Source organism: Neomegalonema sp. (assembly GCF_028688855.1).
Taxonomy (GTDB): domain Bacteria; phylum Pseudomonadota; class Alphaproteobacteria; order Rhodobacterales; family Rhodobacteraceae; genus Neomegalonema.
In genome coordinates, this window is sequence record NZ_JAQTXI010000007.1 from 1 (window position 1) to 113,268 (window position 113,268).

Annotated in this window: 97 protein-coding genes and 2 riboswitches (1 of these 99 only partly in view); of the genes, 41 read left to right on the top strand and 56 right to left on the bottom strand. The window is 68.7% G+C overall.

What is annotated here, in order from left to right:
* A partial coding sequence (locus PHN62_RS06890) for a glycoside hydrolase family 28 protein (protein WP_300148180.1) occupies positions 1-1,108 on the top strand: 1,108 nt, incomplete at its 5' end.
* Positions 1,102-2,199, top strand: a complete 1,098-nt coding sequence (locus PHN62_RS06895) for a glycoside hydrolase family 88 protein (protein WP_300148183.1) — start codon at positions 1,102-1,104, stop codon at positions 2,197-2,199. The genes PHN62_RS06890 and PHN62_RS06895, both read left to right, overlap by 7 nt.
* Before the next feature lies 1 nt (position 2,200).
* Here PHN62_RS06895 and PHN62_RS06900 read toward each other — a convergent pair whose 3' ends face one another.
* The 7 genes from PHN62_RS06900 to PHN62_RS06930 form a co-directional block, all read right to left on the bottom strand.
* Positions 2,201-3,559 (bottom strand): FGGY-family carbohydrate kinase, encoded by a 1,359-nt coding sequence (locus PHN62_RS06900; protein ID WP_300148186.1) that lies wholly within the window; start codon positions 3,557-3,559, stop codon positions 2,201-2,203.
* Positions 3,556-3,870, bottom strand: a complete 315-nt coding sequence (gene rhaM, locus PHN62_RS06905; RefSeq protein ID WP_300148593.1) for an L-rhamnose mutarotase — start codon at positions 3,868-3,870, stop codon at positions 3,556-3,558. The genes PHN62_RS06900 and rhaM overlap by 4 nt, the downstream gene beginning before the upstream one ends.
* Entirely contained in the window at positions 3,870-4,859 is a 990-nt protein-coding gene (locus PHN62_RS06910) for an ABC transporter permease (protein WP_300148189.1), read from the bottom strand. The genes rhaM and PHN62_RS06910 overlap by 1 nt, the downstream gene beginning before the upstream one ends.
* Entirely contained in the window at positions 4,856-5,866 is a 1,011-nt protein-coding gene (locus PHN62_RS06915; protein WP_300148191.1) for an ABC transporter permease, read from the bottom strand. The genes PHN62_RS06910 and PHN62_RS06915 overlap by 4 nt, the downstream gene beginning before the upstream one ends.
* Positions 5,863-7,422: a sugar ABC transporter ATP-binding protein gene (locus PHN62_RS06920; RefSeq protein ID WP_300148194.1), complete on the bottom strand. Its 1,560-nt coding sequence runs from the start codon at positions 7,420-7,422 to the stop codon at positions 5,863-5,865. The genes PHN62_RS06915 and PHN62_RS06920 overlap by 4 nt, the downstream gene beginning before the upstream one ends.
* Before the next feature lie 79 nt (positions 7,423-7,501).
* Complete coding sequence (gene rhaS, locus PHN62_RS06925) at positions 7,502-8,494, bottom strand: rhamnose ABC transporter substrate-binding protein (protein WP_300148197.1); 993 nt, start codon at positions 8,492-8,494, stop codon at positions 7,502-7,504.
* Positions 8,495-8,560: 66 nt separating this feature from the next.
* Positions 8,561-9,382, bottom strand: a complete 822-nt coding sequence (locus PHN62_RS06930; protein ID WP_300148200.1) for a DeoR/GlpR family DNA-binding transcription regulator — start codon at positions 9,380-9,382, stop codon at positions 8,561-8,563.
* 195 nt (positions 9,383-9,577) lie between these two features.
* Between PHN62_RS06930 and PHN62_RS06935 the strand changes: the two genes are divergently transcribed.
* From PHN62_RS06935 to PHN62_RS06955, 5 genes are all read left to right on the top strand, one after another.
* On the top strand, positions 9,578-11,680 hold the full coding sequence (locus PHN62_RS06935; RefSeq protein WP_300148203.1) for a bifunctional rhamnulose-1-phosphate aldolase/short-chain dehydrogenase: 2,103 nt from the start codon (positions 9,578-9,580) through the stop codon (positions 11,678-11,680).
* A gap of 22 nt (positions 11,681-11,702) precedes the next feature.
* Entirely contained in the window at positions 11,703-12,980 is a 1,278-nt protein-coding gene (gene rhaI / locus PHN62_RS06940) for an L-rhamnose catabolism isomerase (protein ID WP_300148206.1), read from the top strand.
* Between the two features lie 183 nt (positions 12,981-13,163).
* The gene (locus PHN62_RS06945) at positions 13,164-14,282 is read left to right on the top strand and encodes a glycoside hydrolase family 88 protein (RefSeq protein WP_300148209.1); all 1,119 of its coding nucleotides are present in this window, start codon (positions 13,164-13,166) and stop codon (positions 14,280-14,282) included.
* A 53-nt stretch (positions 14,283-14,335) separates the two neighbouring features.
* Positions 14,336-15,727, top strand: a complete 1,392-nt coding sequence (locus tag PHN62_RS06950; protein WP_300148212.1) for an alpha-galactosidase — start codon at positions 14,336-14,338, stop codon at positions 15,725-15,727.
* 57 nt (positions 15,728-15,784) lie between these two features.
* Positions 15,785-17,029, top strand: a complete 1,245-nt coding sequence (locus PHN62_RS06955) for an ABC transporter substrate-binding protein (RefSeq protein ID WP_300148215.1) — start codon at positions 15,785-15,787, stop codon at positions 17,027-17,029.
* Positions 17,030-17,044: 15 nt separating this feature from the next.
* On the opposite strand, the gene ccoS is transcribed toward PHN62_RS06955, so the two are convergent.
* From ccoS to PHN62_RS07000, 9 genes are all read right to left on the bottom strand, one after another.
* Positions 17,045-17,224 (bottom strand): cbb3-type cytochrome oxidase assembly protein CcoS, encoded by a 180-nt coding sequence (gene ccoS, locus PHN62_RS06960; protein ID WP_300148218.1) that lies wholly within the window; start codon positions 17,222-17,224, stop codon positions 17,045-17,047.
* Positions 17,139-19,493, bottom strand: a complete 2,355-nt coding sequence (locus PHN62_RS06965) for a heavy metal translocating P-type ATPase (RefSeq protein ID WP_300148221.1) — start codon at positions 19,491-19,493, stop codon at positions 17,139-17,141. Before PHN62_RS06965 ends, ccoS begins: the two co-directional genes overlap by 86 nt.
* Position 19,494: 1 nt before the next feature.
* A complete protein-coding gene (locus PHN62_RS06970) occupies positions 19,495-20,325 on the bottom strand; it encodes a DUF2189 domain-containing protein (protein ID WP_300148224.1) in 831 nt (276 codons plus the stop codon).
* 27 nt (positions 20,326-20,352) lie between these two features.
* Positions 20,353-20,577 (bottom strand): hypothetical protein, encoded by a 225-nt coding sequence (locus PHN62_RS06975; protein WP_300148226.1) that lies wholly within the window; start codon positions 20,575-20,577, stop codon positions 20,353-20,355.
* The gene (gene ccoP, locus PHN62_RS06980; protein ID WP_300148229.1) at positions 20,567-21,466 is read right to left on the bottom strand and encodes a cytochrome-c oxidase, cbb3-type subunit III; all 900 of its coding nucleotides are present in this window, start codon (positions 21,464-21,466) and stop codon (positions 20,567-20,569) included. The genes PHN62_RS06975 and ccoP overlap by 11 nt, the downstream gene beginning before the upstream one ends.
* A complete protein-coding gene (locus PHN62_RS06985; RefSeq protein WP_300148232.1) occupies positions 21,457-21,630 on the bottom strand; it encodes a cbb3-type cytochrome c oxidase subunit 3 in 174 nt (57 codons plus the stop codon). Before PHN62_RS06985 ends, ccoP begins: the two co-directional genes overlap by 10 nt.
* Positions 21,627-22,370, bottom strand: coding sequence for a cytochrome-c oxidase, cbb3-type subunit II (gene ccoO / locus PHN62_RS06990; RefSeq protein ID WP_300148235.1), 744 nt, complete (start codon positions 22,368-22,370; stop codon positions 21,627-21,629). Before ccoO ends, PHN62_RS06985 begins: the two co-directional genes overlap by 4 nt.
* Positions 22,371-22,373: 3 nt before the next feature.
* Positions 22,374-23,960, bottom strand: coding sequence for a cytochrome-c oxidase, cbb3-type subunit I (gene ccoN, locus PHN62_RS06995; protein WP_300148597.1), 1,587 nt, complete (start codon positions 23,958-23,960; stop codon positions 22,374-22,376).
* 115 nt (positions 23,961-24,075) lie between these two features.
* Positions 24,076-24,531: a hypothetical protein gene (locus PHN62_RS07000; RefSeq protein WP_300148238.1), complete on the bottom strand. Its 456-nt coding sequence runs from the start codon at positions 24,529-24,531 to the stop codon at positions 24,076-24,078.
* A gap of 561 nt (positions 24,532-25,092) precedes the next feature.
* Between PHN62_RS07000 and PHN62_RS07005 the strand changes: the two genes are divergently transcribed.
* Together PHN62_RS07005 and PHN62_RS07010 are read left to right on the top strand one after the other, a co-directional pair.
* Entirely contained in the window at positions 25,093-25,542 is a 450-nt protein-coding gene (locus PHN62_RS07005) for an Rrf2 family transcriptional regulator (protein ID WP_300148240.1), read from the top strand.
* Positions 25,529-26,194, top strand: a complete 666-nt coding sequence (locus tag PHN62_RS07010; RefSeq protein WP_300148243.1) for a hypothetical protein — start codon at positions 25,529-25,531, stop codon at positions 26,192-26,194. The genes PHN62_RS07005 and PHN62_RS07010 overlap by 14 nt, the downstream gene beginning before the upstream one ends.
* 57 nt (positions 26,195-26,251) lie before the next feature.
* On the opposite strand, the gene PHN62_RS07015 is transcribed toward PHN62_RS07010, so the two are convergent.
* The 7 genes from PHN62_RS07015 to PHN62_RS07045 all read right to left on the bottom strand — a co-directional run bounded on the left by PHN62_RS07015 (position 26,252) and on the right by PHN62_RS07045 (position 35,895).
* Positions 26,252-29,602 (bottom strand): efflux RND transporter permease subunit, encoded by a 3,351-nt coding sequence (locus PHN62_RS07015; protein ID WP_300148246.1) that lies wholly within the window; start codon positions 29,600-29,602, stop codon positions 26,252-26,254.
* A gap of 62 nt (positions 29,603-29,664) precedes the next feature.
* Entirely contained in the window at positions 29,665-30,807 is a 1,143-nt protein-coding gene (locus PHN62_RS07020) for an efflux RND transporter periplasmic adaptor subunit (RefSeq protein ID WP_300148249.1), read from the bottom strand.
* Positions 30,808-30,811: 4 nt separating this feature from the next.
* Positions 30,812-31,474, bottom strand: a complete 663-nt coding sequence (locus PHN62_RS07025; RefSeq protein ID WP_300148252.1) for a TetR/AcrR family transcriptional regulator — start codon at positions 31,472-31,474, stop codon at positions 30,812-30,814.
* 309 nt (positions 31,475-31,783) lie between these two features.
* Positions 31,784-32,857 (bottom strand): sulfate ABC transporter ATP-binding protein, encoded by a 1,074-nt coding sequence (locus PHN62_RS07030; protein ID WP_300148255.1) that lies wholly within the window; start codon positions 32,855-32,857, stop codon positions 31,784-31,786.
* A 2-nt stretch (positions 32,858-32,859) separates the two neighbouring features.
* Entirely contained in the window at positions 32,860-33,738 is an 879-nt protein-coding gene (gene cysW, locus PHN62_RS07035) for a sulfate ABC transporter permease subunit CysW (RefSeq protein WP_300148258.1), read from the bottom strand.
* 3 nt (positions 33,739-33,741) lie between these two features.
* Complete coding sequence (gene cysT, locus PHN62_RS07040) at positions 33,742-34,755, bottom strand: sulfate ABC transporter permease subunit CysT (RefSeq protein WP_300148261.1); 1,014 nt, start codon at positions 34,753-34,755, stop codon at positions 33,742-33,744.
* A 129-nt stretch (positions 34,756-34,884) separates the two neighbouring features.
* The gene (locus PHN62_RS07045; protein WP_300148264.1) at positions 34,885-35,895 is read right to left on the bottom strand and encodes a sulfate ABC transporter substrate-binding protein; all 1,011 of its coding nucleotides are present in this window, start codon (positions 35,893-35,895) and stop codon (positions 34,885-34,887) included.
* A 568-nt stretch (positions 35,896-36,463) separates the two neighbouring features.
* Here PHN62_RS07045 and PHN62_RS07050 point away from each other — a divergent pair.
* Together PHN62_RS07050 and PHN62_RS07055 are read left to right on the top strand one after the other, a co-directional pair.
* Positions 36,464-38,761 (top strand): multicopper oxidase family protein, encoded by a 2,298-nt coding sequence (locus PHN62_RS07050; RefSeq protein ID WP_300148267.1) that lies wholly within the window; start codon positions 36,464-36,466, stop codon positions 38,759-38,761.
* A gap of 167 nt (positions 38,762-38,928) precedes the next feature.
* Positions 38,929-40,368, top strand: a complete 1,440-nt coding sequence (locus PHN62_RS07055; protein ID WP_300148269.1) for an NAD-dependent succinate-semialdehyde dehydrogenase — start codon at positions 38,929-38,931, stop codon at positions 40,366-40,368.
* 98 nt (positions 40,369-40,466) lie between these two features.
* Here PHN62_RS07055 and PHN62_RS07060 read toward each other — a convergent pair whose 3' ends face one another.
* On the bottom strand, positions 40,467-42,695 hold the full coding sequence (locus PHN62_RS07060) for a TonB-dependent siderophore receptor (protein ID WP_300148272.1): 2,229 nt from the start codon (positions 42,693-42,695) through the stop codon (positions 40,467-40,469).
* 330 nt (positions 42,696-43,025) lie between these two features.
* Between PHN62_RS07060 and PHN62_RS07065 the strand changes: the two genes are divergently transcribed.
* Together PHN62_RS07065 and PHN62_RS07070 are read left to right on the top strand one after the other, a co-directional pair.
* Entirely contained in the window at positions 43,026-43,799 is a 774-nt protein-coding gene (locus PHN62_RS07065; protein WP_300148275.1) for a methyltransferase domain-containing protein, read from the top strand.
* Between the two features lie 70 nt (positions 43,800-43,869).
* The gene (locus PHN62_RS07070) at positions 43,870-44,562 is read left to right on the top strand and encodes a fumarylacetoacetate hydrolase family protein (RefSeq protein ID WP_300148278.1); all 693 of its coding nucleotides are present in this window, start codon (positions 43,870-43,872) and stop codon (positions 44,560-44,562) included.
* A 43-nt stretch (positions 44,563-44,605) separates the two neighbouring features.
* Here PHN62_RS07070 and PHN62_RS07075 read toward each other — a convergent pair whose 3' ends face one another.
* The 6 genes from PHN62_RS07075 to PHN62_RS07100 form a co-directional block, all read right to left on the bottom strand.
* Entirely contained in the window at positions 44,606-51,157 is a 6,552-nt protein-coding gene (locus PHN62_RS07075; RefSeq protein ID WP_300148280.1) for a CshA/CshB family fibrillar adhesin-related protein, read from the bottom strand.
* A 183-nt stretch (positions 51,158-51,340) separates the two neighbouring features.
* A complete protein-coding gene (locus tag PHN62_RS07080; RefSeq protein WP_300148283.1) occupies positions 51,341-51,958 on the bottom strand; it encodes an acetyltransferase in 618 nt (205 codons plus the stop codon).
* A 25-nt stretch (positions 51,959-51,983) separates the two neighbouring features.
* The gene (locus PHN62_RS07085) at positions 51,984-52,688 is read right to left on the bottom strand and encodes a hypothetical protein (protein ID WP_300148286.1); all 705 of its coding nucleotides are present in this window, start codon (positions 52,686-52,688) and stop codon (positions 51,984-51,986) included.
* A 1-nt stretch (position 52,689) separates the two neighbouring features.
* Positions 52,690-53,754 (bottom strand): ABC transporter permease, encoded by a 1,065-nt coding sequence (locus PHN62_RS07090; protein WP_300148288.1) that lies wholly within the window; start codon positions 53,752-53,754, stop codon positions 52,690-52,692.
* Positions 53,755-53,777: 23 nt separating this feature from the next.
* On the bottom strand, positions 53,778-54,983 hold the full coding sequence (locus PHN62_RS07095; RefSeq protein ID WP_300148291.1) for a hypothetical protein: 1,206 nt from the start codon (positions 54,981-54,983) through the stop codon (positions 53,778-53,780).
* A 236-nt stretch (positions 54,984-55,219) separates the two neighbouring features.
* Positions 55,220-55,774: an SMI1/KNR4 family protein gene (locus PHN62_RS07100; RefSeq protein WP_300148295.1), complete on the bottom strand. Its 555-nt coding sequence runs from the start codon at positions 55,772-55,774 to the stop codon at positions 55,220-55,222.
* A gap of 316 nt (positions 55,775-56,090) precedes the next feature.
* On the opposite strand from PHN62_RS07100, the gene PHN62_RS07105 reads away from it, so the two are divergent.
* From PHN62_RS07105 to PHN62_RS07125, 5 genes are all read left to right on the top strand, one after another.
* Positions 56,091-57,473 (top strand): GntP family permease, encoded by a 1,383-nt coding sequence (locus tag PHN62_RS07105; RefSeq protein WP_300148297.1) that lies wholly within the window; start codon positions 56,091-56,093, stop codon positions 57,471-57,473.
* Positions 57,474-57,619: 146 nt separating this feature from the next.
* Complete coding sequence (locus PHN62_RS07110) at positions 57,620-58,966, top strand: esterase-like activity of phytase family protein (protein WP_300148299.1); 1,347 nt, start codon at positions 57,620-57,622, stop codon at positions 58,964-58,966.
* Between the two features lie 77 nt (positions 58,967-59,043).
* On the top strand, positions 59,044-59,637 hold the full coding sequence (locus PHN62_RS07115; RefSeq protein ID WP_300148301.1) for a methyltransferase type 12: 594 nt from the start codon (positions 59,044-59,046) through the stop codon (positions 59,635-59,637).
* Positions 59,638-59,910: 273 nt separating this feature from the next.
* Positions 59,911-61,434 carry a CHAD domain-containing protein gene (locus PHN62_RS07120; protein ID WP_300148303.1) on the top strand — a complete coding sequence of 508 codons (1,524 nt, stop codon included), beginning with the start codon at positions 59,911-59,913 and terminating at the stop codon, positions 61,432-61,434.
* Entirely contained in the window at positions 61,431-61,931 is a 501-nt protein-coding gene (locus tag PHN62_RS07125) for a CYTH domain-containing protein (RefSeq protein ID WP_300148306.1), read from the top strand. Before PHN62_RS07120 ends, PHN62_RS07125 begins: the two co-directional genes overlap by 4 nt.
* Before the next feature lie 48 nt (positions 61,932-61,979).
* Here PHN62_RS07125 and PHN62_RS07130 read toward each other — a convergent pair whose 3' ends face one another.
* The 5 genes from PHN62_RS07130 to PHN62_RS07150 form a co-directional block, all read right to left on the bottom strand.
* A complete protein-coding gene (locus PHN62_RS07130; RefSeq protein WP_300148310.1) occupies positions 61,980-63,671 on the bottom strand; it encodes an FMN-binding glutamate synthase family protein in 1,692 nt (563 codons plus the stop codon).
* A gap of 247 nt (positions 63,672-63,918) precedes the next feature.
* Positions 63,919-65,106 carry a lipid-transfer protein gene (locus tag PHN62_RS07135; RefSeq protein WP_300148312.1) on the bottom strand — a complete coding sequence of 396 codons (1,188 nt, stop codon included), beginning with the start codon at positions 65,104-65,106 and terminating at the stop codon, positions 63,919-63,921.
* A gap of 1 nt (position 65,107) precedes the next feature.
* Entirely contained in the window at positions 65,108-66,688 is a 1,581-nt protein-coding gene (locus PHN62_RS07140; protein WP_300148314.1) for an AMP-binding protein, read from the bottom strand.
* A gap of 1 nt (position 66,689) precedes the next feature.
* Positions 66,690-67,811 (bottom strand): DUF5938 domain-containing protein, encoded by a 1,122-nt coding sequence (locus PHN62_RS07145; RefSeq protein ID WP_300148317.1) that lies wholly within the window; start codon positions 67,809-67,811, stop codon positions 66,690-66,692.
* Between the two features lie 50 nt (positions 67,812-67,861).
* On the bottom strand, positions 67,862-68,668 hold the full coding sequence (locus tag PHN62_RS07150) for an SDR family oxidoreductase (RefSeq protein ID WP_300148320.1): 807 nt from the start codon (positions 68,666-68,668) through the stop codon (positions 67,862-67,864).
* A 235-nt stretch (positions 68,669-68,903) separates the two neighbouring features.
* On the opposite strand from PHN62_RS07150, the gene PHN62_RS07155 reads away from it, so the two are divergent.
* The 13 genes from PHN62_RS07155 (at position 68,904) to PHN62_RS07215 (ending at position 81,739) form a co-directional block, all read left to right on the top strand.
* On the top strand, positions 68,904-69,593 hold the full coding sequence (locus tag PHN62_RS07155; RefSeq protein ID WP_300148322.1) for a TetR/AcrR family transcriptional regulator: 690 nt from the start codon (positions 68,904-68,906) through the stop codon (positions 69,591-69,593).
* A 54-nt stretch (positions 69,594-69,647) separates the two neighbouring features.
* A riboswitch (TPP riboswitch) is annotated at positions 69,648-69,752 on the top strand.
* A gap of 72 nt (positions 69,753-69,824) precedes the next feature.
* The gene (thiD, locus tag PHN62_RS07160) at positions 69,825-70,628 is read left to right on the top strand and encodes a bifunctional hydroxymethylpyrimidine kinase/phosphomethylpyrimidine kinase (RefSeq protein WP_300148324.1); all 804 of its coding nucleotides are present in this window, start codon (positions 69,825-69,827) and stop codon (positions 70,626-70,628) included.
* A complete protein-coding gene (thiO, locus tag PHN62_RS07165; RefSeq protein ID WP_300148327.1) occupies positions 70,625-71,605 on the top strand; it encodes a glycine oxidase ThiO in 981 nt (326 codons plus the stop codon). Before thiD ends, thiO begins: the two co-directional genes overlap by 4 nt.
* On the top strand, positions 71,602-71,796 hold the full coding sequence (gene thiS / locus PHN62_RS07170) for a sulfur carrier protein ThiS (RefSeq protein WP_300148329.1): 195 nt from the start codon (positions 71,602-71,604) through the stop codon (positions 71,794-71,796). The genes thiO and thiS overlap by 4 nt, the downstream gene beginning before the upstream one ends.
* A 3-nt stretch (positions 71,797-71,799) precedes the next feature.
* On the top strand, positions 71,800-72,564 hold the full coding sequence (locus tag PHN62_RS07175) for a thiazole synthase (RefSeq protein WP_300148332.1): 765 nt from the start codon (positions 71,800-71,802) through the stop codon (positions 72,562-72,564).
* Positions 72,561-73,157 (top strand): thiamine phosphate synthase, encoded by a 597-nt coding sequence (locus tag PHN62_RS07180; protein WP_300148334.1) that lies wholly within the window; start codon positions 72,561-72,563, stop codon positions 73,155-73,157. Before PHN62_RS07175 ends, PHN62_RS07180 begins: the two co-directional genes overlap by 4 nt.
* The gene (locus PHN62_RS07185; RefSeq protein ID WP_300148337.1) at positions 73,154-74,122 is read left to right on the top strand and encodes a HesA/MoeB/ThiF family protein; all 969 of its coding nucleotides are present in this window, start codon (positions 73,154-73,156) and stop codon (positions 74,120-74,122) included. The genes PHN62_RS07180 and PHN62_RS07185 overlap by 4 nt, the downstream gene beginning before the upstream one ends.
* A gap of 112 nt (positions 74,123-74,234) precedes the next feature.
* Positions 74,235-74,939 (top strand): TenA family protein, encoded by a 705-nt coding sequence (locus PHN62_RS07190; protein ID WP_300148340.1) that lies wholly within the window; start codon positions 74,235-74,237, stop codon positions 74,937-74,939.
* A gap of 204 nt (positions 74,940-75,143) precedes the next feature.
* Positions 75,144-77,375, top strand: coding sequence for a TonB-dependent hemoglobin/transferrin/lactoferrin family receptor (locus PHN62_RS07195; protein ID WP_300148343.1), 2,232 nt, complete (start codon positions 75,144-75,146; stop codon positions 77,373-77,375).
* 1 nt (position 77,376) lies between these two features.
* Positions 77,377-79,155 carry an SbmA/BacA-like family transporter gene (locus tag PHN62_RS07200; RefSeq protein WP_300148345.1) on the top strand — a complete coding sequence of 593 codons (1,779 nt, stop codon included), beginning with the start codon at positions 77,377-77,379 and terminating at the stop codon, positions 79,153-79,155.
* A complete protein-coding gene (locus PHN62_RS07205; RefSeq protein WP_300148347.1) occupies positions 79,152-79,835 on the top strand; it encodes a hypothetical protein in 684 nt (227 codons plus the stop codon). Before PHN62_RS07200 ends, PHN62_RS07205 begins: the two co-directional genes overlap by 4 nt.
* 2 nt (positions 79,836-79,837) lie before the next feature.
* A complete protein-coding gene (locus PHN62_RS07210; protein ID WP_300148349.1) occupies positions 79,838-80,668 on the top strand; it encodes a ChaN family lipoprotein in 831 nt (276 codons plus the stop codon).
* Between the two features lie 42 nt (positions 80,669-80,710).
* On the top strand, positions 80,711-81,739 hold the full coding sequence (locus tag PHN62_RS07215; protein WP_300148352.1) for a siderophore-interacting protein: 1,029 nt from the start codon (positions 80,711-80,713) through the stop codon (positions 81,737-81,739).
* A gap of 57 nt (positions 81,740-81,796) precedes the next feature.
* On the opposite strand, the gene PHN62_RS07220 is transcribed toward PHN62_RS07215, so the two are convergent.
* Positions 81,797-83,353, bottom strand: coding sequence for an ADP-ribosylglycohydrolase family protein (locus tag PHN62_RS07220; protein WP_300148355.1), 1,557 nt, complete (start codon positions 83,351-83,353; stop codon positions 81,797-81,799).
* A 99-nt stretch (positions 83,354-83,452) separates the two neighbouring features.
* Between PHN62_RS07220 and PHN62_RS07225 the strand changes: the two genes are divergently transcribed.
* The gene (locus PHN62_RS07225; protein ID WP_300148358.1) at positions 83,453-84,085 is read left to right on the top strand and encodes a hypothetical protein; all 633 of its coding nucleotides are present in this window, start codon (positions 83,453-83,455) and stop codon (positions 84,083-84,085) included.
* A 198-nt stretch (positions 84,086-84,283) separates the two neighbouring features.
* Complete coding sequence (locus PHN62_RS07230; RefSeq protein ID WP_300148361.1) at positions 84,284-85,933, top strand: NAD(P)/FAD-dependent oxidoreductase; 1,650 nt, start codon at positions 84,284-84,286, stop codon at positions 85,931-85,933.
* A 199-nt stretch (positions 85,934-86,132) separates the two neighbouring features.
* On the opposite strand, the gene PHN62_RS07235 is transcribed toward PHN62_RS07230, so the two are convergent.
* From PHN62_RS07235 to PHN62_RS07245, 3 genes are all read right to left on the bottom strand, one after another.
* Entirely contained in the window at positions 86,133-87,023 is an 891-nt protein-coding gene (locus PHN62_RS07235) for a helix-turn-helix domain-containing protein (RefSeq protein WP_300148364.1), read from the bottom strand.
* 80 nt (positions 87,024-87,103) lie between these two features.
* Positions 87,104-88,297, bottom strand: a complete 1,194-nt coding sequence (locus PHN62_RS07240) for a serine hydrolase (protein ID WP_300148367.1) — start codon at positions 88,295-88,297, stop codon at positions 87,104-87,106.
* A gap of 342 nt (positions 88,298-88,639) precedes the next feature.
* On the bottom strand, positions 88,640-88,942 hold the full coding sequence (locus PHN62_RS07245; protein WP_300148369.1) for a GNAT family N-acetyltransferase: 303 nt from the start codon (positions 88,940-88,942) through the stop codon (positions 88,640-88,642).
* 188 nt (positions 88,943-89,130) lie between these two features.
* On the opposite strand from PHN62_RS07245, the gene PHN62_RS07250 reads away from it, so the two are divergent.
* The 6 genes from PHN62_RS07250 (at position 89,131) to PHN62_RS07275 (ending at position 95,761) form a co-directional block, all read left to right on the top strand.
* Positions 89,131-90,117 carry a LysR family transcriptional regulator gene (locus PHN62_RS07250; protein WP_300148371.1) on the top strand — a complete coding sequence of 329 codons (987 nt, stop codon included), beginning with the start codon at positions 89,131-89,133 and terminating at the stop codon, positions 90,115-90,117.
* A 136-nt stretch (positions 90,118-90,253) separates the two neighbouring features.
* Positions 90,254-91,036 (top strand): 5-formyltetrahydrofolate cyclo-ligase, encoded by a 783-nt coding sequence (locus PHN62_RS07255; protein ID WP_300148374.1) that lies wholly within the window; start codon positions 90,254-90,256, stop codon positions 91,034-91,036.
* A 64-nt stretch (positions 91,037-91,100) separates the two neighbouring features.
* Entirely contained in the window at positions 91,101-92,108 is a 1,008-nt protein-coding gene (locus PHN62_RS07260) for a BMP family protein (protein ID WP_300148376.1), read from the top strand.
* 92 nt (positions 92,109-92,200) lie between these two features.
* Positions 92,201-93,730 carry an ABC transporter ATP-binding protein gene (locus tag PHN62_RS07265; RefSeq protein ID WP_300148379.1) on the top strand — a complete coding sequence of 510 codons (1,530 nt, stop codon included), beginning with the start codon at positions 92,201-92,203 and terminating at the stop codon, positions 93,728-93,730.
* Positions 93,717-94,820: an ABC transporter permease gene (locus tag PHN62_RS07270; protein ID WP_300148382.1), complete on the top strand. Its 1,104-nt coding sequence runs from the start codon at positions 93,717-93,719 to the stop codon at positions 94,818-94,820. Before PHN62_RS07265 ends, PHN62_RS07270 begins: the two co-directional genes overlap by 14 nt.
* Before the next feature lie 2 nt (positions 94,821-94,822).
* Positions 94,823-95,761, top strand: coding sequence for an ABC transporter permease (locus tag PHN62_RS07275; protein WP_300148385.1), 939 nt, complete (start codon positions 94,823-94,825; stop codon positions 95,759-95,761).
* Here the strand turns inward: PHN62_RS07275 and cobD are convergent.
* The 3 genes from cobD to PHN62_RS07290 are packed head-to-tail and all read right to left on the bottom strand — an operon-like array spanning position 95,746 to position 98,560.
* Positions 95,746-96,732 (bottom strand): threonine-phosphate decarboxylase CobD, encoded by a 987-nt coding sequence (gene cobD, locus PHN62_RS07280; RefSeq protein WP_300148387.1) that lies wholly within the window; start codon positions 96,730-96,732, stop codon positions 95,746-95,748. The two genes, PHN62_RS07275 and cobD, sit on opposite strands and share 16 nt — an antisense overlap.
* 8 nt (positions 96,733-96,740) lie before the next feature.
* Positions 96,741-97,682 (bottom strand): adenosylcobinamide-phosphate synthase CbiB, encoded by a 942-nt coding sequence (gene cbiB, locus PHN62_RS07285; RefSeq protein ID WP_300148389.1) that lies wholly within the window; start codon positions 97,680-97,682, stop codon positions 96,741-96,743.
* Positions 97,679-98,560, bottom strand: a complete 882-nt coding sequence (locus PHN62_RS07290; protein WP_300148392.1) for a propanediol utilization protein — start codon at positions 98,558-98,560, stop codon at positions 97,679-97,681. Before PHN62_RS07290 ends, cbiB begins: the two co-directional genes overlap by 4 nt.
* Between PHN62_RS07290 and cobF the strand changes: the two genes are divergently transcribed.
* Positions 98,559-99,320 carry a precorrin-6A synthase (deacetylating) gene (cobF, locus tag PHN62_RS07295; protein ID WP_300148394.1) on the top strand — a complete coding sequence of 254 codons (762 nt, stop codon included), beginning with the start codon at positions 98,559-98,561 and terminating at the stop codon, positions 99,318-99,320. The two genes, PHN62_RS07290 and cobF, sit on opposite strands and share 2 nt — an antisense overlap.
* Before the next feature lie 49 nt (positions 99,321-99,369).
* On the opposite strand, the gene PHN62_RS07300 is transcribed toward cobF, so the two are convergent.
* From PHN62_RS07300 to cbiT, 8 genes are all read right to left on the bottom strand, one after another.
* Entirely contained in the window at positions 99,370-100,149 is a 780-nt protein-coding gene (locus PHN62_RS07300) for a CbtA family protein (RefSeq protein WP_300148397.1), read from the bottom strand.
* 3 nt (positions 100,150-100,152) lie between these two features.
* A complete protein-coding gene (locus tag PHN62_RS07305; protein WP_300148400.1) occupies positions 100,153-100,329 on the bottom strand; it encodes a CbtB domain-containing protein in 177 nt (58 codons plus the stop codon).
* Between the two features lie 28 nt (positions 100,330-100,357).
* A riboswitch (cobalamin riboswitch) is annotated at positions 100,358-100,551 on the bottom strand.
* A 9-nt stretch (positions 100,552-100,560) separates the two neighbouring features.
* On the bottom strand, positions 100,561-100,905 hold the full coding sequence (locus PHN62_RS07310) for a DUF1636 family protein (protein ID WP_300148403.1): 345 nt from the start codon (positions 100,903-100,905) through the stop codon (positions 100,561-100,563).
* Positions 100,902-101,624, bottom strand: a complete 723-nt coding sequence (gene cobA / locus PHN62_RS07315) for a uroporphyrinogen-III C-methyltransferase (RefSeq protein ID WP_300148406.1) — start codon at positions 101,622-101,624, stop codon at positions 100,902-100,904. The genes PHN62_RS07310 and cobA overlap by 4 nt, the downstream gene beginning before the upstream one ends.
* Positions 101,621-102,919: a cobyrinate a,c-diamide synthase gene (locus PHN62_RS07320; RefSeq protein WP_300148408.1), complete on the bottom strand. Its 1,299-nt coding sequence runs from the start codon at positions 102,917-102,919 to the stop codon at positions 101,621-101,623. The genes cobA and PHN62_RS07320 overlap by 4 nt, the downstream gene beginning before the upstream one ends.
* A complete protein-coding gene (gene cobM, locus PHN62_RS07325; RefSeq protein WP_300148411.1) occupies positions 102,916-103,695 on the bottom strand; it encodes a precorrin-4 C(11)-methyltransferase in 780 nt (259 codons plus the stop codon). Before cobM ends, PHN62_RS07320 begins: the two co-directional genes overlap by 4 nt.
* A complete protein-coding gene (locus tag PHN62_RS07330; RefSeq protein WP_300148413.1) occupies positions 103,692-104,057 on the bottom strand; it encodes a cobalamin biosynthesis protein in 366 nt (121 codons plus the stop codon). Before PHN62_RS07330 ends, cobM begins: the two co-directional genes overlap by 4 nt.
* Positions 104,054-105,235, bottom strand: coding sequence for a precorrin-6Y C5,15-methyltransferase (decarboxylating) subunit CbiT (gene cbiT / locus PHN62_RS07335; RefSeq protein WP_300148416.1), 1,182 nt, complete (start codon positions 105,233-105,235; stop codon positions 104,054-104,056). Before cbiT ends, PHN62_RS07330 begins: the two co-directional genes overlap by 4 nt.
* Between cbiT and PHN62_RS07340 the strand changes: the two genes are divergently transcribed.
* Complete coding sequence (locus tag PHN62_RS07340; protein ID WP_300148418.1) at positions 105,234-105,980, top strand: cobalt-precorrin-6A reductase; 747 nt, start codon at positions 105,234-105,236, stop codon at positions 105,978-105,980. The genes cbiT and PHN62_RS07340 overlap by 2 nt on opposite strands.
* Here the strand turns inward: PHN62_RS07340 and cobJ are convergent.
* The 6 genes from cobJ to cobW all read right to left on the bottom strand — a co-directional run.
* A complete protein-coding gene (cobJ, locus tag PHN62_RS07345; protein ID WP_300148421.1) occupies positions 105,959-106,699 on the bottom strand; it encodes a precorrin-3B C(17)-methyltransferase in 741 nt (246 codons plus the stop codon). The two genes, PHN62_RS07340 and cobJ, sit on opposite strands and share 22 nt — an antisense overlap.
* A complete protein-coding gene (locus PHN62_RS07350; protein ID WP_300148424.1) occupies positions 106,696-107,460 on the bottom strand; it encodes a precorrin-2 C(20)-methyltransferase in 765 nt (254 codons plus the stop codon). The genes cobJ and PHN62_RS07350 overlap by 4 nt, the downstream gene beginning before the upstream one ends.
* 65 nt (positions 107,461-107,525) lie before the next feature.
* Entirely contained in the window at positions 107,526-108,155 is a 630-nt protein-coding gene (locus tag PHN62_RS07355) for a precorrin-8X methylmutase (RefSeq protein WP_300148427.1), read from the bottom strand.
* Entirely contained in the window at positions 108,139-109,275 is a 1,137-nt protein-coding gene (locus PHN62_RS07360; RefSeq protein WP_300148429.1) for a precorrin-3B synthase, read from the bottom strand. Before PHN62_RS07360 ends, PHN62_RS07355 begins: the two co-directional genes overlap by 17 nt.
* Position 109,276: 1 nt before the next feature.
* A complete protein-coding gene (gene cobN, locus PHN62_RS07365) occupies positions 109,277-112,540 on the bottom strand; it encodes a cobaltochelatase subunit CobN (protein ID WP_300148432.1) in 3,264 nt (1,087 codons plus the stop codon).
* Between the two features lie 13 nt (positions 112,541-112,553).
* Positions 112,554-113,268: the 3' portion of a cobalamin biosynthesis protein CobW gene (cobW, locus tag PHN62_RS07370; protein WP_300148434.1), read on the bottom strand. It continues 299 nt past the right edge of the window; the window shows 715 of its 1,014 coding nt (coding positions 300-1,014); its start codon lies beyond the right edge, outside the window; it ends in the stop codon at positions 112,554-112,556.

The window sequence follows — 113,268 nt, forward strand, 5'->3', positions numbered from 1 at the left end:
GGAGGAGGGCGCGACCCCCGCCCTGACGCCCGACCGCAGCCGCATTCCGATCCTGCCCGCCCGCGACGGCGCAGGCCGCATGCTCGCCTCCTGGGAGGGCCTGCCGGAAGCCTCATACGCCTCTCTGATCACCGGGATCGGCTTGAAGAAGATCGCCGTGACGGGGCTCGGCGCGCTGGAGGGCGGCGGCTCGGCGGGGGATTGGTGGACCTGGCCCAAGGAGACCCGCGAAGGCGCCCGCCGCGCCCGCACGATCTTCCTCAGCCGCTGCGAAGACGTGACGTTCTCGGGCGTCACAGTGCGGGATTCGCCCTCCTGGACGGTGCATCCCTTGCTCTGTCGCCGGGTTTCGGCCTTCGGCCTGCGCATTGAGAATCCGCCCGACAGCCCCAACACCGACGGCTTCGATCCCGAGATGTGCGCAGAGGTTCTGCTCGAAGGGCTGCATGTTTCGGTGGGCGACGATTGCGTGGCGGTGAAGGCGGGCAAGCGCGGGCCTCAGGGCGAGTCGGATCATCTGGCGCCCTGTTCGGGCTTGCGGATTCGTCATTGCCTGCTGGAGCGCGGACATGGCGGCGTGGTCATGGGCTCGGAGATGTCGGGCGGGGTGCGGGACGTCGGGATCGAGGATTGCGACTTCCTCGGCACGGATCGCGGCCTGAGGATCAAGACGCGCCGGGGCCGGGGCGGATCGGTCTCGGATTTGCGCCTGAGCCGCTCGGTCATGCGCCGGGTGGAGACCGGAATTTCGGTCAACAGCTTCTATTTCTGCGACCCGGACGGGACTTCGGATCTCGTGCAGTCCCGCGAGCCCCGTCCCGTGGACGACCTGACCCCCGCCATCTCCGGCCTCCGCATCGAGGATCTGCGCGTCGAGGAGGCGCGCATTGCGGCGGGCGCCTTCTTCGGCCTGCCGGAATCGCCTCTGCGCGGCGTGGAGATCCGCCGCCTGAGTCTGAGCCATGACGCCAGCCTGACGGGCGACGTGCCCGACATGGCGCTGCATCTGCCGAAGCTGCATCACGCGGGCCTCGTGGCCCAGTTCGCCGACCTCACGCTGGAAGAGACGGAAGTCCCCCTATCCATCCTCGGAGAATCCTCATGCTGACCGCCTGGTTCGACGCCTACGCCCGTGACTACCAGCCCTACAAGGGCGGTCCCTGGTGCTATGAGGACGGCTGCGTCTATCGCGGCCTCGGGCTGCTGCACGAGGCGACCGGAGATCCCCGCTGGCTGGAGCATCTGCGCCGTCTGATCGCGCCCCAGATCACGCCGGAGGGCGGACTGAAGGGCTACGAGATCCTGGAGTTCAACATCGACAACATCCTGTCGGGCCGGGCTCTGTTTCATCTGCGGCGCGCGACGGGCGATGAGGCCTGGCTCAGGCCGACGCATCTGCTCGGGAGCCAGTTGCGCGCCCATCCGCGCACGCGCTCGGGAGTCTACTGGCACAAGCTGCGCTATCCGGCGCAAGTCTGGCTGGACGGGCTCTACATGGGTCTGCCTTTCCAGATCGAATGGGCTCAGGCGACGGGCGACGAGGCCGCGGTCGCGGACGCTCTGCGCCAGATGGAGACCGCCCTTCGTCTGACCTGGCGCGCCGAGACCCGTCTTTACGTCCATGGCGTGGACGAAGGGCGTCTGCAAGCCTGGGCCGATCCGGTCACGGGGCAGTCTCCGGCGCATTGGGCGCGGGCGCTCGGCTGGCTGGCCATGGCGCTCGTCGACGTGCTGGCGCTGGTCGGGCCCGAAGCCGCGCCGCAGATCGCGGAGCCCACGCGGCGCCTCATGGCGCGGCTGCTCGAACTGGCGCGGCCTTCGGGGCTCTGGCTGCAGGTGATCGACCTCCCCGAGCTGCCGGGGAATTACGAGGAGAGTTCGGCTTCGGCCATGCTGGCCTATGCGTTGTATCGCGCGGCGGATCTGGGCCTCGCGGGGCCGGAGGCCGTCGCGGCGGCGCAAAAGGCCATGGCGGCTCTGGAGCGCGGCGCCCTGCGGCCCAAACCGGGCGGCGGGCTGGAGTTCGCGGGCGTCTGCCATGTGGCGGGCCTCGGCGGCTTCGGCGGCGCCTGGCGCAACGGAACTCCCGGCTATTACCTCACCGAGCAGGTGGTGGCCGACGACGCCAAAGGCGTCGGGCCGCTGATGATGGCCGCCGCCGAAGGGCTCAGACGGGCGAAGCGCGCGGCGGCGGAGTGAGTCAGGCGTCGCGCAGCGCCTCGCGCCAGAGGGCGGCGTAGGCGGCGAGAGCCGGAGCGGGCGGCGCGGTTTCTCTCGGCGGCGGAGCGGGGCGCGCGCCGGACTCCGCCAGCAGAGCCGCGCCGAGGGCGGTGCCCGTCGCGCCTTCCGAGGCTTCGACGGGGCGTCCGGAGGCGGCGGCCAGCATCGCGCGATATTCGGCGTTGCGGGCGAAAGGCCCCTCCACGAGGATGGGGCCGCGCGCGCCGATCATCGCGAGGCATTCGGCGGTCATGAGCGCCAGATAATAGGCGAGCCCCGCCGCCTCCTGAGCTTCGTCGGCGGGCGTAAAGCTCCAGCGGGCCTTGCGCCCCCGGAAAGGGCCGGAAGAGGGCTCCACCGCCGGAAGCAGCATGACTCCTCGCGCGAGCACCGCCGCCGCGGCTTCGGGCGTCGCGGCGAGGTCGCGGCCCTTGCGGATCAGCTCATGTTCCCGTCCGCCCATGAAGCGCGCCGAGGGCGTGGGGGCGCCATGGGCGTCGACGTTGATCAGGGCGTCGCGTCGGGGATCGAGGGCTTTCGGCTCCGCGCCGACGGCCATGCAGACGATCCATGTTCCCGTCGAGACCACCGAGAAAGGCCCCTCCCGCGCGGCGAGATGCGGATAGAGCGAGGCGTTGCTGTCATGCAGCCCGCAGAAGACGGGAGTCTCAGGGCGCAGGCCCGTCCGCGCCGCGACCTCCGGCAGGATCGGCCCGAGGATCTCCGTCGCGCGCCGCAGGGGCGGCATGAGCTTCCGCCAGCCCATGCGCGCCACGAGGGAGGAGAAATCCCCCGCATGCGGATTCCAGAGATCCGTATGGCAGCCGAGCGAGGTGGCCTCCACCGAGGGAACGCCGCTCAGGCGCATCATCCAGTATTGCGGATAGGTGAGGAGATGGACGGCGCGGGCGAAATCCTCGGGGAAGGCGCGGGCTTGCCAGTCAAGCTGCGCCCCGAGATTCAGGCCCATGGCCAGCCTCGGAGAGCCTGTTTCGGCGAAATCGGGGCGGAGGGCGTCGTAATCGCCCGGATCGAACTCATGTTCGTAATCGAGGATGGGAAGGACCAGATCTCCCGCCGCATCGACGAGGGCGCCCGTCGCGCCATGGGCCGCGATGGAGAGCGCGTCGATCTCATGCGCCGCCGCCAGATCCTTCAGCGAATCGAGGATGAAGGCCCAATGCTCCGCCGTGGGGTGATGCGGATAGGGCCCCGAGCGCGCGACGAGATTGGGCCGTCGCCGCAGGTCGATTTCGGCGCGGCGCTCCAGATCGACCAGCGCGAGCTTCACGTTGGTCTTGCCGAAATCCAGCACGGCGATCTTGCGGAGGGGCCTCATGGCAGATGGAACACCGTCTCGAGCGGAACGGAGACCGGGGATTGATCGGGGTTGGTCTCCATGAGATCGGCCATGAAGGCCCACCAGCGCTTCATGACCGGATGTCCCGGCAAAGCCTCCATGGCGTGATCCGCCCGCCGCCAGAGGACGCCGAAGAGCGTCCCCGTCTCGCGGTCGAGGTGGATGGAGTAATCCTGAACTCCCGCCTCATGGAGGAGATCCGCCAGCTCCGGCCAGATCTCGTCATGGCGGCGGCGATATTCGGCCTCGAAGCCGGGCTTGAGGCGCATCCTGAAGGCGTGTTTCTCCATCATCGCCGCATCCTCTCCAGAAGCCTGGGAAGCGCGATCACCGAGATCAGCAGGATTCCCACGAAAATCGACATCACCACGCCGGGCACGTTCAGCAATCCGAGTCCGAAGGTGATCAGACCCATGATCAGCGCCGCCAGCATCACCCCGAGGATCGTGCCGGAGCCGCCGGTGATCGCCACCCCGCCCAGAACCACCATGGTGATCACCTCAAGCTCCATGCCCATGCCGATGGAGGGCCGCGTGGAGCCGAGCCGCGAAGTCAGGCAGACCGAGGCGATCCCGGCCATGAGTCCGGTCAGCATGAACAGCGTCATGCGGATGCGGCGCACCCTCACGCCGGAGAAGGCGGCGGCGGTCGCGTTGTTGCCGATGGCGTAAATGCGGCGGCCGAAGTTCGTCCCATGAAGCAAGACGCCGTAGACCACGGCCAGAACCGCCAGAAGCGCCAGCTCGAAGGTGATCGCGCCCCAGACGTAGCCCTGGCCGAACCAGGCGAAGGAGGCCGGATAGCCGCCATAGGCCCCATCTCCGAGGATGATGTAGGCGATTCCGCGAAAGAGGCTCATCGTGCCGATGGTCGCCACGATGGAGGGCAGCCCCAGGCCCGCCACGAGGAAGCCGTTGAAGGCGCCGCAGGCCAGCCCCACGCCCGCGCCGATCAGCACGAGCCCCGTGGTCTCGACGCCCATCTGGCGGGCGGCGCCCATGGCCACCGAGGCCAGAGCGATGATCGCGCCCACGGAGAGGTCGATTTCGCCCGCGATGATGAGCAGGGCCATGGCCAGAGCGATCATCGCCTTTTCGGTGAAGTTGAAGGTGGCGTCCGAGAGATTCCACGGATCGAGGAAATAAGGCGAGGCCAGAGCGTTGAAGGTGAAGATCGCCGCGGCCACCGCGAGGAGCAGCGTCTCCCAGCTTTTCAGGCGGCGCAGGAAAGAGCCGTTGAGGCGATCAGGGATATGGCGAGGGGTCGGAGCCATGGTCATGACGCGGCTCCCGAAGACTGGATGACGGGGGCGGCGGATTGCGCCGATTTCAGGATGATCCGGCCCTTGCGGCGTTCGGCGCGGGCGTTGAAAGCGACGGCCAGCAGGATCGCCGCGCCGGAGATGGCCATTTGCCAGAAAGGCGAGATCCCGGCGACTGGAAGAGCGTTCTTGATCGCGCCGAGGAAGAAGGCGCCGAGCAGCGCCCCGGCCACGGTCCCCATGCCTCCGGCGATGGAGATTCCGCCGATCACGCAGGCGGCGATCACGTCGAGCTCGAAGCCCTGCGCGACCTCGGTGTAGGCCACGGCGTAGCGGCTCACCCAGAGATAGCCGCAGAGTCCCGCCAGGCCGCCGTTGATCGTGAAGGCCCAGAAGCGCGTGCGTCCGACCGAAATCCCCGTATAGACGGCGGCGTGTTCGTCTCCGCCCACGGCGTGGAAGGCCCGTCCGAGCGCCGTCCGCCCGATGAGCAGGACGAAGACCGCGATCGCCGCGATCGCGATCCATGAGAGGACCGGCAGGCCCAGGACCACCTCGCGCGGAAAGGCCTTGAAGGCGGGGCTCATCTGATGGGCGTTGACCCAGGCCCCGCCCGACAACAGGAAGATCGAGCCGCGATAGATGGTCATCGTCCCCAGAGTGACGACGATGGAGGGCAAGGCCAGCTTCCAGACGAGAATCCCGTTGAAGGCCCCGAGCGCCATGCCCATCCCCGCCGCGAAGAGCAGCAGGAGGCCCACCGGAATCCCCGGCAGGGCGGCGTTGAGCATGGCGGTCGCCATGCCCGTCAGGGCGAGGTTGGCCGCCACGGAGAGATCCACGCAGCGCGTCAGGATCACCGCCATCTGTCCGAGCGCCAGAATGATCAGAATGGCGCTGTCGTGGAAGATCGCCGCGAGATTGGCGGGGCTCCCGAAGCTCGGGAAGCGCGCGCGGACCAGCAGGATCAGCAGCAGGATCGCCAGAAACAGCAGGAACTCCCGGCGTTTGAGAAGGGCGCTCATGAGGCCCCTCCTGCGCCGATTCCGGCTGCGGCGCGCACGAGGATCTCCGGCGTCAGGCCCGCGCGGGGATATTCCCCGACCATCCTTCCCTCGCGCATGACGATCACCCGATCCGACATCCCGAGGATCTCCGGGATCTCCGAAGAGACCATGATCACCGCCAGCCCCTCGGCGGCGAGTTCGGCCATGAATTCATGCACCGCCGCCTTGGACCCGACGTCCACGCCTTTGGTGGGCTCGTCGAGGATGATGATCTTCGGTTGCGTGGCGAGCCATTTCCCGATCACCACCTTCTGCTGATTGCCGCCCGACAGCAGTCCGAGCGGCTGATCGAGGCTGGCGGCGCGCAGATCCAGCCTTTCGGCGTAATGGCGCGTGAGGGCGAATTCCTCGGCCTTGCGCAGGAGGCCCGCCCGCGAGATCCGCCCAAGCGAGGGCAGGGTGAGGTTCTGGAAGATGGGCAGAGCCCGCACGGCGCCTTGCAGGCCGCGATCCTCGGGGGCGTAGACCAGCCCGGCTTCGACGGCTTCGGCGGGCGAACGCGGACTGCGCTCCTCGCCCGCGATGCGGCAGATCCCCGCCGAAGGCCGCGAGATTCCGAACAGCGCCTGCATCAGCTCGGAGCGCCCCGCCCCGACCAGCCCGTAAAATCCGAGGATCTCGCCGCGCCGCAGAGTGAAGCTCACATCCGCGAACTCCGTCGGATGGGAATAGCCGGAGACGCTGAGGATCTCCTCGCCGATCTGCGGAGTCCGGACGGGAAAGATGCTGTCCATGGCGCGGCCCACCATCATCTCCACGAGGCGGCGCTCGTCGATCTCGGACATCAGCCCCGCCCCGACCATGCCGCCGTCGCGGAAGACGGCGTAGCGGTCGGCGATGCGGAAGATCTCGTCGAACTTGTGGCTGATGAAGAGGATGGCCTTGCCCTGAGCCTTCAGCCGCTCGACCAGCTCGTAAAGCTCGCCGATCTCCTTGTGCGAGAGGGCGGCGGTGGGCTCGTCCATGATGACCACGCGGGCCTCCACCGAGAGCGCCCGGGCGATGGCGACCAGATGCTTGCTGGCGATGCCGAGATCCTTCAGCGGAGCGTCGGGATCGAGATCGGCGCCGATCCGCGCGAGGATCTCCCGCGCCTCGCGGCGCATGCGCGGCCAGTCGATGAGGCCGAAGCGGTTGAGCGGCGCATGGCCGAGGAAGATGTTCTCCGCCACGCTCAATTCGTCGAAGAGCACGGTCTCCTGATGGATCGCCGTGACGCCTTCGGCCGCCGCCGCCGCCGCTGTGGGAAAACGCGCCACGCGGCCCCCGACGCGGATTTCGCCTTCATCGGGCTGATGTACGCCGGTCAGCAGCTTCACCAGAGTGGATTTTCCGGCGCCGTTCTCGCCGATCAACGCCGTGACCTGGCCGGGATAGAGATCAAGCTCGACGCCCTGAAGCGCCTTCACGCCGGGGAAGCTCTTCACGATTCCGCGCAGGCTCAGCACGGGCCCGGCGGAGACGGAGAAAGGCGCGTCGGCCGCAGAAGCGGCGACGAGAGGCTCGGCGGCCATGGAGTCCTCCTGAACGAAGGATGCGGGGAAAAGGCCCGCCGGAGGGCTCCGGCGGGCGGGAGTCGTCGTCAGGAAGGGGTCAGAAGACGGTCTTGAACTCTTCGATGTTCGAGGCGTCGTATTTGAAGGGCGTGGACATGGCCGCTTCATTGGCGTCGTCCAGCGTGACGCTTCCCATGCGCCCGATGGAGATCACCGCGCCGGGCTTGGCCTCGGCCTTGTCGGTGGCCAGCTCATAGGCCAGATAGGCCGCCGAATAGCCGAGATCCACCGGATTCCAGATCGCGAAGGATTTCGAGGCCCCGCTCTCGACGGCGCCCGCCATCTCGGAGGGCAGCCCCAGCCCGGTGACGTTCACCTTGCCGATCTTGCCCGCGTCGGCCACGGCCTGAGCCGCCGCCACGATCCCGACCGAGGTCGGCGCGATGATCGCGTCGAGGTCCGGGTAAGTCTGGAGCAGGCCCTGGGTCTCGCGATAGGACTTGTCCGCGAGATCGTCGCCGTAGACCGTCGCGACGAGCTTGATGTCGGGATATTGGTCCATGACCTTGTTCATCTCGGAGATCCAGATGTTCTGGTTCGTCGAGGTGGAGGTGGCCGACAGCACCGCGACTTCGCCGCCTTCGGGCAATTCGTCGGCGGCGAGCTTGATGATGGTCTGGCCGATCAGCTCGTTGGAGGAGGGCGCGAGATGCAACTCGCGGCCGTCCCTGGCGACGCCGGAATCCCAGGAGATCACCGTGATTCCGCGCTGCATGGCGCGCTTGAGCGCCGGAGCCACGGCGTCGGGGTCGTTGGCCGAGATGGCGATGGCGTTCACGCGCTGGGCGATGAGCGCGTTGATCACCTCGATCTGACCCTCAGCCGTGGTGGAGGTCGGGCCGGTGTAGATGATCTGGACGTTCCCCAGCTCTTTGGCGGCCTCTTCGGCGCCGCGGTTGGCGGCCTCGAAGAAGCCGTTGCCGAGCGATTTGGCGACCAGAGCGATCCGCACCGGATCCTGCGCCCAGGCGGCTGAGCTCGTCAGGCTCGCGGCGAGGGCCGCGCCGATCATGAGTTTTTTGGCGAACATGCCTGTTTCCTCCCAGAAACATGATTCTGCTTCTCCGCCCGCCTGATTTTTCCGGCGCGCGTCTCGTCATCCTTCGGCGGCTTCGGCCTCCGGTTCCTCTCCCCTGGCCGAGCGCGCGACCGGCGCGACGATCAGCCGGACTCCGGCGTCGGCGAGCATCTGCGCATGACGATCCTCGATCCCGTCATCCGTGACGACGCTGTGGATCCGCGTCAGCGGACAGAGGATCAGCGCCGAGCGCCGGGAGAATTTCGCGCTGTCCACCAGCAGGACCAGTTCGTCGGCCTGGCCGAGGAGCTTCTCCTCGGCGTGGATGATCAGCGGATCTTGCTCCATCACCCCGAGCGGCCCGATTCCCTGCGCGCCCATGAACATGCGGCGAGCGTAGAAATTGCGGATCACGTCGTTCTCGAAGGGCGAAAGCACGATGTTCTGTTCGCGGTAGATCGTCCCGCCGGGGAGCATCACGGTGTTCTTCGTGTGGTTCAGCAGATGCTCGGCGATGGGGAAGGAGTTGGTCAGGATCTGGAGCCGCCGCGTCGCGAGCGGATGGACCATCTGGAAGGTGGTGGTGCCCCCGTTGATGATGATCGTGTCGCCATCCTCGCAGAGATCCGCCGCCGCCTTGGCGATTGCGCGTTTCTGAGCGATGTTGATCGAAATATTCACCGAGAAGGGCCGTCCGTTCAGGGCGGTCACATGGGCCGGAGTCAGAGCCTCGGCCCCGCCGCGCACCCGACGGAGCTTCTTCTTCAGGTGAAGCTGGGCGATGTCGCGGCGAATGGTGGCCTCGGAGCTTTCGGTCAACTCCACGAGCTCGGCCACCGAAGCGAAGGGCTTCGACTGGACGGCGGAGAGAATGACTCGATGGCGCTCGGTTTCGTGCATGGGGCGACTCCTTGAGGATCAGGATCGGGCGAGTTTCTGGCGTTGTCAATCAATTTCGATCATTTAATGTCTTTTCGCAGGTGCAATATGATTGATTATGATCGTTTTCGATTGACTTATGCGCGGCTCTGAGGAAAGCCTCGGCGGAAGGCCCTTCCCTGTCCTCAGAACCAATTCCCTCAGGAGCATATCCCAATGTCCGATCTTGCGCCCTCCAATCGTCTGGAGATTCTGTGGGACGACGCCAAGGCGGCGGGCATGAGCGAATCCGGAAAGCTGCTCTATCGCTCGAATCTGCTCGGCTCCGACAAGCGCGTGACCAATTACGGCGGGGGCAACACCTCGGCCAAGGTCATGGAGGCCGATCCGCTCTCGGGCGAGCCGGTCGAAGTGCTGTGGGTCAAGGGCTCGGGCGGCGACATCGGCTCGATGAAGATGGACGGCTTCTCCACGCTCTACATGGACAAGCTGCGGGCCCTGAAGGGGAAATACCGCGGCCTCGCCCATGAGGACGAGATGGTGGGCTATCTGCCCCATTGCACCTTCAACCTCAACGCCCGCGCCGCCTCCATCGACACGCCCCTGCACGCCTATGTCCCGCGCAAACATGTGGACCACGTGCATTCGGACGCCATCATCGCCATCGCCGCCTCCGCCGACTCCAGAGCCCTGACGCAGGAGATCTTCGGCGAGGACATCGGCTGGCTGCCCTGGAAGAAGCCGGGCTATGAGCTGGGGCTCTGGCTGGAGAAATTCGCGACCGAGAATCCGCAGGCGCGGGGCTGCGTGCTCGAATCGCATGGGCTCTTCACCTGGGCCGACGACGCCAGGGACTGCTATCTGACCACGCTGGAGATCATCAACAAGGCTTACGCCTGGCTCGAACAGAGGACGGCGGGCGTCCCTGTCTTCGGCGGCGCAGCAAAGCCGACCCTGCCGCCCGAAGAGCGTCGCCGCATCGCCGCGCGGCTGATGCCGGTCATTCGCGGGCTGATCTCGAAGGAGCGCCACAAGGTCGGGCATTTCGACGACCAGCAGGCGGTGCTCGAGTTCGTCGGCTCAAGGCGGCTGGAGGAGCTGGCGGCGCTCGGCACCTCCTGCCCGGACCATTTCCTGCGCACCAAGATCCGGCCTCTGGTGGTGGATTTCGATCCCGCCGCGCCGGATCTGGAGAAGACCCTCGCCGGACTCCCCGCCGCCGTCGAGTCCTATCGTCAGGATTACGCCGCCTATTACGAGCGCTGCAAACGTCCCGATTCTCCGGCCATCCGCGACCCCAATGCGGTGATCTATCTGGTTCCGGGGGTGGGGATGATCTCCTTCGCGCTGGACAAGGCCACGGCGCGGATCTCGGGCGAATTCTACGTCAACGCGATCAACGTCATGCGCGGAAGCTCGGCGATCAGCGAATATCGCGGCCTGCCCGAGCAGGAGGCCTTCGACATCGAATACTGGCTTCTGGAGGAGGCCAAGCTCCAGCGCATGCCCAGGCCGAAAAGCCTCGCGGGGCGCGTGGCGCTGATCACCGGCGCGGCGGGCGGCATCGGGGCGGCCACGGCGCGCAAATATCTGGCGGAAGGCGCCTGCGTCATGCTGGCCGACATCGACGCCGCCGCTCTGGAGGAGGTGCGCCAGGGTTTCGCCGGAGGCTTCGGCGCCGACGTGGTGCGGAGCGTCGCGCTCAACGTCACCGACGAGGCGGGCGTGATCGGGGCCTATGCGGAGGTCGCGCGGGAGTTCGGCGGCGTGGACATCCTCGTCTCCAATGCGGGCATCGCCTCTTCGGCGCCGGTCGAGGAGACCACGCTTGAGCTCTGGAACAGGAACATGTCCATCCTCTCGACGGGCTATTTCCTCGTCAGCCGCGAGGCCTTCAAGCTGCTGAAGGCTCAGGGGATCGGGGGCGCCGTCGTCTTCGTGGCCTCCAAGAACGGACTTGCGGCCTCGCCGGGGGCCTCGGCCTATTGCACGGCCAAGGCCTCGGAGATCCACCTCGCCCGCTGCCTCGCGCTGGAAGGCGCGCCCGCCGGAATCCGCGTCAATGTGGTGAACCCCGACGCGGTGCTGCGCGGCTCGAAGATCTGGTCCGGCGAATGGCTGGATCAGCGCGCCTCCACCTACAAGACCGACAAGGAAGGCCTCGAGGAGATGTATCGTCAGCGCAGCCTGCTGAAGCGCTCGGTGCTGCCCGAGGACATCGCCGAGGCCAATTACTTCTTCGCCTCCGATCTCAGCGCCAAATCCACGGGCAACATCGTCAATGTGGACGCGGGCAACGTCCAGGCCTTCACGCGCTGAACCGCCGGAAAGGGAGGAAACCATGAAGATTCAGGACTCCGTCCTCGGCGAGGCGAACGCCCGCCGCGAAGCCGATCTGCGCCGCGATTACGAAAGCCTCGGCGAGCGTCTGGCGCGGCGCGGAATTGCAATCGACGCGATCAAGGCGAAGATCGCGGCCTTTGGAATCGCGCTCCCGAGCTGGGCGGCGGGCACGGGCGGCACGCGCTTCGCCCGTTTCCCCGGCGCGGGCGAGCCGCGCGACGTCTTCGACAAGATCGACGATTGCGGCGCAGTCCATCGCCTGACGGGGCTGGCTCCGGCGATTTCGCTGCATATCCCCTGGGACAAGGCGGATCCGGCGGCGCTTCTGGCGCGGGCGGGCGAGCATGGGCTGATCTTCGACGCGGTGAACTCCAACACCTTTCAGGATCACCCGGATCTCCCTCTGAGCTTCAAATACGGCTCGCTTTCGCATGTGGACAAGGCCGTGCGGGATCAGGCCGTGGCGCATAATCTGGATTGCGTCGAGCTGGGGCGGAAGATCGGCTCGAAGGCGCTGTCCATCTGGATCGGCGACGGCTCGAACTTCCCCGGACAAGCCGACTTCACTCGTCAGCTCGACCGCTATCTGGAAAGCGCCCACCGCATTTACGCGGGCCTCCCGGAGGATTGGCGGCTCTTCGTCGAGCATAAGATGTATGAGCCCGCCTTTTACTCCACCGTGGTTCAGGATTGGGGCACGAGCTATCTCATCGCGCAGGAGTTGGGCGCAAAAGCCGCTTGCCTCGTGGATCTCGGGCATCATGCGCCGAACGTGAACATCGAGATGATCGTGGCGCGGCTGATCCGCTTCGGCAAGCTGGCGGGCTTTCACTTCAACGACAGCAAATACGGCGACGACGATCTCGACGCGGGCGTGATCGACCCTTACCGGCTCTTCCTCGTCTTCAACGAATTGGTCAACGCCGAGGGGACGCCCGGCTTTTCTCCCGCCTATATGCTGGACGAAAGCCATAACGTCACCGATCCGCTGGAGAGCATGATGGCTTCGGCCATGGAGGTGGCGCGCGCCCATGCTCAGGCGCTGCTGGTGGATCGCGCGGCCCTGCGCGCCCATCAGGAGAGCAACGACGCCCTCATGGCCTCCGAGACTCTGAAGACCGCCTTCCGCACCGACGTCGAGCCGATCCTCGCCATGGCGCGTCTGGAGAAGGGCGCCGCCATAGATCCCGTGGCCGCCTTCCGCGCTTTGGGCTATCGGGCTCAGGCGGCGGCGCAGCGTCCGAAGGTTTCGGGCGCGGGCGGCGGCATCGTCTGAACATCGGGGCGATCTTGCGAGGTCGCCCTGAAAATATATGATAAGTGGAGAAAATATCCGCAAAATCATCATATCAATATTGCTTTTCCTGGCCTCCCATGCTCTGCTGATCTTCAGAAACGGCGTTTCGAATCCGCAAGGCCGGATTCCACATCGACCGGACATCTTCAGGGAGAAACGACGATGGATCCTTTGCTCCGGCGCAAGGAGCGCTTCGTCTCGCGCGGCGAAGTCGAGGAGTTGATCCGGCGTCTGGCCGCGAACCTCACCGCGATCAAAGACGAGACCGGCGAATTCCTGCTCCATCTGGAGGACGGCCGCGTCATCGACACCCGCGGCTGGAGCGGATGGGAATGGACTCATGGCGTCGGGCTCTACGGGCTCTTCAACGCCTGGAGGCTCTCGCAGGATCCGGCGCTTCTGCGGATCATCCTCGACTGGTTCGAGGCGCGTTTCGCTGAAGAACAAGCCACCAAGAACATCAACACCTTCGCGCCTTTCCTGACTCTCGCCTCCCTGCACGAGATGCGGCCGAATCCCGCCTGGATCCCCTATCTGGAGACCTGGGCCGAATGGGCCATGCATGAGCTGCCCAGGACGAAGGAAGGCGGCTTCCAGCACATCGTCTACAACAGCGTGAACCCGCAGCAGATGTGGGACGACACGCTGATGATGAGCGTGATGCCTCTGGCGAAGATCGGGCTGGTCCTGAACCGCCCCGAATATGTGGAGGAGGCGAAATATCAGTTCCTCATCCACGCCCATCATCTCGCCGACCGCGCGACGGGACTCTGGTTCCACGGCTGGACCTTCGACGGCGATCATAATTTCGCCAGGGCCCTCTGGGCGCGCGGCAACAGCTGGATCACCATCGCGATCCCCGAATTCCTCGATCTGCTGAACCCGCCCGAGAACGACCCTCTGCGGCGACATCTGCTCTCCATCCTGCGCCGTCAGGCGGAGGCTCTGGCGCGGACGCAGGACGCCTCCGGCCTCTGGACGACCCTGCTCGACGATCCGCAGAGCTATCTGGAATCCTCGGCGGCGGCGGGCTTCGGCTATGGCCTGATGAAGGCCGTGCGCAAGGGCTATCTCGGGCGGGAATATCTCCCCGTGGCGGAGAAGGCGGTCAAGGGCGTGATCGGCAAGATCGACGCCTCCGGCGAATTGCGTCAGGTCTCCTTCGGGACGGCCATGGGCGCCGACCTCGATTATTACCGGGGAATCCGCCTCACCTCGACGCCCTATGGACAGGCCATGGCGCTGCTCTGCCTCTCCGAGCATCTGCGCTCCTATATCTGACGCCTTCCGGCGCGCTTGTATCTGGCGCCTTCCGGCGCAATGGAGAATCCTCAATGTCCGGCTCCGCGACTTCGGAAATCACGCTGGCCTATATCGGCGGCGGCTCTCTGAACTGGGCTCAGGTGCTGATGGCCGACCTCGTCCATGACGGAACGGTCTCCGGCGAGATCCGCCTCTACGACCTCGACGAGGAGGCCGCCCGCCGCAACGCCGCCCTCGGCGAGCGCCTGTCTCGGGCTCATGGGCGGAATCTGCGCTACAAGGCGGTCCCGAAGCTCGCCGAAGCCCTGACCGGCGCGGATTTCGTGGTGGTCTCGATCCTGCCGGGCTCCTTCGAGGACATGGCTCAGGATCTCGGCTTGCCGGAAGGCGAGGGCGTCCGGCAATCGGTGGGCGACACGGTGGGGCCGGGCGGATTCCTCCGCGCCATGCGGGCCATTCCGCAGATGGCCGCCATCGGCGAAGCGATCCGCGCCCATGCGCCTCAGGCCTACGTCTGCAATCTGACCAATCCCATGTCGGTTCTGACCGGCGCGCTTCACGCCGCCTATCCGGGAATCAGGGCCTGGGGCGAATGCCATGAAGTGACCAAGCTGCGGCATATCCTCGCCTGGCTGGCCAACCGGAAGGCGGGAGAAATCCGCTACGACTTCCGCGACGTTCAGGCGAACGTGCTGGGCGTGAATCACTTCACCTTCGTGGATCGGGCCTTCGTCGGCGGAGAGGACATGCTCCCGGCTTATCTCGCCTTCGCGGCGGAGCATCGGGCGAAGGGCTGGCGGCCTGCGCCGCTGGATCCGGAGAACGAGGTCCAGCGCTATTTCGAGGACGTCAACCGCGTGAAGTTCGACCTCGCGGCGCGTTTCGGGATCGCGGCGGCGGCGGGAGACCGCCACCTCGCCGAGTTCCTGCCTGCGAGCTGGTATCTCGGCGACAACGAGGGCTGGGGCTTCGGCCTGACGCCCGTCTCCTGGCGCCGCAAGGATCGCGACGCCCGACGCGCCGCCGCCCGGGAGGCGCAGCAGACCAATGAGGCGCCGCCTCTGCGCGCGGCTTCGGAAGAGGCGCTCGTCGCCCAGATCCGGGCTCTGACGCGGGGCGAAACCCTGGTCGTCAACGCCAATCTCCCCAATCGCGGCCAGCTTGAGGGCTTCGCGCCGGGAACCATCGTCGAGACCAACGCCCTGTTCTCGGGTCTGGGCGTGCAGGCGGTCGCGGCGGGGCGTCTGCCTCCGGCGGTGGAGGCGCTCGTCAAGCCCCATGCGGATCGTCAGAACGCCGTGCTTGCGGCGGTTCTCGCGGAGGACGCCCCGACGCTGGAGGGGCTTTTCCTCTCCGATCCGCTCAATGCGCCCCTGGGGCCCGATCGCGCCGCCGGGCTCTTCCGGGCCATGGCGGCCGCCACCGCCGAACGCCTGCCGCCCGCTCTGCGCAGATACGGCTGAGGGGTCTCGTTCACATCACGGGGCGCCCGCCAGAGGCGCCTTTTCGGGAGGAAACCAATGACAAGGACCATCTTCGGCGCCTTCGCGCTGAGTCTCGGCTTCGTCGGCGCGGCTTCGTCGGCGGAGCTGCGCATGTCCTGGTGGGGCGGCGACGGACGCCACGTCGCCACTCAGGAGGCCCTGAAATATTGCGGCGGCAAGCTCGGCCACAGCGTCAAGCCGGAGTTCGCCGGCTTCGAAGGCTATCTGGAGCGCCTCAGCACCCAGCTCGCGGGCCGCACCGAAGCCGACATCCTGCAGGTGGACTGGCCCTGGCTGCATCAGTTCTCGCGCGACGGCTCGGGCTTCGCCGATCTGCGGGAGCTCGCGGACTCCATCGACCTCGACCAGTGGAACGAAGGCCAGCTCGCCCCCGTCACCCTGAACGGCAAGCTGAACGGCGCGCCCGTCTCGGTGACCGGCGCCATTCCCTTCTTCAACGTCGAGGCCTTCAGGCGCCATGGCCTCGACCTGCCGAAGACCTGGGAGGATCTCGCCGCTGCGGCCAGGGTGATGAATCCCGAGGGCGCCTGGCCCTATGACGCCACCAAGGTGATCCTCATGTTCACCATCGAGTCCCTGACGGCGCAAGCCTCCGGCCTGGAGTTCGTCGATCCCGAGACGGGCGAGATCGCCTGGACGAAGGAGGATCTCGTCAAGGCGCTGAACCATTATCGATGGATGGTGGATCAGGGGATCCTGCGGCCCTGGCGGACGGCGGCGGCGGTCGGCAACGTCGAGGTCTTCGACGATCCGGCCTGGGGCGAAGGCCGGGTCGGGGGCACGCTCTTCTGGGATTCGACCTACTCCAAATTCAACGACCCGATCCGCGAAGGACATCTGGAGCCCGTCCCGCCGATGCGCATCGAGGGCGCGAAGACGGACGGACTCTACAAGAAGCCTTCCATGGTCTTCGCGGTGTCGCGCAACTCCCGCGATCCGAAGGCCGCCGCCCAGGTGATCGACTGCCTGCTGAACGATCCCGAGGCGATCCGGATCCTCGGCGTCAGCCGGGGCCTGCCCGCCTCCGCCGTGGCGCGCCGGACGCTGGAGGAGGCCGGACAGCTCGGCGCGGCCAACGTCGAGGCGGCGCGGATCGTGGCCGAAGCCACCGGACCCGCCATGTCGCCCCTGATCGAGCATCCGGCGGTTCAGGAGGTCTTCCTCACCAACATCGAGGAATTCGCCTATGGCCGCGTGACCGCCGAAGAGGCCGCCGACCGGATCCTGAGCGATCTGCGCCGCGCCCTGCGCCGACTCTGAGGGAGAGGGCCCGCTTCAGCCCGGACGCCCGGACTCCGGAGCTTCCGACTCCTGAGGTTCGGGCGGGCGGTCGTCGAGGAGGATGCGTTCGGCGGCGCCGTCCATGTCGTCATACTGGCCGTCGCGCATCGACCAGAGGAAGGCCGCCAGGCCGACGATTCCCATCGCCAGGGCGATGGGCAGCAAAAGCGCCATGTTCAGCATGATCCGCCTCCCTGGAGGGCAGGGGGGCGGGCGCCTCCGGACGAGACGCCCGCTTCGACCCTCCGCCGAGCCGCAGCGCGTTGAGCGCCACCAGCACCGAGGAGGAGGACATGGCCACGGCCGCCACCAGAGGCGTCACATGGCCCGTCATGGCGATGGGAGTCGCCACGACGTTGTAGAGGATCGCCATCGCGATGTTCTGGCGCACCAGAGAACCCGCCCGCCGCGCGATCGCCGCCGCATGGGGGACGGCGTTCAGGCTCGGGCGCAGGAAGACGAAATCCGCCGCGTTGCGCCCGATGTCCGCCGCTTCGGCGGGCGCCATGGAGACTTCGGCGGCCGAAAGCGCCGGAGCGTCGTTCAGGCCGTCGCCGATCATCAGCGGGCGGCGGCCCTCGGCGCGCAGAGCCTCCAGACGGGCGATCTTTGCGCCGGGACGGGCTCCGGCGCGGAAGGTCTCGATCCCCAGCGCCTGGGCGACCGCCTCGACGCGGGGGGCCTCGTCGCCTGAAACGATCTCCACGGAGAAGCCCTGCGCCTTCAGCGCCGCCACGGCCTCCGCCGCGCCCTCGCGCAGGGTTTCGGCGAAGGAGAAGGCCGCCAGAAGCTCGCCGTCGCGGGAAAGGACGCTCTGCGCCTCCGGAGCCTCCGCCGGATCCTTCAACGCCCAGTCGCGCCGCCCGAGCCGATATTCCCGACCCTCCGCGAGGCCCGTCAGGCCGAGTCCCGGAAGCTCGCGGATCTCCGTGAACTCCGGAGCCTGGCCTTCGCGCTCCCGGGCGGCCCGCGTCAGGGCTCGCGAGAGCGGATGGGTCGAGCGCGCGGCGAGCCTCCCCGCGACGACCAGGGCGCCCGGCTCGGCCTCGCGCCAGCCGGAGAGCCGCGGCGCGCCGTCGGTGAGGGTGCCGGTCTTGTCGAGGACCACGGCGTCGGCGGTCTCCAGCCGCTCCAGCGCCGAGCCGTCGCGCATCATGATTCCGGCTTCAAAGAGCCGTCGCGCCGCCACCACCTGAGTCATGGGCACCGCCAGCCCCAGAGCGCAGGGACAGGTGATGATCAGAACCGCGATGGCGATGGTCGTCGCGCGATAGGGATCGCCGTCGAGGACCATCCAGAGGAGGAAGCTCCCGAAGGCCGCCAGATGCACCACCGGAGCGTAAAGCGCCGAAACCCGATCCGCGAGGCGCCGATAGCGCGCGCGGCCCGTCTCGGCGGCCTCCATCATGCGCAGCATCTCGCCGAGGAAGGAGTCTTCGGCGCCCGAGCGCGCGCGCGCCGTCAGCGGCCCCGCGAGGTTCAGGGCGCCCGCCTCCAGCTCCGCGCCTTCGGCCACGGGACGCGGCAGGCTCTCGCCGGTGACCACCGAGAGATCCGCCTCCGAGCGGCCTGCCTCGACGACGACGTTCACCGGAACGCGCGCCCCCGCCGGGATCAGCAGGCGGTCGCCGGGACGGATCTCCGCCAGAGGGACGAACTCCGCCTCGCCCGCTGCGTCCAGCCTGAGGGCGCCTTGCGGAATCAGCTTCGCCAGGCCCTGCACCGCCGAGCGCGCCCGCTCGCGCATCATGTGGTCGAGCGTCCGGCCCACGAGCAGGAAGAAGATCAGCGTGACGGCGGCGTCGTAATAGGCGTGCTGGCCCCCGACGGCGGTCTCGTAGAGGCTCAGGGCGAAGGCGAGGGCCACGCCCAGAGCGATGGGCAGATCCATGTTCATGCGTCCGCGCCGCAGCGCCGCCCAGGCCGACTGGTAGAAGACCCGCCCCGAATAGAGCAGCGTCGGCAGGGCGATCAGCGCCGAGATCGCATGAAAGGCGTCGCGGGCTCCGGCCTCGGCGCCGGACCAGACCGAAACCGAGAAGATCATGATGTTGCTGGAGGCGAAGCCCGCCACGGCGGTGGCCCGGATCAGATGCGCGAGGGTCTTGTCCTCGCGGGCGGCCTCGAAGGAAAAGGGCGTGGCGGCGTAGCCGAGCGACTCCAGCCGGGCGAGGAGCGGCGGCGGCGCCTCGCCGCGCCAGCGCACCGAGACCCGACGCGTCGAGAAGTTCACCCGCGCCCGCTCCACGCCCTCGAGCGCGCCGAGGCTCCGCTCGATCTTCGAGATGCAGGCGGCGCAATGGATGCCCGGAACCGAAAGATCCGTCTGGGTCAGCCCCTCGCCGACGGGACGGCTGACCAACGCCAGTTCGCGCGCCGCCAGAGCGGCGGGCGTGGCCTCCTCGCCGAGGAAAACCTCTCCGGGCGGCGCGCAGCAGGTCATGTCAGGCCTCTTCCGCCTGAGCCGGAGCCTCGGCGCCGATGAGTTCGGCGGCCTCTCCGCGCAGCGATTCATAGGCGCGCCAGGTGGCGTGGCCGATCAGCGGAAAGGCGATGATCAGCCCGAACAGCCCCGTCGCCAGAGAAAACGCGAAGGCCGCCAGAACGCAGGCGCCCCACGCCAGCATCGCGGGCAGATGCCGCCAGACCAGGGTCGCGCTCACGCCCATGGCGGTGAAGGCGTCGAGATCGCGCTCCCGGTCGAGCAGCATGGGCGCCGCGAAGGCTCCGATGGCGAAGGACAGGCCCGCGAAGAGCGCGCCCACCAGGCTCCCCGTCACCAGCATCCCGAGTCCGGCGGGCGTCGTGAAGAGCAGCTCCATCACCGATGAAAACTCGTTGGGCACGGGCTTCCAGCCGAGGAAGAGCGCCGCGATGATCGTCGCGGCCCGCATCCAGATCATCACGAGCAGCGCCAGCAGCGCCCCCACGAAGAGGATCTGTCCGCGATTGCGGAAGCCCGCTCCGAGCATCTCCCCGAGCGTGACGGATTCGCCGCGCTCCAGACGGCGGCTCTTCTCGTAGAGCCCCACCGCCACCACCGGTCCGAGGATCATGAAGCCCGCCAGAGCCGGAAACAGCGCATTGCCCCAGCCGACAAGGAAGATCGCGCCCACCATCGCCCAGGAGGCCAGGAAGACCGCCACGCCATAGCCGAAGCTGAGGCCCGGCTGAATCTTCGCGTCGGCCCATCCGGCGCGCAGCCAGGCGAAGGCCGCGTCGGTCGGGAGCCGCGCGGCTCCGGGCGGCGAGGCCGCTGCGGAAGAAGAGGTCATCTTCGTTCTCCTTTCTGCGCTTGCGGCTCAACAGGCCGGGCGGGCCGCCCGATAGACCGGAGCGGCGGCGTCCTGAACCTGAACCGGCGACTTCACGTGAGCCACGCAATCGGGCCGCGAGGCGAAGGCCACATAGACGAGATGGGCGTTGGCTCCGATCAGCAGCCCCAGTCCCAGCCCGATCAGGACCCAGATCTTCAGGCGGGTCGAGAGGCGCGCCCCGGGCGTGGTCTGCGCGGCTTCAGGAGTCATCGGGGCCTCCCTCGGCGGGCTTCAGGCCAAGGACGTAGAGCGTCAGGATGCGCCGCTCGGCGAGGGTGAGGCGCTCCTCCCAATGGGGCATGTGGCCCTGACGCCCGTTCACCAGAGTCCGGGTGAGGGTCGCCCGGTCGCCGCCATAGAGCCAGTAGCCGTCCGTCAGATCCGGCGCGCCCGCGGTCTTGAGTCCGCGCGCGTCCTCGCCATGGCAGGAGGCGCATTGCTCGGCGAAGATCGCGCCGCCCGCCTCGACGCCCTGGGCGTCGCGCGGATCCGGCTCGCCGACGTCCTGCGCATGGGCGCGCAGGAAGGAGATCACCGAAGCGATCTCCGGCCGCGAGAGCATGCCGTCGCGGCCGAAGGCCAGCATCTGGCCGTAGCGCGTCTCCTCATGGGTCGAGTTGATCCCGACGCGCAGGGTCTCTTCGATGGTCTCGGGCTCGCCGCCCCAGAGCCAGAGCTGCGCGCTCAGATCGGGGAAGCCGGGGCCTCCGCGTCCTTCGGCGCCGTGGCAGGCGGCGCAGTTGTCGCCGAAGAGCCGGCGTCCGGATTCGGAGACCACCCGCATCAGATCGGGGCGCGCCTCGATCTCGGCGTAGGGGAGGCTCTCCATCTCCTGCGTCCAGGCTGCGCGCTCGCGTTGCGCCGCGCCGAGGGCCCGGCTCACGTCCTGGCGGTGATCCGCCCCGAGCAGGCCCCGCGTGTAGCTGGCGCCCAGCGGCCAGGCGGGCATCAGCGCCCACCAGAGCAGCGAAAAGGCGAAGGTCAGGCCGAGGAAGACGAAGACCACGCGCGGAATCGGCGTGTTCAGCTCCTTGATGCCGTTCCATTCATGGCCGGTGGTCTCGCGCCCGGTGACCGGGTCCTTCTCCGTCATCGCCATGGCTTGTCGTCCTTGTCGAGAATGCTCCGTCCGGCTTCGTCGAACTTCGTCCTGTTCTTCGGCCAATAGGCGTAGATCACCACGCCCACCGCCATGCCGAGCATGTAGAACAGCCCCCAGCTCTTGGCGATCCGGACTAGGTTTTCATGATCGAAGACCATCATGGAGCCTCCAGCGCGGCTTGCTGCTGCTGTTGCCGATGGGCCGCGTCCGTCAGCTTGCCGAGGATCTGGAGATAGGCCACCAGAGCGTCCATTTCGGTGACCACGCCGCGTTGTCCGTCGAAGACGCGGATGTTGGTCGCGTCGCCGTAGCGGGCGGCGACCTGATCCGCCATGAGGCTGCCCGGCATGGCCTGACCCTGGGCGTCGGCCGGGGCGTTGGCGATCATGGCGTCGTCATAGGGCACGCCCACCGCCTTCATGGCCGCCAGATGCCCGCCGAGATCCTCGACCTTCAGGGCCTTGCGCTCGAGGAAGGCGTAGCGGGGCATGTTGGATTCCGGAACCACGTCGCGCGGATTGACCAGATGGGCCACATGCCAGGCGTCGGAGTATTTCCCTCCGACGCGCGCCAGATCCGGCCCGGTGCGCTTGGAGCCCCAGAGCATCGGGTGGTCGTATTGCGATTCCGCCGCCAGCGAATAGGGCCCGTAGCGCTCCACCTCGTCGCGGAGGGTGCGGATCATCTGCGAATGGCAGGCGTAGCAGCCTTCGCGGATGTAGATGTTGCGGCCCGCCAGCTCCAGCGGCGTATAGACGCGCATGTCCGCGACCTTCTCCACCGTGTCGTCGATGGTGAAGAGCGGCGCGATCTCGAAGAGCCCTCCGATGGAGGACACCCCGATGATCGCCAGAACGAAGCCGATGGTCGAGCGTTCGATCTTCTTGTGGAATTCAGCCATGGCTCATTCTCCCGCGACGAGGTTGCGGTCGGCGTTGCGGTCGGCGGGCCGGTCGTCCTGCGGAACGGAGACGGAGGCGCCCCGGATGGTCATCCAGATGTTGCAGCAGCCGACCAGAGCGCCCATCAGGAACATCAGGCCGCCAAGCGCGCGCGCGACGTAATAGGGATGCATCGCCACGAGGGAATCGACGAAGCTGTAGCTCAGGCTGCCGCTCTCGTCATAGGTGCGCCACATCAGGCCCTGGATCACGCCCGAATTCCACATCGAGAAGACGTAGACCAGCGTTCCCAGCAGCGCGAGCCAGAAATGGACCTCCACCAGAGCGGCGGAATGCATGCGCTCGCGGCCCCACATCACCGGCACCAGGTAGTAGATCGAGCCGAAGGTGATCATCGCCACCCAGCCGAGGGCGCCGGCGTGGACATGGCCGATGGTCCAGTCGGTGTAATGCGAGAGCGAATTCACCGCCCGGATCGCCATGAAGGAGCCTTCGAAGGTCGAGAGCCCGTAGAAGACCGCCGCGATCATCATGAAACGCAGCGTGGCGTCGTCGCGCACCTTGCGCCAGGCGCCGTTGAGCGTCAGCAGCGCGTTGCCCGCCGAGGCCCAGGACGGCACGATCAGCATCACCGAGAAGGTCATCCCGAGCGTCTGCACCCAGTGGGGCAGCGCGGTGTAATGCAGGTGATGCGACCCCGCCCAGAGATACATGAAGGTGATGCCCCAGAAGCTCACGATCGACATCCGGTAGGAGAAGATCGGCCGTCCGGCGCGCTTGGGCAGGTAGTAATACATCATGCCGAGGAATCCGGCGGTCAGGAAGAAGGCGACGGCGTTATGGCCGTACCACCATTGCGTCATCGCGTCCTGGACGCCCGAGAAGGCCGAATAGGCCTTGGCCTGGCCGAAGGAGACCGGAACAGCCAGATTGTTGATGATGTGCAGAACCGCCACCACCAGAATGAAGGCCATGTAATACCAGTTGGCCACATAGATGTGCGGCTCCTTGCGGCGGGCGAGCGTCAGGATGTAGATCAGGAAATAGGCGACCCAGACCACCACCAGCCAGAGATCCGCATACCATTCGGGCTCGGCGTATTCCTTGGACTGGGTGATCCCCATGAAATAGCCGGTCACCGCCAGAAGGCAGAACAGGTTGTAGCCGAGCAGCACGAACCAGGGCAGCAACTGCCCCGACAACCGCGCCCGCGACGTCCGCTGAAGCACGTGGAACGAGGTCGCGATCAGCGCGTTGCCGCCGAAGCCGAAGATCACGCCGGTGGTGTGCGCCGGACGCAGACGCCCGAAGCTCGCCCAGGGCGAATCCACGAAGGTCAGCTCCGGCCAGGCCAGAAGCGCCGCCACCCAGACTCCCATGAACAGCCCGAAGACCGCCCATCCCATGCTCAGCAGGATGCCGAGGCGGGTCGGATCGTCGTAATAGGCGCTCTCGCGATCCTCCGTGGGCTCCGGCGCGTCCAGCGCCCCGAGCACCGGCAGGGCCAGCCCCGCCGCGAAGACCACGATCAGCAGACCGTGCCAGCCGAGAGGGTCGCTGCGGCCCGCAAGGCCCAGAACCGCCCCCATGAGCGCCACGAGCCCCAGAATGATCAAGGCGTTCTGCCTTTCGTGCCGTGTCAGTCGAGCTATCATCATCTTCTCCGGATGGCTGTCCTTGCGATGGCGGCGGAGGGGGAGAAGCTCATCGCGCCTCCCTCGGGCGGAGGGCGGCCAGGGCCGCGAGGATCAGAAGCAGCGCCTTGGCCGCCTCCAGGGCCACATAGATCCCGTGATGGCGCGAGGCGGAGGGCGCAGCTCCCGCGGCGATCTCGCCGACCCGCGCGTCGAGGACCGGCAGAAGCCACAGCGCCTGAAGCGCCACGATCCCCGCCGCCAGAAGCGCGGGAAGCGTCGCCCCCGCGCCGAGGCGCCCCGTCAGGACCGCCGCGCACAGCAGGGCCGCCAGACCCCATTCGACCTTCGAGAACAGCCCGAAGGTGACGCGTCCCACCTCCAGCGCGACGGGCAGGCTCAGGCCCGGCGCGGCGAACTTGACCGGCGTGGCCAGAAACGAGACCCCCGCCAGAAGACCCAGCCAGAAGACCGCCAGCAGAAGCGCAGGCGATCCCCGGGCCGGTCTCGCGCGATGAACGGACATGACTTCTCCCCCGACGGCGCCGAGGGCGCCGCCTGTCCTCCCGACGCCTGGGCGTCGTCTTCCTGAAATCCGTCGGAGCGGCCTTCGCGGCCCGCCGCCCGCGCGAGCCGCTCCGTTCGAGTCTTCCGGTCGGAGGCCCCCGGTTGGAGGCTCCTGGTCAGAGTCCGGGGGGCTCCTCCCGGAAGGGGGTCGACCGCGCGAATCTGGACGAAAGTTTAAGGAGATTACATGAATTCTCAATTCATGTTTTAGGAATTCATGTTTTTTCGTCGCGGTCATTCCGCCGCAGGCGTCGCGCCTCGCGCCGCCGCAGGAGGCCTGAGAGCGCCTGAGGACGCCGAAGCGGACGGCGCGGTTTTTTCCGTCCGGCCCTTTGTGCGCGACAGGATCGCTTCCATATATCCGGCTCCGCAAGCCAGCCGCTCGCGACCGGAGATCCGGCAGCGCGTCCGCCAGGAAAGAAAGCCTTTTCGCTCCATGGACATGGGACTTCCGGCGGCGTTGACCCTCCGCCGCCCTCCGTGCTTCCTTCTCCGCTTCCTTCGAGGGGCCTGATCCGCGATGCGCCTGACCAGTTTCTCCGATTACGCATTGCGGCTTCTGATCTACGCCGCCCGGCATCGGGACCGCCTCGTCACCATCGAGGAGGCCGCCGCCGCCTACGACATCTCGCGCAGCCATCTGACCAAGGTGGCCAATCTGCTGACGCGCGCCGGATTCCTCAGCTCCATGCGGGGGCGCTCCGGAGGCCTGGCGATGGGACGTGCGCCCGAAAGCCTCACCCTCGGCGAGGTTTTGCGCGTGACGGAGCCCGATTTCGCCAGCATGGAGTGTTTCGGCCCCGGAACGGAAGGCGCCTCGGGAGAGGCGAAGCGTCCGGCGGAGCTGACGGCGGCGGTCGGCGCGGCCCTGACGGCCTTCCTGGCCGAAATGGACGCCCGCACCCTCGCCGATCTTCTGCCGAAAGGCGAAACGCGCGCGGAAGGGTCGGGCGAAGATGGAGCATCCTGAATTTCACCACGAGGCGCCGCGTCTGACGGTGCGCGATCCTCTGGCGGCCTTTCTGGGCTCGACGAGGGACGGCCTCTTCTCCTACGGCTACGCCGACGCCGTGCGTCTGGCGGGACATTCCTGTCCGGCGGTGGCGGGGGCCTGGCTGATGACGCTCCAGGGGCTCTCCTGGCTCTATGGCGACGAGATCCCCGAGCGCGGCGGCGTCGAGGTCCATCTGCGCGAGGCCCGCGATCAGGGCGTGACGGGCGTGATCGCGCTGGTGGCCGGGCTCGCGACGGGCGCCGCGCCCGAAACCGGCTTCGGAGGGGTGGGGCCGCAGGGGCTCTTCTCGCGGCGCGGACTCCTGCGCTTCGACGCCCCCATCGACGGCGTCATGGGTCTGCGGCGGCGCGATACGGGGCGCGGCGTGATCCTCGACATCGACACCAACCACACGCCTCCGACGCCCGAATTGCGCGCCCTGACGCCTCTGGCGCTCTCGGGCGCCGCGACTCCCGCGGAGCTGGCCCGCTTCGCCGAGCTCTGGCAGGAGCGGGTCCGGCGCATGCTGATCGACCACGCCGAGGATCCCAAGCTGATCCACATCTACGACTGGCCGGAATCAGGGCACGGGTCGGGGCCGGAGGCCTTCGGCGAAGAAGAGGCCTGACGGCCCCTCCTCCGGGTGGTGGTGGGGAAGGCGGCGGTCTCCCGCCGCCCCCTGAGGTCAGGCGAGGCCCGAAGGGGCCTGGAGCGGCGGCGCTCCGGAAGGCTCCGCCCTCGGCGCGGCGACGGCGGGCGCCGGAGCGAAGCCCGGCGCGGGCGCGAAGACCGCTTCCGCCGTCCGGGGAGGCGGCGGGGGCGAAGCCGGGGGAGGCGCAGCCGGCGGAGGCGAGGCTTGCGGAGCTTCGGGGGCCTGCGGCGCCGGATGCGTCGGGTGTTTCGGGCCGGCCTGCGGGGCGGGGCCGCCCTGCTCTTCATGTCCGGGCCTGGGCGTCCGGAAGAGCTTCAGCACGAAGACGAAGAAGGCCGGAACGAAGAAGATCGCCAGCACCGTCGCCGAGATCATGCCGCCGAGCACGCCCACGCCCAGCGCGTTCTGACTGGCGGCGCTGGGGCCCGTGGCGATGGCCAGAGGCGTCACGCCGAGCGAGAAGGCCAGCGAGGTCATGATGATCGGGCGAAAGCGCGCCCGGGCGGCCTCGACGGCGGAATCGAGCAGCGACATGCCTTCGGCGTAATGCTCCTTGGCGAACTCCACGATGAGGATCGCGTTCTTGGCCGAAAGGCCGATGATCGCGATGAGCCCCACCTTGAAATAGATGTCGTTGGCCATGCCCATGTGCAGCGCCGCCACCACGCAGCCGATGATTCCCAGAGGCACCACCAGCATCACCGAGAGCGGAATCGACCAGCTCTCGTAAAGGCCCGCCAGAAGCAGGAAGACGAAGAGGATGCTCAGCCCGAAGAGCAGCGGCGCCTGAGAACCGGACTTCAACTCCTCCAGGGATTGCCCCGTCCATTCAAAGCCGAAGCCCTGCGGCAGATCCAGCGCCAGACGCTCCATCTCCGCGAGCGCCGCGCCCGAGGAGAACCCCGCCTGCGGAGACCCCGAGATGCGGATCGTCGGATAGCCGTTGTAGCCCACCACCTGCGGCGGACCCTTGGTCCATTCCGCCCGCGCGAAGGCCGAAAGCGGCACCATGCCGCCATGCAGGTTGCGCACGGTCAGCCGGAGCAGGTCCTCCGCCTGGAGGCGGTCGCGGTCCTGGGCCTGCACGACCACGCGCTGCATGCGTCCGGCGTTGGGGAAGTCGTTGACGTAGGCCGAACCGAGATTCGCGCTGATGGTCGAATTGATGTCCGCGAAGGTCACGCCGAAGGCGTTGGCCTTTTCGCGGTCGATCTCCAGCATGATCTGGGCGGCGTCCGGCAGGCCCTCGATGCGCAGGCCCGCCACCACCGGACTTTGCGCGGCCGCGCCCATCAGCTGGGCGGCGGCGGCGCTCAGGGCCTCCTGACCGAGCCCGGCGCGGTCCTGGAGGCGGAAGGTGAAGCCGCCCGTCGCGCCGAAGCCCGGAATCGGCGGCGGAGACAAGGCGAAGGAGGTCGCGTCCCGCAGGCCGAACAGCTGCATGTTCGCCCGGTTGGCGATGTCCTGGGCGCTCTGGCCCTCGCCGCGCAGGGCCCAGTCCTTGAGCGTCACGAAGACCAGCGCCGCGTTCGCGCCGTTGCCCGAGAAGCTGAAGCCCTGGATCGCCACGATGTTCTCGACGGAAGGCTCGGCGCGGAAGATCCCCTCGATCTGGCGCAGCGTGGCGAGGGTGCGGTTGGCGCTGGCCTCGGGCGGGCCCTCCACGTTCACGATCAGGAAGCCCTGATCCTCGGCGGGCACGAAGTCGCTCGGCAGCTTCACGAAGAGATAGCCCAGCCCCGCCACCAGCGCGAGATAGACCACCATCATGCGTCCGGCGCGCCGGGCCATGCCGCCCGTCAGCCAGGTGTAGCCGGTGGTGAGGTTGTCGAAGCGGCGGTTGAACCAGCCCCCGAGCCCCCGCTTCTCGTGATGTCCCTGCGCGATGGGCCGCAGGAAGGTGGCGCAGAGCGCAGGCGTCAGCGAAAGCGCCAGAAAGCCCGAGAACAGGATCGACACCACCATGGTCAGGCTGAACTGACGATAGATGATGCCCGTCGAGCCCGGAAAGAAGGCCATCGGAATGAACACCGAGCAGAGCACCAGCGTGATGCCCAGAATGGCGCCGGTGATCTGGCCCATGGCCTTGCGGGTGGCCGCCTTCGGAGACAGCCCCTCCTCGGCCATGAGCCGCTCGACGTTCTCGACCACCACGATGGCGTCGTCCACGAGGATGCCGATGGCCAGAACCATCGCGAACATGGTCAGCACGTTGATCGACATGCCGCTGACCAGCATCACCGCGCAGGCTCCCAGCAGGGCCACCGGCACCACCAGAGTCGGAATCACCGTGTAGCGGAAGTTCTGGAGGAAGACGAACATCACCACGAAGACGAGCCCGACCGCCTCCAGCAGCGTCATCAGCACCTTCGAGATCGAGGCCGAGACGAAGGGGCTGGTGTCGTAGGGCGCGGAATATTCGACGCCCGGCGGGAAGAAGCGCGCCAGCTCGTCCATCTTCTCGATCACCAGCGCCGAGGTCGAGAGCGCGTTGCCCGTCGAGGAAAGCTGGATGCCGATGGCCGCCGCAGGCTGGCCGTTGAAGAAGCTGGAGAAGTTGTAGCTCTCCGCCCCGACCTCCAGCCGCGCGACGTCGCGCAGCCGCACCGTCGAGCCGTCTTCGTTGGCGCGCAGCACGATGGCGCCGAACTCCTCGATGTCCGAGAGCTGGCCCTTGACCAGAACCGTCGCGGTCAGATCCTGCGAGACGGGGTTGGGCGAGGCGCCGATCTGGCCGGCCGCGACCTGCGCGTTCTGGGCGCCGATGGCGGCGCGCACGTCGTCGGTGGTGAGGCTCAGGCCGAGCATCTTGTCCGGATCGACCCAGACGCGCATCGCGCGCCCCGCCGAGAAGAGCTGCGCGCGGCCCACGCCCTCCAGACGCCGCAATTCGCCCATGACGTTGCGGTTCAGATAATCGCCGAGCGCCACCTGATCCATCGAGCCGTCGGTGGAGATCAGCGTCAGGATCATGAGGAAGCCCGCCGAAGCCTCCTCCACAGAGACGCCCTGGGAGCGCACCATCTGGGGCATGCGCGGCTCGACGCGGCGGACGGCGTTCTGCACGTCCACCGAAGCCTGCTGGATGTTGGTTCCGGCCTCGAAGGTCGCGGTGATCGAGACCGCCCCCGAGGTGTCGGAGGTGGATTCGAAATACATCAACCCCTCGACGCCGTTCAGCTCCTCCTCGATGAGCCGCGTGACGCCCTGATAGATCTCCTGCGGAGAGGCGCCCGGATAGAAGGTCGAGATGGTCAGCTGAGGCGGCGCCACGTTGGGATATTGCGCCACGGGCAGAGAGGGCAAGGAGATGAGACCCGCGATCGAGATGAAGATCGCGATGACCCACGCGAGAATGGGCCTGCCGATGAAGAATTGGGCCAAGGGATAACCTGTCGGTTTGCGTCGGTTCTGGCTTGGAGTTCAGTGCCGGAGTCGGCGGGGCCTCAGCGCGAGGCCTCCTGCGTCCAGGGCTGGGGCGAGACCTTGCCGCCCGGCCTCACCTTGCCCACGCCGTCGACGACGATGGTTTCGCCGCTCCGCAGGCCCTCCTCGACGAGCCATCCGCCGTCGATCACCCGACCGAGCCTGACGGGCCGCGCCTCGGCGGAGCCGTCGGCCCCGACGACGTAGACCTGCGAGGCTCCGCTCGCGCCGCGCTGCACGGCCCTTTGCGGAATGACGATGGCGTCGCGCCGCAGGCCCTGGGTCAGCTTCACCCGCACGTACATGCCCGGCAGGAGGTCGCCGCGCGGATTGGGGAATTCGGCGCGCAGGGTGACCTGTCCGGTGCTGGCGTCCACGCCCGCGTTGGCGAAGAGCAGGCGGCCCTTGCGCTCGTAGACGGAGCCGTCGTCGAAGGCGAGCTCCACCTGGGCCTCGTTGGCCGAGGGGCTGGCGAGATCGCCGCTCGCCACGGCGCGCCGCAGGCTCAGAAGCTCCTGCGCCGACTGGGTGAAATCGGCGTAGATGGGATCAAGCTGCTGGATCAGCGCGAGATTCTGTCCGCCGTCCGCGGCGGCGAGGGCGCCCTCCGTCACGAGGGCCGCGCCGATCACGCCGGAGATCGGCGCCCGGACCTCGGTGTAGTCGAGGTTGATCCGCGCCTCTTCGAGGACGGTCTGGGCCAGAGCCAGGTCGGCTTCGGCCAGCTGCACGGCCACGGCGGCGGCGTCGTACTGGGCGGCGCTGGCGACGTTGCTGCGGCGCAGCGTGATCTGCCGGTCCAGCTGCACCCGCGCGTTCGAAAGCGCCGCCTGAGCCTTCTGCAAGGAGGCCTCGGCGCTGGCGACCCGCACCCGGAAGAGCCGCGGATCGATGCGGTAGAGGACCTGTCCGCGCTCCACGCGCGCGCCCTGCTCGAAGACGCGCTCCTGGATGACGCCCGTGACCCGGGCGCGGACTTCGGAGACCCGGGTGGCGGAGATCCGCCCGGGCATCTCGTTGACGATGGGCGTGGTCTCGCCCTTGAGGACCATCACGCCCACGACGGGCGGCGGCATGTCTCCGAAGCCCTGCGCCCGGGCGTGGGAGGCCGCAGACAGCAGGACGCCCAGAAGGAGGAGCGTGCGGAAAAGAGAGGAGGACACAGGATCAACCTTCGTTCTCGCTCCCGGAAGGAGCGTTGGATGCGGGGGCCGCAAGCGGTTCTGACGCTGGTTCTGATGTCGTTTCCGGTTCCGGTTCTGATTCCGGTTCCGGGGCCGGCTCCGGGAGGGTGGCGAAGATCATCCGGATTCCATCGAGAATCCGCCGCCTCTCCCGGGCGCTCCATTCGTGGACGCCCGAGAACTCGGTCCAGCAGAGGCCGGAGAGGGCCAGCAGGGCCATGGTGGCGGCGTGGGGACGTTCGCCCTTCCGGATGTCGGCCATGTCCTTGCGGACCCATTCGCGGATCTTCGCCTGGATCTCGACTTCGCAGGGCATGGCCGCGTTGACGGCCATGAAGACGGCGCGCTCGGTGTCGTCCGGGGCGCGTTCGGCCATGGCGATCCGGCCGAAGAGCTCCGGATGGGGGCTGTCGGCGTGATCGGCGACGGCTTTTTCCTGATCGGCCTCGTGCCGCGCGTGGTGGCGGCTCATGAGGGCCATCAGGAGTTCGCTCTTGGATTTGTGGTCGTAGACGACGCGCGACTTGCTGACGGCGGCTTCTCTGGCGACGGCGTCGATGGACATGCCCACGGGCCCGAGGCGCAGGATCACGCGTTCGGTGGCGTCGAGGATGTCGTCTGCGCTGATCTTTCTCTGTCTGGCCATATCCTCCGCTCCCAGCGGGATTTCAATACGAACGATCGTGTTTTAATTCAACAGGAAAAATCGGCGGGAGCCGAAATTGCTTCCTGATGGAAAACGGTCGACGCATGGGAGCGGAGTCGGGTTGGCCTCCTCAAGTCGTTGATTGCGGGGCCGCTCTGGAGCCGGAGCGCGGAAGATCTCCCCTGATCCCGGAGATTCAGGCGTGAAGCCCGGAGCTCTCCGGAACAGGAAGACGCCTCCCGCAGCATGGCGGGAGGCGTTCCTGTCGAATCCGGCTTGGCGGAGTCGGCTCGTCGGGATCGGGGCGGATCACTCGGCCGCGATCTCCTGCGCCGGGAAGACGCGCAGGGCGTCGGGCACCAGACGGACGGTCTCGCCGGGGGCCAGCGCCAGTTTCGCCAGTTCACGCTTGGGAATCTCGGCCTCGAAGGGGCGGCCGCTGCGGACTCCCACCAGCTCGATGCGCGCCAGAGCCCCGAGCTCCAGAGCCCGCGCCACCTTCGCCTCCACGCCCGGCCCCGAGGCCTCGCGGGTGACGTGCAGCTCATGGGGCCGCACATAGGCCGTCAGGCGCGAGCCGTCCGCATGGGCGTTGGCGGGCAGGGCGAGGCCGCCGTCCTCGACCTGGAGCGCCCCCGAGACCACGCGCCCCTCGAAGAAGTTCGAATGGCCGAGGAAGCTCTGCACGAAGGAGGTCGCGGGCTGGGTGTAGACCTGCGCCGGGCCGCCCACCTGCTCGATGGCGCCCTTGTTGATGAGCACCACCTGATCCGCCAGTTCGAGGGCCTCCTCCTGGTCGTGGGTCACGAAGATGGAGGTCAGTCCGAGCTGGTGATGCAGATCGCGCAGCCAGCGGCGCAGATCCTTGCGGACCTTGGCGTCGAGGGCGCCGAAGGGCTCGTCCAGCAGCAGGACGCGCGGCTCCACCGCCAGAGCCCGCGCCAGGGCGATGCGCTGACGCTGACCGCCCGACAACTGCGCCGGATAGCGATGGCCGACCCAATCCAGATGGACGAGCTCCAGAAGACGCTTCGCTTTCGCCTTGATCTCGGCGTCCGGGAGGCGCTCGCGGCGAGGCTTGACCCTCAGGCCGAAGGCGACGTTCTCGAAGACCGTCATGTGGCGGAAGAGCGCGTAATGCTGGAAGACGAAGCCCACGTTGCGCTCGCGGACGTCCGCGCTGGAGGCGTCTTCGCCGTTGAAGAGGATGCGTCCGGAATCGGCCTGCTCCAGCCCGGCGATGACGCGCAGGAGGGTGGTCTTGCCGCAGCCCGAGGGCCCGAGAAGCGCGGTCAGCTGGCCGTCCGGCACGTCCAGGGTGACGTCGTTGAGGGCGACGAAATCGCCGAAGCGCTTGTTGATGTGTTCGACGCGGATGCTCATGATCAGGCTCCTTCGCTGCGGGCGCTGGCGACGCGCCATTCCACGAACGTCTTGAGGGCGAGGGTCACCAGCGCGAGGAGCGCCAGCAGCGAGGCCACCGCGAAGGCCGCGGAGAACTGGTATTCGTTGTAGAGGATCTCGACATGGAGCGGCATGGTGTTGGTCAGGCCGCGGATATGTCCGGAGACGACGGAGACGGCTCCGAATTCGCCCATGGCGCGGGCGTTGCAGAGGATCACGCCATAGAGCAGGCCCCATTTGACGTTCGGCAGGGTCACTTTCAGGAAGGTCGTCCATCCGCTGGCGCCGAGCACCACGGCGGCCTCTTCTTCTTCGGTGCCCTGGGATTCCATGAGGGGAATCAGCTCGCGGGCGATGAAGGGGAAGGTCACGAAGACCGTCGCCAGCACGATGCCCGGCACCGCGAAGATCACCTTGTAGCCGTTGTCGAGCAGCCAGGGCCCGAGCCAGCCTTGCGCGCTGAAGACCAGCACATAGACCAGACCCGCGATGACCGGCGAGACCGAGAAGGGCAGGTCGATGAGGGTGGTGAGCAGGGTTCTCCCGCGGAATCGATGCTTGGCGATGAGCCATGAGGCGGCGATGCCGAAGACGAGGTTCACCGGCACCGCGATGGCCGCAGCCAGCAGCGTCAGCCGCACGGCCGAGAGCGCATCAGGTTCGGCCAGCGCCGAGAAATAGGCGCTCCAGCCCTTGCGGAGGGCCTCGGTGAAGACCAGCGCCAGAGGCGCCAGCAGGAACAGCGCGAAGAAGGTCAGACCCAGACCGATGAGCAGACGACGCGTCCAGGCGGGATCGCGCGTGGCGCCGCGCTGGGTTTCCCGCCCGCGCGCGTAGAGGGAAGCGGTTCCTCCGGCCATGGTTCAGCTCCTTTCCGTGCGACGCGAGGACCAGACCTGCAGGGCGTTGATGGCCAGCAGGAGCGCGAAGGAGACGATCAGCATGACCGCCGCGATGGCCGTGGCCCCGGCGTAGTCATATTGCTCGAGCTTGGTGATGATGATCAGGGGGGTGATTTCGGAGACGAGGGGGATGTTTCCGGCGATGAAGATCACCGAGCCATATTCTCCGAGCGCCCGGGCGAAGGCCATGGCGAAGCCGGTCAGCAGCGCCGGATAGAGCGCCGGAAGCACGACCTTCCACACCGTCTGGGCGCGCGAGGCCCCGAGCGAGGCGGCGGCCTCCTCATATTCCGTATCGAGGTCCTCCAGCACGGGTTGCACCGTGCGCACCACGAAGGGCAGGCCGATGAAGGTCAGGGCCACCAGAACGCCAAGCTGCGAGAAGGCCACCTTGATTCCGAGCTGACCCTCCAGGAAGGAGCCGAACCAGCCGTTCGGAGCGTAAAGCGCGGTGAGCGCGATTCCCGCGACGGCGGTGGGCAGGGCGAAGGGCAGGTCGATCAGGGCGTCCACGAGCTTGCGGCCGGGGAAGCGGTAGCGGGTGATGATCCAGGCGAGGATGAGGCCGAAGACCACGTTGACCGCCGCCGCGAGGAGCGAGGCGGTGAAGCTGAGCTTGTAGCTCGCCACGGCGCGCGGGGCGCTGATCGCCTCCCAGATCTGGCTCCAGCTGAGCTTGGCGGTGTTGATGAAGACCGCCGAAAGGGGGATCAGGATGATCAGGAAGAGCATCAGGATCGTGACGGCGAGCGAGAGCCGGAAGCCGGGCAGCACGCGGCTGCGGGCGTTGGCCAGAGCGATCCCGAGCAGCGCGAAGAGCGCGTAGACCGCCAGAAGCAGGCCGCCCGGCAGGGTTCCGCCGCGCGAGGCGGCGTAGATCACGGCGCCGACGAGCGCAGCCCCGCCCCAGAGCAGCCATGAACGGGAAGAAGGAGCAGGAACGCTCCCGAAACGATTCAGTGCGGCTTCAGCCATCAGCGTCTCTCCGCGAGGATATGGTCATGGGCTTTCCAGTTCGATGGATCGTCGCCCCTCCCGTCGAGGGCCTGGGCGGCCGTTCGGGGAGGGGCTTGCGGGGCCTTGTCAGACCGGGTCTCCGGAGGCTCAGCGGATGGCGTAGATCTGGTCGAAGATTCCGCCATCCGAGAAATGTTCGTCCTGAGCCCTGGTCCAGCCGCCGAAGGTGTCGTCGATGGTGAAGAGCTCGACCTTGGCGAAGCTGTCGGCGTATTTCGCCAGCACTTCGGGGTTGCGCGGACGGTAGTAATGCTTCGCCGCGATCTCCTGACCTTCGGGGCTGTAGAGCTCCGTCAGATAGGCCGTCGCCACGTCGCGCGTGCCGTGGCGGTCGACGTTGCCGTCCACCACCGCCACCGAGGGCTCCGCGAGGATCGACACCGAAGGCGTCACGATCTCGAAGTTCTCCGGGCCCAGCTCGTTGATCGCGAGATAGGCTTCGTTCTCCCAGGCCAGCAGCACGTCGCCGATGCCCCGCTCCACGAAGGTCGTCGTCGAGCCGCGCGCGCCGGTGTCCAGAACCTTCACGTTGCGGAAGATGTCGCCGACGAACTTCTTCGCCGCCGCCTCGTCGCCGCCCGGCTGACGCAGCGCGTAGCCCCAGGCCGCGAGGTAGTTCCAGCGCGCGCCGCCCGAAGTCTTGGGATTGGGCGTGATGACCTCGACGCCCGGCTTGACCAGATCGCCCCAATCGTTGATCCCCTTGGGATTGCCCTTGCGCACGAGAAACACGATGGTCGAGGTGTAGGGGGCGGAGTTGTCGGCGAGTTCGCCGATCCAGCCCTCGGCCAGGAGGTTGCGGCCATGGAGGCGCAGGGCGTCGACGTCATAGGCGAGGGCGAGGGTGACCACGTCGGCCTCCAGCCCTTCGATGACGGAGCGGGCCTGTTTGCCGGATCCGCCATGGGACTGGCGGATGGTGACGTCGTCGCCGGTCTTGTCCTTCCAGAGCCTGGCGAAATGGGCGTTGTAGTCCTGATAGAATTCGCGCGTGGGATCATAGGAGACGTTGAGCAGCGTGATGGAGGCCGCGAAGGCCTGAGCCGAAGCCGCCGCCAGAAGCGCGGAGAGAGCCGCGGTCTTGAGGAATTTGCGCATGAAGGGATCGCCTTTCCGTTCCAGGGTCTCCCGAACCGCTAACGATCCGCAGGCGAGGCGCGAACAAAGCCTTTATGCGAAGCTTATTCCTGTTCATGAAAATGAAAGAATTCCGTCATGAATATGCCGAATCAATCTGAGCATCCTGAAGAATCGTCAACGACTCCGTCGGCTTCCTGCGGATTTCCGATTTGATCTTTCCTCATCTGCTTATGCGGCGGGGCTCGTGAGCCAAACTGTCGCAGCGGCCGCGCCGTGAAGCGGAGCCTCCGGGCCTCTCTTCCGCATCGGTCCCGGCCCCTGATTCCGGGGGCGCCCCGCGCGTCGGAGGCGAAGTCCATCCCTCGCCGTTCCTTTCGGCCTCTCGCCGCGCGAGATGAGAATAACCGGCCTCGGGAGGCGGATCCGGACGGAGATTCTCAAGAAGAATTCAGACCGGATTTCGAAAAAACCGGGATTACCTGCTGAACATGACACAGGATTCCTTCATGATGATCCGGCTCCGCAGGATGATTTCGATACGGAAGCCTGCGGAATATTACGGATCCGGAGATGAGGAGTTCATTTCATGTTTCTGCGAAGCTTCGCCCTGTCCGCCTTTTCGGGATTCCTGGTCGCAGCGCCCGCCGCCGTGGTTCAGGCGCAGGTCCAGACCGTGGAGGATCCGAGGACGCTGGTCCCCGAGCGGGCGACGGTCGAGACCCCGCCTCCTCTGACGCCCGGCGCGCCGGGACAACGCCGCGTCGCGCCGCCCGAGCCCGGCCGCATCGAGCCTCCCGCCTTCCGCTCCAGCGACGATCCGGGCGTCGACCTCTACATCCGGATGCTGCCCTCGCGGATCTGGAATCCCAACACGCGGCGTTTCGACCAGGTGTCGCATCGCGGCTATTCCCGGACCGGCGCCGGAACGCCGGGCGCCGAGGCGCTCAACGCCTATCACGTGCCGCCCATCGAGGCCCGGCCCGGCGAAACCGTGCGGATCAACATCCGCAACCAGCTGCCCCCGGAGCCCGGTTGCGACCATGATCCCGCGCTCATGAACTTCCCCGACCGCATGGGATGCCGCAACGACACCAACAATCACTTTCACGGCGGCTGGGTGAATCCGGAAGGCAATTCCGACAACGTCCTGCGCATCCTGAAGCCCGATCCTGTCTTCATCCATGAATATGAATACAACATCCCTCACGACCATCCGGCGGGCACCTTCTGGTATCATCCGCATGTCCATGGCTCGACCGCGATCCAGGTCGGCAGCGGCATGGCGGGCGCCCTGATCGTCTATGGCGACCGCTGGCCCGCCGCCCGTCCCGACGGAAGCTTCCGTCCCGGAGACGTCGACGTGCTGCTCCGCGACGCCGAAGGACGGAGCATCCCGGACCGCGTCTTCCTGCTCCAGCAGATCCAGTATTCCTGCGACCTCGCCGCCGACGGATCCCCCAAGCCGCCCGCCGAGCGCTGGAATTGCGCCGAAGGCGAAACCGGCGGCCTCAACGATTATACGGCCTTCCTCAATCCGGGCCCGCAATGGGACGCCTCCGCCCGCTTCACCACGGTCAACGGCGCGGTGGCCTCGCCTCTGGCCCAGGCGGCGCGCGCCGGACAGCCCGAACGCTGGCGCTTCATCCACGGCGGATTCTCCGCTTCGGCCAACGTCCGGATCTTCCCCCGCAAACGCCCCGAAACCCTGACTCCCGGCGTGGCGACCCTCTTCCAGGCCACGGCGGCGCGCGATCAGCAGGAGACCGTCGACCGCGAATGCGCCACCGAAGGCGAGCCGCTGCCCATGTTCGAGATCGCCGCCGACGGACTCACCCGGCCCTCGATCCTGCGGACGGACTCGCGCGAGATGCATCCGGGCTATCGCAGCGACGTGCTCGTCTCCTTCCCGCAGCCCGAAGAAGGCGGGGTGGGAGAATATTGCGTGATCGACGCGGGCGTCGGCGAGGATCGCGGCGTGCCGGGCTCGCATCTGTCGCGGCGGCTGCTCTTCACCGTGACGGTCGAGCCGGCGGACCAGCCGGTCGAGAACGATCCCGAGCAGGCCATCCGCGCCATGCTGGCCGAAGCCGCCGAAGCCTCGGAGTCCGGAGAGCTCGCCGCGCGGATCCAGGCCGATCTGGCCGAGATGAAGCTGACGCTCTTCACGCCCCACGCCTCCCTCGCGGAGGAGGAGGTGGACAATCACCAGCATGTCCGCTTCAACCTTCTGGGCTCGACCCAGGCCTTTCCCGAAGGGCTGGATCCGCCCGTGGCCCAGGGCGCCGGAATCGCCTACGAGAAGACGGATTCGCCCGCTTCTCCCGCCGCCTGGGAGTACCGGCGCTTCACCGGCCATGAGTCCGAAAACATCGAGCTCACCCTCGGCGACACGGATGAATGGCGCCTGACCACCAACGACGTGCTCCATCCCTTCCACATCCACGTGAACCCCTTCGAGATCATCGCGGCGAACCTCCAGCAGACGGCGCCCGACGGAACCGTCTCCACCCTCGACCTGACGCAGACCCCGACCTATCTCGACGCCGCCGGAGTCGAGCAGCCTTCGCATTATTTCGGCATGAAGGGCGTGTTCAAGGACACCATCCTGACCCAACCCGGCGTGACGGTGGTGGTCCGCTCGCATTACCGGCGTTACGTCGGGGCCTTCGTGCTGCATTGCCATATCCTCTATCACGAGGACGGCGGCATGATGCGCAAGGTCGTCATCCGCGATCCGGGCCATGTGGCCCATGATCTCGGCGGAGGTGGCGGCGGACACGGAGGCCATGGCGGAGAACAGCCCCAGCCTCAGCCTCCGTCTCCTGCGGAAAGCTTCTCGCGGCTGCTCGCCCTGCTGCTGGGCTGGGGATGGCTCTGGGGCTGAACAGGAACGGGGGCTCGGGAGGGAGAAGGCTGCATGGGCTTGTCGCCCGCGCTCCGCGACAGCTACAAGAGGGCGGATTCCCCTGCGCCGACGCCGCTCCGGCGCGCGCGACGCCGAGGATGACCGCGGCGCCGCCCCCTGGCGCCGCGCAAGCCTGAGGAACACCCATGCATCCCGCTTATCCCGACACCCTCCTGCTGATCGACGGCGAATGGCGGCCCTCCTCCGACGGCCGGACCATTCCGGTCGTCAATCCGGCGACCGAAGAGGTCGTCGGCCAGGTCGCGCACGCCTCGACCGCCGATCTCGACGCCGCTCTGGCGGCTGCGGAGCGCGGCTTCGCCCTCTGGAAGGCGGTGTCGGCCCATGACCGCAGCCGCCTGATGCGGCGCGCGGCCGATCTGCTGCGCGCGCGGGTCGAGGAGCTCGCGCCGCTCATGACCCTGGAGCAGGGCAAGCCCCTCGCCCAGAGCCGGGGCGAACTCGCCGCCGCCGCCGACGTGATCGACTGGTTCGCCGAAGAGGGACGCCGCGCCTATGGCCAGGTGATCCCGGCCCGGGCTCCGGGCGTGCTTCAGCTGACGATCAAGGATCCGGTCGGGCCCGTGGCGGCCTTCACGCCCTGGAACTTCCCGGTCAATCAGGTGGTGCGCAAGCTTTCGGCGGCGCTCTGCACGGGCTGTTCGATCATCGTCAAGGCGCCCGAGGAGACGCCCGCTTCTCCCGCTGGCCTGATCCGCTGCTTCGTGGACGCCGGGATTCCCGCCGGAGTGGTCAATCTGGTCTTCGGCGTTCCCGCCGAGGTCTCCAGCCATCTGATCGCCTCTCCGGTCATCCGGAAGATCTCCTTCACCGGCTCGACTCCGGTGGGCAAGCATCTGGCCTCTCTGGCCGGACGCCACATGAAGCGCGCCACCATGGAGCTCGGCGGACACGCCCCGGTGCTGGTCTTCGACGACGCCGACGTCGATGCGGCGGCGCGGCTCATGGCGACGCACAAGTTCCGCAATGCGGGCCAGGTCTGCGTCTCGCCGACGCGCTTCCTCGTGCAGGAAGGCGCGGCGGACCGCTTCCTCGAAGGCTTCGTGAAGGCCGCGGAGAAGATCCGCGTCGGCGACGGCATGGACCCCGCCACCGACATGGGGCCTCTGGCCAACGAACGCCGCATCCCCGCTCTGGAGCGCATGGTGAACGACGCGCAGGCTCAGGGCGGAAAGCTGAGGCTCGGCGGCGGGCGGATCGGGAACAAGGGCTGGTTCTACGCCCCGACCATCCTGACCGACGTGCCCAAGACCGCCGAAATCATGAACGACGAGCCCTTCGGCCCCGTCGCGGTGATCAACCGCATCCGCGACGTGGAGGAGGCGCTCGCTGAAGCCAACCGGCTGCCTTTCGGACTCGCGGCCTACGCCTTCACGAAGTCCACCGAGACCGCCCAGCGGCTGCGCGCCGAAGTGCGGGCCGGAATGCTGGCGGTCAACCATCTGGGGCTCGCCTTGCCCGAAGTGCCCTTCGGAGGGCTCGGCGAAAGCGGATACGGCACCGAAGGCGGATCCGAAGCCATCGAGGCCTATCTCGACACCCGTTTCGTCACGCAGCTTCTGTAACAGGAGGCCGACGCCTGCGCCCCCGACCGGGCGCGGGCGCATCTCCGGCGAGTCCGGCGCGGTCCGGGCCTTGCGCAGGCCCGAACCCCGACGGATCCTCAGAACTCGGCGTTCACGCGGAACTGGACGTTGCGCGGCTCGCCGTAGAAGTTGAAGGTGGTCGGGCCATGGGCCCGCTCGTAATATTTCTTGTCGAGCACGTTGTTGACGTTCAGCGTCAGGCTCCAGTCGTCGTTGATCCGGTAGCCCGCCGCCAGATCCGCCACCACATAGCCCGGCGCCCGGACCAGAGTCGAAGATCCGTTCGCCAGACGCACGAGGCTCGAATAATCGCTGAAGGCCCGGAAGCCGCCGCCCAGCCAGAGGCCGTCCAGCCAGCCGTCCCTTTCGTCGAAGCTGTATTTCGCCCAGACCTGCGCCATGTGATGCGGCGCGTCATATTCCAGAATGTTGGCGGTCGGACGCTCGGTGTCGGCGTAGCTGCTGTCGGTGTAGGTGTAGCCCGCCGAAAGCTGGAGCCGGTCGGTCAGGGCCCCCGAAACCTCGAATTCGACGCCCTGCTGCGTCGCCTCGCCCAGAGGAGCGGCGGCGGTCATGTCCAGAGGATCCCGCACCGCCCGGTTGCGGTCCTGGATGTGGAAATAGGCCAGGGTCGCGTTGACGCCGTCGAGGGGCTCCGCCTTCAGGCCGATCTCGTATTGGGTTCCGGTGCGCGGCTTGATGGAGTCTCCGGCGGCGGTGAGGTCGGTCTGGGGCTGGAAGATCTCGGTGTAGCTGCCGTAGAGCGAGGCGCGGTCGCTGAAATCCCAGATCGCGCCCAGATAGGGCGTGAACTTCGCGTCGATCCTCTCGCGGTTCTGCGCCGAGAGGGCGCCCGTCGCGAGCTGGACCGTGCTTCCCTCGTTGTCGTACCAGCTCAGGCGGCCGCCGAGGATGGCCGTCAGATCCCGATGCGGCTTCACGCGCCACTGGCCGTAGAAGCCGTATTGATCGGCGTCGGCCTCGGCCCGCGTGACGTAGGAGACCGCAGGACGCGGAATGGCGGCGTCCCAGCTCCAGAGGTTGAAGGAGCCCGCGATCTGGCCTTGCTGATTCAGGATGGTCGTCTCGTTGGAGCGGTAATCCGCGCCGAAGATCAGGTTCTGCTCCAGGCCGAAGAGGTCGAAGGGCTTGCTGACATGGGCGTCCAGAGCCATCGAGGTCTGATCATAATCGCGCGCCAGCCAGCCCAGACGCGTCACTTCTCCCGTCGCGGAGGCCGCCGTTCCGGTGAAGGCGTAGTGCATGTCGGCGTCGGCCCTGGTGTAGATGCCCGAGACCTTGGCGTGGCCGCCGTCCTCGAACTTGTGCTCCACCTCGGCGAGATAGTCCGTCACGCGGTTGTCGAAGTAATTCCAGTCGGCGCCGGTGAAGGTCGAGACGGGAAGATCCATCAGGGTTCCGTCGGCGTAGGTCGGCAGGCCGTTGCTCGGGGTGATGTCGCGGGCGCGGTGATGGATCGAGAGAGTCGCGGTGGTGTCCGGAGTCACGTCGGCCTGAACCACGCCGTAGACCACGCCCACCTTGTTGTCGAGGTGGTCCACCCAGCTGTCGCGCGCGCCGTAGGCCCCGATCAGGCGCCCCCGGATCGTGCCCGAGGCGTTCAGCGGGCCGCCCACGTCGCCCTCGACGCGGCGGTTGTTCCAGGAGCCCACGAGGCCGCCGAACTTCAGCTGGAACTCGTCGGTCGGCTGCTTGAGGCGCATGTTGATGGCGCCGGCGGGCTCGCCGCTGCCCGCGAAGAGCCCCGCAGGACCGCGCAGGATCTCGACGTGATCCACCACCACCAGATCCGGTTGCAGCCCGTAGAGGCTCGACAGGGGCGTGGCCAGGCCGTTCATCGAGAAGGCGTCGAATTCGAAGCCGCGCGAATAGATCGAGGAGCGCCCGTCGTCGTTGACCAGAGGCATGACGCCCGGAGTCTTGCGCATGGCGGAATCCAGCGAGGTGAAGCCGCCGTCCTCGATGCGCTGATGGGTCAGCACGGTGGTGGATTGCGGGATCTCGCGGGGATAGCGCGTGTCCTTGTCGCCCACGCTGAGGAGGTCGGCGGCGTAGGAGGGGCTCTGTTCGGTCTCGTAGGTGGAGCCCTGGAGGAAGATGGTCTCCAGCAGGAGCGCGTTCTCCTCAGGCGAGAGAGGCGGCTCCTGCGCCCAGGCCGCAGAGGCCGCCAGCACGGCGCAGAGCGCGCAGCCGCGCGCCAGAGCGCTCCGCAGACGCAGGCCCTCCTCGCCGTCGCGCGGGATCGGGGAAGAGGGGCGCCGCAGGGGCGTCGGGTGAGGAGGCATGGTCGGACTCCGGATTCCAGAAGGATCCTCCGCAGACTCCGTGGAAACGGAGCCCGGATGGATCGGCGAAGACTTGAGGGAGGAAAGCGCGACATCGCGTCTGGCTGGAGACGAGCCCTTGCTGATTCCGGTATAGGCCGGTCGGCGGAGCAGGATAAGACCGAAAAGCGGCGGGGCGCTCATCGTCTTCTTGCGTTGCAATATGGCGTCACGCCGGGGAGCCGGGCCGCAGGATCCCGGAGCGGAGCCGTTGATTTCCGGCGGCCATGGCCTCACCCTGCCCGCAGAGGGGCGCGTCCGGGCGTTCCGGCGGCTCAGGCGGGGAAGATCATGGCGGCCTCCTTCTGGAATCCCGAGCTCTACGCGGCCTTTCGCGGCCTGAGGCTGCGTCCGGCGCTGGATCTGCTGGCTCAGGCGCCCGAGCCCCCGCCGGGCGAGGCGGTGGATCTCGGCTGCGGCGACGGCGCCGTCGCGGAGGCCCTGAGGGCGCGTTTCCCCGACCGCCTCCTGACCGGACTCGATTCAAGCCCCGAGATGCTCGCCAGGGCGAAGGGCTACGACCGCCTCGAAGAAGCCGACATCGCCCGCTGGACGCCCGCAACGCCTCCCGCGCTGATCTTCTCGAACGCCGCGCTGCAATGGCTGCCCGATCACGCGGCGCTCCTGCCCCGTCTGGCGGGGCTGCTCGCGCCGGGCGGAGTCCTCGCCGCGCAGATGCCGACGAATTTCGGGGCGCCCTCGCATGTCCTCCTGCGCGAGACGGCGGCGGAGCTTTTCGCAGGCCGCTTCCCGCAGGAGCGTTCCGTCGCGCCGGTCCATCCGGCGCGCAGCTATCACGACTGGCTTGCGCCTCTGGGGCGGGTCGAGATCTGGGAGACGGAATATCTCCAGGAGCTGCCGCCCGACGCCACGGCCCATCCGGTGCGCCGCTTCACCGAGGGAACCGCCATGCGGCCTTATCTGGCGGCGCTCTCCCCGGAGGAGGGCGCGCGGCTGACCGCCGCCTATGACGCCGCCCTCGCGGAGGCCTATCCCCTGCTGAAGGAAGGCGGCGCGCTGTTTCCCTTCCGCCGCCTGTTCCTGATCCTCCGGACGCCGGGCTGAGGCCGCGGCGGGATCTTCCGGAGGCCCGCCTTTCCCGATATGGTCGCGCGATTCATGAGGAGGAGGCTCCATGGCCGAAGCTTTCGTCATTCCGCCGCCGCCGACCGCCTCGCTCGCCGTCGAGGGCGAGACGGCGCGCTTTCCGGTGGGGCGCATCTTCTGCATCGGGCGCAATTACGCCGATCACGCCCGCGAAATGGGCCATGATCCCGATCGCGAGCCGCCCTTCTTCTTCATGAAGCCCGTTTCGGCCCTGGCGACGGATGGAATCTTCCGCCTGCCCAGGGGGGCGCAGGAGGTCCATCACGAGGTCGAACTGATGGTGGCCCTGAAGTCGGGCGGCGCGGAGATCGCGCCGGAGGAGGCTCTGACGCATGTCTTCGGCTATGGCGTCGGGCTGGACATGACCCGGCGCGATCTGCAGGCCGCGGCCAAGAAGCTCGGGCGCCCCTGGGAGACCGCCAAGGGATTCGACGGCTCGGCGCCTTGCGGGGCTCTGGTTCCGGCGGATCGGATCGGCCATCCGGCGAAGGGGGCGATCTCTCTGGCGGTGGATGGCGAGATCCGCCAGAAGGGCGACCTCGGAGACATGATCTGGGGCGCGCCCGATCTCATCGCGGCGATTTCGCGCGCCATGGCGCTGCGTCCGGGCGATCTGATCCTCACCGGCACGCCTGCGGGCGTCGGAGCCGTGCGGCCCGGCGACCGGCTCGAAGCCCGGATCGAGGGCCTGGAGGCCCTCGTGGTCGAGGTGCGGGGCTGAAGACCCGCCGGAGCGGCGCCTCGGGAGCCGTCGCTCGTCGGGTTCAGTTGCCGCCGTCGTCTCCTCCGTCGTCGCCGGGGTCGCCGGGGGCGGGGGCTCCCGCGATCGGCGGCAGACGGGCCCCGAACCCGACCGATCCGGCTTCTCCGGGCCGCAGGTCGCCGTCGAAGCCGAAGACCACAGGTCCCTCGCCGTTGGCGGCGGGCGCGGTCGGCGTCTGGGGCGTCAGCCCGAAGGGATGCGTCAGGATCCGGGCCGAGCCGCCCATGTAGACCATCCAGCTCGGCGTATGGTCCGCCACCCGCACCCGGCGGATCGGGTCGACGCCGCGATTCTCGAAGAGGATGCGATAGACCGCGCAGCTCCCCGGCGAGAGCTGAAGCTCCGTGGCGACGAATCCCGCTTCTCCGGCTTCGGGGACGCCGTCGCAATCGGCGTCCAGAGCCTGGAGCTTGCGCGCGAAGACGCCCCCCGAGCCCGAACCTCCGATGCGCGTCAGATCCTGCGCCTCGGCGATCCGGACGCTCGCGCCGAGGGTCGCCACGGCGCGCAGCCGCGTCAGGTCGCTCCAGCCGCCGGGAGCCTCGGCGGGCGTCTTCGCGACCAGCCAGAAGGCGTGCGAGCCCGCCGCCATCCCGGAGAGGCCTCCGGGCGGCCAGGGGAGATCCCCCGCGCCATGGACGCCGTCGCCGTCGTCGCGGAAGATCGACCAGTCCAGCCCCTGGCCGCTCTCCACCACGAAGTCGAGCGTGGAGCCCGCCAGCCCCGCGCCCAGCCGCAGACGATGCGCGTAGATCGCCAGCTGTCCCGCCTCGACGGTCGAGTCGTGGTCGGGAGTCAGGGTGAGCGCCTCCTCCTGCTCCGGAGCGCAGGCCGTCAGGGCGGCGAAGAAGGCCGAGAAGGGCGGAGCCGTCGCGGCGGGATCGGCGAGCACCATCATGTCCAGTTCGATCCGGTCGACCGGCTGGGTGAAGGCGATCAGGACCGCGCCCTCCGGACCCGAGGCGCTGGCGGCCTCGACGCCCGCGGCGCTCTGGCCCCGGAGGCTGACCGAGGCGCCGCCCGAAAGATGGGCGCTCACGGCCTGTCCGGCGCGCGATCCCCTCAGGGCGAGGCTCTCGACGCCGGAAACTCCGCCCCCCAGGCCGCGCAGATCCAGCCGCAGGCCCTCGACGGGCGCGGGAAAGGAGAAGATCAGCCGCGTCGGATCCTGGCTCTGCACGGAGAGACCCCCCGCGCCGAGGCTGCGCATCCCCGCGAAGGGGGCGGAGGTCGCAGGATGCCGCATCTCCAGCATGGCCGTGGCGGGGCCGAGGGGCAGATGAAGCTGAGCCTGTCCGTTCGGCCAGCCGCCGGGCGCGGCGGACCAGTCGAGGGCGGAGGCTCCATGGCGGCAGACGGCGGCTCCGGGATCGCTGCCGGAGCCCCGGAGGGGGAAGACGTCGACCATGGCGAAATCGTCTTCTCCGGGGACGCCGTTCGCGGGCGTGGAGTCGAGATCCGCGAGAGGGTCGCCGTCGGCGTCGAAGGCGCCGACGACTTCGGCCCGGTTGGTCCAGGGGCCCGTCGGGAGCGGAACCGCCCGCAGGATCAGGCTGGCGAGCCCGCCGCCGCCGAACCCCGAGAGGCTCCATTCTCCGGTCGCGGGATCGTAGACGCCGCTGTCGGCGACGGCTTCCAGGAAGAGATAGCCGCCCGGCAGGGCGTCGAGAACCTGGACCAGGTCGGCGCCGCGGGAGGAGGCGTTGCGCAGGACGAGGCTGAACGCGACGGGAAAGCCCATGGCGGGCGCAGCGTCGTCGACCTGCTTGCTCAGCTCCAGGTCGATGGGGAGGTCGAAGGCGTAGGCCGGAGAAAACTCCGAAGTGGCGTGGCCGAGGCTGGCGGTCAGGGTGATCCGGCTGTCCGGCGACAGCGCGTAGGTCGCGAGGTCGAGCGCGAGGCTGAAGCGGCTCATCCCGGCGCCGTCGTTGCCGTCCTCGTCGGAGAGGGCCGGGCAGGCCGCTCCGAGCGCCTGGACGCTGGTCAGATGACGCCAGCCCTCGCCATAGCTGAGGAGAGTCCCGAAACTGTTCGTGGGCAGGCCGTCGCCGGTGGGAGAGGCCGGGGAATCGTCGTATTCATGCAGCTCCACAAGCGCGCCCGCAGGGGCGCAGCCCTCCAGCGCGAGCGTCTGGCCGTAGAGCAGCGCTGAAGACAGCATGGGGAAGTTCAACAGGCCGTTGGGCCCCGCATCGACGTCATGGGCGTCGTTGAGGGTGACGCCGTCCTCGCCGAGGTCGATGCCGAGCCCCGAAGAGCCGAAGAAGCTGTTGCGCTCGATCAGGACGCGCTGCGCGGAGACTCCGCCGCCCGCGCGCACGACGAGCCCCGCCCCCGCGCCCATCGTGACGAGGTTCTCCAGCACATGGACGTCTCCGGCCGGGCCCTCGACGCGGATCGCGCCCAGAGACGCATGACGCGCGCCCAGCAGCTGGAGCAGCCGCGAAAGGCCGAACCGGTTGCGCCGGATCACGGCCGAGGCGACGCCCGAATGACGCAGATGGACGCCGACGTCTCCGACGTTGAAGAAATTGGCTCCGGAGTCGGTTCCGTCGCCGACGGCGAGGCTCAGGCCGGAGGCGGCGCGGATCAGCACGCCCGCGCCCAGCCGCAGCGACGTCTGCTCCGAGCCCGAGGCGTCGAGGCCGCCGAAGCTGTTGCCGAGCAGGGTCATGCCGTCCGATCCCGAACGGCTTTCGAGGAAGTCGACGCCCGCCGCGACCGGTCCGGCGAAGAGGTTGCGCTCCAGGGCGTCGGTTCCGCCGACGACGAGATTCCGCGCCCCGCGCAGGGCGATCAGGGCGCTGTCCGCTCCGACGCCGCGCAGGGCGGTCGATCCGCCCGAGGCGAGGTTGAAGAAGTTCCCCGCCACCCGGAAGAGCGAACCGCCGACCTCCTCCAGGACCAGCGCATGGTCGTCATGGAGGCCGGAGTCGTAGGCGGCGATGAGGTTGCCCTCCATGGCGTCGGACATGCCGTCGCTGACGGAGGCGGCGGCGCCGTCGCGCAGGACGCCGATGGTCCAGTCCCGGGCGTCTCGGACGAACAGGCGGGAGCGCATGGAGCCCGTGGACTGCGACCCGTCCGCGCTGACGCCGAAGTGATTGCCCTGGATCCGCGTCCCGGAGGCGGCGCCGAGGGCCTCCACGGCGGTTCCGCCCTCGAAGACGAGTCCGGCGATCCGCGTGTTCGCGGCGTCCGGGCCGAGGCGCAGGAGCGAGACGCCGTCTCCGGCGGCGCTGCGCAGCCGGATCACGAGCCGACGAGAGGCCGGGCCGATGGCTCCGGGGAGGGCGCCGGGCTGGGTGAGGCCGTTGATCCGGACGCCGGGGACGTTCAGCGTCGGATTCGAGCTCGCGACGTCGAGCGTCGCGACGCCCGAACTCCAGTTCGGATCGGAGGCCGGGATGTTGAAGATGGAGGTCTCGGTCCCCGCCGGAGGGTCGAAGAGCATGTTGGCGGCCTGATCGAGCGAGGCCCGTTCGAGGAGCGCCGCATTCAGCAGGAATTGCCGGAGGGAGCCTTGTCCGCCGTCGTTCGTGTTGACGATGGAGCTGAAGTTGTAGCCGAAATCCACGCCCGAGAGCCCCGCGGCGGGCAGATCCACGCGGGAGACGCTCTGCGCGACGCCTCCGGCGAGGGCGCCCCCCGTGAAGCTCCAGGAGGCCGGAACGAGGGCGCTGGCGCCTCCGGCGTTGGCGGCCGCGTCCTGGAGATGGGGCCTGCGGCCGCCGACCTCCCCCGTCACGGTCCGGAGGGCGGGAGAGGCCGAAGGATTCGTCTCGACACGGAAGGTCTGCACGCCGAGCGAGGCCGCCGAGGGAGATCCCCGGACGGAGCGGATCGAGAGGCTCGCGGGGCGGACGTGATAGGTTCCGGCCGGGACCATGAAGCCGTAGGCGCCTGCGGCGTCGGTCGTCGTCGAGGCCAGATAGGCGCCCGCCGCGTCGTAGAGCTCGACCACCGCCCCCGCGAGAGGCGCCGCGCCCGGCGCCGAGGCCATGGCCCGGCCTGCGCCGCCGCCGTGGTTCCGGTCCTCGAAGAGGGTTCCGCCGAGGGGAGCGACCGCCGTCGCGAGGACCATGTAGTCTTCGGCCTCGCCATACATGACGGAGGCGCTGGGACCGTTTCCGGCGCTGGCGCTCCAGCGCAGGCGCATGAAGCTCGAACCGCTCAGGGTGGCGAGGGGCGTCGTGAATCCGGCGCGGACGACTCCGACGGCGGGGTCGAGGTCTCCGGGGCCGTTGTCCTGGACGTCCGTCACGAGCCTTTCGCCCGCGTCGAAGACGCCGTTCCGGTTGGCGTCGAACCAGAGGCTGAGATAGCCGTTCCCGACCACCTGGACCCGGATCTCGGAGGCCCTTCCGCCGACGAAGCTCGGCGCGGCGAGCACGCCGTCCTCGTCGTCGACCAGGTCGAGGTCGTCGCCGGAGGCGTCCGCGCTATGGCGCGCGGAGCCCTCCGCGTCGACCAGGGCGCCGAGCATCAGCGCGGCCACGTTGGAGCGCGCGGAGACATGGGCCGAAGTCAGGCGCGTCAGGGTCGTGGGTTGGGAGCCGCCGAGGAAACGGGCCGTCTGGAGATGCGCGGCGGCGCCGTAGCTCGCCGGAGCGTCGCCGTGATCCGCCCCGACCATCACGCCGAAGGCCACGCCGCTGATTCCGCCTGGGTCCAGGATCACGTCCACCTGCGAGCCGCGCGGGCTGGCCAGAACCACCGAGCTGAGGGCCTGATGCGGATTGTTCTCGAAATAGGCGGTGCGTCCGCCGTTGGAGAATCTGGCGCTCAGGGATTGATGGATGTCGGTGATCCGCCAGGGCTCTCCGGGGGCGTCGACGGTGAGCGTGAGGGATTCGTTGTCGCCGGTGAGGTCTTCGGCTTCGGCGGCGATGGTGGTCAGATCATAGGGCGTCGACGCGCCGGTCGGGCTGAACAGCTCCAGATTCAGCCTGAAGGGAGCATGAGGGGAGCTGGAGGCGTTGGGCAGCGCGGTTTTCAGGCCGATGTTGGTGGCGCCGCCGTAGAGATGCTGCAGCGAATCGTAAAAGCCGTTGAGGAGGGGGGAGACCGCCATCGGATTGGAGATCTGGCTGAGCACCCCGCGGACCCTGTATCCGGTGGGCAGGGTCCAGGTCTTGGCGACGACGTCTCCGGCGTAGAAGCGGTCGACGCCGCCGCAGGCCCAGTCGAGCCAGAAGATCTCGCTTTTATAGAGCCCCGCGCCGGTGGTTGCGAAGTTCGAGCCGTTGGGAGAGCCGGTGCAGTCGCGCGTGGTCGGGCGCACGAGGTTGACCGGATGGTCCTCCACTTCGCCGTTGGGGGCCTCGCCGGTTGGCCCGAGGCCGGCCTGGGTCGACCAGCGCATGCGGATGAAGCTCAGGCCCTCGCCTCCGGTCATGAGGTCGGGGCGCGGCGTCACATAGGCGTGGATGTCGCCGACGCCTGCATGGAGGTCTCCCGCCGCATTGTCCTGCAGATCGGCGACCGCCCGCTCGCTCGCGGCGAAGAGGCCGTCCCGGTTCCAGTCCACCCAGACGTTGAGGTGGCCGCCCCCAGAGCCGACGATGGGAAGGGTTCCGCCGCTCCATGTGATGGGCGCGGCGTTGTAGACGAAGAAGGAATCGTCGTTTTCGTCGAGCCGTCCGTCCGCGCTCGTGCGCGGCCCCGTCTCGACGCTGGGGGCCGCGCCCATGTTCACGTTGGATCCGGAGGGGCGCAGATGCCAGGCTTGTCCGTAGCTCTCGGGGGCGTCGCCGTAATCGGCCTGAGCGGGCGCCGGAGCCGAGGCGTTGCAGACGCGGTGGCTGTTGTTCAGGCCGCCCGTCGAGGCGGTGTAGCCCCAGTAGACCTGATCGCCGCCGAAGAGCAGCGCGCGGCTGAGCACGGTGTAGCTCTGGAGCAGGCTGTGGTTCAGGTAGACGTCGAGGCGGCCGCCCAGAAGCGAGGGCGTCCAGACGACGCGCATCAGGTGATACTGATTGTTCTTGAGCGTCGAGGGGAAGACGTAGGGGGTGGGGAATCCGGTCAGCAATCCGTGGCGGCCGTCGCCGTTGGGGTAGATGGCGAGGTGATCCTGAGCCGGATCGTTCCAGCCGTTGTCGGTGTTGCGGTAGGTGTCGAACTCCACGATGAGGGATTGCGGGATGCCGCCTCCTGCGGAGGAGCCGTCTCCTGCGCCCATGCCGCGCCCGACCTGTCCCATGGCGTTGGTTCCGGCGGCGGCGTTCTGCAGGGTGAAGGTCATGCCGTCGGCGCCGCTGGAGTCCGCCCCGAGGTAGATCCAGGCCGAATAGGAGAAGGGCTGCGTCAGGTTGATCCGGGCGTTCGACCAGATCGCCCCGATCTGGCTGTTCACGGCCGGAGTCAGCTGATACTGCCCGTTGGGGAGGATGCTGGCGTTGCCTCTCGTCACGACGGGCAGGGCGATGCAGGAGGCGGGCGCGGTGGGAGTCGGCGCCGTCTGCGCTTCGGCCTGCGAGGGGGAGAGGCCCAGGGCCAGAATCGCGGCCGCGAGTCGGGACAACGCCGCCTGGCGGATCTGCTTGAAGCGCATCGCATGTTCTCCCGGGCGGGGGAATCGGGACCCTTGTGGAGAAAGTCATGGAGCTTCGGGGTTGAAGATGTCTTAACTTTTCGTCAGGAACGGGAGTGCGGAAGGCGAGGCGCAGGCGTCCTGCGCCCTCGGGGGGAGATCCTCCGCGCGTCCTCTTCGCGGCCGCCTCCGGAGGCGGATCCCTCAGGCTTTCCCGGAACGCTCCGGCAGGGGACGCGCCGGAGCGCCCGCCGCCTTCATCCCCGCCGCGAGGTCCCGCGTGGCGACCGCTCCCGCGCCCAGCAGCGCGTCGTCGCCCAGACTCACTTGCGGCAGGAGCACCGAACCCGCTCCGGCCATGGCCCTGACTCCGAGCCGCGCCCCGCCTCCGAGCGTGGCGTTGGGCGCCACATGGGCGTAGGCGCCGACGTCGCAGTCGTGATCCACCACGGCGCCGTGATTCACGATGGCTCCCTCGCCGACCTGCGCGTCCGGCCCGACCACCGCCATGGCCGCCACGAAGACCCCCGCCTCCAGACGCGCCCGCGGCGAGACGCAGCCGCGCGGATGGATCAGGCTCCGCAGACGCCAGCCCGCGCCGAGCAGGCGGGAGGCCACCTTCTGCCGCACGCCTCCCGAGCCGATGGCCGCGACGAAGTCGCCCGGCTCGATCCCCTGCGGCGAGAGGACGGGCGCCTCCATCACGAAGGATCCCCAGCGGGCCGGATCGTCGTCGAAGAAGCCCGCGATCTCCAGACCGCAGGCCAGGGCGGCGTCGGCCACGACGCGGGCGTGTCCGCCCGAACCATAGATGTAGATCATGGGCGCTCCTTGGGCTCCGGGCCGCTCACAGGAAGGGATCGTTCTGGGAGTCGTCCGCCGCCTGAGGCTCCTCCGGGCGCTCCTCGTCCGGCAGCAGCGAGGCGCCGCGCAGGAAGGCCTGCGGATCCGTGACCAGCACGAACCGGCCCTCCACCACCCCCACATGAACCGGATTCAGCTTCGGCAGAAGAGCCGCCTGCGGAGTCAGGACGATCAGCTGCCGATGCGCGACGCGCTCGCCGAACCGCCGCGCCCAGAGCGGATAGGAACGCCAGCCGGGGGGCGCCAGAGCGCCATGCAGCACGTAGGATCCGAACTCGGGCGCCAGTCCGAGGCAATAGGCGAACTGGAGGCGCGCCGCCGGAAGCCAGCGGCGCAAGGGCAGGTCCATGAGGTCCATGTGGTCGAAGGGCTCCAGCGCCAGCCGGGCCGCGCGCGCGGGCGCGTGATAGAGATCCGCGATCATCGTCAGATTCTGCCAGCCTGTCAGCTCCAGCTGGAGGAATCGCGCCTGCCCGATGGGCCAGGAGGGCTCGACCGCCCAGTCCACCCGCCCCGAGACGGGCATCTTCTGGCCGACGAGCAGATCCGCGAGAAGCCCCCGCTCCTGAGGATCCGCATGGAGCACCGCCATGCGGGGATGCTCGAAGCGGAAGCTCGCGTTCCGCAGGATGGACCGCCGGAGGGCGTTCACTTTCGGCTCGAAGGTCACGCGCGTCAGGCGGATCATCTCAGTCCCCGATCTTGTCGCGGCGCAGGTTCATGAGGCCCGTGAACAGCAGCAGAAGCAGCGCCCAGGACGCATAGGAGAAGCTGATCTCCTTCGTGGAATATTCCCAGAAATAGGCGTCGCGCAGGCCCTGGAGCATGTTCAGCAGAGGGTTCCACAGCACGATCGCCTTGAACTCCTCGGGGAGCTGCTCGGTGACGTAGAACACGCCCGAGGTCAGGAAGATCGCCCTGAAGATCACGACGTTCAGCTTGCGCACCCAGGGAAAGGACTGCGCCAGACCCCGCAGCGTCAGGCCGAAGCCGAGCCCCAGACCCCAGATCATCGCCCACCACCCCAGAACCCCGAGCAGGTTCTCGGGCGCCTCGCCCACGCCCAAGGCGTGGAGGATGTAGAGATAAAGCGCGCCGATCAGCATGTAGATGAGGCCCGAATGCAGCGCGCGGGCGATGTAGACGTCCATCACGGCGAAGCGCGGCAACAGGAGCAGATTGGAGTCCCGGCCCATGCCGCCGAGCATCCGGTTCATGACGTTGCGGAACATCAGCATGCTGCTCACGCCGAGGACGGCGAAGGGCAGGGCGGGCATGTCCAGCACCAGAACGCGCCCCGCCAGAAGATACATCCCGACGATCATCAGAACCTGCAGCGCAGGTTCGGCGAAGAGCCAGAAATAATAGAGCGGCGTCCGGGCCTTCATCTCCATGAGATAGAGCCACATCAGAAGCCTCAGGTTGGTGAGCTTCTGGATCGCCATCTCGACCGGCCCGGCCCGCTCGACCCTGTCGTAGCCCGCGAAGGCGAGAAGCCCCAGATGCTCCGCGTCCGAGGCCGTCGCGGCGGGCGTCGCCGGTCCCGCGCGGAGCTCGTCCTCGAAGCGCCGCACCGCGCGGTTGAAGGCGTAGATCTCGGGATTCTTGTGCTGCGGCTGGCCGTCATACTCCGGTGAGAGCCGCGCGACGGCGTCGCGCACGGCCTTGTATTGCGTCAGGCGCTCGCGCAGCTTGCGTTCGCCGAGCCCGTCCATGGCGGAAAGCAGGGCGTAATATCGTTCTTGAGCGTCCATGACTCACCGGAAGCGGCGCGGCCTCAATGCCGGAAGGAAGAGCGGATGTTGGTGAGGAACAGGCGCGCGATTCCCCAGAAGATCATCGACAGCACGAGCGTCAGCGCCAGAATCCGGGGCTGGTCGGGCCAGTCGACCTGGTTGTCCAGATAGGGCGCGCTGACCACAGACACGAATTTCTGTTGCCGCGCCAGCGCCGTCCGCGCCGAATCGAGGCCCTCCAGGGCGGATTCATAGGCGCGTTCGTCATATTGCTTGCGCAGTTCGAGGCGCTCGTATTCCAGGATCTGCTCGGCGGTGGAGCGGTCTCCGCCGGTCAGGCGGCGGGTTTCGCGGCCGATCTGCTCGTTGAGCGCGTCGATGCGGGCGCGCAGCTGCGCCTGACGCGCCGCGTTGAGCGTGGTGCTTTCCGAGACCGTCAGTTCGGCGCGCGTGTCGGCGCTGGCGGCCTCGAGTCTCGCGATGATCGTGCCGATCATCTCGGCGGAGCGGTTGGGGTCGAGGTTGAGGTTGTTCAGCCGCCAGTTGTTCACCGCCTGACGGCTGGAGATCAGGTTGCGCTCCATCGTCTGGACTTCGGAGGCCGCCGAACGCAGCAGCTCGCTGCGGGCGCGTTCGTTGAGGGTGTTGGCGAAGCTCTCGGCGCTCTTGAGCAGGGCGTCCGCGATCACCCGCGCGTCCTCGGCCGAGAAGGCGTAGACGCGGATCTCGACGATCTGCCGCGTGAGCGAATAGGTGATCTTGACCATGTCCCGATAGACGGAGATGCGGGCGTCGGTGCTCAGATCCTTGAGTTCGTAATTGCGGAACAGCTTCCGGTAGAGCGGATCATAGGCCGCGGGCTTCATGCGGTCGATGAAGCCCACGCGCTGTTCGACGTCGGCCATGCCGTCGGCGGATTCGAGGAACTGCTCGATGGCGTAGCCGTCGAACATCGCCGCCGGATTGGTGAAATTGGTGAGGATGCCGCGTCCGCCCTCCTGGGAGACGACTCCCTCGGCGCCCTGGAGCACGAAGGAGGCCTCGCTCTTGTATTGCGGAGCGGAGACGAAATTCATGTAATAATAGACGAAGGCGACGGGCGTCAGGACGATCAGCAGAGAAAAGATGAAGGAGATCCACTCCGAGCTGTAGTAGTATTTCCGGGAGAAATATTCGTTGGTCCTGCCCTTGCCTTTGCCTTGCGCGCCGATTCTGGGAGCCGGGATCTTCTGATCTTTTTCTGTCATCGTCGATATGTGCGAAATGCTCTGAGCTTTGGCGAGCCGACCTGTCGACAGGAGACGTTTCGTCCTCTCCCGTCCCGCAGGATCCGCCTGACCGGGACTTGGCAATATCAGAGCCTCGCAAGGAACGCCATGCAGGAGTGCGGCCTCCCGCAAGGCGCGGGCCTCCCTCACCCCGCTGTGATGCGTCTTCGGCGCAGGCCGGAGCAGGCCGGATCCCTCCGCCGCGCGGCTTCCGGTCACTCCTCGGGGGAGACGAACTTCAGGCGGCCCTCCGCGAAGACCGGGCGCGACATGGCCTCGCCCCGGAGCTCGCCCTTCGCCAGAGCCACGAGCCAGGGGCCGAAGGCCAGGTCCTGGGCCTCCGCCGCGCCTTCTCCGGCGTCGAGCCAGGCGATCCTCCAGGTTTCGGGAGCGCCCGGGCCGAGGATCCAGCCGAAGAGATCTCCGTCGAGGCTGGCGCCGATGGGGAGGAAGCTCCCTTCGGCGGGGAAGTCCGGCAGGGCCTGGTCCTGCGGATTCCCGGCGCGCGTCAGGCCGTGCGCCCGGATCGCCCGCTCGGCCGCCCGGGGGAGGATCAGCGCCGCGTGATCCGACAAGGGCGCGTAATAGCTCACGAAATCCCCGATGAGGCCGTCGGCGCCCCAGATCGAGACGAAGCGCTTGTAATCCTCCGGAATCCCCACGCCCAGAGCCGCTTCGACCTCCGCCCAATGTCCGGCGGCGGGAGTCGGGCCGCGCGCCGAGGCGGAAGGCGGCGGCATGAGGCGGGAAAGTTCGGCGAGCCAGTCCATGCCTGCGTCTTTCTCTCCTGGAGTCCCGGGCGGAAGGCCGGGAGCATGGAGAGGTCCTGCGACGCCTTGATCTCGCTTTCATGTCGGTTTCACGCCGCCTGCGGGCGGGAAGCGCCTTCGGGCGAGACGCGCCTCTGGGGCGAGTCGTCGCAAGCGCCGATCCTGCGCCTTGGCGTCATGAAACTTCGTGTAAGCATCCCCGGACTGCGGAAGCCGTCTCCGGCCCGTCCCGATCTTCCTTGCGCTGAAGATTCCGGGGCCCGGCCCGGGCGGCTCCTGCGGATGTCGTCATCTGCGAAAGGGAGCTTGCGGATCCATGGGTCTTCTGGGCGTCGTCCTGTCTCTGGTCCTTCTGATGTATCTCGCCTATCGGGGCGTGAACGTCCTGATCCTGGCGCCGCTTCTGGCGCTTCTGGCGGTGCTGTTCAGCGGCGACCTGCCGATTCTGGGAACCTACACCCAGATCTTCATGAAGGCGCTCGGCGGCTATGTCGCGACCTTCTTTCCGCTGTTCATGCTCGGGGCGATCTTCGGGAAGCTCATGGCCGACAGCGGTTCGGCGCGCGCCATCGCCGAATGGATCGTGACGAAGCTGGGCTCGCGGAACGCGATCCTCGCGGTGGTGCTGAGCTGCGCGGCCCTGACCTATGGCGGCGTGTCGCTCTTCGTGGTGGCCTTCGCGGTCTATCCCATCGCGGCGGAGCTCTTCCGCAAGGCGGAGATCCCCAAACGCCTGATCCCCGCGACCATCGCCCTCGGCGCCTTCACCTTCACCATGACCGCCCTGCCGGGCTCGCCCGCGATCCAGAACGCCATTCCCACCCCCTATTTCGGCACGACGCCTTTCGCGGCGCCTCTGGCGGGAGTTCTGGGCGGAGCGATCATGTTCCTCGGCGGCATGGCCTGGCTGCGCTGGAGGGCCGCCCAGGCCGTCGCCCGCAGCGAGGGCTACGGCGATCATCCGCCGAGCTCCGCGGAATCCGCCGTGACCCACGAGAATCCGCCGGGCGTGCTCGTCGCCCTGACGCCCGCCTTCTCGGTGATCGCGCTGAACGCGCTCTTCACCTATGTGGTGTTGCCCCGGATCGACTCCGGCTTCCTCGCCGAACCGGCCTACGGCTCGACGACCCTCGAGTCCGTGCGGGGCGTCTGGGCGATCATCTCGGCGCTGACGCTCTCCATCCTGCTGCTGATCGCCCTGAACTGGGCGCGCCTCAAGACCCTGCGCGAGAGCCTCAACGCGGGGACCATGGGCTCGCTTCTGCCGATCTTCAACACGGCTTCGGAAGTGGGCTATGGCGCGACCATCGCCTCTCTGCCCGCCTTCGCGCTGGTGCGCGACGCGGTGATGAACGTCTCGCCGGATAATCCGCTCGTGTCGGTGGCGGTGGCGACCAACGTGCTGGCGGGAATCACCGGCTCGGCTTCGGGCGGACTCTCCATCGCCCTGCAGACCCTCGGCGACCATCTGAACGCCATGGCTCAGGCGACGGGCGTCAGCCCCGAGCTGATGCATCGCGTGGCGGCCATGTCCTCGGGCGGCTTCGACACCCTGCCCCATAACGGCGCGGTGATCACCCTGCTCGCGATCTGCGGCCTGAGCCACAGGCAATCCTATTTCGACATCTTCGTCGCGGCGCTGATCGTGCCGGTTCTCGCCACCTTCGCGGTGGTGCTGGTCGGCGGATATCTCGTCTGAACGGGAGGGGCGGCGGGGGCGATCCCTCCGTCGTCCCCCTTGTCCGGGGGCCCTCCCTGTCACGAATCCTGCACGAAGCTGAAACGCGCGCGTCAGGGCCGGAGGATATCAGAAACGCCATCAGGGGCTCCGGAAGGATCTGGATCATGCGTTTCGTCTCTTCGTTCGTGGCGTTCTTCGCCGCCGCCTCGCCCGCTCTGGCGGAGGAGGTCTTTCCCGCGGTCCTCGCCGGACACGCCCGTCTCCCGGCCCTGACCCTGACGGCGCCCCCCGCCGACGCTCCCCGCGACGCCTGGATCTCCGGCAAGTTCACCGGCCGCGCGCGCAACGACGCGCCCATGTCCGTCGAAGGCGACGTGGGCGCGGCCTATGGCGGCCACAAGACCGGCATCTCCCTGCCCTTCATCGGCCAGCCCGTTCAGGGCATGTCCGGCTTCGCGATGAACCGCGCCGAAGACGGAAGCTGGTTCACGCTCACGGACAACGGCTTCGGCTCCAGGCTCAACAGCCCCGACGCGCTGCTGTTCCTCCATCGCATGGCGCCGGATTTCGAGACCGGGCTCGTCCGGCGGCTGGAGACGATCTTCCTGAGCGATCCGGATCGCAAGGTTCCCTTCCGCATCGCCCATGAGGGGACCGAAAGCCGCTATCTGACCGGCGCCGATTTCGATCCGGAGAGCCTTCAGGTCCTGGACGGCGAAATCTGGATCGGCGACGAATTCGGCCCCTGGATCCTCCACGCCACGGCGGAGGGCCGCATTCTCGGCGTCTACGCCACGAAGCTCGACGGCGAGATCCTGACCGGACCCGACACCCCCGGCGTGACGGTCCCGGCGCAACCGGGCATGAATTTCCGCGTCCAGCGTTCGGGCGGCTATGAGGGCATGGCGCTTCAGCCGGAAACCGGCCTGCTCTGGGCGATGCTCGAAAAGCCCCTGCTCGTCGAGGGCGGCGGAACCGAAGGCGACTTCCTGCGCGTCCTGACCTTCGACACGGCGAAGAAGGACTGGACCGGCGAAGGCTATCGTTTCCGCCTCTCCGAGGGCGCGCAGGCCATCGGCGACTTCAACTTCATCGACGGGACGCGCGCTCTGGTGATCGAGCGCGACAACGGCGAAGGCGACGCCGCCAGAGCCTGCGCCGAGGGCGTCGAGGACAGATCCGCCTGCTATCCCAATCCGGCGAAGGTCAAGAACGTGGTGCTGGTCGACGTCTCGACGGTCGACGCCGAGGGCTATCTCCGCCGCATCGGCCATGTGGATCTTCTGAACGTCCAGGATCCGGAGGGGAAGGCTCTGGAGGGGATGCGGCCCGCCGAAGGCCCCTTCAGCTTCCCCTTCTTCACCATCGAGAACGTCGCCCGCGCGGATGAAACCCATATCCTCGTCGCCAACGACAACAACCTGCCCTTCTCGGGCGGACGCGAAATCGGCGCGGCGGCGAACAACGAATTCATCCTGCTCTTGACGCCGGACCTGCTGAACGCGAAATGAGTCCGGATTCCGGGGCGTGGCGGCTCTGCGCCGCGCCCTCCGCAACGACGAGCAGACCCAGCACGGGAGCCTCATCCTTGTCCAGTTCGAGCGCGTCGGATCTGAAGAGATTCCTGACGGAATGGCGCCGCGATCCTCTGACCGTGGCCGCCATCGCGCCTTCCGGGCGGGCCCTCGCCGAGATCATCACCTCGGAGATCTCGCCGCTGGAGGCGCCGGTGGTCGAGCTGGGCCCCGGCACGGGAGTCTTCACGCGCCGTCTGCTCGGACGCGGCGTCCCCGAGGAGCGGCTCGTGCTGATCGAATACGGCGCCAGCTTCGCGCAGGATCTCCAGAGCCGCTTTCCTCTGGCCCGCGTCCACCAGATGGACGCCTGCGCCTTGCGCAAGCGCCCTCTGATCGCGGGAGAGCCCGCAGGCGCCGTGGTCAGCGGATTGCCGTTGCTCTCCATGTCGCCGCGCCGGATCCTCGCGATCCTGGAGGGCGTCTTCCTGCAGTTGCGGCCCGAGGGCGCCTTCTATCAGTTCACCTACGGCTTCCGTTGTCCGGCGCCGAGGCCCCTGCTGGACCGGCTGGGCCTCAAGGCGACCCGCATCGGCGGCACGCTGGCCAATCTGCCGCCCGCCGCCGTCTACCGCATCGAGCGGCGGCGTCTGCGGACTCCGCTCTGAGGCGGAGGGGGACCGGGCGGGTCGATCAATCGACAGGGGATTCGATTTCGGGTATGTCGCCTGAGGGGAGAGGCGACGATTCCCGCCGCCCTCAAGTTCAGCCGTGAGCGTCATCCAGCGAAGCCGACCAGGCTTCGCGTCGCGACGCGCGACCAGACAGCAGCCTGGAGCGTCCGGACGACCCCACCCGGTCGGACGACGCCCATGACGCGGACGCGCCTTCGCAGCTTCGGCGAAGCGGCCTCCGCGCAGCCACGAAAGAAGGGACGGCTCATGACGCGCGCCGAAGACAAGACTCTGATCCTGCCTGCGGAGGCGTTCGACGGAGGGGCGGCCGGGCCCTGGGGCGACTGGCGGCCCGTCCTCGTCTGGGAGACGGCGGCCCCCTTCGCGATCCTCGACGATTTCGACCAGAGCCTGCGTCGCTCGCAGCGTCTGCTGATCGAGTCCGGCGGCTGGTTCGAGCTCTGGCCCGCCGAGGGCCCGGTCCTGCGGCAGCCCGCCGAGGCCGAAGGATTCGCCGCGCGCTTCGCCGAAGGACCGGTCAAGGCGGCGCTGAAGGATCTGTCGCCCCTGCGGCGGCTGTCCCGGACGGGCGTCGGCGAGCTGCGGCGGGGCGAACTCGCGCTGACGGAGGATTCCGGCGAGGTCCGCGCCCGCGCCGGGTTGCTGCTCTTCTCCGGGACCGGGGAAGGCCTCCTGGCCGCCCTCCCCGAAGGAGAGGGCAAGGCTCTGAAGGCGCTGGAGGAGGGCCTTGCGGCTCTGGGCGCCGAGCCCCTGCGGCGCGGCGATCCGGCGCGGCGGCTGCATCCGGAGCTCGCGCCCTATCAGGCCAAGCCCGAGGCGCCCATCGATCCGGACGCCCGCGCCTTCGACGCCGCCAGCGACATCGTGGCGGCCTGTCTGCCGGTGCTGCGGGCCAACGAGGCCGGGATCGTCGCGGATCTCGACACCGAGCATCTGCATGACCATCGGGTCGCGCTGCGCCGGATCCGCTCGGTCCTGAGCCTGTTCAAGGACGTCTACGACGCCGACCAGACCGAAGATCTCAAGGCGCGCTTCTCGGCGCTGATGGCCCCGACCGGGCCTCTGCGGGATCTCGACGTCTATCTGCTGGAGCGCGAAGCCTTCTACGCCATGGCCCCCGAGGCCCTGCATGAAGGGCTCGACGAGATGTTCGAGCTCTTCGCCCGGGAGCGCGCCGCCGAACAGGCCCGCCTCGCCGAATTCCTGCGCAGCCCAGCCTGGCTGGAGGAGATGACGGCGCTCGAAGCGCTCTTCCGCGACCGCGAGGGCCTCAAGCCCGGTCCCGACGCCGATCACGGCGCCTGGGCGCTCGCCTGCGAACTGATCTGGGGCCGTTACCGCAAGATCCGCCGCACGGGCGCGAAGCTCATCCACGAGGCGCCGGACGAAGAGATCCACAAGCTGCGCATCCATTGCAAGAAGCTGCGCTATCTCATGGAGTTCTTCGCGCCGCTCTTCCCGGCGAAGCCCTTCGCCGATCTGCTCAAGCCGCTCAAGACCCTTCAGGAGGCCCTGGGCGTCTTCAACGACGCCTCGGTGCAGCAGGCCAGCCTGCGCCGCTTCGTCGAGGGTCTGGAGGCGAAGGGCGCGCATCATGGCGGCCTCGGCGTCGCCCTGAGCGTGGGGGCGCTGATCTCGGTGCTGCACCACCGGCAGCTCGCGGAGAGAAGCCGCATCGCCGAGAGCTTCGTCCGCTTCGCCAGCCGCGAGACCCAGAACGCCTTCCGCGAGCTGTTCCACGAAAAGAAGAGAAGAAGGAGGGCCTCATGAGCCCGGCGACGGACAAGGATCCGGCGGCGCCTCTGGAGATCGAACGCAAGTTCCTCCTCGCGACGCCGCCCCCTCTGGAGGGCCTGAAGGCCGAAGAGATCCGGCAAGGCTACGTCACGGCGGCGGGCGATTCCATCGAACTGCGCCTGCGCAGCAAGGGCGAAGCCTGGTTCCTGACGCTGAAGTCCGAAGGGATCCTGAGCCGCGTCGAACGCGAGGTCGAGATCACGCGGGCGCAGTTCGAGAGGCTCTGGCCCGCGACCGAAGGGCGGCGGGTCGAGAAGACCCGCCACATGGGGCGTCTGGATGACGGGACGCTCTTCGAGTTCGACCTGTTTTCAGGCGCCCTCGCGCCGCTCCTGCTGGTCGAGGTCGAGTTTCCGAGCCTGGAGGCGGCGCGGGCCTTCGTCCCGCCCGACTGGTTCGGCGCCGAAGTCACCGAGGACCGGCGCTTCCGCAACCGTTCCCTCGCCGATCACGGCGCGCCGCCCTTGTGAGGGGGCGAGGCCTCCCGGAGCGGGCTCCGGGAGGATCCGCCGCGCGGGTCAGACGGGCTCGAGCTCCCTGAGCGGCTGGGCGGTGGATTTCGCCGCCGCCGGACGACGCGGCGCGAAGGGGCCGAAGGGGATCTCCGGCGGCGCGAAGGTCTCGGCGCTGGCGCGGTCCCAGCGGCTGTGCCACTCGGCGAGGTGGGGGATCTCCTCGCCCGAGACGAGGAAGCCGTCCGGCAGCCAGGGATAGGCCTCGTTGCCGTCGAGGAATCCGCCGCTCGCCCGCCGGAACATGAAGTGATAGGGCATGAAGTCGCCCGGATCGCTGAGGCCCGCCGCTCCGGCGATCTCGCCGAGGGCGTGCATCGTATGGCGATGGAAGCGCGCCACGCGGTCGCTCTTGTCGCCCACGTCGAGGGCGCGCTGACGCAGGGGATCCTGCGTCGCGACGCCCGTCGGACATTTGTTCGTATGGCAGGCCTGAGCCTGGATGCAGCCCACCGCGAACATGAATCCGCGCGCGGCGTTGCACCAGTCCGCCCCGAGCGCCAGAGCCCGCGCCACGTCGAAGGCCGAGACGATCTTCCCCGCCGCGCCGATCTTGATCCGGTCGCGGATTCCGGCTCCGCGCAGGGCGTTGTGCACGAAGGTCAGGCCGTCGAGCATGGGCATGCCGACGCGATTGGCGAACTCCACGGGCGCGGCGCCGGTGCCGCCCTCGGCGCCGTCGACCACCACGAAGTCGGGATAGATCCCGGTCTTGAGCATGGCCTTGATCATGCTCATGAACTCGCGGCGATGGCCGATGCAGAGCTTGAGCCCCACCGGCTTGCCGCCCGAAAGCTCGCGCAGCCGCCCGACGAACTCCATCAGCTCGACGGGCGTCGAGAAGGCGCTGTGTCCGGCGGGCGAGACGCAATCCACGCCCATCGGAATGCCCCGCGCCTCGGCGATCTCCGGCGTGATCTTGGCGGCGGGCAGCATGCCGCCATGGCCCGGCTTGGCGCCCTGGCTCAGTTTGATCTCGATCATCCTGATCTGCGGATCGGCGGCGGTTTCGGCGAATCTCTCCGGCGAGAAGGTTCCATCCGGATTGCGGGCGCCGAAATAGCCCGAGGCGACCTGATAGATCAGATCGCCGCCGCCCGCGCGGTGATGGCGGCTGACGCTGCCTTCTCCGGTGTCATGGGCGAAGCCGCCTTTCTTGGCGCCGCGGTTCAGCGCGAGGATCGCATTGGCCGAGAGCGAGCCGAAGCTCATGGCCGAGATGTTGTAGAGGCTGGCGTCATAGGGCTGTTTGCAGTCCGGGCCGCCGATCCTCACGCGGAAATCGGTGTCCTTGATGGCGACGGGCGTCGCGGAGTGGTTCAGCCAGGCGTAGCCCGCGCCATAGACGTTCTCGATGGTGCCGAAGGGGCGCTTGTCCTCGACGCCCTTGGCGCGCTGATAGACCAGGCCGCGCTCCTGACGGCTGAAGGGGAGGGCGTCCTGATCGCTCTCCAGAAGATATTGCCGGATCTCGGGCCGGATGCTCTCCATGAGGAAGCGCACATGCCCGATCACCGGATAATTGCGCAGGATCGCATGTCGGTTCTGCGCGAGGTCATGGACGCCCAGCGCCGTGAGCGCGACCAGGACCGCCGCCGCAAGCCAGAGCCATGGGCTGTAGAGGAGCGCGCCGAGCAGCGAGAGCAGGGCGAGAAGCGCGACTCCTGCGAAGATCGCATATCGCTGATGTTTGAGCATGGCTTTCCTTCGACAAGATGACGGCCTTCCTTCAGCCTTCGGAGCCTCTCCGGAGGGAGGGGGCTCCTGCGCCTGTTCTCGCCGCCATTGACGACCGCTCCATGAACATGGCGGAGCGGGAGGCTCCGGAGCCTCCTGCGCGGACGACCGGACCGGTCGGAGGCTCCCGCGTCCTGCGCAGGGGCGCAACGCATCCGGATGGCCGCTTGACGCGGAGAGGAGGAAGGACGTCCCTGCGCCGACCCGCTCAGGCGGCGCGGCGATAGAGCGTCACGACGCAGGCGCCGCCCACGCCGACGTTCTGCTGAAGCCCCCAGCGCGGATTCTCCACCTGACGCGCTCCGGCGGCGCCGCGCATCTGGAGGGTCAGCTCGAAGCACTGGGCCAGGCCCGTCGCGCCGAGCGGATGGCCCTTCGACAACAATCCGCCCGAAGGATTGGTCACCACCTCGCCGCCATAGCTGTTGCGGCCCTCGACCACGAAGGCCTCGCCTTCGCCCTCGGGGCAGAGGCCCAGCGCCTCATAGGTGATGAGCTCGTTATGGGCGAAGCAGTCATGCAGCTCCACCACGTCCAGATCGGCGGGCGAGATCCCCGCCTGAGCGTAGACGCTTGCGGCGGCGCTCCGGGTCATGTCCACGCCGACTACCCGCCGCATGTCTCGGCTCTCGAAGCTGGAGGGCTGGTCCGTGGCCATGGCCTGCCCCGCGATCTCGACCAGCCCGCTCAGGCCATGGCGCCGCGCGAAGCTCGCGTTGCAGACCACCGCCGCCGCCGCGCCGCAGGTCGGAGGGCAGGCCATGAGGCGGGTCATCACGCCCTCCCAGAGCATCGGCGAGGCGAGGACCTCCTCCTCGCTCACCTCCTTGCGGAAGAGCGCGAGCGGATTGCGCGCCGCATGACGGCTCGCCTTGGCGCGGATCTTCGCGAAGGTGGAAAGCTTCGTGCCGTAGCGGCGCATGTGCTCCAGCCCCGCGCCGCCGAAGAGCCGCAGCGCCACGGGAATCTCCTCCGCGCCGACGAGGGCGTCGGCCTGAGCGTCGAAGGCGGCCAGAGGCGAGGGGCGATCCCCGAAGACCATCCCCAGAGCGCCCGGCGACATCTGTTCGAAGCCGACCGCAAGGGCGCAGTCGACCACGCCATGCGCCACGGCCTGACGCGCGAGGAACAGCGCCGTCGAGCCGGTGGCGCAGTTGTTGTTGACGTTGACGACGGGAACGCCGCTCAGACCCACCTGATAGGCCGCCCTCTGGCCTGCGCAGCTGTCGCCATAGACATATCCGGCGTAGACCTGCCGGACCTCGCCATAGCCGATCCCGGCGTCGCCCAGAGCCAGCCGGATGGCCTCGGCGCCCATGACGTCATAGCCCGCAGAGGCGCCGGGTTTGACGAAGGGGATCATCCCGACGCCCGCCACGAAGCTTCTTTCCGTCATCTCAGGGAGCCTTTCCCGCCAGCAGGGCCGCCTTGATCTCCGCCTTCAGCACCTTGCCCACGCGGGAGCGGGGAAGATCGGCCCAGATTTCGATCTGTTTGGGCGTCTTCACGCCCCCGACGCGCCCCTTGACGAAGGCCTTCAGCGCCTCGGGGTCGATCTCGCGCCCCGGACGCGGCTGGATCACCGCCACCACGCGTTCGCCCCATTTCTCGTCGGGCAGGCCCACGACGGCGCAATCCTGAATCGCCTCATAGGCCTGCAAGGCGTTCTCGACCTCCACCGAATAGACGTTGAAGCCGCCGGTGATGATCATGTCCTTCGCCCGATCCACGATGTGGAGGAAATTCTCCTCGTCCAGATAGCCGATGTCTCCGGTGCGGCGCCAGCCGTCGACGGTCGATTCCGCCGTGGCGACGGGATCCTTGTAATAGCCCTCCATGACGAGCGAGCCGCGCACCACGATCTCGCCGCGCTCGCCCCGGGGCAGGATCCGCCCTTCGGGATCGACGATGGCCAGACGCACCAGAGGACTCGGACGCCCCGCCGAAGCCAGACGCGCCGGATTCACCGAACCGTCGGGGTTGTAATGATCCTTGGGCGCCATGGTCGAGATCATCATGGGGGCTTCGGTCTGGCCGAAGAGCTGCGCCATGGGGCCGATCCGGCGCAGGGCCTCCGCGAGGCGGATCGGCGAGATGGGCGCCGCGCCATACCAGAAGCAGCGCAAGGAGGAGAGATCGGCGGAATCCAGCCCCGGATGATCGAGCAGCATGTAGATCACGGTCGGCGGCAGGAAGACATGCGAAACCCGGTGGGTCTCGATCAGCCGCAGGAATTCGCCCATGTCGGCGTGATGCATGATCACGATCCGTCCGCCGAGGCAGAGGATCGGGAAGCAGAGGACTCCGGCGGCGTGGGTCAGCGGCGCGAGGGCCAGATAGACCGGACGGCCCTCGAAGGGGTAGCTCATCAGGGTGATGGCGGTCATGGCCTCCAGATTGCGGCCCGACAACATCACGCCCTTGGGCTTGCCGGTGGTGCCGCCCGTGCCGGGGATCATCGCCAGATCATCGGGCGGCGCGCGCTCGAAGGGGGAGGCGGGGGCCTCCGCCAGCCAGGTTTCGAGCGAGGGCGCGAAATCCAGATCGCGGTCGAGGCAGACCAGCAGCCGCAATTTCGGCAGAGAGGGTCGCAGGGCCTCGACCATCTTCCGGAAGTCGCTGTGGAAGATCAGCGCCGCGCAGTCGAAGGCGTCGAGGATGAAGCGGTTCTCCGAAGCCTCGTTGCGTGGGTTCACCGGGCACCAGACCGCCCCCGCCCGCGAGATCCCGAAGACGCAGGAGAAGGCCATGGGATCGTTGCCCGAAAGCACCGCGACCTTCTCGCCGGGCGCGATCCCCGAGGCGTCGAGGCCCCGCGCGACCCGCCAGCTGATCGCCTGGACCTCGCCATAGCTGAGGTCTTGCTCGTCCATGGTGAGGCAGGGGGCTTGCGCCCCCAGACTCGCGCCCTTGTCGAGATAATCGACCAGTCGGGCGCCCGATCCCTGAATCCGGGGCTCGGATTTGGGGGCGGCCATCTCAGGCGTTCACGGTGACGATGGGCTCGGCGACGAGCCCGAACATCCGCAACTGGCCGAGGAGGCTCCGGTGTCCGAAGGCCTGACAGGCCGAGGCGAAGCCCACCCGCAGCGGCGGCGCCTGGACGAGCCAGCTTGCGGCGTAGGCCTGGAGCATGCCGGTCTGCTTGTAGTTGCTGTTGCCGTGGATCACGACGTGGGAGCGCCCCAGAGGCCCCGAAGCATGGACCGAATCCACCGAGGTGTTGACGCGCGGATTCTCGCGCGGCGGCATGGCGCCCTGAATGCTGGCGGCGATCTTGCCGAGCTCGATCTCCTGTTGATCCATGGGCAGCGGCTTGATCTTCTCCTTGACCATCTGCATCGTCTGGACGACGCCCTGCATGATCTCGCGCTGGACCACGCCGCCGATCACCTTGCAATTGGCCACGCGAGGGTCGTTCTTGAACCAGACCGGATGCGAGGTGCCGCCCCAGGGCACGGCGATGGCGCTCATGTGCTGGCCGGGCACCGAGACTTCGAAATTCGCGGTGGGGTCCCAGGCGACGTATCTGTTCTGCTCCAGATAATACCAGGTCGCCTTGAGGATCGTGAAGATCGTCTGGGTGGAGGCGACGGTGGGCAGGCCCTTCCAGAGCACCAGCATGTCCAGCGTGTCGAGGCCCGGCGTCTCCAGCGCGATGTTCGCGGCGATCTCGCCGGTGGTGTACATGTGCGCGACGCCCGGCGAGAGCAGCAGCGAGGCCTTGGCGAATTTCGCGCCCCATTCCTCGTCGCAGAGCCTGACCCAGTCCTGTTCGCCGGTGGTGTCGAGGTAATGGCAGCCCGAGGCGAGGCAGGCCTCCACCACCGCCGGACCCAGCTTGATGAAGGGGCCGACCGTGTTGCAGACCACCTTCGCGCCCTTGAAGAGTTCGGCCAGGGCTTCCGGCGTATGCTCGACGCCGACGACTTCGTAATCCGCCGTCTCGATGCCCGGAATCTTCGCGACCACCTCCGCCACGCGATCCTTGTCGCGTCCGGCGGCGATGAAGGGGATGTGATATTCGCGCAGATATTCGCAGATCAGCCTGCCGGTGTATCCCGAGACGCCATAGACGACGACGGGCTTCTTGTCGGACATGAAAGGACTCCTGATGGAAGATTCCAGAATGGGGGCGAGGCGCGCGGGGATCAGGTCCCCATGCCGCCCTCGACCGGCAGGCCGACGCCCGTGATGAAGCGGGCTTCGTCCGAAGCGAGGAAGACGGCGGCGTCGGCCACGTCGCCGACCTCCGCCAGGCGCCCGAGCGGCGTCTGGGCGATCACGCCCCCGACGGCGGCGTCCATGTCCGGCGCGAGCCCGAGCCGCACGATGTCTTGCGCCAGAGCCACGCCCATGTCCGTGGGGATCAGGCCGGGATAGAGGCAGTTCACCCGCACCCCGTAGCCGAGCTTGCCCGCCTCCACGGCGGCGACGCGGGTCATGCGGTCCACGGCGGATTTCGTGCCGGAATAGGCCGAGATCGCCGGAAAGGCGATGGTCGCCGCCACCGAAGAGATGTTGATCACCGCGCCGCCCTTCCCGGCGATCCCGCCCGGACGCATGGCGCGGAAGGCGTGCTTCATGCCCAGACCCGAGCCCACCACGTTGACTTCGCACATGCGGCGGATGTCCTCGGCGGCGAGGTCGGCCACCAGAGACGTGATCTCCAGCCCGGCGTTGTTCACCAGAACGTCGAGGCCGCCGAAGGTCGAGACGGTTTGCGCCACGGCGCGCTCCCATTGGGCGTCGTCGGTCACGTCGTGGCGGATGGCGGCGGTCCGGGCGCCGGTTTCGGCGGAGATCCGCGCGGCGGTCTCGCGCGCGAGATCCTCCAGCAGATCGCCGATCATCACCGAAGCGCCCGAGGCGGCCAGAGCCCGGGCGATGGCCGCGCCGATGCCGCGCGCTCCGCCCGTGACGAAGGCCGTGCGGCCTTCGAGTCGTTTGACGCTCATGTTCGAGATCCTCCCTGGGGATCGGCCCGTCTTCGCGCGGGCCCCTGAAGGGGCGTGGTCGTTCCGATCCTTCCGCCCGTCCCCAGATTTCAGAAAACTCTGACCATCTGTCAAGATAATTTATGACAATCGTATAAATAACTCCGGACACTCGTCAAGCTGCGTGACTTTCCCCGGCGGCCTCCCTAAATCTCCGCTCTGAACAGGCTGAATCCGACAGGATGCGGGAGGCGCTATGGCCAGGCGGCTGGGCGAGACGGCGGAAGCGGGAAAACCGGAGGCTCGGGCGCAGGAGGCGCCGAAGCGGACCGGACGTCCGCGCGCGCTCGCCGTGGACAGGGCCCTCGACAAGGTGGAGAGCCGCCGCATGGCGCTCGCCGAGGCGGCGCTGAAGACCCTCGCCGAACTGGGCTACGCCCGGACCAGCCTGCGCGACATCGCCGACAAATCCGAATTCACGCATGGCGTCCTGCATTACTACTTCAAGGACAAGACCGATCTGATCTGTTGCGCGATGCGTCAGTATAAAGCCGTCTGCGCGACGCGTTACGATCAGGTGACGATCAGGGCCGGAACGCCCGGCGAACTGATCGAGGGCGTGGCCGCCAAGCTCGCGGAGACGCTGCGCGAAGACGCCCTGAATCATCGTCTCTGGTATGACCTGCGCGCCCAGGCCATGTTCGAGGAGGCCTTCCAGGCCGACGTCCTGGAGATCGACCAGCGGCTGGAGAAGATGGTCTGGCGCATCGGGGCGCGGCTTTCGGAGCTGAGCGGTTCTTCCATCGGCCTGTCTCCGGCGGCGCTTTACGGCCTCTTCGACGGGCTCTTCCAGCGGAGCCTTCTGCGCCATCTGACCGGCGAGGCCTCCGCCGCCGCGGATCTCCAGGACGAGGCCCGCAGGATCCTGACCAGCCTCGTCCGCTGAGCGCCGGGGAAGGGCTTGCCTTCCCGGCGCGGGCTCTCTAAAGCTGGGATCAGAACTTACTCGTTGGGGCGTCCCGAGCGATCGGGGCTGAGAGGCGCGAGCCGACCCATCGAACCTGATCCGGGTCATGCTGGCGGAGGGAACGAGTGGTCTGAAGCCGGAGCGCGCCTTTGCGCATCCCTCCGGCGCCAGAGCCCCCGAACCGCTTTCGCCGGTTTCAAAGGGGGCTCCATGACGGCCATCGCCTTGACCATCGCAGGCTCCGACAGCGGCGGAGGCGCCGGGATTCAAGCCGATCTCAAGACCTTTTCGGCTCTGGGCGTCTATGGCGCGAGCGTGATCGTCGCGGTGACGGCTCAGAACACCCGCGCCGTCGCGGCGGTCGAGACGCTCTCGCCCGCGATGATCCGCGCCCAGATCGCGGCGGTGCTGGAGGATCTCGAAGTCGGCGCGGTCAAGATCGGGATGCTGGGGACGCCGGAAGCCGTGCGGGCGGTGGCGGAATCCTTGCGCGGCTGCGGGCTGCCCATCGTGCTGGATCCGGTGATGGTGGCGAAATCCGGCGATTCCCTGCTGACGGAGGAGGCCGTGGCGGCGCTCCGTGAGGAGCTGCTCCCTCTGGCGACCCTGCTGACGCCCAATCTGCCCGAGGCGGCGCGTCTGCTCGGCGTGGAGGAGGCGCGGAGCCTCGAAGAGCGCGAGGCTCAGGGCGAGGCGCTGCGGGCTCTGGGGCCGCGCTGGGCGCTGATGAAGGGCGGCCACGCCTCCGGAGAGCTCTGCGCGGATCTGCTCATGGGGCCGGAGAGGCGGGTCTTCTCGGCGCCCCGCATCGAGACGCGCAACACCCATGGCACGGGCTGCACGCTCTCTTCGGCCATCGCGGCGGGCCTGGCTCAGGGCCTCGTCATGACGGAGGCCGTGGAGCGCGCCCATGGCTGGCTCCATCAGGCGATCCGCGCCGCCGACGGCCTGAGAGTGGGGAAGGGGCGCGGTCCGGTGCATCATTTCCATGCGCTCTGGCGGGCCGAGCCATGAGCCGACATCTGATCCTCGGGGCGGGAGTCATGGGGCTGGCCCTCGCCGCCGAACTCGTCGCGCGGGGACATGAGGTCGAGATTCACGACCCGGCGCCGGATCTGGGCCCTCAGGCCTGTTCATGGTGGGCGGGGGGGATGCTGGCGCCCTTCTGCGAGCGGGAGGCCGCCGAAGAGCCCGTCTTGCGCCTCGGGCTGGAGGCCGCCGGTTGGTGGGAGCGTCAGACCGGACTCGTGACGCGGCGGGGGACTCTGGTCCTCGCCTTGGGCCGCGACCGCAGCGAACTGGCGCGTTTCGCCCGCCGGACCTCCGGCCATGAGGCGCAAGACGCCGAAGGGATCGCGACGCTGGAGCCCGATCTTGCGGGGCGTTTCGCCGGAGGGCTTTACTTCCCCGAGGAGGCGCATCTCTCTCCCCGCGAGGCCCTGCGCGAGCTGCGCCGCCGCCTGACCGCCCAGGGCGCACGCTTTCTGAGCGAGGCGCCTGCGGAGGCCGAAAGCCTGATCGACTGCCGGGGGCTGGCCGCGCGCGAGGCTCTGGCGGATCTGCGCGGGGTGCGCGGCGAGATGCTGATCCTGCGCTGTCCCGAGATCACGCTCAGTCGTCCCGTGCGGCTGCTGCATCCGCGGATTCCGCTTTACGTCGTGCCGCGCGGAGAGGGCGTCTTCATGCTTGGGGCGACGATGATCGAAAGCGACCGTCCCGGCCCCGCGACGGCGCGTTCGGTGCTGGAGCTGCTCTCGGCCGCCTACGCCCTGCATCCGGCTTTCGGCGAAGCGGAGATTCTGGAGATCGGTTCGGGGGTGCGCCCCGCCTTCCCGGATAATCTGCCTCATCTGCGCCGCGAGGGCCGGATTCTCACCGCCAACGGCCTGCATCGCCATGGCTTCCTGCTCTCGCCCGCCATGGCCCGCATGGCCGCCGATCATCTGGAGACCGGCGCGATTCCCGAATTCATGGACAAGGCTCCCTCATGAAGATCATCCTCAACGGCGAGGCTCTGGAGACCTCCGCCGCCGACCTCGCCGAATTGCTGCGGGAACGCGGCTTCGGCCCGAAGGTCGCGACCGCCCGTCAGGGAGAATTCGTCCCGGCGGGGCTCCGCGCGGCGACGCCCCTTGCGGAAGGCGACCGCATCGAAGTCCTCGCGCCCATGCAGGGAGGCTGAGCCATGGCCCTCTTCTACGGCGTGGAGGTCGAAAGCCCGCTGATGCTCGGCACGGCGCGTTATCCTTCTCCGGCGGTGCTGGCCGAGGCCTTCCGCGCTTCGGGCGCCGGGATCGCGACGGTCTCCCTGCGGCGCGAGCAGGGCGGCGGACAGGATTTCTGGGCTCTGGTCCAGAGCTTGGGCGTGCGGATCCTGCCGAACACGGCGGGTTGCCACAGCCTCCGCGAGGCGGTGACCACCGCCCATATGGCCCGCGAGCTCTTCGACACGCCCTGGATCAAGCTGGAGGTGATCGGCGAGGCCGACAGCCTTCAGCCCGACGTCTTCGCTCTGGTCGAGGCGGCGCGGATCCTCGTCGAGGAGGGCTTCGAGGTCTTCCCCTATTGCACCGAGGATCTGGTGGTCTGCGGCCGTCTGCTGGACGTCGGATGCCGCGTGCTGATGCCTTGGGGCGCGCCCATCGGCTCGGGGCTGGGGCTGAACAACCCCTATGGCCTGCGCAGTCTGAGGGCGCATTTCCCGGAAGTCCCGCTGGTGGTGGACGCCGGGATCGGCCTTCCCTCTCACGCCGCCCGCGCCATGGAGATGGGTTATGACGCGGTGCTGCTCAACAGCGCGGTGGCTCTGGCCGGAGATCCGGTGGGGATGGCGCGCGCCATGGCTCTGGCGGCCGAGGCCGGACGCGCCGCCTTCCGCGCCGATCCCATGGAGCCTCGCGACATGGCTTCGCCCTCCACGCCTGTTCTGGGAAAGGCTTTTCTCTCATGAGTTTGCCGCGCTTCTATCCGATCTTCGACTCCGCCGCCTGGTTCGCGCGGATGCTGCCTCTGGGGGTGCGGATGGCGCAATTGCGCGTCAAGGACCGCAGCGAGGCCGAGACCCGCGCCGAGATCCGCGCGGCGAAGGCGCTTTGCGAAGCTCATGGCGCGATCCTGATCGTCAACGACTATTGGCGGCTGGCCCTGGATGAAGGCTGCGACTGGCTGCACCTTGGTCAGGAGGATCTCGACGCGGCGGATCTCGGGGCCGTCCGCCGCGCGGGGCTGAAGCTCGGGGTCTCGACCCATGATCAGGCCGAACTCGACCGGGCTCTGGCGCTGACTCCCGATTACATCGCTCTGGGGCCGGTCTGGCCGACCATCCTGAAAAAGATGAAATGGCGTGAGCAGGGCCTTGATCGCGTGACTGAATGGAAAGCCAGGATCGGCGGGATTCCTCTGGTCGCCATCGGCGGGCTGAACATCGCGCGGGCGGCTTCGGCCTTCGCGGCGGGCGCAGACGTGGTTTCGGTCGTCACCGACATCACGCTCAACGCCGATCCCGAAGCCCGCGTCCGCGCCTGGCTGGAGGCGACCGCATGACGGATCGCTACGCCCGACAGATCATCCTCCCGGAAGTGGGGGCGGAGGGTCAGCGCCGCCTGAGCCGCGCCCGCATCCTGATGGTCGGCGCGGGAGGCCTGGGCGTTCCGGCGCTGCAATATCTGGTCGGGGCGGGGGTGGGAGAGGTGGTTCTCCTCGATCCGGATCGGGTCGAGGAGGGGAACCTTCATCGCCAGACGATCTACGGCCCCCATCTCGGGCGGCCCAAGGCCGAGGCGGCGGCGGAGTTCGCCCGCAGTCTGAATCCCGGGACGCGGGTCTCTCCGCGCGTCGAGCGGCTGACGCCCGCCAATGCGCCGGACCTGGTCGCCGCTGCGGATCTCGTCCTCGATTGCGCCGACAGCCACGCCGCGAGCTATACGCTCTCGGACGCCTGCCTTAAAGCGGGCCGAGCATTGATTTCGGCTTCGGCTCTGGGGCTTTCGGGCTATGTCGGCGGCTTCTGCGGCGGCGCGCCCTCCTTGCGGGCGCTCTTCCCCGAGCCGACCGAGGCGGGCGCCACCTGCGCCACGGCGGGCGTTCTGGGGCCTGTGGTGGGGATGCTCGGGACGCTGCAAGCGCAGATGGCCTTGTCGGTCCTGCTGGGGCTGAAGCCTTCGCCTCTGGGCCAGTTGATCCGCTTCGAGATGCAGGGCTTCCGCTTCTCGGGCTTCCGCTTCGACGGCGCGCCGGAGCCCGCAGGGCCTCAGCCGCGCTTCATCTCGCCGGGCGCGATATCCTCCGGGGATTTCATCGTGGATCTGCGCGACGAAGCCGAGGCGCCGCGCCCCGTCCATCCTCGGGCGATGCGGCGGAGGGTCGAGGATTTCGGCCCCTCCGGCCCCGCCCCGAGCCCCGATCAGAGGGCGGTCTTCACCTGTCGTTCGGGTTTGCGGGCCTGGCGCGCCGCCGAGCTTCTGCGCGCCCGCTGGCCGGGCGAGATCGCCCTGATCGCCGATCCTTAGAGCCTTTTCCGATCCTGTCGGATCTTCAAACGCTCTCACTTCTTGCGTGGTCGCATTTTCGCGACGCGAAGCCGTTCGGCTTCGCTGGAAAATGCTCTTGAGGAGAAGATTCATGACCGCTCCCGATTACGGCCGCGCCTTCGCGCTCTGGCGCGCGGCCTCTCCCGCATGGGAGGCCTATGTCCGCCATGATTTCGTCGAGGGGCTGAAGACGGGAGATCAGCCTCGGGCGGGTTTCCTGAACTATCTGAAACAGGATTATCTGTTCCTGCTGCATTTCGCGCGGGCCTGGGCTCTGGCGGTGGCGAAGGCGGGCGATATCGAGGAGATGCGCGCCGCCAGCGACATGACTCAGGCCATCCTCGGCGAAACCGCCTTGCATGTCGGCTTCTGCGAGGCCGAGGGGATCCCCCGCGCCGAGATCATGGCCGCCGAGGAGGCGCTCCAGAACCTCGCCTATACGCGCTATGTGCTGGAGGCGGGCTATTCCGGCGATTTCCTCGATCTTCTGGCGGCTCTGGCGCCCTGCGTCCTGGGTTATGGCGAGATCGGCGCGCGGCTGAAGGCCGAAGCAGGCGAGACGCCCTATCGCGCCTGGATCGAGGCCTATGGCGCGGAGGATTATCAGAAGCATTGCCGCGAGGTCGGCGCCCTGCTCGACCGGGCTCTTGCGCGACGTCTCGGGCCCTCGCCGGAGGCCTCGCCGCGCTGGCCGGATCTGACGCGGCGTTTCGCGACGGCGGTCCGTCTGGAGGCCGCCTTCTGGGATCTGGGCGCGGTCGCGGAGGGCGGGGCGCCCCGGGAGACGACGGCCTGAAGCCTGCCCTTGAGGCCTGATCTCCGGGCGTCGCGCCCTCGGCGCCTTCAAAGTCGATCTTGACGGAATCGGTAAGAAATTATAGGCGGGTCTATCCCTTCGGCGTATCCGGGCCTTTCGGCCTCTCCGGGGGGATTTCGCGCCAGCTCACGACGCCAGCCGCAAACAGTTTCGATCTTCAGGAAGAAGGTCGGGGAGGGTTTCTTGCGGCTGCGCCTTTCGCTTTCATCGCTTCTCATGTTCTCGGTCGCGCATCTCCCCTCGGGGGCGCTGGCGCAGGAGGCTCCGGCGCAAGACGCGCGGCGCGCTCCGGAAGGCCTCGTGATCACGCTGGAGCCGATCACCATCTACGCCGACCGCTCCGGCTCCACGGTCATGGACGTGCCCGGCAACATCACCGTCGTCGAGGGCGAGACCCTCGAAGAGCAGGGCGTCTCCGACATGAAGGAGCTGACGCGCTACATGCCCGGCGTGATCACCAGCTTCATGACCTCCGGCGCCGATCCCTTCGCCAGCTATGGCGGCTTCACCATCCGGGGCGTGGGCGGCAACCGCGTGCAGATGCTCGTCGACGGCTCGCGCATCGCCGAGCGCGTCGGCGACGGCACCCGCGATTATCTGGATTTCGGCTTCCTGCGTCAGGTGGACGTGGTGCGTGGTCCGGGCTCGGTGCTCTGGGGCGCGGACGCGCTCGGCGGCATCGTCGCGCTGGAGACGGTCGATCCCGAGGACGTCCTGCGCGGAGAGAAGCGCGCCGGACGCCTCCGCATGTCCTACGACAGCCTGGACAGCGGCGCCGCCGGCTCCGGGCTCTTCGCCCAGGAGCTGACTCCGGATCTGAAGATCCTGCTCGGCGCCTCCCACAGCCGGGCCGAGGAGGCCCGCCTCTCCAAGGCGCGCGCCGACGGCGGCCTTTACGGCTGTCCGCGCCGGACGGATCTCGGGGCCACGCCCTGCAACGAGCTGAACCCCACCGACAAGGAGACCACCCGCTTTCTGGGCAAGCTGGTCTACGAGCCCGACGACGCCCATCGGCTGGAGTTCGCCGCCGACGTCATGCGCCGCGAAATGGAGGTCGCCTATAACCAGGGCCTCACCGAGACCCTGCGCAGCTACGACCGGACCCAGGTCACCTCGCGCCAGCGTTACGGCCTCGAACACAGCTGGACGCCCTACGCCCCCTGGGTGGACGAGGTGGTCACGCGGGTTTCATATTCGCCGCAATCGGTGGATCGTCAGGGCCTGCGTCGCGACGTGGTCGGCGGCGTCGAGACCCGCACCCGCGACTTCACCCGCGTGGACGAGGATTTCCTCGAACTCGACGTCCAGGCGCGCAAGGATTTCACGGCGCTCGGCGCGGAGCACTCCGTGACCCTGGGCTTCGACGGCGACCACACGACGCTCGATTACGTCCGCTACAACGTCGCGAGCACGCCGGGCCTCCCCGACCGCACCACCTATCCCACCAATTTCGCCGACGCCCGCACCACTCGCGCCGACGTCTTCGCGCAGGACCGGATTTCGCTCTTCGACCGCCGGCTGGAGATCACGCCGGGCCTGCGCTTCGCCACCTACAAGATCGATCCGCGTCCGCAGGCGCATTACAGCTATGTCGCGGGCGCCGAGCCCCACGCCATCGACAGCCGCAGGCTTCTGGGCAATCTCGGCGTCCTCCTGCGGCTGGACGACACATATTCGGTCTATGGCAAGGCGGCTCAGGGCTTCAAGATGCCCATGGCCTCGCAGTTGTTCACCTCTTCGGCGGGCCTCTCCTTCAACCAGACGCCCAATCCCGACCTCAGGCCGGAGAAGGTGAACAGCTTCGAGCTGGGTCTGCGCGGCCAGTATGACCGGGGGAACTTCTCGGTCAACGGCTTCTTCGCCGATTACGACGACTTCATCCAGGGCTTCTACAACGTCCCCGGCACCAACGACTACACCAGCGTGAATCTGGATCAGGTGCGGATCTGGGGCGTCGAGGCCTCGGGAGACTGGCGCCTGAACGACCAGCTCAGCGCCAGCGCGGCGCTTTCCTGGCAGAACGGCGAGCAGCGCGCGGCCTCGGGCGCCGACTGGACGCCCCACAACGTCGCGCCCCTGACCGCCACCATCGGCCTCGCCTACGAGATTCCCCAGGCGGATCTGAAGCTTCAGCTCTTCGGCACCTTCGCCCAGGGCGTGAAGAAGGCCAGCGCCGAGAATCTCTTCAAGCCGCCGGGCTACGCCGTCTTCGACGCTCACGCGAACTGGGGCGTCACGGAGAACGCCAGCCTGAACTTCTCGGTGCTGAACATCTTCGACAAACGCTATTTCACGGCGCCTCTGCCCTATTCCTACACGCTTCCGGCGAATACGGCCGTGGCCATCACCAATCCTCTGGAGCTTCAGACCCAGCCGGGCCGGGAGTTCCGTGTGTCGCTCGACGTGAGGTTCTGACATGAAGCTCTGGCGCGTTCTCACCCGCATCCTGCGTCTGGCCTTTCTGGCCGCCTCGGGCGGCGGAGACCGGGGACGCGCCTTCTGGGGAGGGCTCGGCGCCTACGCCTTCATTCTGGGGCTCCAGTTCTTCGGAGTCTGGCTGTCGCTGCGGCTGATCGCCTGGAACAAGGCCTTCTACGACGCTCTCGGGCAGCTGGACGGCGCGGAGGCTCTGCGTCAGATCGGCGTCTTCGGGCTGATCATCTCCTGTTCGGCGGGCAACTTCCTGCTCGGCGACTGGCTGCGCAAGCGGCTGCTCATGCGCTGGCGCGAGAACCTCACCCGCGTGACGATGAGCCGTTGGCTGGAGGGCAAGGCCTATTGGCGGCTGCGCCCCGGCCTCTCGCCGACGCCCGTGGACAATCCCGACCAGCGTCTGGCCGAGGATTGCCGCCTCTTCATCCATCATCTGCTGGGCGAGAGTCTGGATCTGATCTCCAACATCGTGGCTCTGGTCTCCTATGTGGCGCTGCTCTGGAGCCTCTCGGCCTTTCCCCTGAGCTTCGTTCTGGGCGGAACGGAGATCAGCATTCCGCGCTACATGGTCTGGGCGGCCTTCATCTATGTGGCGCTCTCGACGCTGCTGACCCAGGGGCTCGGCGGCCCCCTGAAGGGGCTCTATTTCGCCCAGGAGCGCCGCGAGGCGGATTTCCGCCACGCCCTGGTGCAGATGCGCGAGAACGCCACCGAGATCGCCGTCTCGGGCGGCGAGGCCGCCGAAAGGCGGCGTCTGGACGGGCTCTTCTCCGGGATCAAGGAGAACTGGCGGCGCCTCATCCGGCGAGAGCTGATCCTCGGCCTCTTCACGCGCCCCTATTTCCAGACGGTGCTCCGCATCCCGACCTTTCTCGCGCTGCCCGCCTATTTCGCCGGCGCCGTGACGCTCGGCGGGTTGATGCAATTGGCTTCCGCCTTCTCCAACGTCGTGACGACGCTGAGCTGGTTCATCTTCTCCTACAAGGAGCTGGCGGCCTTCGTGGCGGTGTCGGAGCGTCTCGACGGATTGCTGAAGGCGGCGGAGACGCCCGAGCCTCTGCCTTCGGCGCCAGTGGCGATCCTCCGCGCGGCGAGCGGCGGGGATTCCCTGCGGACTCACGGCCTGCGGCTCTTCACGCCGGAGGGCCGCGCTCTGGCCCCGACGCCCGACCTGAACCTGAAGCCCGCAAGCCGGACCTGGCTGGTCGGCCCCTCGGGCCAGGGCAAGAGCACCCTGCTGGCGGCTCTGGCGGGAGTCTGGCCCTATGGGGAGGGGCGGATCGAGCTTCCGGAAGGCCGGATGGACTTCATTCCGCAAGGCGGCCATGTCTTCGCCGGAGGCCTGGCGGCCTCGGCCTGCTATCCCGAAGATCCAGCCGCTCTGGAGCCCGAGAAGCTGCGCCGTCTGCTTCTGCGGCTCGGGCTGGAGCATCGGGCGGATCGTCTGGAGGCTCCGGCGGCGGAATCGCTGCAAGGGCTCTCGATGGGCGAGCGGCAGCGTCTGGCCTTCGCGCGGGCGGTTCTCGCGCGGCCGGACTGGATCATCCTCGACGAGGCGACGAGCGGACTGGACCTCGGCGCCGAAACCGCGCTTCTTCGTCTGCTCCGCGAGGAGGCGCCGCAAGCGGCGATTCTGATGGTTTCGCATCGTCCGCCGGTCGGGCTCGGGCCCCATGACGTGATCCGGATCGGCGGAGAACTTTCCGACCCTCAAGACGAATCCCGGGATTCACCCCAGCCTGAAGCAAGGATGACCGCATGACCATGACCATTCCCCTCCGTCTGGAGGTCGATCCCGCAACCCTTCTCGACCTGGCGCCGCGCATGGGCCGCACGATGGTCATCGGCCAGAGCGGCCCCGTGACTCATGAGCGGATCGGCGCGGTGGAGGCCGTCGCGCGCGAGGGCGACCGCTTGCGGCTCTCGGGCGCGACGCAGGACTCCGAAATCGCGCTGGAGGCTCTGGCCTCGGTGATCTACGACCGCTCTTCGGAGATGCAGGGCAAGGTCTACCCGCGCCTCGAATTCCGCGACGCCGAAGGCGCGACGATCTTCGCCATGGTCGGCATGGAGGGGCTGGAGCCCTTCGCGGCTGTTCTGGAGGACATCGCCGCCGCGCCGGAATTCCCCTCGCCCGAGGAGCCCCGTCCGGAGCCGCAGGAGCTGGCCGAGGACGACCCGATCCTGCCGCCCTTCCGCGCTCTGGAGGGCTCGGGGCGTCCGGTCGTGATCGAATTCGCGCGTCCGGGCTTCACGCAGCGTTGGCGCGGAGAGATCGCGGCCTTGCGGCCCTCCTCGGGCTTCCTCAACGTGATGACGAAGGATTTCCACCTCCATCTGAGGGCGGGCGGCGTCGCGGGCTGGGAGAAGGAGGCGGGCGCGAGCCATGCGCTCGACGCCGAAGGCCGCCGCATCGGCCTCAGCCTGCGCGAGGAGGTCTGATCATGCGCGGCTGGACCGACCCCGCCACGGGCGCGGCGATTTCTCACCCGGACCTGATGGACCGCCTCTCCTCCCGCAGCGTACTGCTGCTCGGCGAACGCCACGACAGCGCCGCCCTCCATCGCTGGCAATTGCATGTCGCGGCGGGTCTGGCGGCCCGGAGGCCCGTCGTCATGGGCTTCGAGATGTTTCCGGCGCGGCTGGATCCGGTGCTTGCGGAATGGGTCGCGGGGGATCTCCCGGAGGCGGAGTTTCTGGAGCGCGCCGAATGGGCGAAGGTCTGGGGCTTTCCGCCTGAAATCTATCTGCCGCTGTTCCGGTTCTGCCGCGAATTCGGCGTCGCCATGCATGGGCTGAACTGCCGTCGCGGCCTCGTCTCGGAGGTGGGGAAGCTCGGCTGGGAGGCCATCCCCGAGGCCGACCGCGAGGGTCTGACGCCCGCCCGCGCCGCCAGCCCGGAATATCGCCGCTATCTCTTCGACATCACCGGAGGCGTCCGGCCCAACCGCGAGTCGCAATCCCCCGAGGCTCCGACCTTCGACCGCTTCGTGCGGGCGCAGCAGGTCTGGGACCGCGCCTTCGCCTGCGCCATCGCCAGAGCCCTCGACCGGCCCGAGCCGCCGCTGATGATCGGAATCATCGGGCGCGGACATCTCGAATGGGGCCTCGGGACGCCCTGGCAGCTTGAGGATCTCGGGCTGAAGGACTGGGCCGTCCTGCTGCCCGACGCCGAGGGCCTGGAGGGGCCTTACGGAGACCGCCCCCTCGCGGAGGCCGTCTTCGACCTGCCGCCCGACCTCGATCCGCCTGCGGCCCGAACGCCCGCCGCCTGAATCCGTCGCCTGAATCCGCCCCCTGCAAGGATGACCCGGACCATGATCCAGACCCTGAACGGCCGCATCCCCGACGCCTCGCCCGAGCAGGTGTTTCCGGTCTTCGCCCAGCTGGCGGAGGCTCTGGAGATCGCCTGCGTCGAGGAGGAGGGGAGCTTCTCGATGAAGCTGGCGGGAGGCGAATTGCGCCTCTCCCCGGCGCGGGACGCCCTCGCGCTGAGCCTCTCGGCGGAGAGCGAGCGGCGGCTCTATCTGTTGCAGCAGATGGTCCTGAACCGCCTCGACGCTCTGGACCCCGCCCCCAAAGCCGAATGGGAGAGGGTGGACGCGGGCGCCTTGCCGCCGAACCTCAGCATCGCGCTGGTGGAGTCCTCGACCCTGATCAGCCCGAATTTCCGACGCCTGCGGCTGCGCTTCCCGGATGTGGCCCGCTACGCCGAAGACGGGCTGCATTTCCGTCTGGTGATTTCGGCCCTGCCGCCCGATCAGGCGGAAGGCGGCTCGGTGCGGGAATGGCCGCGCATCGGCGAGAACGGCCGCACGCGCTGGCCCGAAGGAGACCTCGCGCTGCATCGCCCGGTCTACACCATCCGGGAGATCGACGCGGCGGCGGGCTGGATGGACGTCGACGTCTTCCTGCATGAGGGCGGGCGGGTCTCGGCCTGGACGGAGCGCGTCGCCTCGGGCGACCGCATCGGCCTGATGGGCCCGACCACGCGCGGCGCGATCGCCGCCGGATGGGTCGGCTTCTGGGGCGACGAAACCGCCTTGCCCGCCATCGCGCGTCATTGCGCGGCCCTGCACCCCGGGACGCGCGGCGTGATCCGGATTTCTCTGGGCGACATGGCCGACCGTCAGGATTTCGCGCGCCCCGAGGGGATGGAGCTGGTCTGGACGCCGCGCCGCGAAAGGGGCCTTCTGGAGGATCTCCAGGCGACGGCGCTTCCGGCCGATGACCGCTTCGTCTTCTTCGCCGCCGGCGGCGAGGAGGCGGACGCCGCCCGGACCTGGCTGCGCGGCGGACAGGGCTTCGACAAGACGGAGTCCAACGTCACGGGCTACTGGCGCTGAGTCGGGCTTGCGATGATGCGGCGCGGGAGGGCGGGGCGAACCCGCCCTCCCTGCGTTTCACCATCCGGGATAGCGGCTCCGGAGGGCGGAGGCCCAGTCCTCGTCGCCTTCGCGCGCCCCCGCGAGGTCGTCGGCGAGGCGCAGGATCAGATCCATGCATTCGATCTCGCGCCGCCAGCGATGAGCCATGACCTCTTCGGGAAAGAGCAGCCCGAGCAGATTCCCCGCGACGGCGCCGGTGCTGTCGCTGTCGCCGGAGTGGGTCACGGCGATGCGCAGGCCCTCTTCGAAGCCTCGGGCGCAGAGCCCCGCGTAAAGCGCGACGGCCAGAGCCTCCTCCGCGACCCAGCCGCCGCCCAGAGCCTCGACGCTCTGCGGACTTCCGTCGCGGGGCGCCGCGAGCGCCGCCGCCATGGCCGCCTTCGTCTCGCCGGAAGTGGTCTCCAGCAGGGCGCGGAGGGCGGGCTCCAGAGCCTCGCCGCGCATCAGGCGATGCAGGAGCTCCGCGAAGACCGCCGCCGCCTCCTGGCCCGCTGGGTGGCCGTGGGTCAGGGCCGAGATCTCGCGTCCCAGCCTGCGCGGATTCCACCGCCCGAGGAGTCCCGCCGGAGCGACGCGCATGATGGTTCCGCAGCCCTTGGAGTCGTTGCGCGCCTTCTCGCCGAAGCTCTGCGCCGCGCGCAGGGCGCCGAGGCAGGTCAGACCCGGCGCGCGGCGGGCGCGCAGGCGGGGGTCCGCCACGAGGCCTTCCGCGCAGAGCTCCATCCTGCGGGGGCTTTCGCCCTGGGTCGCGAGCCAGCGCAGATAGGCGTGATGGACGACGCCGGGCGGATCGCAGAGCCCTCTGTCAAGGCCCCGGACCTGCGCGCGGATCAGCCCTTCGGCGGTGAAGAGGGTCATCTGCGTGTCGTCGGTGATCGCGCCGCGCCGCCCCTGATGCGGAAGGATCTCGTCCACGCCGCGGGGGAAGCGGCGGAGGATCTTCTCCAGGGGCCAGAATTCGACCTCAGCGCCCAGAGCGTCGCCGATGGCGCCGCCCGTCAGCGCGGCGCGGATCAGGGCCGCCTCGCGGGTCGGCGGCGCGGCGCGGCCTGCGAGCAGCGCGCGCTGCGCCGCGAGGGGCTGCGCTCCGGGACGGGCGCTCCGCAGAAGGGTCAGGGCTTCGGCGAGCCCGTCGCCCCGTTCGAGGAGCAGCAGCGCCGCCACGGTCGGGGCGCGCTCGATCCCGCCCTTGCAGTGGATCAGCACATGGCGTCCGGCGTCCAGAGCCTGATGCAGCCGCGGCGAGGCCTCGCGGTCCCAGCGGGCGAGCCAGGCCGCGTCGGGGGCGGTCCCGTCCGGGAAGGGCAGGTGCAGCCAGGCCATGCCGCGCCGCCTGACGCCCTCGCCGAGTCCTGCGGTTCCGAGGGCGGCCATCTCTGCGTCGGTCACGAGGCTGACGACGAGATCCACGCCCGCCGCGCGGAGGGCGTCGAGATCCGCGTCGAGGTCGCGGCTCCATCCGCCGCTCAGGCTGTCCGGCTGACGCTTGCCGGGGCAGAAGGTGAGGCTGAGGCGTCCCGCGCCGAGGGGCAGGCCGTCAAGCCGGAGGGGGTGGCTCTTGCTGGTGCGCATCCGGGGTTCTCCCTGTGGAAGTCTGGCGATGGACCAGGTATGGCTGAGTCCGGGGCTCCGGAGACGAAGCCTCGGGATTTTCCTCCTGGAGGGCGCGCGATGGGCAAGAAGTACGTCGGCTTCTACTGGACCCTCCCGGTCCCCTGGGCGGGATTCGAGGCGTTGCCCGACAAGGTGGACGAAGCGGCTGAACGAAGCCTCACCATCCGCTATCAGCGCGACCTGGCGCGGCGCTGGGCGAAGGGAGAGGGCGGAGTCCTCATCTGCGAAAAGGCCTTCATGGAGATCGATCCGGATCGGGGCTCTCCGGAGATCGCGCAGGAGGCGACGAAGCTTCTGCTCTGGGCCCGGGAGCGCGGGGCGGTCCTTCTGCGGGTGGATTTCGCGCGTCAGGGCAACTGGCGCGCCCATGCGCCTTTGCGCCGGGCCTTGCAGGAGGCTCTGGCGCGCGATCCCGCCAGCGTGGAGGAGGTGCCTCTGGAGGCCATTCCTCTGGAGGGCCGCCCCCGGATCTTCGATCCCGAGGAGCATTTCGGCGCCTGGCGCGAGGCCTGGAGGAAGCGGGTCGCCTCCCGACCCGAACATCGGGCGCTGATTCTCTCGCATCTGGAGGAGCTCCCCCATGCGACTCTCAAGGAGCAGGCGGAGGCGCTTCTCGCGGCCGGGCTCGCGACTCCCACCGGCAAGGCCTGGAACGCCGGGAATCTGCGGAAATTCCTCGCCCTGGGGTGATCCGCCGCAGGGGGCCTCCGGCGCCTGCGGGGAGCTTCCGGGAGGCTTCGGGCGCGGGTCTTTCCCGCGCGAATCCTGCAAGCCTCCTGTCCGGATCGTTCAAGACCTCCGGCGGCGCCCCCTTTAATCTGATCCCTGACGCGGCCGAACGCCGCAGATGAGGGAAAACCCTCTTCACATGTCAGGGAGGACTTGAACATGGACGCAATCGTCCAGGGCCGCGACGGCCGCCCCGTGCAATCCGAACCCGTGGTTCTCGACGCGCTGATCATCGGCGCGGGCGTGGCCGGGCTCTACCAGCTTCACCAGCTCCGGGCCCAGGGCCTGAAGGTTCTGGCCGTGGACGCCGCCACCGACGTCGGCGGGACCTGGTACTGGAACCGCTATCCCGGCGCGAAATTCGACTCCGAGAGCTACATCTACCAGTATCTCTTCGACGAGAAGCTCTACAAGGACTGGACCTGGAGCGAGCGCTTCCCCGGCCAGCCCGAAATCGAGCGCTGGATGCATTACATCGCCGACCGGCTCGACCTGCGCCGCGACCTCCTGCTCTCCACGAAGATCACCGAAGCCCGCTGGGACGAGGCGCGCGGCCGCTGGACCGTCACGAGCGATCTCGGCGACGTCTTCGACACGCAGCTGCTGATCGGCTGCTGCGGCATGCTCTCGGCGCCGCTGGAGGAGCGCTTCCCCGGCCAGAAGAACTTCCAGGGCCGCATCTTCCACACCGCCCGCTGGCCGCGCGAGCCGCTGGACCTCGAAGGCAAGCGCGTGGGCGTGGTGGGCGTGGGCGCGACGGGCATCCAGGTCATCCAGACCATCGCCGACAAGGTGGGCGACCTGAAGGTCTTCATCCGCACGCCGCAATACGTGCTGCCGATGAAGAACCCCAAATACGGCCCCGAAGAGGAAAAGCGCTACAAGGCCCGCTTCGAGGAGCTGAAGGGCAATCTTCCGCACACCTTCACCGGCTTCGAATACGACTTCATCCACACCTGGGCCGACCTGACCCCCGAGCAGCGCCTCGCGGTTCTGGAGGAGGTCCACGCCGACGGTTCGCTGAAGCTCTGGCTGGCCTCCTTCGCCGAGATGTTCTTCGACGCGGACGTGAGCGAAGAGATCTCCGAATTCGTGCGCGGCAAGATGCGCGCCCGCCTGAAGGATCCGAAGCTGATCGAGGCCCTCGTCCCCGGCCCCGAGGATTACGGCTTCGGCACCCATCGCGTGCCGCTCGAGACCAATTATCTCGAAGTCTATCATCGCCCGAACGTCGAGGCGATCAACGTCCGGAACAACCCCATCGTCGAGATCCTCCCCGAGGGCGTGAAGCTGGCCGATGGAACGGTCCACGAGCTGGACGTGATCATCCTCGCCACGGGCTTCGACGCCGGTTCGGGCGCCCTGTCGCGGATCGACATCCGCGGCCGCGACGGCCGCAGCCTCCGCGAGGACTGGAGCCGCGACATCCGCACCGCTCTGGGCATGATGGTCCACGGCTATCCGAACCTGCTGATCACGGCGGCGCCTCTCGCGCCTTCGGCGGCGCTCTGCAACATGACGACCTGCCTCCAGCAGCAGACGGAATGGATCTCGAATCTGGTCGCGCATCTGCGCGCCGGAGGCCACAAGGTCGTCGAGCCCACCGCCGAATTCGAAGAGGCCTGGGTGCGCCATCACGACGAGACGGCGAACGCCAACCTGATCTCGAAGACCAATTCCTGGTATGTGGGTTCGAACGTGCCGGGCAAGCCGCGCCGGGTGCTGTCCTACACCGGCGGCGTCGGGACCTATCGCCAGAAATGCGACGAAGTGGCCCAGGGCGGCTACAAGGGCCTCGCCCTGGCCTGAACGGCGGGCCGGGACGAGACGTCCGGAGCCTTTCCGGTCTGACCGGGGTCTTCGAAGGCTTCGGACCGCCGCCCGGCCGCGCGATCCTCCCCGGAAGCTCCGCAAGGAGTCTCCGGATCGCGCTCCGGGCGGAGCAGGAGAAGGCCCGTCGTCTCGCAGCGGACGACGGGCCTTTCCCTTTGGAAGGAACAGGAGGATTTCAGGCGGATCGGCTCGCGCGGCGGCAGGCGGCGGGCGAAACTCCGAGCTCGCGCGAGAAGAGCCGCGTCAGATGGGCCTGATCGGTGAATCCGCAGGCCGCGGCCACGGTCTTGATCGGCGCGGGAGTCTCCGCGAGCAGCCGCCGCGCCCGCTCCAGGCGTCTGGAGACCACATATCTGTAGGGCGGCTGATCGAAGCTCTTGCGGAAACGCCGCGTGAAGGCCGTGGCGCCCAGCCCGACCTCCGCCGCCATGGCGGAAAGCTCCATGGGCTCGGCCAGATTGGCCTCGACGTACTCGACGATCCTGCGGGTCTGGGTCGGGCTGAGTCCGCCCGACGCCGCCGACTCCCGGAACTTCACCGAGGCGTAGCGGCGCAGCAGATGCACGCCCAGAGCCCGCGCGACGGATTCCACGTAAAGCGCCCCCCCGAGCCCCTGTTGCCGGGCCTCTCCGGAGATCAGGGCGATGGCGGCGGTCAGCACCGGATCCTCGGTGCGCAGCACGTCGGCCAGACAGACTTCGGCGACATGGCGGTCCATGGCCTCGCTCGCGACTTCGGCCATCAGCGCGGGCGACAGATAGACGTGGGTCACGTCGATGGGCTCGACCCAGGTCCAGTGCGCCTTCTGGGCCTGGGTCAGCAGCGAGACGGCGCCCGGTCCGAGACGGTCGCGCGTCCATCGGCTTTCGAAGCGGCGCTGCATCGGCGTCGCTCCGGCCTGATAGCCGACCAGCATGAAGTCGCGCATGGCGGGCACGATCACGTCCTGTCCGCGGTAGTGGTAGGAGCGCAGGCCGACATGCCGCCATCCGAGCCCGTCGCTCGCCAGCAGCACCCGGCCTGGGACCCATTCGGGCAGACGCTCCGGGGGAACGAGTTCGGTCATCCGTCGACCCTTTCTATGCGGAAAGGACGGGCGGCGGGAGGCCGCCCGTCAAGTTCGCGTCAGGGATTCGGGGCGAGGATTCAGGCCGCCCGGGCCTGAACCATGGCCTTGTAGGCCGCGCTTTCCAGATCGAGATAGCCGGGGAAGGAGACCGGGTCGCCGAAGGGCAGGATCTGGGTGGCCCAATAGCCGCCGATTCCGTTCTTGCGGTCGATCCAGTAGAAGCTGTTGGCCAGACCCGCCCAGCCGATGGCTCCGGCGGGACGGCCGGTCGGGGCCTCCTCCTCGTTGGTCATGAAGGTGTAGGACCAGCCCTTCTTCAGGCCGGGGAAGAACTCGGCGTCGTTGGAGAGCGAGGGAATGACGCCCGGCAGCATCCCCACCTTCTGATGCGCCTGGAGGCCGTTCTTCACCGCCCATTCGACGGTCTCGGCCTTGAGCACGCGTCCGCCGGGTCCGGCGCCGTCGTTCAGCCACATGCGGATGAACTTCATGTATTCCGGAATGGTCGCATAGAGGCCATGTCCGCCCATCTCCACTTCGGGATCGTCGGGCAGGGCGAATCCGTCCATGGGCGAGAGGGCGCCGTCCGGGGCGCGGGCGTGGATGGTGGCGGTGCGCGCCTTCATCGAGGGCGTGCGGGTGAAGGCGATCTCCTCCATGCCCAGCGGATTGAAGATCCGCTCGCGCATGACTTCGCCGAGGCGCTTGCCGCGGATTCCCTCGACGACCTGTCCGGCCCAGTCGATGTTGGTGCCGTATTTCCATTCGGCGCCGGGATCGAAGAGGAGCGGCGTCTCGATGGCCGCCCGCGAGGAGCTGACGACGCTCGGCTGGCCGTGCTCTTCGGCGAGGCGCTTGTAGGTCTCGTCGAAGAAGTCGTAGCCGAAGCCGCCGACATGCAGCAGGAGCTGACGCGTGGTGACGTCGGATTTCGGCGCGCGCAGCTTCGGCTGTCCGGCGGCGTCGAAGCCCTCGATGACCTGCAGCTTCCCGATGGCCGGAGCGTAGGTCTTCGCCGGGGCGTCGAGATCGAGCAGCCCCTCCTCGACGCATTGCAGCGCGGCGGTTCCGGTGATCGCCTTGGTGGTCGAGAAGATGGCGAAGACCGTGTCGAGGCTCATGGCGCCGTCGCCGAGGCGGCGGTCTCCGGCGGCGCCGGACCAGACGTCCTGAGCGCGGTCGGTGATCGCGGCGACCACGCCGGGGACGCGCGGTCCGCTTCCGGTGACGCCCGCCAGAACCGCGTCGCAGGCGGCTTTCAAGTTCTTCACTGGTTTTTCCTCCCATGTCAGGCGGGCCAGGCTGAAGCCGCAGGCTTCAGACGACCGCCGGAGGGCAGTCTTTCGACTGGAGGAGGGGGGGTCAACGAGGCCTTGATGCAGCTTCCGGATCAGGGATTTATCTGTTAGAATCAGATGGTTATTGTGCGCTGCGGGATGAATTTCCGCCCCCTTGCGGGCCGAAAGCGACATTCCATCCGCAAGCCCTTCCGCAGGCGCGCCGCCAGGGGTCTCGAAGCGGGTCTCCGGGCGGGGATTTCGCGCGCAAGGCGAGAGGATTCCACCTTCTCGCGCTTCATCCTTGCGGCGGAGGCCGCGCCTGGAGCCGGGTCCTCAGCCCTGAATCACGTCGGCCCATTCCGGATGGCGCAGCGCCTGAGCCTTCACATAGGGGCAGAGGGGAATCACGCGCCAGCCTCTGGCGCGGGCGTCCTCGATCAGCCGCAGCACCAGCGCCGAGGCGGCGCCCGTCCCGCGCAGACTCTCCGGCGCATAGGTGTGGTCGGCGATGACCAGGCTGTCCGAAGCCTTCGAGATGGTGAGTTCGCCCTCGCCTTCCGCGCCCTCGACGCGGACGGCGTAGCGCCCCTTATGGCCTTGATCTTCATAGGAGACCTGAATCTTCGTCCCGGACATGCGCGATCCTTTCGACAAGCGGAGAGAGGAGGCCGCGACGGCCTCCCTCCCCGGATCTGGGGGGAGGAGGGGCGTTTCTCCAGAGCCATGCGCCTCTTCCTGAAGGAATTCATGTCCGTCATGATGGCGGCGCCGCCCTTTCGCGATTCCGCAAGCGCGAGGCGCCGCCTGTCCTGAGGGAGGGACGCATGGACAACTGGGGCCAGCCGAAAAGACCCGTCGAGAGCGCCGGCGTGGATGTGGACATCCGGCAGCTGCGGGTCTTGCTGGCGATCATGGAGCGCCGCAGCGTCACGGCGGCGGCGGCGGCGCTCGGACAATCCCAGCCTGCGGTGAGCCAGACCCTCCGCCGCATGCGCGAAGCCACCGGAGACCCGCTGCTGGTGCGCAGCGGCGCCAAGCTCGTGCCCACCGAGCGCGCCCAGGCCATGCTGGAGCCCCTGCGCCGGGCCCTCGCCGATCTGGAGGCGGCGATCCGTCCGCCCCAGGCCTTCGACCCGGCCTCTCAGGATCATGAATTCCGCATCGCCTCGGCCGACTGCATGGGCGCCTTCTTCGCGCCCCGGCTGATCTCCAGCATCCGTTCGGCTTCGCCGCGCTCGCGGATCATGCTGCGGGCGGTGGTCGCGGGCTACGACTACGTGGCCGCGCTGGAGAAGGGCGAGATCGACGCCGTCATCGCCAACTGGCCGAGTCCGCCGGGCAATCTGCGCATGACGCGCCTGATGTCGGACGGCGTGGTCTGCCTCTTCGGGCCCGCGCATCCTCTGAGCCGTCAGCGGCGGATCTCGATGGAGGACTACATGGGCCTCGGGCATGTCGCGCCTTCGCCGCTCTCCGTCACGACGCCCGGCCCCATCGACGGAAAGCTGGCCGAACTCGGGCTGACGCGGGATATCCGGGTGATGGCGCCGGAGTTCAACCTCATCCCCTACGTGCTGCTGGGCACGGACCTCGTCTTCACGAGCAGCCGGGGATTCGCCCGTCATTATCAAGGCATTCTGCCGATCCGCTCTCTGCCCGCCCCCGAGGAGTTCGGCGCGATGCGCTTCTATCTGCTCTGGCATGAGCGGATGCAGAATTCGGCGGCGCATCGCTGGCTGCGCGAGCGGATCGTGGAGGTGGCGCATCGGGTCTCGGCGGAGATCGCCGCCGATTTCGGCGCCGCGACATAAGCGGAAGCATATAGACTCTGTGCGCATGCGGCGTCTTGCCGGAGAGGCCGCGCGCTTCCTAGGCTTCCGGTCACGAACTGCGGCCGCCCGGGCGTAACCCCGGACGGCGGATGCGGGGGAAGACGAGAGGCTGACGATGAGCGTCGCTGAATCGGAGAAGCTGGGCCGCTGGGCCGGAAGGAACGTCCAGAAGGACGGTCTGAGGGATGAAGTCTGGAACGCGCTGGAGACGACCGGCGTGAACGTCGGTCCGGCCTGGAGCCGCATCCCCAATTTCGTGGGGGCGGACGTCGCCGCAAAGCGGCTGTCGGAGCTGCCCTTCTGGAAATCCGCCAGGGTGGTGAAGTGCAATCCCGATCCGCCGCAGATTCCGGTCCGGCTGCGGGCGCTCTATGACGGCAAGCTGCTCTATACGCCGGTTCCCGAACTGGTGAAGGGCTTCCCCTTCGTGCTGCTCGACCCCGCGAAGCTGGAGGCCAAGGGCGTCCATTTCGAGCTCGCGGCCACGTCTCAGGGCGCGGTGGAGCATGGCGAGCCGGTGGCCTTCGAGGACATGCTCCCGATGGACGTGCTCGTGGTGGGCTGCGTGGCGGTCACCCGCGAGGGCGGACGCACCGGCAAGGGCGGAGGCTTCGCCGATCTCGAACTCGGGATCTTCCGCGAGCTGGGCAAGGTGCCGGAGGGCGCGCCCATCGTCACCACGGTTCACTCTTCGCAGGTGGTGGATAATCCGCGCATCGTCATGCTGCCGCATGATTCCGCGCTGAACTGGATCTTCACCGAACTCGAGGCCATCGAGACCCGTTCGCCCTATCCGCAGCCCAAGGGCGTGTCCTGGGACGCGGTCCAGCCCGACCAGCTGGAGGACATCCCCTTCCTCAAGCGCCTGAAGGCCGACCTTCAGGACCGCAAGGACTGAAGCTCGCGTCCGTCCCGGGCGGGCCGGGCGGGCGGCGATCCTCCCCCAACCCGGAGCCCTTTCCATGCCGAACAGACGAGCTTTCCTTTTCGGGCTGACCGCCGCCACGGCGGCGGCGGCCCTTCTCTCCGGCGCCGGCGCGGCGCGCGCCGCCGATCCGGTCCGCGTGGCGCTGATCATGACCGGCCCGATCACCGACGGCGGTTGGGCTCAGCTCGCCTACGAGGGGCTTCAGGCCCTGAAGGCGAAAGGCTTCGTCACGGCCTACGCCGAGAACGTGGCTCAGGCCAATCTGGTGCAGGTCGTCGAGGGCTACGCCGACGACGGCTATGACCTGATCATCGGCCATGGCTATGAATTCGGCTCGGCCTTCCTGGAGATCGCGCCGGAATATCCGGATCAGAAGTTCTTCGCCTCCACTTTCAGGCCCGAAGGCGATGCGCCTGAGAATCTCGGCTTCATCGACCTCGCCTATTACGACGCCTCCTATGGCGCGGGAGCTCTGGCGGCGCTGATCTCGGAGAAGGGCAAGGCGGTCGGCTTCGTGGGCGGCGGCGACAATCCCACGCAACAGCGCATGATGGCCTGCTTCGTCGCCGGAGCCCAGCTGACCCGCGAGGGCGTCAAGGGGCTCGGCGTGATCACCGGCGATTACGACAACGCCGGACGCGGCTCCGAAGCGGCTTCGGCGATGATCGCCAACGGCGCCGACGTGATCTGGCATGGCGCCAACGTCACGGGGCTCGGCGCGATCCAGGGCGCCGTCGCGGGCGGGGCCAAGGCGCTGGGCTGCTATTCGGATCAGACTGCGGTCGCGCCTGCGGCGGTGGGCGCGAGCTTCGTCATGAATCTCGGCTGGATGGTCGAACAGGTGGGCGACTCCGTCGCCGCCGGGACCTTCAAAGGCGGAGAGGAATGGCGGCCGAAGGTCACCGAGATGTGGTCGCTCAAGGCGGGAGAACACGGCGACCACAATCCCGCTCTGATCTCCGGGGAGGCCTGGTCGGCCTTCCAGGAGATCTGGAGCGGGCTGGGCTCGGGCGAGATCGAGGTGTCGAAGCTCGCGCCCTGAGCTTCGGACGGGGCTCCGGCGCGCCCACCCTGCGCGCCGGCGCCGCGATCTCGCCCCTTTTTTTCCGCAAGCCAGCCCGGAGAGGCCGCCGCATGACGCCTTTTCTCTCCGCCCGCGGAATCGTCAAGCGCTTTCCCGGCGTCCTCGCCAACGACCATGTGGATTTCGACGTGCGCAGCGGCGAGATCCACGCCCTGCTCGGCGAGAACGGCGCGGGGAAATCCACGCTGATGCAGATCGTCTACGGGCTTTACGGCCGCGACGCGGGCGAGATCCTCATCGAGGGCCGCCCTCTGGACCTGCGCTCCACCCGCGACGCCATCGCCGCCGGAATCGGCATGATCCATCAGGAGTTCATGCTCGTCCGGCGCTTCAGCGTGACCGAAAACGTCGTCCTCGGGCTGAAGGCGGGCGGGGGCCTGCGGCCTCTGGATCTGGCGGGCCCGGCCCGCGAGATCGCCGAGCTCTCGCGCCGCTACGGGCTTCAGGTGGACCCCTCCGCCCGCATCGAGCATCTGCCGGTGGGGACGCAGCAGCGCGTCGAGATCCTGAAGCTGCTCTATCGCAAGGCGAAGCTGCTGATCCTCGACGAGCCCACCGCCGTCCTGACCCCCGGAGAAGCCGAGGCCCTGCTGAAGGTGCTGCGGACTCTGGCCGATCAGGGCCACGCCGTGGTGATCGTCACGCACAAGCTGCACGAGATCATGGCCGCCGCCGACCGCGTGACCATCATGCGCGACGGGCGCGTGGTGGGCTCGGTGAAGACCGCCGGAAGCTCCGAAGCGGAGCTGGCTCGTCTGATGGTTGGGCGCGAGGTGGCCCTGACCGCCCGGCGCTCGACGCGTCCGGCGGGGCCTTCGGTGCTGAGGGTCGAGAATCTGACGGTCGGAGACGACCAGGGCCGCCGCGCCCTCGACGGGCTGTCGCTGGATCTGCGCGAGGGCGAGATCCTCGGGCTGGCGGGGGTGGACGGCAACGGACAATCCGAACTGGCCCAGGCCCTGACGGGGCTGCGGGCGGCTGCGGGCGGACGGGTTCTGCTCGGCGCGCGGGATCTGACCCGCGCCTCTCCCGCCGACCGCCGGAGCGCGGGCGTGGCCTATGTGCCCGCCGACCGTCGTCATGTGGGTTCGGTGGGGGCGCTCTCCATCGCGGAGAATGCGATCCTCGGCGATCAGCGCGCCTACGCCCGCTTCGGGCTGCTGGACCGCAGGCGCAGCCGGAGCTTCGCGGCGGAGTTGATGGAGCGTTTCGACATCCGCCCCCGCAAGCCGGAATATCCGGCGGGCAAGCTTTCGGGGGGCAATCTCCAGAAGGTGCAGTTGGGGCGGGCCATCGCCTCGGACCCTCGGGCGCTGATCGTCGAGCAGCCGACGCGGGGGCTCGACGTGGGGGCCGTCGAGGCCGTATGGGCGGAGCTCCTGCGGCTGCGCGAGGCGGGCAAGGCGATCCTGCTGATCTCGGCGGAGCTGGAGGAGATCCTGAATCTTTCGGACCGCGTCGCGGTGATCTACGAGGGGCGGATCATGGGCGAGATGTCCGCCGCCGAAGCGGATCTGCGCCGGATCGGCCTGATGATGGCCGGGAGCCATGGAGAGGAGGTCGGCCATGCGGATCCTTGAACGTCGGGCGGCGCCCGCCGAAGGGGCGGCGGCTTCGGCCCTCTCCACGGCTCTGGCGGTGCTGGCGGCTCTGGCGGCGGGGGGATTGCTCTTCCTGCCCTTCGGCGCGGATCCCTTCAGCGCCTACGCCGCGCTGTTCGGCGAGAGCTTCCTCACCTGGCGGGGCCTCGGGTTCACCTTGCTCAAGGCGGCGCCTCTGATCCTGATCGGGCTCGGGACGGTGGTGGCCTGGCGGACGGGCTTCGGCTTTCTCGGCTTCGAGGGCTGCGTGATGATCGGCGCGGCGGCGGCGACCTGGGTCGCGCTGATGGTCCGCGAGGGCCAGATCCTCGCGGGCCTGCCTTTCGCGGCCTTCCTGCCTCTGGCGATTCTGGCCTCTCTGATCGCGGGCGGGCTCTGGTCGGGGATCGTGGGGCTGTTCAAGAGCCGCTTCGGCGGCAATGAGGTCATCACCTCGCTGATGATGAACTACGTGGCCCTGCTGCTGGTGCAATATCTGGTTTCGGGGCCTCTGCGCGAGCCGGGCGGCCTGCCGCAGAGTCCGCGTCTGCCGCGCGAGACCTGGCTCCCGCAGCTCTTCGACGGTATGAGGGCCAACGCCGGAATCCTGATCGCGCTGGCGGCGGCTCTGGTGGTCTGGGGGCTGCTGCTGCGCTCGCGGATCGGCTACGAGATGGTCGTGACGGGGCTGAACCCCAGGGCCGCCCGCTTCGGCGGCGTGGAGGTCGGGCGCAGGCAGTTCATGGCGGCCTGCCTCGCCGGAGGCCTCGCGGCCATGGCGGGCATGGTCGAGGTTCTGGGGCTGCATCACCGGCTGATCGACGGCATGTCGGGCGGCGTGGGCTTCGTGGGGATGGTGGCGGCGCTTCTGGGCAAGCTGCATCCTCTGGGGGTGGTGATCGCCGCGACGCTCTACGCGGGGATGACCGTCGGCGCCGACGCCATGCAGCGTCAGGCGGGCCTGCCTTCCTCCATCGTCTTCATGATCCAGAGCCTGATCGTGCTGTTCATCCTCGCGGGAGAATTCTTCCGCCGCTATCGCCTGCGCCTGCCGGGACGCCGGACCGCCTCCGCCGGAGAGGGAGTCTGATCATGGATGTGGATTTCGCCCTGACGGCTTTCCTCACGGGCTGGCTGGCCGCGACGGTGCGTCTGGCGGGGCCTCTGCTGCTGGCGGCCCTCGGCGAGCTCTTCGCCGAGCGCGCGGGCGTGCTGAACATCGGCATCGAAGGCGTGATGCTGCTGGGAGCTCTGGTCGCCTGGTGGGCCGCCTGGAGCACCGGCTCCCTCTGGCTCGGGATGCTCGGAGGCATGGCGGCGGGCCTGACGGCGGGCGGCTTCCTCGGCTTCATGTATGTGACCGCCCAGGCGAGTCAGGTGGTGGTGGGGGTGATCTTCAACATCTTCGCGCTGGGGCTGGCGAGCTACGCCTACCGGCTGATTCTCGGCGGCGCTTCGGGCGCGCAGACGGCGGTCATGTTCTCGGTCCTGCCGATCCCCGTGCTGTCGGAGATTCCCTTCCTCGGGCCGATCCTGTTCCGTCATACGCCGCTGGTCTATCTGACGGCGCTGGCGGCGGCGGTCGCTTGGTTCGTGCTGCGGCGGACGGCCTTCGGGCTGAACCTGCGGGCGGTGGGCGAGAATCCCCGCGCCGCCGACACCGCCGGCCTCGACGTCACGGCCTATCGCTATGCGGGGGTGCTGATCTCCTGCGTGGCGGCGGGGGCGGCGGGGGCCTATCTGGTGCTGGCGCAGGTGGGGCAATTCCGCGAGACGGTGGTCTCCGGACAAGGCTTCATCGCGCTGGCCATCGTGATCTTCGGGCGCTGGGATCCTCTGCGCGCGACCATCGCGGCGCTGATCTTCGGCGCCGCCGACGCCTTGCAGCTGACCTTGCAGATCTTCACTTCGGGAGTCCCGCCGCAATTGCTGCTGGCTCTGCCCTATCTGGTGACGATCCTGGCGATGTCCGGATTGATCGGCAAGGCGGATCAGCCAGAATCGCTGATGGTCCCCTATTCCCGCGAGTGAGGCCCGCCGAGGGCCTGGGCGAGGCGGCGCCATTCCGCCTCCGCGCCGGGCAGGCCGAGCCTGAGCCAGCCTTGCGACCAGGGAAAGCGCCGCGACCAGATGCGGCTTCGCGCGAGGCGCGCCTGAGCTTCGACGGCCTCCCCGGTCTCGTAGAGCCGGAAGAGCGTCGTTCCGCCGAGGGGGCTCCATCCTGCGGCCTCCGCGAGGCGATCCAGACGCAGGGCCTCGGCGGAGAGGCGGGCGGCGGTCGTCGCGCGCCATGAGGAATCCGCCAGAGCCCGCGCCCCGATCTCGACCGCCGCGCCGCTGATCGGCCAGGGCCCCGACAGGGAGGCCAGCCGCGCCGTCTCCTGCGCCGCGCCGAGGGCGAAGCCGAGCCGGACTCCTGCGAGGCCATAGAACTTCCCGAAGGAGCGCAGCAGGATCAGGCCTTCGGCTCCGGCCCGGGGGCCGAGAGACGATTCCGGCGTGGGATCCACGAAGCTTTCATCCACGATCAGCCGCCCCACGCGCGGGAGAAGCGCGAGCAGATCCTCCGGCGCGTAGGTCAGGCCGTCGGGATTGTTGGGATTGACCAGAACCGCCAGATCCGCTCCCGCCAGAGCCTCAAGCCCGGCGACCTCCTCGACGCGCCAGCCTTCTGCGCGCAGGCTGGCGGCGTGTTCGTTATAGGTCGGGGCGAGAATCCGCGCGAGGCCGGGGCTCGCCAGGCGCGGATAAAGCTGGATCGCCGCCTGAGCCCCCGCCAGAGCGACGAGTCCGGCCTCGGCAGGCGCGCCATAGGCCTGGTGGGCGGCCTCGGTCAGGCGGGCCATGTCGGCGCGGGTGGGCAGATCGGTCCAGGCGCGTGCGGGAAGCTCCGGGAGGGGCCATGGACGCCGGTTGATCCCCGTCGAGAGGTCGATCCATTCCCGGGGATCGCCGCCATGGGCCGCCATGGCCGCATCGAGATTTCCGCCGTGATCGCGCATGGATTCCCTCATGTGAAGGCGACGAGCGCCAGAACTCCCGCCAGAAGCCCCATGGCCCGGCGCATCAGGCTCAGCCCCGCCGAGATCTCCCGAGGCCCCGGATCGGGCGCGCCCGCGTTGACCCAGGGCTCTGCGGAGAGGCGGCCCTCGTAGATCCTCGGGCCGGAGAGCCGGACGCCCAGGACTCCGGCCATGGCGGCTTCGGGCCAACCGGCGTTGGGCGAGCGATGCTTGCGGGCGTCGCGGAGCATGCAGGCGAAGGCCCGACGCGGCTTCAGCCCCGCCAGAGCGAAGAGCAGCCCCGTCAGCCGCGCAGGGATGAGGTTGGCCACATCGTCGATGCGGGCCGAGGCCCAGCCGAAGGCCTCCAGACGCGGCGTGCGATGGCCGAGCATGGAATCCAGCGTGTTGATCGCCTTGTAGCCCGCGATCCCCGGCAGACCGAAGAGCGCGCCCCAGAAGATCGGCGCCGTGATTCCATCGGAAGCGTTCTCCGCGAGGCTCTCCAGAGCCGCCCGCGAGACCCCCGCCTCGTCGAGCTTCGTCGGGTCGCGCCCGACGATCTTCGCCAGCTCGATTCGGGCCGAGGCGAGATCCCCCGCCGCCAGAGGCCGCGCCACGGCGGCCACATGGTCATGCAGCGAGCGCGTCGCGACGAGCGGCCAGGCGAGAAGGCCCGTCAGCAGGGTTCCCAGCCAGGTTTCAGGCAAGGCCGTCGAAATCGCCAGGGCCGGGAGCGCCGCCGCCGAGATCGCCGCCAGAGCCGCCGCCGTCCCGAGGATGCGCCGCCGCAAGGGGTTGAGGTCGAGGCGGTTCAGCCCTCGCTCCAGAGCGCCGATCAGCGCCCCGAGCCAGGTCACCGGATGGCCTATCCTGCGAAACAACCGGTCCGGCCAGCCGATCAGGGCGTCGATGGCCATGGCGAGGATCATGGCGAGGGCGAAGCTCACGAGGCGCCTCCGAAACGGAAGCGGATGGGCGCGGCGAAACCCGCCTCGCGCAAGAGGTCTTCGGCCTGCGCAGGCGCCTCGCCGGGCGCGAAGAGCAGCGCCCGCGCCGAACCCGTATGGGCCATGCTCCAGCCGAGCGCCCCCGTCCGGCGGGCGAGCTCCGCCGTGGGGTCGCCGTGAGGTCCGCGCAGGGCGAGGCTCCGGCGCGCGGATTCCGTCGCCAATTCCGCCAAGGCCCCCGCAGAGCCGCAGGCCTCCGGCCATGCCGCCGCGAGATCGGAGACATCCGGGAAATTCAGATCGAAGGGGTCGGTGCGGCGGGGCGGCCCGACATATCCCCCGACCGCCTCGAAGGCGGGCGCAGGCGGCAGAACCGCGAGGCTCCGGCCCTCCCGCGAGGCCCAGAGGCGGCGTTCCGGCGCGGAGAACATCAGCGGGTCCGTCGCGCCCTCCGAGGCGTGGCAGGCGGCGGCGATGCGCTCGACGTCGGAGACTCCCGCCGCCCGCGCCAGAGCGACCCGCGCCGCCGTCGAAGCGCCGCAGCCGCAGCCGGGCGGCATCTCGAGGCTCAGCCGGAAGCGCCCCTCCACGGGAAGCCCGAGCAGATGCAGAAACACCGCGGCCTGATCCGGCGTCAGGACCGGAGGCCCCTCCTGCTCCAGAGCGAAGGCGCCCGGCGCCCGCTCGGCCCGAGCCTCCAGCCTGGGGCAAGGCAGAGTGATCAACGCCAGAGGCCCTTCCGGCCCGAGACGCCCTTGCAGAAGCTCGCCGAAATGCCCCATGAGGCTGATGCGCGATCCGCAGGCGCCGGAACGGCCCTTCAAGGGAAGCGCGCGGCCGCCGACGCGGGGCGAATCTTCAAGCGCGAAAGAGGACATGATGCGGCTTCTTCTCATCGGCATGGGGACCGGAGATCCCGACCATCTGACCTTTCAGGCGGTCAGGGCGCTGAATTCGGCGGATCTGCTGCTGATCCCGGCCAAGGGCGAGGAGAAATCCGAACTGGCGGAGCTTCGTCGGGGGCTTTGCGCGGCGCATCTGCGCAATCCCGCGACGAAGATCGTCGAATTCGCCATGCCCCGCCGAGACGCCACCCGCGCGGAATATCTCGAAGGCGTCGAGGATTGGCATGACGCCATCGCCGAAGCCTGGTCCGCCGCCCTCGCGGAGCATCCTCAGGCCGAGCGCGCGGCTCTGCTCGTCTGGGGCGATCCCTCGCTTTACGACAGCAGCTTGCGGGTGGCGGCGCGTCTGGCCGCGCGGCGGCCGCTGGAGGTGGAGGCGATTCCGGGCCTGACCTCGATGCAGATGCTCACGGCGGCCCATGGGATTCCTCTGAACGGGCTCGGGGCCGCGGTGCAGATCACGACCGGGCGGCGTCTGCGCGACGAAGGCTGGCCCGAAGGCGTCGAGACCCTCGTGGTCATGCTCGACGGCGGATGCGCCTTTCAGAGCCTCGCGCCGGAGGGAGTCGAGATCTGGTGGGGGGCGAGGCTCGGCATGAAGGATCAGTTGCTCGACAAGGGGCCTCTGGCCGAGGCCGGTCCGCGCATCCTGAAGGCCCGCGCCGAAGCTCGCGAACGCCATGGCTGGATCATGGACCTCTATCTGATGCGCAAGACGGCCCGGCGAGCCTGACCCGCCGGACCGTCTCTCCGGGGCGCATGCCGCCCGGAAACTCAAGGACTCAGGCCGTCTGCGGTGCAAGCGCCGTCTCCGGCTCGCGCGACCAGAGCCATCCGGCGGCCAGACCGAGCGTCGCCCAGGCCGCCAGCCCCACGCCGAGGGCGCGTCCGGCGAATTGCGCCGCGAGCTCGGGGGGCGTCGGCCCGAAGAATTCGTCCGGATGAGGCGCGCCGATGAGCTGCGGCGCGAGGATCAACGCCACGGCGAGGCCCCAGAAGGCCCAGTTCCTGCCGAAGGCGATGAGCCAGAGCCCGACCGCCGTCGCGACGACCGTTCCGAGCCACCAGATCTGGCGCTCCACGACGTCGGCGGCGGACATGCCCGGCAATTCCGGCGAGAGCCCGAAGGCGGGCGCCAGCTGCACGGCGGCGAAGCCCGCCACGCCCCAGATCAGCCCCTGACGCGCCGTGATCTCGACGCCCCGGCTCGCGGCCAGAGCCATGGCCGCCGTCAGGAAGAGCCCGTATCCGGCGTAGACCACCAGAGAGAACAGCACGGAGAGGCCGTCCCGGGCGAAGTCGATCCCCGGATGCGCCGCATGGGACGAAGAGCCCGCAGCCTCCGAGCCCGAAGCCTCCGGGGTCTGCGCCGCCGCGCCATGGTCATGGCCGGATCCGGAGGCCTCGCCATGATCCACCGGGACGAAATGCGTGAGTTCGCCGGTTTCATAAAGCTCGGCGTGGAGCAGCACGGGCTGCACGAAAACGAACTGCAGGAGAGCCGCGATCAGCCCCGCCGCAGCGCCAGCGAGCAAGGCGCTGGAGATCAGACGTTTGAACATGGCTCAGTGGCAGGGAAAGCCGGTGGCGTGACGCACGTCATGGGCGGCGTCATGCAGGGCCTCGGACTGGGCGAGGCCCGCCGTGAAGATCAGCGCCGCGCCGAGCAGCGCCGCCGCCAGAATCGCGCCGAGAGACGAAGTCGCGGAGCCCGCGCGCTCCGCAGGGGTCGAAAGGGTCATGATCGCTCCTTGCCGTCCCACCCGACGGCGCTTGAGGGTCATGCGGGGCCGGTCTCCTGACTCGCGGGTCGCGGCCCTTCTCCTGCCTTCCCGGCGCCAGGGCGCCAGTGGCTTCGTCGGAGAGGGCTAACCGCTTACAGTCGCGGGGGCGGTCGGGGCTTCGAACCCCGTTCCCGGAGCTTCGGAAAGGATCTCCGAAGCGCCTCGCACATGCGGCATGAGTCGCATCTTTCAGGCTTCCGGGTCAAGCGCGAAAGGATGGGCCGGAATCCGCGCCAGTGCCTTCAGGCGCAGGCTTCCAAGGGGACGGGCGTCCTGGATGTCGCCGTCGGGGCTGGCCTCGTAAAGCGCGGCGAAGGCGGCGAGTCCGGGCAGGTCTTCGGGCTCCACCGGGCTGAAGAGATAGGCCGTCTTGCCCGGCGCCCGCGCCGCCAGAGAAGCTCCGCCCCGGCATCCCGACATGCAGCCCGCCAGCGTCACACGCCAGTTCGGGCGATCCGCCAGAATCCGCGCGGCGGCTTCAGCCAGAGCCGCCCCTCCGCCCCGGCATTCGCGGCAGACGAAGACCCGGTTCATGGCGCGAGGGCTCCGTAAAGGATCAGGGCGGGGGCTTCCGCGCGCGGCGCCTCCTCCAGCCGGGCGGCGAGGCGCGCCAGCCCCTCGCGCGTGATGTTCTGGGCGGGGGTCGAGACGCCTTCGGCCAGCAGGGCGGGAGTCTCGGGCGGCAGGCCCTCCGCGATCAGCCGCGCCGCCAGAGCCGGAAAGGTGGCCCGCGCCATGAAGACGACCGTCACCGCCTGAGGATCGGCGAGGGCGGCCCAGTTCAGCCCCTCGGGCAGCTTGCCCGAGACGTCATGCCCGGTCACGAACTGCACGCGCCGCGCCGCCAGACGCCGCGTCAGGGGGATGCCCGCGGCCGCGGCCGCCGCCATGGCCGAGGAGACTCCGGGGATCACCTCATGGGCGATCCCCTCGGCGCGCAGAGCCGAGATCTCCTCCTCCAGCCGCCCGAAGAGCCCGGCGTCTCCCGATTTCAGCCGCGCCACCCGCGCGCCGCTGCGGGCGTGGTCGAGCAGCAGGCGGCTGACGTGATCCTGTTTCGGCGAGGCCCGGCCCGCCCGCTTGCCCACCGCGACGAGATCCGCCCCCGGGCGCGCATGGCCGAGGATCGGACCCGCCGCCAGATCGTCGAACAACACCACGTCGGCCCGCTTCAGACGATCCGCCGCCTTGAGCGTCAGCAATTCGGGATCTCCGGGGCCGGAGGAGACGAAGGAGACGAATCCTGCGCTCATGAGGCTTCTCCGATCAGATGGAGGAAGGTTCCCGAGACCAGGCCGCGCCGGGATCCGGTTTCAGGGACCGTCGCGCCCTCGGCGTCGCGCACGACGGCCAGAGGCGCGTCCGGCTGGGCGAGGATGGTCGAGTAATGGAATTCATGACCCCTCAGCCGCGCGCCGGAGGCGTGGCCGGGCATGGGCGCCGAAAGGGTCGCGAGGCGATAGCCGAGATGCATCCTGCGCTTCTCATAGGAGGTGACGAGCCCCAGAAGCCCCGCCATGGCGTGGCGCTCGCCCTTGGCGTCGGCCAAAGCCTCGCCGAGGACCATATAGCCGCCGCATTCGCCATGGACGGGCCTCCGCGCCGCGAAATCCCGCAGCCCGCCGAGGAAGCGCGCCGCCGCCGCGAGGCGTCCGGCGTGCAGTTCGGGATAGCCGCCCGGCAGCCAGCAGAGATCCGCCTCCGGAGGCGCTTCGTCGGCCAGAGGCGAAAAGGGCAGGATCTCGGCGCCTTGCGCCCGCCAGGCCTCCAGAAGATGCGGATAGATGAAGGAGAAGGCTTCGTCCTGCGCGAGGGCGATCCTCTGGGCGGGAGGTTTCGGCGCGCGGGGAGCCGGAAGCTCCGCCGCATGGGAGGAGGCCGCCGCGCGGATCGCCGCCAGATCGCAATGCGCCCGCAGGAACTCCGCATAGGCGGCGATGGCGGCCTCAAGATCGGGATGCTCAGCCGCCTGCACCAGTCCGAGGTGCCGCTCGGGCAAGGCGAGATCTCCGCGACGGGGCAGGGCTCCGAGGACGGGCAGGCCCGCCGCCTCCACGCCGAGCCGACAAAGCCGCTCATGGCGCGGCGAGGCTGCGCGGTTGAGGATCACGCCCGCGATCCGCACCCCCGGGCGGAAGGCCGCCATGCCCGCCGCCAGAGCGCCCGCCGTCTGGGCTTGCCCCGAGACGTCCAGCACGAGGACCACGGGCCAGCCCGTCAGGGCGGAGAGGTCGGCGGTGGCGCCGCTTCCGGATTCTCCGGGGAAGGCCACGCCGTCGAAGAGTCCCATGGAGCCTTCGGCCAAGGCGAGATCTCCGCCGCGCGTCAGCTGCGCCGCCAGAAGCTCCGGCGCCATGGCCCATGTGTCGAGATTGAAGGATTCCCGTCCGCAGGCGGCCTTGTGAAAGGCGGGGTCGATGTAGTCCGGCCCGCATTTATAGGGCTGGACCTTCAGGCCCTCCTCGGCGAAGGCGCGCAAAAGCCCCAGCGTCACGGTGGTCTTGCCGGAGCCGGAGCGCGGCGCGGAGACGATCAATCCGGGGATCATGATGAGCCTTTCACGGCTTCGGCGCGTCCGGCGCGGAATCGACGGTCGTAATCCGGCGCGTAAAGGCGGCTTTCGGCGAAGCCCTCGGCGGAGAGCGCCCGCCCGACGAGAATCAGCGCCGTGCGCTCCATGCTCTCGCCCAGGGCTTCGGCGATCCCGGACAGCGGCGCCCGGACCACGCGCTCATCCGGCCATGAGGCCCGCCAGACCACCGCCGCCGGACAATCTGGGCCGTAATGGGCGGCCAGTTCCTCCGCGATCTCCTTCAGGCGATGAATCGAGAGATGCAGCGCCAGAGTCGCGCCCGTGGCGGCGAAATTCGCCAGAGTCTCGCCCTCCGGCATGGGCGAGGCCCGCCCGGAGGTTCGGGTGAGGATCACGCTTTGCGCCAGACCGGGGAGGGTCAGCTCCGCCCCGAGGGTCGCCGCCGCCGCCGCGAAGGAGGGCACGCCGGGCGTCACGGTGAAGGGAATCCCGAGGGCCTTCAGGCGGCGGATCTGCTCGCCCATGGCCGACCAGACCGAGAGGTCTCCGGAATGCAGCCGCGCGACATCCTGTCCGGCGGCTTGGGCGGCGGAGATCTCGGCCATGATGGCGTCGAGGTCCAAAGGCGCCGTGTTGACGATTCGCGCGCCGGGCGGGCAATGGCTCAGCAGAGCCTCCGGCACCAGAGAACCCGCATAAAGGCAGACCGGAGAAGCCGCGATCAGATCGCGTCCGCGCAGGGTGATCAGGTCGGCCGCGCCGGGGCCCGCGCCGATGAAATGGACGGTCATGAAGGGTCTCCTGAAGAGGCGAGGGCCGCCGTGGCGAGGCGATCCGCCGAAATCGCGCGGGGCGCCGTCAGGCGCGCTCCGGAGCCTGCGGCGGCGAGGGCCGAGGCCTCCGCGACGCTCCCGGCGCCATGGGCCGCGCGGGAGGCGGCGCTTTGCGTGAGGGTCTCCTGAGCGGCCAGAAGCTCCGGCGCGATCAGGACGAGGCGGCGCCCCGTCTCCGCCAGAGCCCTCGCGGCGGGATGCGCGGCCTTGGCGGCGGGCAGTCCGACGCGCTCGGCCTCCAGAGCCCCCGCCCGCGCGAGGGCGTCGAGCAGGGAGGCGAGGCTTGCGGCTTCGCGGAATCCGATTCCCGCCGCCCTCATTTCATGACGCTCCATTGCACCACCGGATAGGCCGCCTTCCAGCCGCTCTTGCGCCCCAGAGGCGCGGCCTCCGCGAGTTCGATCCGCAGCAGGCTTCCCCCGACCTCGCTCCGCCAGCGCGTGAAGAGCGCTTCGCTCTCCAGAGTCACGGCGTGGGCGACGATCCGCGCCCCCTGCGGGACCAAACTCCACAGCGCCCGCAAAAGCTCTTCGCTCGCGCCGCCGCCGATGAAGACCGCATGCGGCTCGGGAAGCCCCGCCAGAGCCTCCGGCGCGCGGCCTTCGCGGATCTCCAGCCGCTCGACGCCGAAGCGGGCGGCGTTGGCGCGGGCGCGGGCGGCGCGGGCCGGGTCGGCCTCGATCCCGACGGCCTGAGTCGTGGGATGGGCCAGCAGCCATTCTATGGCGATGGAGCCCGATCCCGTCCCGACGTCCCACAGCCTTTCGAAGGGCCTCGGGGCGAGGGCCGAAAGCGCCAGAGCCCGGATGGGGCGTTTGGTGATCTGGCCGTCATGGTCGAAGAGGGAATCCGGCAGGCCGGAGCAAAGCGGAGGCGTCGCGCCTTCTCCCGCGAAGACGAGCGCCGCCGAAACCGGCGCCGCGACTTCGGGGCAAGCGAAATCCTGCGCGCGGGCCTCGCGGATGCGCTCCAGAGGCCCGCCGAGCCGCTCCATGAGGATCATCCGCGTTGCGCCGAAGCCCTGGGCGGTCAGCCATGCGGCCAGTTCTCCCGCTGCGGCGCCGTCGCGCAAGGTGGCGACGACCCGTCCGCCCGGCGCCAGATGGGGCCTCAGCCGCGCGAAGGGGGCGGCGTGCAGGCCCAGAGCCGGAACCTCCTCCATGCGCCAGCCGAGCCGCGCCCCGATCAGCGCGGGCGTCGAGGGAGCAGGGAAGGCCCGCCATTCGCCCGGCGTCAGAGCCTCGGCGAGAGCGCCTCCGGCCCCGTGCCAGAAAGGATCTCCGGAGGTTAAAGCCGCCACGCGCCTTCCGCGCAGAGCCAGCAGCGGGGCCACGGAGAAGGGGAGGGGCCAGGGCCGTTTGTCGGGATGCTCCACGAGCGCCAGATGTCGCGCCCCCCCAAAGAGAATCTCAGCCTCCGCCAGCGCGCGGCGGCTTGCCTCGGAGAGGCCCGCTAGTCCATCCTCGCCGATCCCGACGATGGAGAGCCACCTATTCATGCGCCCGACCCTCCTCCTCGGCGGCACGACCGAGGCTTCGCGCCTCGCCGCCGCCATGGCCGCGCGGGGCTCGCCCGCGATCTTCTCCTACGCCGGAAGAGTGGAGGCGCCGCGCCCTCAGCCTCTCCCGACCCGCGTGGGCGGCTTCGGCGGGGCGGAGGGGCTGGCGCGCTTCCTCCGCGAAGAAGGGATCGGCCGCGTGGTGGACGCCACCCATCCTTTCGCGGCTCAGATCAGCCGCAACGCCGCCCAGGCCTGCGCGGAGGTCGGGATTCCGCTGCTCTCCTTCGAGCGTCCGCCCTGGAGCCCTGCTCCGGGCGACGATTGGACCGAAGTCCCTGACCTGCCCGCCGCCGCCGAAGCCCTGCGCGAGGCGCGGCCCGAGCGGGTGTTCCTCGCCATAGGCCGCCAGAATCTGGAGCTTTTCGCCCAAGCGCCGCAGCATGATTATCTCTTGCGGCTGGTCGATGCGCCGGAGGCTCCGCCGCCCTTGCCGCGCGCCGGGATCGTGATCGCGCGCGGACCTTTCACCCCGGAAGGCGATCTTGAGCTTCTGCGCCGCCATGGAACGACGAAAATCCTCGCCAAGAACGCGGGCGGCTTCGGCGCCGAGGCCAAGCTGACCGCCGCGCGGAGGCTCGGACTGCCCGTGCTTCTCGTCGCGCGGCCCGAGGCGCCTGAGCGTCCGCGAGTCGCCGAGGTCGAAGAGGCGATGGACTGGATTCATGCCGACCTCGGCGTATAGACGAAGCGCCCGACGCGCCTTGTCCGCGAGGAGCCGACCAGAACCACCGTGCGCATGTCGGCCATCTCCGGCGCGGCCTCGCGGAGCGGAACCACGCGGATCTCCTGCTCCGGCGTCGAGACGGCGCGGGCGAAGAGGATCAGCCGCTCCGGCTCGCAGATCTCGCGCAGCAGAGTCAGAACCTCGGCGAATTGATGGGGCCTCGCCCTGGAGCGCGGATTATAGAGCCCCATGGCGAAATCCGCCTCGACCGCCAGACGCAGCCGCTTCAGCACGAGATCGAAGGGCTTGAGGTTGTCGGAGAGGTTGATGGCGCAGAAATCATGTCCGAGCGGCGCGCCCGCCACGGCCGCCGCCGCCAGCATGGCCGTGACGCCCGGAACCACGCGGACCTCAAGGCTTCGCCACGCCTCAGGCCCGGCCTCCATGGCCTCGAAGAGCGCCGAGGCCATGGCGAAGACTCCCGGATCTCCCGAGGAGACCACCGCCGCGCGCCGTCCCTCGGCGGCCAGCCTCAGCGCCAGAGTAGCCCGCTCCAGCTCCACGCGATTGTCCGAGGCGTGGCGGATCTGGTTCGCGCGCTCCGGGATGCGGGCGACATAGGGGCCATAGCCGACGATGTCCGTAGCCTCGGCCACGATCGCCTGGGCCTCCGGCGTGACGAGATCCTCCGCCCCCGGCCCGAGTCCCACCACCGAAACCCATCCTCCCGGCTTCATGGCCTGCGCCCCTGTCCATGCAGGAGAAGGATGGCGAAATAGGGCGCCTCCTCATCCTCGGGAATCTCGGTCATCCTGCGGATGCGCTGGCCCTCCATGGTCCCGCGCTCGACGAGCCAGGCGGCTTCGAGCCGCCCCGCCGCCGTCAGAGCCCTCCGCAGACGCGGCAGATTCCGCCCGATCTTCATGACGACGAGCGCGTCCGAATGGGCGATGCGCTGGGCCATCTCGGCTTCGGAGAGCGTGGCGGGCATGACGGTCAGCACGTCGTCGCCCCAGGCGATGGGCTGGCCCGAGGCCGTCCAGCATCCCGACATGCCGGTCACGCCCGGGACCACCTCGACCATCTCCGCCGGAAGCCGCGCCTGCAGATGCATGAAGGAGCCGTAGAGGAAAGGATCCCCCTCGCAGAGGACCACCACCTCTTCGCCCGCTTCGGCGCGGGCCTTCAGACGCCCCGCCCATTCGGCGTAGAAGGGCGCGAGGGTGCCGTTATAGGCGGGGTCCTCGAAAGGGATCTCGGTGGTGACGGGATATTCCATCGCCAGCTCTTCGACGCCCGGCGCGAGCATTCCCTCGACCATCCGCCGCGCCAGACCGGGGCGCCCCTTCTTGCGGAAATAGGCCACGATCCGCGCCTTGCTCACGAGGCGATGAGCGCGCAGAGTCAGAAGCTCGGGATCGCCCGGCCCAAGCCCCACGCAGACGACGCGGCCTTTAGAGCGTTCTCCGGTCTTATCGGATCCTTCGAACGCTCCCACTTCCTTTGTGGTCGCATTTTCGCGACGCGAAGCCCTTCCGGCTTCGCTGGAAAATGCTGCGGGGCTCATTCGCGGCCTCCCGCGAGGGCGTTGACCGCCGCCGCCGTGATCGCCGAGCCGCCCAGGCGACCCTCGACCACGCACCAGGGCGCCGGATCGGCCGCCATGAGCGCGGCCTTGGACTCCATGGCCCCGACGAAGCCCACCGGACAACCGATGATCGCGGCGGGACGGGGAAACTCCGGATCCTCCAGCCGATTGAGCAGATGAAACAGCGCCGTTGGGGCGTTGCCGATGGCCACCAGCGCCCCCGCCAGACGAGGCCGCCAGAGCTCCACGGCGGCGGCGCTGCGGGTGTTTCCGATCTGAGCCGCCAACTCCGGAACGGAGGGATCTCCGAGCATGCAGAGCACCTCGTTTCCGGCGGGCAGACGCGCGCGGGTGATCCCCTCGGCCACCATGCGCGCGTCGCAGAGGATGGGCGCTCCGGCCCGCAAAGCCGCCTGAGCCGCCTCCGCGAAGCCCGGCGCAAAGCGGATATGGCGCGCCAGATCCACCATGCCGCAGGCGTGGATCATCCGCACCGCCGCCACCTCCTCCGCGCCGGAGAAGCGGGCCAGGTCGGCTTCGGCGCGGATGGTCGCGAAGCTGGCGCGATAGATGGCGGCGCCGTCGGTTTCATAAAGATGGGGCAAGGGAGCCTCGCAGGATGGCGGGAATCTCGGCTGAGGCCAAGCCCGTGAGTTGGGGCGGCGCTTTGGCTGAGCCGTCGCGGATGAAGTCGAAGCGCCCGTCGGGCCGCGCGAGGAGCGTGGCCTCGGCGGGTCCGGGATGGGCGCAGCCCTTGGCGCAGCCCGAAACATGCAGCCGCGCGCCTTGCGGGACCAGAGCCGCGAGGCCGCGGGCGAGATCGCGCGTCGCGCCCTCCGCCGAAGCGCAGCCCGGAGCGCCCACGCAGGCCGAGACGCGCAAGAGCGGGTCCAGCGGATCGAGGATCAGGCCGGGGATGTCGGGCGCCTCCCGCAGGCCCTCGACGATCACCGAGCGCCAGGGCGTCAGACGCAAAGGCGCGTGGGCGAGCAGGCGCAGAGCCTCCGCCTCCATGCGCCCGAAGGGAAAGGCGAGATGGAATCCGGGCGCCTGCGGGCCGAGAGCGGGCGGATCAGCGGTCAGCGGCGCTTGAATCGCTGCGAGGGGCGGGCGGAGGCCGCTTCCGATCAGACGCGCCATGCGGCCAGCTTCGCCCCGGTTCTCCGCGAACCAGAGCGCCAGAGCCACAGCCCTGGCGGGAGCCGCTTCGGCGCTCACAGGCTCGCCAAGAGCCATGCCCTCGGCGCGCAGGATCAGGCCCTCAGGGCTTCTTTCGATGCGGATGTCGGCCGAGGCCCCGCCGAGGATCGCCCCTGGCCCGAGATCCAGCGCGAAGCCGAATTTCGCCGGCAAAGGCGGGGCCTCACGTAAAGCCTCCTCCAGAGCCGCCGCCATCTCTAAAGCCCCGTCCTCCGCGCGCCAGAGCGGCGCGACGAGGATATTGCGGCGGGCCTCAAGATCGGCCTCGGCGTCGAGCAGGCCAAAGTGGGCGAGAATCCTGTGAATCTCCGGCAGAGCCTCAGGGCTCACGCCCCGGAGATGCGGATGGGCGCGCGCGCTGAGTTCAATCGCCCCGTCGCCGTAGGTTTCCGCGAGATCGGCCAGAGCCTGCGTCTGATCGGGCGTCAGGCGTCCGCCATGAGGCCGCAGACGCAGGATCAGCCCGTCGCCGCTCTCCATGGGCCGCCGCGCCCCCGGACACCAGCCTTTGACTTCCCCGGCCATCTCAGCGCACCCCCGCCGCCAGAGAATTGGAGCGGCTGATCCAGATCCCCGCCGCCCGCAGAGCCTCGAAACGGGCCTCCATGGCCGCCAGAGCCGCCGGATTTGCGTGGGCGAGAAAATCCCGCACCTCGGGGTCTGAAAGCGTGGCCTCGTGATAAAGGTCGAAGAGATGGGCGGGGACTCTCCGCGTCAGATGGGCGAAGGCCGCCAGATGATCCAGCGTGGCGGCGATCTCGGCGGCGCCCCGGAAGCCATGGCGCCTCATGCCGCCGATCCAGAGCGGGTTGACCGCCCTTGCGCGCACCACGCGGGCGATCTCCTCGGGCAGGCTGCGGGCGCGAGGCTGGTCGGGGCGCGTCGCATCCAGACGCCAGAGCGCGGGCTCCGGCGCGCCCAGCCGCGCCATGGCGGCGGCGAATCCGCCTTCATGGGCGGCGTAATCCATGGCGAGCAGAAGATCCGTTTCGGGCAGATCCTGCGTATGGACGAAGGAATCCGCGCCGCGCAGCCGCATCTCCAGAGCCTCGCGGGCGGGTTCTCCCGCCGCCGAATGGCTGGAGGCCGCGAGCCAGGCCTCGCCCGCCCGGTCGCGGCCTTCGGGCGAATAATCCTCGGCGTCGAGCGCGAGGCCGTAGCTCCCCGGCGCGGGGGCGAAGACGCGCGGTCCCGGCTGGGCGGCGACATAGGGATTGAGGTCCGGCGCTTCGTCTCGGGCCGCCAGAGCCGAGGCGGCGGCCTCGAAAAGCCCCGCCAGATCCGGAAAGACGTCGCGGAAGAGGCCGGAAACCCTCAGGCTCACCTCGATGCGCGGGCGATCCAGCAGCGGCAGGGGGATGATCTCGAAGCCCGAAACCCGGTCGGAGCCTTCGTCCCAGAGCGGCGCGGCGCCCGCCAGATGCAGCGCCATGGCGAAATCTTCTCCGGCGGTGCGCATGGTCGCCGAGCCCCAGAGATCCACCACCAGCCCGCGCGGCCAGTCGCCATGGTCTTGCAGGTGGCGCCGGAGCAGCTCCTCCGCCAGCTTGACGCCTTGGGCGTGGGCCGCCCGCGAAGGCGTGGCGCGGGGATCGGCGGCGTAGAGGTTGCGGCCCGTGGGCAGAACCTCCGAGCGCCCCCGATAAGGCGAGCCCGAGGCTCCGGGCGCGATCCGCGCGCCGCTCAGAGCCTGAGCCAGAACCGCCCTTTCGGCGGCGATGGAGGCCGCGTCTCCGGAGAAGCCGCCTTTCCCGTCGGGCGAGCCGCGCCCCCAGACATGCAGCCCCTCGCCGAACTGACTCTCCTTCACATCGCAGACGAAGCGGTCGATGCGGGTCAGAGCCTCGGCGGGACTGGCCCCGGAGGTCAGGCCGAGATCCTCCTCGACGCCCGCGTCCTGAGCCTCTGCGCGAATGGAGGAGATGAGCCGCCCGCGCCGCGCCGGGTCGAGGCCGTCGGCGGTGGAGTATTCGTCGAGCAGCCGCTCCAGCCGCGCGAGGGCGGGGGGCAGGCCGCCCTCCGCCAGAGGCGGCGGCAGATGCCCGAGCGTGACGGCCCCGAGCCTTCGGCGGGCCTGGGCGGCCTCGCCGGGATCATTGACGATGAAGGGATAGAGCACCGGCAGAGGCCCGGTCAGAGCTTCCGGCCAGCATTCCTCCGAAAGCGCCGCCGATTTCCCCGGCAGCCATTCGAGCGTCCCATGGGCGCCGAGATGGATCAGGGCGTGGATCTTCTCCGCCTCCCGGAGCCAGAGATGAAAGGCGACGTAGCCATGGCGCGGAACCCGGGCGAGGTCATGATATTCCTCCTCGCGCAGATGGGGCGTTCCGCGCTCGGGCTGCAAGGCGAGGAGCACGCCGCCCCGGCGCAGAGCCCGGAAGTGAAAGGCCCCCGCCTGCACGGAGGAATCTTCCTCCGGCTGGCCCCAAGCCTCGGCGAGATCCGCGCGGAGCTTCTCCGGCAGAGCCTTCAGCGCCTGACGATAATCCGCTAAGGGCCATGCGAGGCTTTCGCTCTGCAACGGCCCCGCCAGAGGCCCTGATGGCGCGCCGAGATCCTCAAGGATCGCCTCGGCGGAGGCGAGGGCGTCGAGGCCCACGGCATGGGCCATCTGATGCGCCTTGCCGGGATAGGTCGAGAGGATCAGCGCCAGCTTGCGGGTTTCGGGCGGCGCCTCCGCCATGCGGATCCAGCCCGCCACGCGCGCGACCACGGCGGCGATCCGCTCCGGATCGGCCTGATGGCGGCTGCGGGCGAAATGAAGCTCGGGGTCGCGCGGCTCCTGAGCCTTGAAGGAGATCACGCCCGCATTGATCCGCCCGTCCACCTCCGGCAAGACGACATGCATCGCCAGATCCGCCGGAGACAAGCCCCGCGCCGATTCAGCCCAAGCCTTGCGCGAGGAGGTGGCTAAAGCGACCTGAAACACGGGGGTCCCGGCGGCGTCCAGCGGCGATCCTCCCCCAGATTGGGCGGCGCGGGCGGAGAAGGCCGTGGCGTTGACCACCGCCGCAGGGCGCAGCCCCGCCAGAGCCTCGCGCAGCCAAAGCGCCGCCCTCGGCTCCTTGAGCGAGGGGACGAAGCCGCCCAGAACTTGAAACCCCTGCGTCTTGAAGCCTTCGGCCTGCCGCTCCAGAGGCTCCACGTCGGCGGCGGCGAGCCAACTCCGGTAGAAGCTTAGGAAGATCAGGGGGCGTCCGTCCCGCGCCGGAGCCTCCCGCAGCCAACCCGCGCCCGGAAGCCAGAAGCCGAAATCAGGGAGGGTCTTTTCTCCCGCCACCGGTCCCGCATAGAGCCCCGCCGCCAGAGCCAATTGCGCCAAAGCCGCCTGAGCCGCGATCTCGCCGCCCGCTTCGCAAAGCGCCGTCAGCCGCCGCAGAGTCGAGACGGGCAGGGTGGAGGCCGCGTCGAGCCTCGGGTCCTCGCGGCCGTCGGCGGGCAGAACCGCCAGAGCGATCCCTTGAGCCCTCGCCAGACGTTCGACCTGCTCCAGCCCATAGGCCCACCAGGGCGCGCCGCCGATCAGCCGGATCAGAACGCCTTTCGCCCCGCAGAGGGTGTTCTGCAGATAGGCGTCCACGGAAAGCGGATGACGCAAGGCGGCCAGATCCGCCAGCCTCAAGGAGGGGAGCGCCGTGCCTCTCGCCGTTGCCCTGCGCCAGCCCGCCGCGAAAGCCCCGAGGTCGCTGTCCGAGAAGGAGAGGACCACGAGATCGGCCGGAGGCTGGCCGAGATCCTGCGGGACCTCGGATTCCTCCAGACCATGGCTTTCGCGGAAGAGCACATGCATGGGCCGCCGCTCCTCAGGCCAGCGCCGCGCGGAGGGCGTCCACGTCGAGATCCGCCTTTTCGGCGATGACCACGAGGCGTCCCTGACGCGGCGAGGCGCCCCAGGGGCGGTCGAACTGATGGCGCACCCGAGGCCCCACCGCCTGAATCAGCAGACGCAAAGGCTTGCCCTCGACCGCGACATGGCCCTTCACGCGCAGGATCTTCTGCGTCCGGGCGAGGGCCTCGACCTTGGCGGCCAGAGCCTGAGGGTCTTTCTGTTCGGGGATCTCGATGATCGCCGTGTCGAAATCCTCATGGTCGTGATCGTCTTCGCCGTCGTGATGCGAGGGGCGGGCGGCGAGATCCGCCTCCGCCGCCGCGCCGAGGCCGAGGACCACGCGCGGATCGATCTCGCCCTCGTGGATGGGCAGGATCGACAGAGGGCGCGGCGCTTCGGCCAGAATGATCCGACGGGCCGCCGCGACGCCTTCCTCTCCCGCGAGGTCGGCTTTCGAGAGCAGCACCAGATCGGCGCAGGCGATCTGATCCTCGAAGACCTCGGAGAGCGGAGTCTCGTGATCGGCGCCCGCCTCGCCGGGGTTCTCTTCGTCGGGCGCGAAACGCCCCGCCGCCACGGCTTCGGCGTCGGCGACGGCCACCACGCCGTCGATGGTGATCCGCGAGCGCAGGCCCGGCCAGTCGAAGGCCTTGAGCAGCGGCTTGGGCAGCGCCAGACCCGAAGTCTCG

Excerpts from the sequence above, each read along its gene's own strand:
- PHN62_RS07200 (WP_300148345.1), top strand. The coding sequence starts at position 77,377 with ATGAAGCTCTGGCGCGTTCTCACCCGCATCCTGCGTCTGGCCTTTCTG.
- cobJ (WP_300148421.1), bottom strand. The coding sequence starts at position 106,699 with ATGAAGCCGGGAGGATGGGTTTCGGTGGTGGGACTCGGGCCGGGGGCG.
- PHN62_RS07120 (WP_300148303.1), top strand. The coding sequence starts at position 59,911 with ATGACGCGCGCCGAAGACAAGACTCTGATCCTGCCTGCGGAGGCGTTC.
- PHN62_RS07250 (WP_300148371.1), top strand. The coding sequence starts at position 89,131 with ATGGACAACTGGGGCCAGCCGAAAAGACCCGTCGAGAGCGCCGGCGTG.
- PHN62_RS06985 (WP_300148232.1), bottom strand. The coding sequence starts at position 21,630 with ATGATGGTCTTCGATCATGAAAACCTAGTCCGGATCGCCAAGAGCTGG.
- PHN62_RS07110 (WP_300148299.1), top strand. The coding sequence starts at position 57,620 with ATGCGTTTCGTCTCTTCGTTCGTGGCGTTCTTCGCCGCCGCCTCGCCC.
- PHN62_RS07205 (WP_300148347.1), top strand. The coding sequence starts at position 79,152 with ATGACCATGACCATTCCCCTCCGTCTGGAGGTCGATCCCGCAACCCTT.
- PHN62_RS07260 (WP_300148376.1), top strand. The coding sequence starts at position 91,101 with ATGCCGAACAGACGAGCTTTCCTTTTCGGGCTGACCGCCGCCACGGCG.
- PHN62_RS07010 (WP_300148243.1), top strand. The coding sequence starts at position 25,529 with ATGGAGCATCCTGAATTTCACCACGAGGCGCCGCGTCTGACGGTGCGC.
- PHN62_RS07175 (WP_300148332.1), top strand. The coding sequence starts at position 71,800 with ATGGCCCTCTTCTACGGCGTGGAGGTCGAAAGCCCGCTGATGCTCGGC.
- PHN62_RS06945 (WP_300148209.1), top strand. The coding sequence starts at position 13,164 with ATGGATCCTTTGCTCCGGCGCAAGGAGCGCTTCGTCTCGCGCGGCGAA.
- thiD (WP_300148324.1), top strand. The coding sequence starts at position 69,825 with ATGACGGCCATCGCCTTGACCATCGCAGGCTCCGACAGCGGCGGAGGC.
- PHN62_RS06900 (WP_300148186.1), bottom strand. The coding sequence starts at position 3,559 with ATGAGGCCCCTCCGCAAGATCGCCGTGCTGGATTTCGGCAAGACCAAC.
- PHN62_RS07125 (WP_300148306.1), top strand. The coding sequence starts at position 61,431 with ATGAGCCCGGCGACGGACAAGGATCCGGCGGCGCCTCTGGAGATCGAA.
- PHN62_RS07150 (WP_300148320.1), bottom strand. The coding sequence starts at position 68,668 with ATGAGCGTCAAACGACTCGAAGGCCGCACGGCCTTCGTCACGGGCGGA.
- cbiT (WP_300148416.1), bottom strand. The coding sequence starts at position 105,235 with ATGAATAGGTGGCTCTCCATCGTCGGGATCGGCGAGGATGGACTAGCG.
- thiO (WP_300148327.1), top strand. The coding sequence starts at position 70,625 with ATGAGCCGACATCTGATCCTCGGGGCGGGAGTCATGGGGCTGGCCCTC.
- PHN62_RS07060 (WP_300148272.1), bottom strand. The coding sequence starts at position 42,695 with ATGCCTCCTCACCCGACGCCCCTGCGGCGCCCCTCTTCCCCGATCCCG.
- PHN62_RS07230 (WP_300148361.1), top strand. The coding sequence starts at position 84,284 with ATGGACGCAATCGTCCAGGGCCGCGACGGCCGCCCCGTGCAATCCGAA.
- PHN62_RS06930 (WP_300148200.1), bottom strand. The coding sequence starts at position 9,382 with ATGCACGAAACCGAGCGCCATCGAGTCATTCTCTCCGCCGTCCAGTCG.
- PHN62_RS07185 (WP_300148337.1), top strand. The coding sequence starts at position 73,154 with ATGACGGATCGCTACGCCCGACAGATCATCCTCCCGGAAGTGGGGGCG.
- PHN62_RS07005 (WP_300148240.1), top strand. The coding sequence starts at position 25,093 with ATGCGCCTGACCAGTTTCTCCGATTACGCATTGCGGCTTCTGATCTAC.
- PHN62_RS07095 (WP_300148291.1), bottom strand. The coding sequence starts at position 54,983 with ATGACAGAAAAAGATCAGAAGATCCCGGCTCCCAGAATCGGCGCGCAA.
- cysW (WP_300148258.1), bottom strand. The coding sequence starts at position 33,738 with ATGGCCGGAGGAACCGCTTCCCTCTACGCGCGCGGGCGGGAAACCCAG.
- PHN62_RS06915 (WP_300148191.1), bottom strand. The coding sequence starts at position 5,866 with ATGAGCGCCCTTCTCAAACGCCGGGAGTTCCTGCTGTTTCTGGCGATC.
- PHN62_RS07080 (WP_300148283.1), bottom strand. The coding sequence starts at position 51,958 with ATGATCTACATCTATGGTTCGGGCGGACACGCCCGCGTCGTGGCCGAC.
- PHN62_RS06935 (WP_300148203.1), top strand. The coding sequence starts at position 9,578 with ATGTCCGATCTTGCGCCCTCCAATCGTCTGGAGATTCTGTGGGACGAC.
- PHN62_RS06910 (WP_300148189.1), bottom strand. The coding sequence starts at position 4,859 with ATGACCATGGCTCCGACCCCTCGCCATATCCCTGATCGCCTCAACGGC.
- PHN62_RS07155 (WP_300148322.1), top strand. The coding sequence starts at position 68,904 with ATGGCCAGGCGGCTGGGCGAGACGGCGGAAGCGGGAAAACCGGAGGCT.
- PHN62_RS07105 (WP_300148297.1), top strand. The coding sequence starts at position 56,091 with ATGGGTCTTCTGGGCGTCGTCCTGTCTCTGGTCCTTCTGATGTATCTC.
- PHN62_RS07100 (WP_300148295.1), bottom strand. The coding sequence starts at position 55,774 with ATGGACTGGCTCGCCGAACTTTCCCGCCTCATGCCGCCGCCTTCCGCC.
- PHN62_RS07090 (WP_300148288.1), bottom strand. The coding sequence starts at position 53,754 with ATGGACGCTCAAGAACGATATTACGCCCTGCTTTCCGCCATGGACGGG.
- PHN62_RS07130 (WP_300148310.1), bottom strand. The coding sequence starts at position 63,671 with ATGCTCAAACATCAGCGATATGCGATCTTCGCAGGAGTCGCGCTTCTC.
- PHN62_RS07000 (WP_300148238.1), bottom strand. The coding sequence starts at position 24,531 with ATGTCCGTTCATCGCGCGAGACCGGCCCGGGGATCGCCTGCGCTTCTG.
- PHN62_RS07085 (WP_300148286.1), bottom strand. The coding sequence starts at position 52,688 with ATGATCCGCCTGACGCGCGTGACCTTCGAGCCGAAAGTGAACGCCCTC.
- PHN62_RS06950 (WP_300148212.1), top strand. The coding sequence starts at position 14,336 with ATGTCCGGCTCCGCGACTTCGGAAATCACGCTGGCCTATATCGGCGGC.
- PHN62_RS07360 (WP_300148429.1), bottom strand. The coding sequence starts at position 109,275 with ATGGCCGGGGAAGTCAAAGGCTGGTGTCCGGGGGCGCGGCGGCCCATG.
- cobA (WP_300148406.1), bottom strand. The coding sequence starts at position 101,624 with ATGAGCGCAGGATTCGTCTCCTTCGTCTCCTCCGGCCCCGGAGATCCC.
- PHN62_RS07210 (WP_300148349.1), top strand. The coding sequence starts at position 79,838 with ATGCGCGGCTGGACCGACCCCGCCACGGGCGCGGCGATTTCTCACCCG.
- cobF (WP_300148394.1), top strand. The coding sequence starts at position 98,559 with ATGATGCGGCTTCTTCTCATCGGCATGGGGACCGGAGATCCCGACCAT.
- PHN62_RS06895 (WP_300148183.1), top strand. The coding sequence starts at position 1,102 with ATGCTGACCGCCTGGTTCGACGCCTACGCCCGTGACTACCAGCCCTAC.
- PHN62_RS07235 (WP_300148364.1), bottom strand. The coding sequence starts at position 87,023 with ATGACCGAACTCGTTCCCCCGGAGCGTCTGCCCGAATGGGTCCCAGGC.
- PHN62_RS07305 (WP_300148400.1), bottom strand. The coding sequence starts at position 100,329 with ATGACCCTTTCGACCCCTGCGGAGCGCGCGGGCTCCGCGACTTCGTCT.
- cysT (WP_300148261.1), bottom strand. The coding sequence starts at position 34,755 with ATGGCTGAAGCCGCACTGAATCGTTTCGGGAGCGTTCCTGCTCCTTCT.
- ccoO (WP_300148235.1), bottom strand. The coding sequence starts at position 22,370 with ATGGCTGAATTCCACAAGAAGATCGAACGCTCGACCATCGGCTTCGTT.
- PHN62_RS07055 (WP_300148269.1), top strand. The coding sequence starts at position 38,929 with ATGCATCCCGCTTATCCCGACACCCTCCTGCTGATCGACGGCGAATGG.
- PHN62_RS07190 (WP_300148340.1), top strand. The coding sequence starts at position 74,235 with ATGACCGCTCCCGATTACGGCCGCGCCTTCGCGCTCTGGCGCGCGGCC.
- PHN62_RS07340 (WP_300148418.1), top strand. The coding sequence starts at position 105,234 with ATGCGCCCGACCCTCCTCCTCGGCGGCACGACCGAGGCTTCGCGCCTC.
- PHN62_RS07030 (WP_300148255.1), bottom strand. The coding sequence starts at position 32,857 with ATGAGCATCCGCGTCGAACACATCAACAAGCGCTTCGGCGATTTCGTC.
- PHN62_RS07275 (WP_300148385.1), top strand. The coding sequence starts at position 94,823 with ATGGATGTGGATTTCGCCCTGACGGCTTTCCTCACGGGCTGGCTGGCC.
- PHN62_RS07330 (WP_300148413.1), bottom strand. The coding sequence starts at position 104,057 with ATGAGGGCGGCGGGAATCGGATTCCGCGAAGCCGCAAGCCTCGCCTCC.
- PHN62_RS07180 (WP_300148334.1), top strand. The coding sequence starts at position 72,561 with ATGAGTTTGCCGCGCTTCTATCCGATCTTCGACTCCGCCGCCTGGTTC.
- PHN62_RS07270 (WP_300148382.1), top strand. The coding sequence starts at position 93,717 with ATGCGGATCCTTGAACGTCGGGCGGCGCCCGCCGAAGGGGCGGCGGCT.
- PHN62_RS07320 (WP_300148408.1), bottom strand. The coding sequence starts at position 102,919 with ATGATCCCCGGATTGATCGTCTCCGCGCCGCGCTCCGGCTCCGGCAAG.
- PHN62_RS07135 (WP_300148312.1), bottom strand. The coding sequence starts at position 65,106 with ATGACGGAAAGAAGCTTCGTGGCGGGCGTCGGGATGATCCCCTTCGTC.
- PHN62_RS07045 (WP_300148264.1), bottom strand. The coding sequence starts at position 35,895 with ATGCGCAAATTCCTCAAGACCGCGGCTCTCTCCGCGCTTCTGGCGGCG.
- PHN62_RS07075 (WP_300148280.1), bottom strand. The coding sequence starts at position 51,157 with ATGCGCTTCAAGCAGATCCGCCAGGCGGCGTTGTCCCGACTCGCGGCC.
- PHN62_RS07050 (WP_300148267.1), top strand. The coding sequence starts at position 36,464 with ATGTTTCTGCGAAGCTTCGCCCTGTCCGCCTTTTCGGGATTCCTGGTC.
- rhaM (WP_300148593.1), bottom strand. The coding sequence starts at position 3,870 with ATGGAGAAACACGCCTTCAGGATGCGCCTCAAGCCCGGCTTCGAGGCC.
- PHN62_RS06955 (WP_300148215.1), top strand. The coding sequence starts at position 15,785 with ATGACAAGGACCATCTTCGGCGCCTTCGCGCTGAGTCTCGGCTTCGTC.
- PHN62_RS07310 (WP_300148403.1), bottom strand. The coding sequence starts at position 100,905 with ATGAACCGGGTCTTCGTCTGCCGCGAATGCCGGGGCGGAGGGGCGGCT.
- PHN62_RS07140 (WP_300148314.1), bottom strand. The coding sequence starts at position 66,688 with ATGGCCGCCCCCAAATCCGAGCCCCGGATTCAGGGATCGGGCGCCCGA.
- PHN62_RS07065 (WP_300148275.1), top strand. The coding sequence starts at position 43,026 with ATGGCGGCCTCCTTCTGGAATCCCGAGCTCTACGCGGCCTTTCGCGGC.
- cobD (WP_300148387.1), bottom strand. The coding sequence starts at position 96,732 with ATGCGCGATCACGGCGGAAATCTCGATGCGGCCATGGCGGCCCATGGC.
- rhaI (WP_300148206.1), top strand. The coding sequence starts at position 11,703 with ATGAAGATTCAGGACTCCGTCCTCGGCGAGGCGAACGCCCGCCGCGAA.
- cobN (WP_300148432.1), bottom strand. The coding sequence starts at position 112,540 with ATGCATGTGCTCTTCCGCGAAAGCCATGGTCTGGAGGAATCCGAGGTC.
- thiS (WP_300148329.1), top strand. The coding sequence starts at position 71,602 with ATGAAGATCATCCTCAACGGCGAGGCTCTGGAGACCTCCGCCGCCGAC.
- PHN62_RS07290 (WP_300148392.1), bottom strand. The coding sequence starts at position 98,560 with ATGTCCTCTTTCGCGCTTGAAGATTCGCCCCGCGTCGGCGGCCGCGCG.
- PHN62_RS06920 (WP_300148194.1), bottom strand. The coding sequence starts at position 7,422 with ATGGCCGCCGAGCCTCTCGTCGCCGCTTCTGCGGCCGACGCGCCTTTC.
- PHN62_RS06965 (WP_300148221.1), bottom strand. The coding sequence starts at position 19,493 with ATGACCTGCTGCGCGCCGCCCGGAGAGGTTTTCCTCGGCGAGGAGGCC.
- PHN62_RS07255 (WP_300148374.1), top strand. The coding sequence starts at position 90,254 with ATGAGCGTCGCTGAATCGGAGAAGCTGGGCCGCTGGGCCGGAAGGAAC.
- PHN62_RS07220 (WP_300148355.1), bottom strand. The coding sequence starts at position 83,353 with ATGCGCACCAGCAAGAGCCACCCCCTCCGGCTTGACGGCCTGCCCCTC.
- PHN62_RS07215 (WP_300148352.1), top strand. The coding sequence starts at position 80,711 with ATGATCCAGACCCTGAACGGCCGCATCCCCGACGCCTCGCCCGAGCAG.
- ccoS (WP_300148218.1), bottom strand. The coding sequence starts at position 17,224 with ATGGCGCTTTTGCTGCCCATCGCCCTGGCGATGGGAATCGTCGGCCTG.
- PHN62_RS07225 (WP_300148358.1), top strand. The coding sequence starts at position 83,453 with ATGGGCAAGAAGTACGTCGGCTTCTACTGGACCCTCCCGGTCCCCTGG.
- cobM (WP_300148411.1), bottom strand. The coding sequence starts at position 103,695 with ATGACCGTCCATTTCATCGGCGCGGGCCCCGGCGCGGCCGACCTGATC.
- PHN62_RS07070 (WP_300148278.1), top strand. The coding sequence starts at position 43,870 with ATGGCCGAAGCTTTCGTCATTCCGCCGCCGCCGACCGCCTCGCTCGCC.
- ccoP (WP_300148229.1), bottom strand. The coding sequence starts at position 21,466 with ATGGCGATGACGGAGAAGGACCCGGTCACCGGGCGCGAGACCACCGGC.
- PHN62_RS07245 (WP_300148369.1), bottom strand. The coding sequence starts at position 88,942 with ATGTCCGGGACGAAGATTCAGGTCTCCTATGAAGATCAAGGCCATAAG.
- PHN62_RS07025 (WP_300148252.1), bottom strand. The coding sequence starts at position 31,474 with ATGGCCAGACAGAGAAAGATCAGCGCAGACGACATCCTCGACGCCACC.
- PHN62_RS07300 (WP_300148397.1), bottom strand. The coding sequence starts at position 100,149 with ATGTTCAAACGTCTGATCTCCAGCGCCTTGCTCGCTGGCGCTGCGGCG.
- PHN62_RS07145 (WP_300148317.1), bottom strand. The coding sequence starts at position 67,811 with ATGTCCGACAAGAAGCCCGTCGTCGTCTATGGCGTCTCGGGATACACC.
- PHN62_RS06970 (WP_300148224.1), bottom strand. The coding sequence starts at position 20,325 with ATGACCTCTTCTTCCGCAGCGGCCTCGCCGCCCGGAGCCGCGCGGCTC.
- PHN62_RS07265 (WP_300148379.1), top strand. The coding sequence starts at position 92,201 with ATGACGCCTTTTCTCTCCGCCCGCGGAATCGTCAAGCGCTTTCCCGGC.
- PHN62_RS06975 (WP_300148226.1), bottom strand. The coding sequence starts at position 20,577 with ATGACTCCTGAAGCCGCGCAGACCACGCCCGGGGCGCGCCTCTCGACC.
- rhaS (WP_300148197.1), bottom strand. The coding sequence starts at position 8,494 with ATGTTCGCCAAAAAACTCATGATCGGCGCGGCCCTCGCCGCGAGCCTG.
- ccoN (WP_300148597.1), bottom strand. The coding sequence starts at position 23,960 with ATGGGGGCGGTTCTGGGCCTTGCGGGCCGCAGCGACCCTCTCGGCTGG.